Raw genomic sequence first — 115,343 nt, 5'->3', positions numbered from 1 at the left:
GCTCACGGTGGTGGAGCGCCAGGTGCGGGGCGCGCTGGAAGGCTTCTCCGGGGCGGACGTGGCGACGTTCGTGCTGGCGTACGAGCCGGTGTGGGCCATTGGAACGGGCCGGACGGCGACGACGGCGCAGGCGCAGGAGGTCCACGCGGCGATCCGGGGGCTGCTGACCCGGATGTACGACGAGGGGACGGCCGAGCGGGTGCGCATCCAGTACGGAGGGAGCGTGAAGCCGGACAACGCCGCGGAATTGCTGGGTCAGCCGGACGTGGACGGGGCGCTCGTCGGGGGAGCGAGCCTCAAGGCGGCGGACTTCGTGGCCATCGTCAAGGCGGCTGGCTGAGGCAGCCAGGCCCGTTAGAAGTTGTCACCCGTTGACCACTTTGTGTAGGTTGCGCCCTCTTTTCACGGAGCGTTGGGAACACCCATGCTGACCTTCTTCACGATCGTGCACGTCCTGCTCTGCGTGTTCATGATCTTCGTCATCTTGCTGCAGCCGGGGAAGGACGCCGGCATGGGTTCCGCCCTCGGTGGCGGCGCCGCGACGAGCGCCTTCGGTGGCCGCGGCGCGGTGACCTTCCTGAGCAAGCTGACGGGCATCTGCGCCGGCTTGTTCTTCCTGACCTCGCTGGGCCTGTCGTTCGTGGGCCTGCGCAGCTCGGTGGCCGCGGGAGGTTCCGTGGCGACGCCGCCGGCGAAGACGGCCCCGGCGACCCCGGGAGCCACGACGCCGCCTCCGGCGGCACCGGGAGCGGTGGAGCAGGAGCGTTCCGCGACGCCGCCGGCGGAGGGCCAGCAGGCTCCCGCGCCGACGACGCCCGCGCAGTAGCCGTCAGGAAGCATCGGATTCACGCGACGGTTGAATTGGTTGTTGCGTGAATCCACGGGGTCCGGTACATGGACCCCGCCGAAACGCCCAGGTGGTGGAACTGGTAGACACACCATCTTGAGGGGGTGGCGCCGAAAGGTGTGCGGGTTCGAATCCCGCCCTGGGCACTCCGAACAAGAGCCTCCGAGTCGAAAGACTCGGGGGCTTTTGTCGTTTGAGGCACTGGCCTCTTGTCGGTGCGCTCCCAATGCGCCCTTCGGGCGCATGTCGAGGGTGCGCACCGCGTCGTTCTTCACGTTCGGAGTCAGGTGGGCTAGTGCATCGCCATGTCGATGGTGGCGTGGCCCAGCAACTCCTGAATGGCCTTGCGCGGTACATCGCACAACGCATGACGAGGTAGCTGGCGAAGCTGGGGCGCAGAGTGTACCAGCCGATGTGACGGATGCCGGCCAGTTCCGCGTTTCGGAGGATGGCGTCCGCTTTGCGCCTGACTTCCCTTTCTGCTCGATGATTCGCTCCGCAGCAGCCGAGCGGAGCGAATATGGCACTGCGGTGATGCCAAGAAGCTTGGGCCGGGCAGGCCAGTATTGCTGGTGAGGCACGTAGGATTGAGTTGCTTGGCTGCTCCAGTGGCCTGCCATCCCATTCAATCCGGCCGCGCGTCGATTTGCGCATTCGTCAGGCTGGCCTTGTCCTGTATCTCGGCAATCAAGCGGTGACTCAGAGCACCTCGTCCCGGTTGTCCTGCTGTCTGTTGAGGGGCTTGTGCAACGTCGAGTGCCTTGGGTAGGCCCGTGCCGAAGATGTGCACAAGGATGTCGCGCACCTCGAAGCCCGTGTTCGCAATCGCGGGTGCCGTCTAATGCGACGTAAGCGGTAGTGCCCGGACGAGGGCGTGACCTCCAGGCTTGAGCACGCGGAAGTCTTCACGCATGACACACGTGAGCCAGGGCTCCCACGGGGCGCGGCCTCCTCGGTCGCTCTCCAATTGTCCATAAACCCAATTTCGACGGGCGGGTCCGTGACGATGCCGTTGATGTTGTCAGGAGTTCGCAATTGGACGACGTAAGCTGCATCGCCCTGAAATAGCGCGATTCGTTCCGTAAGGAGTTCGGTCTTCACCGCACTGGAGTGTGGGGCAGGCCGCATGAGTGATATACGCCGCGCCCCTTGCCTCTAGCTCCCACACCAGAAGCCGCCCTGCAGCGTCGCGGATCGTAGCGCCAGTCTTCGGCAGCACGAGTACTCTCGGCGCGGCCTGCGGGCTTCTCTTGCTTCTCCTCGGTCGTAGACAGCCCCGTGCTCCTACCATCACTTCTCGGTGTCCACGGAACTGGGCTACTCCCAACTCCCAGAGTGCGGTGCCTTTATGTAAGGTGCTGCCCTCATGACGACGGACCGACAGCGCGGCAAGCTCCAGATAGAAAAGCTCGTTAGCGCCTTTTCCGAGGGAATGGGCGACTTCAAGCACTCCTCCTACGACGAGGCCAAGGTCCGCAGCGGCTTCGTCGACCCCTTCTTCGAGGCGCTGGGCTGGCCCGTCGAGGACAGCTCCCGCCGCGTGGCTGGCAAGCGCCAAGTGGTGCTGGAAGACCGGGATGGCACCGGCAAGAGGCCCGACTACGGGTTTTATTCGGGCAAGAACCTCAAGTTCTTCGTCGAAGTAAAAAAGCCCGCCGTCCCGATCTCCACCGACTTGGACGCCATCTTCCAGGCGAAGTCCTACGCCTGGAACAAGAAGGTCCCGCTGGTTCTGCTGACGGACTTCGAGGAATTGAAGGGCTTCTTCGGAGGCATTCGCCCGCTGCGTGACAAGCCAAGCGCGGGCGTCCTTCCTCCGCTCGACCTCAAGTTCGACCGCTATGTCGAGAGCTTCGACTTCCTCTGGGACACCCTCTCCCGTGATGCCGTCGAGGCAGGCTCTATCGAGCGCTTCCTGCTGGGCCACTTCAAAAAGCGTAGCGGGAGCATCTTCACCGCCCGTGGGGCAGTGCCCGTCGACGCGGCCTTCCTGGAAGACCTCGCCGGCTGGCGGGAACTGCTCGCGCGAGAGCTGGCGCTTCGAAACGTATTTTCCTCGGATCAGGCTCTGACCGAGTGCGTCCAGCGCATCCTCGATCGGCTCGTGTTCATCCGCGTGTGTGAAGCTCGGGGCGTCACTCGCGGCGAGCCGATGCTCAAGGCCTTCGAGGCTTGGAAGCAGTCCGGCGACTCCCTCTACGAGCGGCTCGTCGCGATCTTCCAGAGCCTGATGCCCCAGTTCAACGGGAACCTGTTCGCCTCGCACTTCAGCGAAGAGCAGAAGATCGAGCAGGACGATGTCCTTGAGCAGATCCTTAAGGGTTTGTATGTGCAGACGCCCTACCGCTTCGAAGCCCTCCCGGTGGAGATCCTTGGCTCCATCTATGAGCGCTTCCTGGGAAGCACCATCCGCCTCACCCAGAGCGGCAGGGCCAAGGTTGAGGAGAAGCCCGAGGTCCGGCACGCAGGCGGCGTCTACTACACCCCCCGCTTCATCGTGGACGCCATCACGGCCGAGACGCTGACGCCCCTCACTCAGGGGAAGACGGCCCAGGAGTTGCTGAAGCTACGCGTTCTCGATCCAGCGTGCGGCTCGGGCTCGTTCCTACTCTCTGCGTTCCAGCACCTCATCGATGCGCACCTCGCCCACTACAAGGGGCTGCCTCCCAACAAGCTCCCGAAGGAGGAGGCTTTCCTCTTTGACGGAGAGGTGCGCCTGACGCTTAAGCAGAGGAAGAAGATTCTCACCTCCTGCATCTTCGGGCTCGACAAAGACCCGCAGGCCATTGAGGTAGCCCAGATGAGCCTGTATTTGAAACTACTGGAGGGGGAGGACGAACAGAGCCTGGCCCGGCGCGAGACCTACGAGATGTTCCGCGCTGACAAGTACCTGCCCTCGCTGAGCAAGAACCTGCTCTGCGGCAACTCGCTCATCGAGTCCCAGGACCTCGGCCTTCCTGGCCTCCTAGACACGGGCGCTGAACAGGAAGAGGCGCTCCTCCAAATTCGGCCCTTCGACTGGGGCAGTACGGCTACGGGTTTGGGAGACATCTTGAAGGAGGGCGGCTTCGACGCGGTGGTGGGCAACCCTCCATACATCCGCATCCAGGAGATCCAGAAGTGGTCGCCCAAGGAAGTTGCGGTCTTCAAGAAGAAGTTCCGCTCGGCCTCGCGGGGGAACTTCGACATCTACGTCCTGTTTGTCGAGCAGAGCCTTGCGAAGCTCAAGCCCCGTGGCCGCATTGGCTTCATCCTACCGCACAAGTTCTTCCAGGCGAACTACGGCGAGCAGTTGCGCAACCTGCTGGCCGAGCGGAAAGCCGTCTCGCAGATCGTGGACTTCGGTGATGCGCAGATCTTCGACGGCGCCACGACGTACACATGCCTACTGTTCCTCTCCGGAGCCCCGAGGGAGACGTTCGCACTCAGATCGGTACGCGAGCAGGCGGACCTCTCCGGGGCGCTAGAGCGTGCCTTGGAGAAGGAGACGGAGCCCGTCCCCTCTTCGCTGCTCTCTAGGAAGACGTGGGATTTCCGAACAGGAGGAGGGGGGCTCAACACGCTGAGGGAGCGCCTCTCGGGGTTGCCCACCCTCGGAAGTCTCGCGCCCGCCATCTTCCAGGCCCCGGTGACAGGAGCCGACCATGTCTTCCTCCTCTATGGGCCGCGCGGCAAGGGCAGGGAGTGGAGCCTCGAGTCGAGCCAGATCGAGCGTACCGTCATCATCGAGAAGGATCTCCTCGTCCCCGTCCTCCAAGGGGCCCGGGATATCAAGCGGTGGGACTACCAGGAGCCCCAGGCTTGGCTGATCCGCCCCTATGTCCTCAATCCAGGCGAGAAGCCACGCTTGCTCACGGAGAAGGAGCTCCGCGCGTTTCCCGCGACGCACGATTACTTGAACAAGTGCAGGAGCCGGCTGGAGAGCCGCAAGTCAGGTGACTTTAAGGGCGTGGGGAAGTGGTACGCCTACGCGCGGCCCCAGAACCTGGAGCGGTTCGCCGGCCCCAAGTTCATGATGCCGTACATGGTGAACCAGACGGCCGTCTACCATGACGCCCAGGGCGGCTGTTATTTTCTTAACGTGACGACGGGCGGCTACGGTTTCACGCTGCCCACTGTCCAGTGCAGCCCCTACTTCATCCTCGCGCTCATCCAGAGCGAGCTGCTGGACACCCTCGTCCGGCAGGGTGGCTCCAACTTCCGCGGCGGTTACTTCCCTTGCAACAAGCAGTTCATCGAGAATCTCCCCCTCTTCGTGCCCGACTTAAAGGGGCACCCAGGCCAGAAGGCGGAGCACGACAAGCTAGCGGCGCTGGCCGAGCAGGCCATTCAGGCTCGGCATCGGGCCACGAGTCTCACCAGCGAACACGAGAGGACGCTCTTCGAGCGCAGGCTCGCCGCCATCCAAGAGGAGATCAACGATAGGGTCTACTCCCTGTACCAAGTGAGCTCGGCGGAGCGCCAGGCTATCGCGCAGGCGCTCGCAGAAGCTGGGAAGGCGAAAGCATTCGAAACAGCGGAAGCCTGAGAGCCTTATGAACTGGGGCGCTACGCGAGGCGGCGCGGCATGAGGCCCGTCATCGCAATGTGGATGAAGGTTTCGGAAGAGTGCTCGTGACGCTCGTAATCGCGCGCCAGGCGTCGCTGGCGCGTCAGCCACACGTTGGTGCGCTCCACCACCCAGCGGCGCTTTTGCACGACGAAGCCCTTGTCCTCCCCGGCGCGCCGGACAATTTCCACTGCCAGGCCCGCCTGTATCGCTGCGTCCGCCACGACAGGCCCCTGGTAGCCCGCATACGCCCAGACTTTGTTCAACGAGGGGAAGTCTTCGGAGGCACGTGGCAGCACCGCACCTGCTCAACCTGTCTCGCTAGCGTGCGCCAGGTGGCTAGGTTCCTCGACGTGTTTCATTTCTCTTCGGACGGGCTCACTGAAGTCACCCGATCGCGCTGAGTTGCTGTGAACATGCAATCCAGGTTTTATGAAACAGACTGGCCAGCCGTGAAACACCCGGCAGGACGTCTCAGACCTGGGTCGGAGGGCAGGGGGCTTCGGATTCGTGGGGGGGCTGGGGTACGCTTCCTTGCGACACGGCGGAATGGGACCGCTGGGCCGTTGCCGGGGTGATTCGTGGAAGAGGAAATCGTTTATCGCCACACGGTGGAGGGGCTCTTTCGCTCCATCGGTGACCGTCTCACTCCGGAACTCCGGGCGAAGTTGAGCGCAGTGGGGCTGGACCTTGACTCGCAGTCCCCTCGCAACACGTCCCGGACCGTCTTCGCGGATGCCCTTCGCGTCACCGTCGTGCACCTGTATCCGGAGCTTGACGCGAGCGAGGGCTACCGTCGGCTGGGCGTGGGCATCATCCAGGGGCTGGAGCAGACCGTGCTCGGCAAGTCGCTCGTTTCGATGTGGCCCATCTTCGGCCCGGAGCGCGTCGTGGTGCGCATCCAGGAGAGCTTCGCCACCGTGAACAACTACATGCACTCGGAGTTGCTCACCCAGGGGCCCGGCCACCACATCATCCGCGTCAACGAGTGCAACGGGAACCCGGGCTACCTTCGGGGCATCATCGAAGCCGGGCTTTCCCGGGCAGGGGCCAAGAACCTGCGCGTGGAGCCGTTCGACTTCGATGGCCACGCCTGCTCCTATCGCATCCGGTGGGGCGGCTGAGCCTGGAGCTGGGCAAAACCCGAACATCCTCGCAGTTCCGGTGTCTGGGAAAGACAGACGGATTCGATTGGGGTTACGCAAGGGGCTGGTGAGCCTTCGTGGATTCGTGATGGCATTGCGCAAGCACATCCGAACCCCCGGACGGATCCATGGCCGAGCAGGTCGTTTATCGCCACACGATTGAAGGGCTCTTTCGCTCCATCGGCAGCCGGCTCACTCCACAGCTGAAGGAGAAGCTGAAACAGGCGGGCCTGGACCTGGGCGCTCCCATCCCTCGCAGCACGCCCCGGCTCGTCTTCGCGGAGGCGCTGCGCATCACCGCTCAGCACCTCCATCCCGACGTCGATACGGACGAGGGCTTCCGGCGGCTTGGGGCCGGACTCATCCAGGGCGTGGAGCAGACGCTGCTGGGCAAGGCTCTCGTCGCGATGTGGCCCATCTTCGGACCGGAGCGCGTCGTCGTTCGCATCCAGGAGAGCTTCGCGACGGTGAACAACTACCTGAAGACGGAGCTCGTCACCCAGGGGCCCGCGCACCACGTCCTCCGGGTCAGCGAGTGCAACGGGAACCCCGGCTACCTGCGCGGCATCATCGAGGCCGGGCTCACCCGGGCGGGCGCTCGGAACCTGCGCGTGGAGCCCTTCGGCTTCGACGGCCACGCCTGCTCCTACCGCATCCAGTGGGAGCCCTGATCGCCGCCATCCCTGGGCCTCTGAAAACGACAAGGCCCCCGGGTCCACTTGAGGGATCCGGGGGCCTTCTTCGTGCCCGGCGCATCAGGCCAGGTCGAACAGCAGGGCCTCCAGCGGCTCGGAGGCGGTGAGCACGAGGCTCGACTCGTCGGAGACGGCCACTCCGTCACCGGCCTTCACGCTCACTCCGTTGAGCGTGCCGGCGCCGCGAGCAATCTGCACCCAGGCGTGACGCCCCTTGGGCAGCGTGTACTCCGCCTTCTCGCCCGGGCTCAGCAGCGTGCTGTTGAGCAGCACGTCCTGGTGCACGGTGAGGCTGCCGTCGCGTGCGTCGGGGCTGGCCACCACGCGCCAGCGTCCCTGCCGGTCCTTCTCTGGGAAGAACTTCTGCTCATACTCGGGCTTCAGGCCCTTCCTGTCCGGGATGATCCAGATCTGCAGGAAGTGGACGTCCTCGTTGGAGCCGTTCATCTCGCTGTGCATCACGCCCGTGCCGGCCGTCATGCGCTGCACCTCACCGGCGCGCAGGAGCCCCTGGCCTCCCGTGCTGTCCCGGTGCGCGATGGCACCGCTGAGCGGGTAGGTGATGATCTCCATGTCCCGGTGCGGGTGCGTGTCGAAGCCCTCGCCGGACTGCACGCGGTCCTCGTTGATGACGCGCAGGGAGCGGAAGCCCATGTTGTCGGGGTCGAAGTAGCTCGCGAACGAGAAGGTGTGATGCGAGTCCAGCCAGCCGTGGTTGGCGTGACCGCGTGCTTCAGAGGGGCGAACGTTGAGCATGGTGTGTGTTTCCTTTCGAGACACAACATGCGCTCCGGACCGCCACCTGGCCAGACTCGAACCTCGGGACACATCGTTCCATCCGCGGAACGAAACGCCGCCACTGTCTCAGCGTTTCGCGCGCTTGAGCGCTCCCTGCAGCTGGGGCCAGTGCTCGCGCAGCACCTCCACGAAGGCCATCACCTTGGGCACGTGGTGGCGCGTGGGCGGGTAGACGGCGTGCACCGGCGCGCCCGCGGAGCTCCAGTCCGGCAACACGCGCTGCAGCCGGCCGGACTCCAGGTCCTCGACACATTGCTGGCCGGGGATGAGCGCCACCCCGGCGCCCACCACCGTCACCGCGCGCAGCATGTCCGGCTCGTTGATCACCAGCCGCCCGGAGACCTTCACGTCGACCGACCGGCCGCCCGCGTGCAGCGTCCAGACGTTCCCCTGCAGCGCCGTCCCGAAGAAGAGGCACTCGTGCTTCGCCAGGTCCGAAGGCGTGCGCGGCGCGCCCTTCGCCTGGAGGTACTCCGGTGCGGCCACGACGAGCCACTCGATGTCCCCCAGCCGCCGCGCCATCAGCGACGAGTCCGGCAGCCGCCCGGCCCGCACCGCCAGGTCGAAGCCCTCTTCCATCAGGTCCACCGCGCGGTCCGTGCAGAGCAGCTCCACCTGCACGTCCGGGTACAGCTCCATGAAGCGCGCCACCATGGGCGCGAGGAAATGGACGGACAGCGGCGTCGTCACGCGCAGCAGTCCCTGCGGGCCTGCCTGCATGCGGGTCACCGCCAGCTCCGCCGCTTCCGCCTCCGCGACGATGCGCTCGCAGTGCGCGTAGTACGCGCGGCCCACCTCCGTCAGGTGCAGCGTGCGCGTGGTGCGCTGGAGCAGCTGGGCTCCGACGCGCTCCTCCAGCTCGGACACCTTCCGGCTCACCGTGGACTTGGGCATGCGCAGCGCCTTCGCCGCCGCCGTGAAGCTGCCCGCCTGGACCACCCGGGCGAAGACGAGGAGTTCGTTGAGGTCCATGGCCGTTCCCCGTGCGCAGGGCACTGTCCCAGCCGTGGAACAGTGCATCCTGTTCGTCCCGTCTAATCCGGAACGTGGGGGGCCGCTACCTTACGCCTCGTTGAAACACACCGCCGCCCACGCGGCGCTCACGACAAGGACGACGACCATGGCCACCACCCTCTGGAACATCGACACCACGCACACGGGCATCCACTTCAGCGTCCGCCACATGGTCGTGGCGAAGGTGCGCGGCAATTTCACGAAGTTCGGCGGCACCCTCACCCTGGATGACGCGAACCCCGCGGCCTCCTCGGTCTCCGTCTCCATCGAGGCGGCCAGCATCCACACCGGCGTCGAGCAGCGCGACAACCACCTGCGCTCGCCGGACTTCTTCGATGTGGCGAAGTTCCCGGCCCTCACCTTCCAGAGCACGAAGGTGGAGCCCTCCGGCAAGCACCTGAAGGTGACGGGCCAGCTCACCATCCGCGGCATCAGCCGCGAGGTCGTCCTGGAGGCCGAGCAGCTGGGCATCGCCAAGGACCCGTGGGGCAACACCAAGGCCGCGTTCGAGGCGAAGACGACCATCAACCGCAGCGACTTCGGCCTGACGTGGAACCAGGCGCTGGAGGCGGGCGGCGTGCTGGTGGGCGAGAAGATTGAGATCGCCCTCGAGGTCCAGGCGGCCCAGGCGCAGCCGGGCGAGAAGGCGGCCTGAACCCCGAAGCTTGCAGCGCTACTTGACGTCGAAGGACGTCAGGACGAAGTCCACGTTGGCCTCCGCGCCTGAGCCGACCGTCGCGGTCGCCGGGCGCGTGAGGTCCGTGCTGAAGGTCACGCCCTCCGGGCCCACCAGGTCCACCTGGTAGGTGCCGGGCAGCAGGAACTTGAAGTCCGCCACGTAGCGGGTGGCCGTGCTGGCGGTGAGGGACATCGTCTCGCGGCTGCCGTCGGCGTTGATGAGCACCGCGGAGAAGCTGCTCAGCTGCGCCGGGCCCAGGGGCAGGGACACGTCGCCGGCCTCCAGGGAGACCTCCACGTTGCCGGAGAACTCCAGGTCCGCGCCCTTGATGATGGGCCGCATGACCCACTTGCCGGAGCCGCCGGCCTCCTTGCCGAAGCTCTGCGCGACGTCGAAGTCCACCAGGATGACCTTCTGGTCGTCATCGCTAGTGACGGTGACGTCGGCGTCCTTGTCGAACTTCACCTTGAGGCCGGAGCTGCTGGCGCTCGGCATCTGCAGGTCGCCGTCCACCTGGGCGCCGTCCGGCAGGCCCGCGTAGTCGCGCGAGGTGGCGAAGATGCGGCTGGCGCCGTCCTGCTTCACCTGGATGTAGCCGCCGGTGATGACGAAGCGCAGCTCCTTGTACGTGCCCGCCGGAACCTCCGCGTCCTTCACCAGGTCCGCGGTGTCGTTGGCCAGCGTGAGCAGGTCGGTGGTGACGGGCTCGCTCAGCAGCACGACGTCGCCCTTGCCGTCCTCCTTCCCGTCCACGCTGCCCTTCAGGTAGACCTTCGAGATGGTCACGACGGCCTTCTCGATGCCGTCGCCCGGGGCGTCGGTGAGCTTCAGGGTGACGCGGGCATTGCTGTCGCCGCAGGCCGCGAGGAACAGCATCCCCGTGGCCAGCAGCAGGGTGGAGGTCAGGTGTCGCAGGGAGGTCATGAGAGCGCCTTTGTTGGAATCAAGGAAGAACGCCGGGGAAGACCCGCCCCGGCTCGGAGTGGCCACAGCGCTTTCTCAGCCGACGGACGGCCAGCACTGGCCTTCCTGGCAGGACAGCCCATCGCAGCAGGCCGTCTCGCTCTCGGTGGAGCACTCGCCCCCTTCGGGGATGCACACGGGGCCGGCGTCGATGCCGCCGCCCGAGCCACCGTCCGTGCTGCTGCCACCGTCGGACCCGGAGGTGCCGCCATCCGTGGGCGTCTCCCCCTCGTCGTCGCAGGCGCCCATCCGGTCGCCGTGGTGCAGGTGCGCGGCCACCGCGGGCGCGCCCACCGTGATGGTGTGCGCGTTGGCGTGATTGCCAGGCGGGATGTGGCAGATGCTGACGCGTCCGTCGCCGCCGGGCGCGGCGCCGTCATTCGTCGCGGGGGCCTCTCCCGCGCCCAGGTTGTCATCGCCCGTGGCGAGCGAAGGATCCTCCGACGTCACGGGGCCGCCGCAGCCCAGGGACAGCAGCGTCGCGCACAACACCATCCATGCCGCGGAAGAGGGAGCGGTCGGGATACGCATGGTCATCCTCCTGTGAGACGAGGCGGTAGGGGGCCCTGCGGGAACAGGGAGTGCCTCGTTGGCAGGAAGACCCGGCTGCTCGCGGGGTGGCCACAAGGCCTCGCACCGCCGACGCAATTCCATACGGGTGGCGAACCGCGCGGGCACCCTGCGTCGTCAAATGCGTCGCTTTACGGAAGACTCTCTTCACAGTGGAACGCCCTGCACCCGAGCGGCGTCACGCAATGGCTGTCTTCAAGGCACTGCACGCAGCAGCCGTCCGACGCGCAATGGCTTTCACTGTTGCAGCCCGTCGTCGCGCAGCCCTGCTGGGCGTAGGACTTCTCCGGGACGAGCTCCACGGTCAGCACCGTCTGCTTGCCCTCACCCACACAGCCCTGGAGGGCCGTGGAGATGAAGCCGGGCGCGGAGACGCTGACGCCGTAGCAGCCTGCCGGCAGCGGCCCCAGGTGGCGGGGGGCCTGGTCGTCGAGCTGGGAGGCTTCGATGGGCGTGCCGTCCACGGACGCCTTCCCCTCCGCCACCCGCAGGTTGCCCCGGGCGCGGAGCTTCACGAAGAAGGTGCCGGCGGGCCGGGGCGCCACGTCCGCGACGTCCACGGACTGGCCGCCCTGCACGGTGAGCGGCACGCGCGCGGCCTTGTCCGCGGTGGCCAGGACGAAGAGCTCCGCGGGCCCCGCAGGCACGTCCTCCAGCGTGAAGCGGCCCTGCGCGTCCACGCTGCCGCGCACGCCGGGCGCGCCCACCACGGACACCAGCACGACGGCGGGGTCGAACTCCGTGAGCCGGCCGCGCACGGTGCCCGCGCGGAAGGGCTCGTTGTCCAGGTTTCCGCACGCGCCCAGGCCCAGGCCGAGCGACGACAGGGTCAAGAGCAGGCAATGGCGACGCATCAGAAGCGGTACCCCACGCCGGCGTTTCCGCCGATGAAGCCCACGGCCTGTCCCTGTCCGTCCACCACCACGTACGTCAACATCCCGTGCCCCTGGGCGGTGAGCTCCCACCGCTCGCCCAGACGCCACGCCAGTCCGCCCACCACACCGGGGCTGACGGTGAAGTAGCGCTGGCCACCGGAGAAGGCCTCCACGTCGAAAGACCTGCCCAGGTACAGCGCGGCCACACGTGGGCCCGCGAACAGCGTCAGCCGCTCCCAACGCCACAGGTACGGCACCGCCGCACCCAGCGTGAGCGTGGTGTAGCCGAAGGGCACCACGCTGCCGGGCGCCACCTGGAGCTGCTGCCGTCCGTGCCCCAGCCCCACGTCCACGAGCAGGCCCAGGTCCTGGAGGGGAAGGTCCTCCAGCCGCAGCACGACACCCACCTGGGGCGCGGCGGGCAAGAGCTCGCGCCGGCTCTGGCCGTCCGTGAAGGACATCATGCCACCCACCAGCGATAGCGCGCGGCGCGGGATGGCGTCCGCCAGCAGCTGCTCCAGGGGCAGGCGCTCGCCCCGCGACACGTCCACCTCGCGCCGCACGAGGACGGCGTCGCCCTTGGTGAGCTCCACCGTGCGGCGGCCCGGTCCCACCGCGGCGCCGCCCGGCAACTCCAGGCGCGGCTCGCCGTCCACCTTGAGCAGGAAGCCGTCCAGGCGCGGGTTGTAGGAGAAGAGCTCCGGCTGGCCCGTGCGGTCGATACGGCCGGCGAGGATGACCGGATCCGCGCCCACCTCCATGATTTCGGCGGATGGCCGCTGACGTCCTTCCGTGAAGGCGAAGGTGCGGCGGCGCGAATAGTCGTGGGCCTCCGTGGCGGTGACGGCGCCGTCCGCGTTGCGGTCCGCCGCGCCGCCCAGGCCCTCGATGAGGAAGTACGTGTAGATGTCGTTGCGAAGGCCCTCGTCCTCGCGCGCCGTCTCGCCCCAGTCGCTGGCGGCGAACACCATGGAGGCGCGGGAGGACTCCTCCAGCGGCCGCGCGTAGAAGCCGGACTTGATGCCGGCCAGCTCCACCTCCAGCTCGTGGGGCAGGAGCGACTTGCCGTTGCCGCTGTGGCAGGTGGCCAGCACCAGCAGCCGCCGCCGGCTGGGCAGTTGGTCGAACTCCGCCTTCAGCGCGTCCATGGAGAGCGCCGTCTGGGGGATGGCGCGGTAGGACGCGTCGCGCGTGACCAGGTAGCGCGTGAGCTCACCCCGGCCGTCGCGCGCGAGCGTGCCGTGCGCGGACAGGTACACCATCACCACGTCGTCGGGCCGGGTGGCCTCACGCCGCAGCTGCCGCAGCGCCGCGAGGATGGCGTCGCGGGTGGTCTCCTCCGGGCGCGTGAGGACGCGCACCTGGTCGAAGTGGCCGCGCGCGGGGTCCCGCAGCGCCGCCGCGAGGTCGGTGGCGTCCTTGGAGGAGAAGCGCAGGGCGCGCCACTGGGGATCGTCGAACGACGACACGCCCACGAGCAGCGCGAGCCGCCGGGGCGTGTACGCGCGCGACAGGTCCGCCGCGTCGAGCCGCAGCGGCACGAGCCCGCCCTTGTCTCCGGCCGTGGCGGAGGGACCCGCGCAGGCGCAGAGGAGGGCGAGCAGCAGGGGAAGGAGGCGCCTCACGGGGCCAGAGTCTGACCGGATTGGACCCGCACGTCGAACCTCACCACGGTTCCCGGGCGTGCATCCGGGCTGCCGTCCGCCTCGAGGGCGGCGAGTGCGTCCTGCTCCGACGCGCGCTCACCTGGCGCGAAGGCGACCAGCGCCAGCGACAGCTGGCCTTCGTCCGACTCCAGGCTCACGCCCGCGAGGCCGTCAGGCCCCTCCAGGTCGTGGGTTCCCGCGTCCAGGGGGAAGCGGCCCAGCAGCTCCGGGGCCTCGTGCCCCCGCTGCTGGTAGAGCAGCGCGGTGCCGGACTCCGTCGCGTGGTAGCGCAGGAGCAGCACCTCGTCGCTGGCGACGTCCGCCCCGGAGTCCAGCCGGCGCAGGCCCCCGTCGGTGCCCCGGGCGACCACGGCCAGCTCCAGGGTGATGCGGCCCGGGCCCTTCTCGCCAGTCCACCCGGTGTCGCTCCGGGCGGGCCCCTTCACGAGCGGCACCAGCACCACCATCAGCACGGAGGCCGCGAGCGCGCCGGCCATCCAGCCCCAGTACCGGGCGGGAGGCGGGGCGAAGCGGCGCGCGCGGGGCTGGGCGCGCAGCGGCACGACGGGGGCGCGCTCCTCCGCGGCCTTCGTGGCCGGCGCGAGCGCGAGGAGCAGGGCGTCCGTCCGTCCGTCCAGCGGATCCGCGTGCGTGGCGAGGAACGCCTCACAGACCTCGCAGGGCGAGGCCAGGTGTTCGCGGAACCAGGCCACGGCCTGGGGATCGCGCGCGGCGAGGTCCGACATCGCGGTGGCATCCAGGTGTCTCATGGCTCAATCCCACCGTCCGGCGAGCACCCGCTGGAGGAGCTCGCGCTTGATGCGCCCACGAAACCGCTCCAGCCGCATGGTGACCGTGCTCTTGCCCACGCCGAGCTGATCGGCGATCTCCCGCGCGGAGAGCTGACCCTCGATGTAGAAGAGCTGCACGGTCTTCTTCTCCTCGCCGTCAGGCAGCTCCGCGATGAGCTGCCGCACCACTTCGATGTCCCGCTCCACCTGGAGCGTAGGTGGCAGGGCCGGCACCGTCTCCGGTGTCGGGTCCACCCATTCCTCCTCCATCCGCTGGAGCAGGCTGCGGCGCTCCAGCCGCGTGCGCGCCCGGTTGCGCGCGATGGTCAACAGCCAGGGAGTGAAGGCCCCCGGCGACTTCAGCTGAGGCAACCCCCGGAACGCCCGCACGTAGGACTCCTGGAGGACGTCCTCCGCCTCGTCGGGATCCAATGTGCCGAAACCCGCGACCAGGCGGGCCACCAGGGGACGGGTGCGACGATACAGCTCGCTGAAGGCGGACGACTCCCCCTGCGTCGCGCGCCGAACCGCGTCCGTGACGTCGTCCGTCTCAGCCACCTGCGAAGAAGACCTCCTGGGCGCGAATCGGCCACGGGCCTGGATTCTTCCACCCGGATTCGCGGCTAGAGTGAGCCCCTTCTCATCCGGCGAGAGGATGGCTCATGCGGCGGAACCTGGTGGCGCTGGCCTCGGTGGGATGGCTCCTCGCGGCGGCCTGCGGTCCCGCGGACGCTCCTTCGCCGGACCGTCCGGGGGGCTCGCAGGACCCGGGGGATGCGCCGACCGGTGAGGACCCCGGCTCGGCGGAGCATGCGCTCACGCCGTGCCTGTCCCAGTGCTACGCGACCTGCGTGGGCAACACGCCCGAGGTCGTCGCGTGCCGGCAGGACTGCCGGGACGCGTGCGCCGGCGGCTGAGGCCGGCGCGGGTCCGTCAGGTCGCGAGCTTCGCCTTGAGCGTGATGTTCACGCCCGCGAGCGCTTTGGAGACGGGGCAGCCCTTCTTGGTCTCCTCGGCGATCTTCTGGAAGCGGGCGTCGTCGGCGCCGGGGACGGTGGCCTCGGTGCTCAGCGCGATGGTGGTGATGGCGAAGCCCTCGCCCTGCTTGTCCAGCTGCACGTCCGCGTGCGTCTGGATGCGCGTGGGCTTCAGGCCCGCCTTCTCCAGCCCCAGCGACAGGGCCATGGAGAAGCACCCGGAGAGCGCCGCGCCGATGAGCTCCTCGGGGTTGCTGCCCTGCTGACCCTCGAAGCGGGTGCCGAGCGAGAAGGGCACCTCCGCGGCGTGGCCCGGCTTCATGGAGCCCTTGCCGTCCTTCAGCCCACCGTCCCACTGCGCACTGCCCTTGCTGATACCCATGGCGTTCGTCTCCTCGTGCATCGCGCGGCGGCATGCCGCGTCCGGTGCGTTGTTTTCCGCGCCGGAAGGGTAGGGCGCTCACCGCATCGCGGCGGCCCTGTCGCCGGTGCCGGGCCGGGTTCTGCCGTGGACTGGACGCTCCCGGGCGCGAAGGCCTGGGTTCTGGACGGTTGGGCCCTCCGGAGCTGTCATGGATGGGCGGTGGGGCGCAGGAAGAGCAGGTAGTGGTCCGGCAGGTCGTTGTACTCGGAGACGACGGAGTAGCCCGCGGTGCGGGCCGCGGCGACGAGCGGGGGGCGCATGGCCCGCAGGTGCGTCACCGCGATGCGGCCCTGGGGCGTGAGCGCGGCCCGCAGCCGGGTGAGGTAGTCCACCCGGTCGGTGAGGAAGTGGTCGACCTCCGAGAGGAGGATGAGGTCATACGCTCCCGCTTCGAGGCCCGGAGCGTCCGGTTCCACCTTCCGCACCTCGATGTTCTCACGGCCGATGACCCGCGCGCGGAGCCGCTTGAGGGCTTCGTCGTTGATGTCGGTGGCGACCACCCGTCCCGTGGGGCCCACTGCCTCCGCGAGCCGCTGCGTGAAGTAGCCCTGCCCCGCGCCGACGTCGGCGATGCGCTGCCCCGGAGCGATTCCCAGCGCGGCGATGAACCGGGCGGGCTGACGGGAGCGGTCATATGCCGCATCCGCGCCTTCGACGCCTCCCGTGCCATGCAGGTCCACGGGTTCCTCCGTCGCCGTCGCCTGCACGGGAGCGGAAGGGGGTTCCCGAGGGCCTTCGGAGCGGCAGGCGCCGGCCGTCGTGACCATGGCGAGACACAGGCACCACCGCGCACGAATGAGAGTCATTGCGATCACCGGGGCAGGAAAGACACAGCCGAGCGCGAAGACAGTCGCCAGGGCTGCGCAGGATATCGCTTTCTGCCGGACTGTGGAGCTGAGAGGCATTTCCGCCTCCGGCACCTGGAGCATCCGCATGCGAAACATGATCCGCGCTTTGGTTTTGACGACCTTCTCCGTGGGCCTCCTTTCCGCCTGTGGCCCGGCGTCGGAGCTGGACGAGGCGCCGTCCGCCGGTGAGGCTTCGCAGGTGGAAGCTCATCCGCCCCGTCTGCACCAACTGCCAGGCGTTGCCGCTGGCGTGTTGCTGGCACCCGCCGCTCAAGAAGTGAACACGGCCCGCACGCAGCCGTCCTCCTTCTTCTTGAAGAGCTCGTAGCCCTTCGGCGCGTCCTCCAGCGAGAAGCGGTGCGTGGCGAGGAACGAGGGATCCAGCTCGCCCCTCGCCACGTGCTCCAGCAGGCGGGGCAGGTACTTCTGTCCGTGCTGCTGCGCGGTGCGCATCGTGAGGCCCTTGTTCATGATGGCGCCCAGGGGGAACGAGTCCATCAGGCCGTACACGCCCAGCACGGACAGCGTGCCGCCCTTGCGGCAGGCGAGGATGGCCTCGCGCAGGGCCTGCCCCCGGTCCGAGTGCAGGTGCAGCGCCTGCTTCGCCCGGTCATACGCGTAGCCCGGCCCGGTGCCATGGGCCTCCATGCCCACCGCGTCGATGCACGCATCCGGCCCGCGGCCTCCGGTCATCTCCCGCAGCACGTCCACCACGCTCTCCACCTGGCTGTAGTCCAGGGCCTCCGCGCCGACGAAGTTCTCCGCCATGGCCAGGCGCTCCGGGAAGCGGTCCACGGCGATGACGCGCTCGGCGCCCAGGAGGTACGCGCTGCGCATGGCCATCAGCCCCACGCCGCCCGCGCCCCACACGGCGATGGTGGCTCCCGGCTGGATGCCGCAGAAGTCCGCGCCCATGTAGCCCGTGGGGGCCGCGTCGGAGAGGAAGAGGACCTGTTCGTCGCGCAGGCCCTCCGGCACGAGGAAGCAGTCGTTGTCCGCGTGGGGCACCCGGACGAACTGGGCATGCGCGCCCGCGTAGCCGCCGAAGGCGTGCGTGTAGCCGTAGATGCCGGCCGTGGGGTAGCCGAACGCCACCTGCTGGTACTCGGGCTTCGGGTTGGTGTTGTCACACAGCGACCAGAGTTGGTGATCGCAATACCAGCAGTTGCCGCAGACGATGAACGAGGGCACCACCACCCGGTCCCCCTTCTTCACCCGCTTCACGTCGCGCCCCACCTCCACGACCTCGCCCATGAACTCATGGCCGATGATGTCGCCCGCCTTCATCGTCGGGAGGTAGCCGTCGATGAAGTGCAGGTCGGAGCCGCACGTCGTCGACATCGTGACGCGGAGGATGGCGTCGTGCGGGTTGACGATCTCCGGGTCGGGGACGGTCTCCACGCGCAGGTCGTTCACTCCATTCCAGCAAAGGGCTCGCATGGCTTCGTGCTCCTGGGGTCAGTCCGCGCTCACGCGAGCGGAGGGGTTGTGGTCCAGCGTGGGCATCTCTCCGGTCTCCGCCAGGCTCTTGAACCGGCGCAGCACCTTCATCACCTGCAGGGCGGGGATGGCGCGCAGCCGCTTCGCCAGCGCCTCGCCCAGCGCGCCGCCCGGAGGAGCGAAGGCGAGGTGCAGCGTCACCTCCGTGCCCCAGTCCGCTGGCGCGGGCTTGAAGCGCACCTGGCCCTCCACCTTCACGGGGCTGTCCTCCGTGGACTCCCAGCGGTGGAGCTCCGGCGGTCGGTCCTCCACGACGCGCGAGTCCCAGCTCAGCTCGCGCCCCAGGGGCCCGTGTACCTGCCAGTGGCGGCCGTCGCCTCCCCGCGTGGGCGTGACGTCCGCGAAGTGCGCCATGAGGAGGTTCAGCGTGGAGGGCTCACCCCACAGTCGGTACAGCTCCTCCGCTGGACGGCCCACGGTGATCGTGCGCTCCACCTCCACGCGCGGCTCGCGTCGCGCCTCCACGGCCGTGAGGGCCCGGCGTGCCGTCCTGGCCCCCGTGGACGGAGCTCGCTTCCGGGAGTGCAGGCCCTGGTAGAGCAGGGCGCCGCTGGCCAGGGCCATCACCGTGCCCCCGAGCGAGCGGCGTCTCAGTCCCAGGGACATCAGCGTCCCCGCGACCACCGCCGTGGCGGCCTGGCTCCACCGCCCCGGGAGGACGTCTTCCTGGGGCAAGGCTTCTCGGGGATGGAGCTCCCGCAGGGTCAGCGTTCGTGAACTCGCCATGGTTCCTCCCGGCCCGACGCTCAGGAGGACTGCGCGTGCGTCAGGCACTCCCCGCGAAGCTTTGGGCACGACGGCTCCGGAACAACCGTGCCCGGGGCAGGGACGTGGGAACTGGCGGTCCGGCGTTCCTCAGTGAAGGGGTGAAGCGGCCGGCGTGTGGATGTGCTCGGGACGGACGCCCAGGCCAATCAGGCGTGCGGGGATGCGGCGCAGCGCGGGGACATGCCGCAACAGCCAGAGGGGCAGGGGCGGCCGGCCGTTGCCGAGCGCGTGCTTCCGCAGCACGGGGGCCACCACGCGGTTCTGGATGAGCACCTGGGCTCGCTGGGTGAGGCGCGTGGGGAGCTCCCGGCGCTGCTGGACGCGGCGCAGGTCCCGGGTCGTGACGTGCCGGGCGAGCAGGGGGCCTGCGAGCAGGTTGGCGGTGGCCACGGCGTCCTGCACCGCGAGGTTGATGCCCACGCCGCCCACGGGCGACATCGCGTGCGCCGCGTCGCCGATGCACAGCAGTCCGGGCTGATACCAGGTGCGCAGCCGATCCACTCGCACGGTCAGCAGCTTCACGTCGTCCCAGCTCCGGATTTCACCGGCGCGGCTGGCGAGGAACGGCATCGACTTCGCGAGGTCATCGCGGAAGGACTTCAGGCCGCGCGCTTGAACGGACGCGATGCCGCCCTTGGGGATGACCTGGCCGCACTGCCACTGGGCGCCCCGGTTGATGAGGATGAAGACCTGTCCGCGCTCGAAGCGGCCCAGGGGCGGGTCGCCGTCCTCGGGCCTGCGCGACACGCGGAACCAGAGCACGTCCATGGGGGCGCCCAGGACCTTCACCTCCAGGCCGGACTGCTGGCGCAGCGTGGAGGTCCGGCCGTCCGCCGCCACCACCAGCGACGCGCGCACCTCCAGCGGGCCCTCGGGCGTCCGTGCGCGCACCCCGACCGTCTGGCCCTTGTCGTCACGCACGAGGTCCGTCACCTCCGTGCGGCGCAGCAGCTGGAACCCCGGGTACATGGCGGCCTTGCGCGCGATGAAGTCGAGCAGGTCCCACTGCGGCATGAACGCGAGGTAGCGCGCGTGCGTGGGGAGGTGGCGGAAGTCGCCCACCTGGACGTCGTGCGTGCCGAACTGGAAGCGCAGGTCCCGGGCCTCCGAGTGGGGAAGGGCGAGCAGCTCGTCCAGCCATCCCAGCTCGTGCATCAGCTCCAGCGTGGACGGGTGGAGCGTGTCGCCCCGGAAGTCGCGCAGGAAGTCCGCGTGCTTCTCCAGCACCTTCACCTCCACGCCGGCCCGGGCCAGCAGCAGCCCCAGCATCATGCCCGCCGGACCTCCGCCCGCGATGCAGCACTGCGTGGTGAGCGTCGGGGCGGCCATGGTGTTTCCTCCCGGGGGAAAGTTCACCCCTCGATGGAGCGCCGCACCTGGAGCCGCGGCCGATGCGGCGTGCGGTGCCCGACAATCCCGCTCCATCCCGGGTCAGGGCACCAGCCGCCCGCCGATTTCGGGGAAGCGCTCGTAGGCCCGCTTGAGCGCGTCCAGATGGGTGGGGTCGTCCAGATCGAGGGGCGCCTCCGTGAGCTGCACGATCCACCCGCCCGATGCTGTACGCCGCGCCCGTGAGAGCCATTCCGTGTCGCGAGCAGGATCCGGGAACCCGATGGCCCGTGCGGTCGCGGCCGACCAGTAGTTCAGCCACCCAAGGTAATAGGGAATCTCTGGAGCGCGGATGTGCTGGAAGAGTTTCAGGGCAGGCAGCCCCCGGCGTGGGGCTGGTGGTCCTTCCAGTGTGGGGGCGATCTGATACGCGATGTCCACCGCGGCGTCGTCCGGTGTTGCCTGTCCCCAGTATGCGCGTACGCCCTCTGTCACAGCTTCAAGCACGTTTGTTGCTGCCTCGACGACGGGTGCGTCCAGTGGCAGCTTCGCATGAACCTGGAACTGCGGTTGACCGCCAGCGCTCGCGCTGGCGAATCGCCGCAGACCGGAGATGGTCACGGGGTAGCGCTCGTCGCCGTTGCATAGCAACGGGAGCTTTCCGCGTGTTGCTGCCTCCGCGAGCCAGGCTTCGCGTTGCGGTACCTCAATGGGACGCCCTTCTTTGTCTATTTCCCACTCCAGGCGCAAGCCGGGCAGCGCCAGCTCTACACCTCGGACGACAGCGAGTGTACGGCCGTCATCCCTTACAAGCGCGGGCGCGTAGACATTCAGTTCGAGGCGTTTTCGTGGGGTCATCGTTTGCATCCCGTGACGACGATCTGGAGGCTGGGATCCAGTCGGAGCAGGGCTTCCTTGTGCGCGGCACTGCTCACCCCAACGACGAAGCGATATCCACATGCCTCCGCGATGTGCCGATCCTCCTGGAACTCTTCCACCTGCTGTTCGATCACCCGTTCCTTCAGATAGTCACTGTACGTGTCGAATTGATATGTCTTGATCTCCCACAGCACACGCACGCCGACTTGCAGCGCATCAAAGCGCTTGCCGTTCACGAGCACGTCGTTGCCAGGGTAGCGGTTGGGCGGAAAGCTGTCGGCGCACTCGTTATGCGCATCGTCCTCACCTGCGTGAGGCACTGGAACGGGCTCGCAACTGGCGTGGCGCGTCCGGTCCACGGGCACGGGTGGCACCGGGGGCTGCCATCCCTTTCCTGCGGGCTCCGGCTCCAGCTTGGGCTTACGGTCCGCTACAACCTCCCGAGCCGCGACCCTCGTTTCTCGCGCGGGCCCTGCTTCCTCGGGAGAGTGGTGCCGTAGCTCATAAGCATCCAGCTCCTCCTTGATGGCGACGGCGACCACCACCACGCCAAGGACGATCACGGCTCCCACGACAATTTCAGGGGCCGCCAGCACGCAGAACCCGAGTCCCACGGCGGCGGCGCCAGAGGAGGCGACCGCGCATCTTCCCTCGGTGTCGTGGAACTCGACCCGGTCATGGTCGAGGGCCCGGTAGCACCGCTCCACCAAAATAGGCCAGGGCTGGGACGCTTCGCGAACAACGCACTTCCCACCGTCCCTCCAGGGCAGCGCCGCCGCTCGCTGGAGGTTGCCAATCCTCCGGCCGCGCGCCGCGGGCGCCTTCGTGGCGGGATCCGTCGTCGCGCAGGCTGAAATGAGGAGCAGGATCGCGATGCAGGCGTGGATGCGCATGGCCACCGAAGGCAAGAAGCGACAGGTCGGCGATGGCCTATTTACGGCGCGTCCGGCGGACGCGGCAATCCCTAGCCCCCCACGAAGTCCATCAGCACGGCGTAGTGCGTGGCGGCCGCGGCGACGACCATGATGTGGAACACTTCGTGGTAGCCGAACACGTGGGGCACGGGGTCGGGCCAGCGGCGCGCGTACACCACCGCTCCCACGGCGTAGAGCACGGCCCCGAAGAACAGCCAGCCCACGCGGCCGGGGCCCATCACCCCCGGGAGGTGCCACATCACCGGGGCCGCCACGCAGCCCAGGGCCACGTAGAGCCCCGAGCGCAGCCCCCGCGACGCGGAGATGCCCGCGAGCGTGAGCGTGGCGCCCGTCAGCGCCGCGCCCCACATCCCCCAGAGCAGCCGCTGGCTCCAGCCACCCATGGGCGCCAACGTCGCCATGGGCGTGAAGCTCCCCGCGATGAGGATGAAGATGGCGGCGTGGTCGAACCGGCGGATCCGGTGGTACGTCGCGGCGCTCCACGTGGGCCAGTGGTAGCCCCCGCTCACGCCGAACATCAGGACCAGGCTGCCGCCGAACACCAGGTTCGCCACGTACTGCGCGCCCGGCACGGGCATCAGCGCCATCCGCACGCAGCCCACCAGCGCCGCCACGAACGCGAGCGCGTGCGACAGGCCGCGCAGCCGGGGCTTCACACTCTCTTCCATGCGGTGCTCGTACCGCCAGCACGTCATGGCTTCGTCAGCGTCCTCGCGTCCCCACGCCCGGGACGTCGCGTTCTCCACGCATCGCCCCGGCGGAGTGTCCTCGGGTCGTCAGGGCGCGGCCCGGGACGGCATCCGGCACGCGGCGTGGCCCAGCACGACGTCCCCGTCGACGGTGCTCGTCGGCGTGGGCGTCCACCCGGCGCGCAGCCGCGCGTCCAGCAGCTCATCGGCGGTAGGGCAGTGGTCCCACACGGAGACCGCAGAGACTCCGCCCAGTCACGTGGTGTCGAAGACGAGGTAGCGCGTCTCTTCCCAGGGCAGCACCACGTCGTGGGTGAACTCGTCCTGGACCACCACCGCCGCCACGTCGCGCGGCGGGGTGCTCGCGAAGCCCCAGCGCACCACGTCCTGGAGCAGCGTGAGCGGCGCGAGCTGCCGCTCCAGTGCGGCTCTGCGCTCGGGCGGCAGTCCGGAGTGGTCGGTCAGGGGCACCATGGCCCGGCAGTGTAGCCGGGCCCGGTCCGGGCTTCACGCGGCCGCGGGCTTCGGCTGGTCGTCGGAGAGCGTGCCGGAGCGGAGCGCCTTGCTCGCGGCCCCCGACATGACCTCCGCCAGCGTCTGCACGGAGCGGGTGACGGTGCGCGTCTCCTCCACGGCCGCCAGCGTGCGCTGCATCTGGCCGGACAGCTCCTGGATGGCCTGCGCAATCTGATGCGTGCCCGAGTCCTGCTGGGCCACCGCCTGGGTGATCTGCCGCACGCTGCCGCTGGTGTCGCCGATGATGCTCGCCAGCTTCTGCAGCTGCGCGCCGGAGTTGCGGACCGCGTCCAGGCTCACCTGCACGCGCCCCTGGCCCTGCTCGCTCATCTGCGCGGCCTCGCGCATGCTCATGCTCACGCCGTCGAGCACGTCGCGGATGCGCTCGGTGGCGCGGATGGACTGGTCCGCCAGCCGGCGCATCTCCTTGGCCACCACGCCAAAGCCCTTGCCGCTGTCGCCGTTGCGCACCGCCTCGATGGCGGCGTTGATGGCCAGCATGTTGGACTGGTCCGCCAGCGTCTTCACGTCGTCGACGATGCCGGACACCTCACGCGTGCGCTCGTCGAGCGCGAGGATGCGCGCGGCCATCTCCGACACCTCCGTGCGGATGGCGGCCAGGTCCGTCAGCGTGCGTTCCAGGGCCTCGCCGCCCTGGCGGCCCACCACCTCCGCGCTCTCCGCGGACGCCGCGAGCAAACGCGCCTTGTCCGCCGTCAGGTGCGAGCCCTGGCGGATCTCCTCCACCGTCTGCTCCAGCTCCCGCAGCGCCGCCGCCTGGCGGCTGATGCCCACCGTCTGCTCCTCGCTGGAGGTGTGCAGCTGCTGCACGACGGCGGCCAGCTCGTCCGCGCCCTGACCCATGCCCTGGGCCAGCAGGCGCACGTCCTTGCGGCGCGCTTCCAGCTGGTGCGTGTACTCCGCCAGCGACCGCACCACCTCCGCCGAGCGGCGCGCCACGATGGCCACGAGCGACGCCGTGACGGCGAAGAAGCCCCAGTGCATCTGGCTGTCGGTGGTCTCCATCAGGCCCACCACCGGCAGCGTGGCCAGCACGGACACGAACGTGAGCCCGCCCAGGCCCGCGACGAAGATGCGCGCGTCCCGGTCCCCCTTCAGCGCCTGGACCACCGCGACGCCCACGCAGACGAGCAGCCCGGGCAGTGAGTACAGCGCGAAGGCGGGCAGCAGCCGCCACGCGACGCTCAGGTCCACGACCGCGGCCACGGACTGGATGAGGCCCAGGACGGTGACGACGCCCGCGCCCCAGCGGAACCAGCGCAGCCGGTCCGCGCCGACGGTATCGGAGATGAACCACGCCAGGCTGGGGACGATGGCGTACGAGCCCACCAGCGTGAGGACGCTGCCGACGACCGGCATGTTCCAGAGCGCCACGAAGAAGCCGCTCGAGCCGAGCAGCAGCGCACCGGAGGCCATGGCGAACACGGTCAGCGAGGCGAGCAACCGCCACTGGCGGCGCAGGACGGCGGCGAGCAGCGCCAACACGCCGATGCCGGACAGCAGCGTCCCCATGACGAAGGGCGCGAGGCCCTGGTGCGTCATCTCCGCGAGCAGCCGCGAGTGCGAGCCCACCTTCGCGTCGCGCGTGACGCCGATGGCGGGGCCATGGGCCTGGATGCGCAGGAGCACGGAGTGGCCCAGCGAGGCGGGCGGCACGGGCACCAGGTGCCAGGCCAGGTTCTCCATCGACTCGTTGCCGGAGGCAGACAGCGTCCCGCTGGCGTAGATGCGCTGGCCGCCCGCGTAGAGCTCGAAGGCGTTGGCGACGTTGCCCAGGAAGAGGGCGGGCTCCAACCATCCGCCGTCGGGCAGCGGGATGCGCAGCCAGAGGAAGGTGTTCGTCCCGCGCCCCGGCGGTTCCTTGAGCGCGTCCACGGGCTGCCAGCCCTCCGCGCCCTCCGGCTCCGTCGCCCATGTGGGAACGCCGTCAGGCCCCAGCGGCGAGTCCCCCCAGCGGAAGCGCCACCCTTCGAGCGCCGGCTGCGACGCCGCCGTGCGTGCCGGATCCGCGTGCGCGACGGGCGCGAACGCCAGGAGCGCCAGCAGCACGGACGCCACGGCCGCGAGCCGCGAGGCGGCGTGGGTCTTCCGGGGGCCGCGGAAGAGGGTGGGCTGGGACTGCGAGTCGAGAGCGAAGACGCGGGAGCGACACATTCAAGACACATGCTCTAGCGCCAGGGGGGTCAAAGTAAAATGGGTCCCTGATGCCTCGCCCGCCGGCCCTCCGCGCACCACGTCTCTCCGAGTGTCACCGGACGCCGGGATTCACCGCGATAGCAATGTAAAACATGAAATCATTGGTGTGTTTCGGCGGGCCTGAGTGAGGTAGGCGCAACCTACCCTGAAGGTCCAGTCTTCCTCTGGGCGCGAAGGGGGGGCGGGCCTTCGAGGGCCTGGCGTGAGGCCGGGCTGCTGTACCCAGGTTCCATGCGTGTCTTCATCACCGCACTGGCAGCGTTGGTCAAACCCTCCCGGAGGAGTGGGGCTCAATGCCCCACGTGGGGCATTCCGGGCGGAGGACTGCCCCGGCGTCGCCCCTCGGGAGCCATGGCATGCCGGATGCTCTGAGCTCGGGGCATGCCGAAGGTCCAAAGAGTCCTCACCACCGTGCTGCCGCTGGGGCTGCTGTGCGTGGCGGCGTACGTGCTGCACCGCGAGCTGTCGCATTTCCGCCGCGAGGACGTGAGCGCGGGGCTCGCGGCCGTGACGACCGGACGCATCGTCCTGGCGCTCGGCGTGACGGTCGTGAACTACGCGGCCCTCACGCTGTACGACGTGCTGGCGCTGGGACATGCCGGGCACCGGCTCCCGTATGCGCGCGTGGGGTTCACGTCGTTCGTGGGCTATGCCTTCGGGCACAACCTGGGCGCGTCGTTCCTGAGCGGCGGTTCGGTGCGCTACCGGCTGTATTCCGGGTGGGGGCTCACCGCGCTGGACGTCGCGCGGGTGTCCGCGTTCAACGCGCTCACGTTCTGGCTGGGCCTGGCCGCCGTCACCGGCACGTCGCTGCTCGTCGAGGGCGGGGGCGGGGTGCTGGCCCTGTCCACGCCGGTGGCGCACGTCGTGGGCGGGGCGCTGTGGCTGCTGCTCGCGGGCTACTTCGTGGCGTGCGCCGTCGTGCGCAGGCCGCTTCGCGTGCGCGGCCTGGAGTGGACGCTGCCGACCCTCACGCGAGCGCTGGCGCAGTTGGTCGTGTCGTGCGGCGACTGGGTGCTGGCGGCGTCGGTGCTGTGGGTGCTGCTGCCAGCGGACAGCGGCGTGTCGCTGCCATCGCTGACCGCGCTGTTCGCGCTCGCGCAGCTCGCGGGCATCGCCAGCCAGGTCCCCGCGGGCCTGGGCGTCTTCGAGACGGTGATGCTGTCCGCGCTCACGCCCCACGTGCCGGCTCCGCAGGTGGTGGGCGTGCTGCTGGTGTACCGGCTGGTCTACTACCTGATGCCCTTCACCGTGGCGGCGCTGCTGCTGGCGGGCAATGAGCTGCTCCTTCGCCGTCACCACCTGACGCGGCTGGCGAAGGCGGTGCACGGCTCGTTCGCGCCGGTCATGCCGTGGGCCGCGTCGGCGGTGGCGTTCCTGGCGGGCACGGTGCTTCTGTTCTCCGGCGCGACGCCGGCGGTGGCGGACCGGCTGGCGGTGCTGCGCAAGCTGGTGCCGCTGCCGCTCCTGGAGGTGTCGCACCTGCTGGGCAGCCTGGTGGGCCTGTCGCTGCTGCTGCTCGCGCGCGGGCTCCAGCGGCGCCTGGACGCGGCCTACGTGCTGACGCAGGTGCTGCTGGTGGCGGGCGCGGTGTTCTCCCTGGTGAAGGGCGTGGACTACGAGGAGGCGACGCTGCTGCTCGTCCTGGCCGCCACGCTGGCGCCGTTCCACCAGCAGTTCTACCGGCACACGTCGCTGTTCGCGGAGGCCTTCAGCCCCGGGTGGCTGCTGGCCACGGTGGCGGTGGTGGTGGCGTCGGTGGGGCTGGGGTTCTTCTCCTACCAGCACGTCGAGTACAGCCGCGACCTCTGGTGGCGCTTCACCTTCTCCGGCGACGCACCGCGCTTCCTGCGCGCGAGCGTGGGCGTGCTGGGCGCGACGGTGGTGGTGGGGCTGGCCGCGCTGCTGCGGCCGGCGGGGCCTCGCGTGCACCCGCCGACGACGGAGGAGTTGCGGCGGATCCGCCCCCTGGTGGCCCACGCGCAGGAGTCCATGGCCTCGCTGGCGCTGCTGGGGGACAAGTCCCTGCTGCTCAACGACGCGGGCACCGCGTTCCTCATGTACGGCGTGTCCGGCCGCGCCTGGGTGTCCATGGGGGACCCGGTGGGGCCGCCGGACGCCGCGACGGAGCTGGCGTGGCGCTTCCGGGAGCTGGCGGACCGGCACCACGGCTGGGCGTGCTTCTACCAGGTGGGCCCGGGCGCGCTGCCGCGCTACCTGGACCTGGGACTGACGCTGCTCAAGCTGGGCGAGGAGGCCACCGTCGCGCTCCAGGACTTCAGCCTGGAGGGGCCGGAGCGCCGGGGGTTGCGCCATTGCGTGCACCGCATGGAGCGCGAGGGCTGGACGTTCGAGGTCAAGCCCCCGGAGGCGGTGCCGGAGCTGCTGCCCCGGCTGCAGGCCATCTCCGATGCGTGGCTCGCGCAGAAGCACACGCGCGAGAAGGGCTTCAGCCTGGGGTGGTTCTCCCCGCGCTACCTGGAGCAGGGGCCGGTCGCGCTGGTGCGCAAGGACGGCGTCCTCACGGGCTTCGCCAACGTGTGGGCGCCGGAGACGAAGGAGGAGTTGAGCGTGGACCTCATGCGCTACCTGCCGGGCAGCCCGCATGGCGCGATGGACTTCCTCTTCACGTCCCTGATGCTGTGGGGCCGGCGGCAGGGCTTCCGCCGCTTCAACCTGGGCATGGCACCCTTCAGCGGCTTCGAGGAGCGCACGCTCGCGCCGGTGTGGAACCGGCTGGGGGCGCTCGTGTTCCGGCACGGCGAGCACTTCTACAACTTCCAGGGGCTGCGCCAGTACAAGGAGAAGTTCCGCCCGGACTGGGCCCCGCGCTACCTGGCGTCGCCGGGCGGGCTCGCGCTGCCGGGCGTGCTCACGGGCGTGGCCTCCCTGGTGTCGCGCGGGCTGGGCGGGGTGGTGGCGCGATGAGGCGGCGCGCGGGCGGGTTCCTGGTGGGCGCGGTGCTGGCGCTGTCCCTGGCGCTCGCCTCCTGGGCGCGCACCTGCGCGGCGCCGCCCGCGCCCCAGGCTCCCGTGGCCGGGGACGCCGGCGCCCCCGGCCCCGTGGCCGCGCCGTCCGTGGAGACGCTTCATCCCGGAGGCCGCTTTGGCCACGTCACGGTGGTGACGCCCCCGGCCGCGCCCGCGACGGTGGCCCTGCTCCTGGCGGATGGACCGGCGGACCAGGGCCGGGCCGCGGAGCTGTCCCTGGCGCTCGCCGCGCACGGCGCGCTGGTGCTGGCGGTGGACGCGAGGGCCTACCTGCGTGCGCTGGAGAAGGGCACGCGGTGCGCGTATCCGGCGGGGGACCTGGAGATATTGAGCCAGGGCTACCAGCGGCACGCGGAGCTGCCGGAGTACCTGCACCCCGTCCTGGTGGGGGAGGGCGTGGGCGCGGCGCTGGCCTACGCGGCGCTGGCCCAGGCCCCGCATGGGACGTTCCGGGGCGCGGTGAGCGTGGACTTCACGCCGGAGCTGACGACGACCGCGGCCTTCTGCCCCGGCGTGGGGCTCGTGCGCTCGCGAGCGGACAAGGGCACACGGGAGCGGCTGTCCCCGGCGCGGGCCCTCACGGAGCCGTGGGTGCTGCTCGTCGCGGACCACGACGCAGGCCACCGGGTGAAGGCCGCGCACGACTTCACCCGAGAGCTGAAGACCGGGCGCGTGGTGACGGTGCCGGGCCCGGGGCTGGCCCGCATGCCCGTGTCCGCGTGGCAGGGGACGCTCCTGGCTGCCTATGCGGCCGCCGCGATGCCGCTCGCCGCGGAGCACCTGCCCCCCGTGTCCGCGGCCGTGTCACCGCCGGACGCGGGCCTCGACGGGCTCGCGGGTGACGCGTCGGTGAAGGGGCTGCCGTTGGTGGAGGTCCCCGCGACGTCCGCCACGCAAGGCGACACGCTGGCCCTCTTCGTCACCGGCGATGGTGGCTGGGCCAGCCTGGACCAGTCCGTCTCCGAGTCGCTGGCCGCGCAGGGCATCCCCGTCGTGGGCTTCAACTCGCTGCGCTACTTCTGGAAGCGCCGCACCCCGGAGGAGACGTCCGCGGACGTGGCCCGCGCGCTGCGCCACTTCCTGTCCGCCTGGGGCAAGCAGCGCGTCGTGCTGGTGGGCTACTCGCGCGGCGCGGACGTGGTGCCGGCCATCGCCGCGCGCCTGCCGGAGGAGCTGCGCGCCCGGGTGAGGTTGATCGCGCTGTTCGCGCCCGGGAAGGAGGCGGAGTTCGAGGTGCACGTCACGGACCTCTTCGGCGGCAAGGGCCGGCCCACCCAGGCGGTGCTCCCAGACGTGCAGGCCCTGAAGGGGACGCCGGTGCTCTGTCTTTACGGCGACGAGGAGCTGTCCGACAGCCTCTGCCCCACGCTGTCCGGCGTGCCCGGCACGCGCGCCCTGCTGCTCAAGGGCGGGCACCACTTCGACGGAGACTATGCCGCCATCGCGCGCCTGCTGCTGCGGGAACTCGGTATGGCATTGCCCTGATGCTCCGGAGTCTGGGGAGACGTCGCGTTGCGGACGCGTGGTTGTCTTTGGGTCCCACCGCATTGACTCACAGGGGCCAACCCTCTACTCCGCTTGCCGCCCGGTGCCGGTGTGCCGGGCTTCGTGGGGGGTTCCAAACATGGTCCAGCAGTCCGCTCCCGTCGTCAGCACCGTCGAAGGACAGCTCCAAGGCGTCGTCGAGGAAGGGGTGTATGCCTTCAAGGGCATCCCCTACGCCCAGCCTCCGGTGGGCGCGCTGCGCTGGCGCCCGCCCGCCCCGGTCGTGCCGTGGAAGAACATCCGTCAGGCTTCGAAGTACGGCGGTTCCTCGCTCCAGTCGCGCGAGGCCTGCATCGCGGGCGGTGGCGGCGACCCGGTCCCCATGAGCGAGGACTGCCTCTATCTCAATGTCTGGACGCCCCGCGTGGACGCCCAGGCGAAGCTGCCCGTCATCGTGTGGATCCACGGCGGCGCGTATGTGATTGGCGCGAGCGGCCTGCCTCCGTACAACGGCGTGCCCATGGCGTCCCGGGACGCCATCCTCGTCACGTTGAACTACCGCCTGGGCCACCTGGGCTTCCTGGCGCACCCGGCGCTCCAGCGGGAGCCGGGCGGCGGCGCGGCCAACTTCGGCCTGTTGGATCAGCTCGCCGCGCTCCAGTGGGTGAACCGCAACATCGCGAAGTTCGGCGGGGACGCGAACAACGTCACCCTCATCGGCCAGTCCGCGGGCGCCAAGAGCGTGCTGTCCCTCTTCTGCATGGAGGCCGCGCGGCCCCTCTTCCACCGGGGCGTGGCCATGAGCGTGTACGGCCTGGATGAGATGCCGCTGGAGATGGCGCTGCCCAAGGGCGAGGCGCTCATCCGCGGCATGGGCGTGCCGGACGCGGACGCGACGCCGGAGCGCCTGCGCAAGCTGCCCGCGGACGCCTTCTGGCAGCAGCCGCCGGAGCACTCGCTGGCGCCGGTGGCCGTGTGCGGCGACACCGTGATGCCCCAGTCCATCCTGTCCACCTTCAAGGCGCAGCAGCAGGCGCGCGTGCCGCTCATCCTGGGCAGCACCAGCGACGACGTGAGCGTGATGACGGCCATGGGCCGCGACCCCATGGACGTCCTCCAGGCGCTGCGCGACAACAACGTGCCCATCGGCCTGCTCTACCCGGGCGTGACGCCCGACGAGGAGCTGGCGCGGCAGGTGTGCCGCGACATCGTCTTCACGCTCATCCCCCGGCAGATCGCGGACCTGCACGCCAAGGTCTCCGACGCGTGGCGCTTCTACTTCGACTACACCGCCACCGCGCTGCGCCCGACCTACCCGCACGGCGTCCCGCACGGCTCGGACGTGCCGTACTTCCTGGACACCGTGGCCCGCTGCCCGCCCACGCAGGAGGTCGTCACCGAGGAGGACCGCGCGTACTCGCGCCAGGTGAGCGGCTGGGTGCTCCAGTTCGCCCGCTCGGGCGCGCCCGCGTCCGCGACGGAGTGGCCGAAGCACCAGCAGGGCGAGGACCGCACCCTGCGCATGCAGCAGCCGCCGAAGGTGGAGAACAACTTCATGCAGCTGCGCCTCAACGCCTTCCTGCTGGCGAGCGGCATCATCAACGGCGCGGACAGCGGCGCGCGTGACAAGCCCGGCACCCAGCGCGGCGGCCATCACGGCGCCACGCCGCAGAAGAAGTCCCGGCCGGAAGGCACGCCGTAGCGCGCGAAAAAAGAAAGGGGCCCGGCGTGCGCGGCCGGGCCCCGGGTTGTCTCCTGCTTCCGCGCGGCCTGCCTAGCTGCTGAAGAGCACCAGCACGAAGGTGCTGGAGTCCGGCAACTGGAACACGGTGCCCTGGCGCAGCGAGCCCTTGAAGAAGGGCGCCGCGTCGTAGGCGGTGGCGCCCTTGAGGGCGTCACGGGTGGCCGCCGGCAGCCAGCCGCCGTCGTCCACCTTCACCGTCAGCCGCGTGGGCTTCAGCGCGGCCTGGAGCGCCTGGCCTTCCGCCGCGGGGTACTCCAGCACCGCGAGCAACTGCGTGTCCGTGGGGCCCAGTCCGCCCGGGACGCCGCGCGGAGACTGGCGCCACCGCACCGCCTGGGGGCGGCGCGGCAACGTCACGGTCTTCTCCAGCGTCTCCAGGTCCGTTCCCGTCTTCGCCGCCGGCGCGGCCGTCTCTGTCGTCATGGATGCACTCCCCCCTGAGGGCTTGTCGCAGGCCAGCGAAACACACCCCAGCAGCAGGGTGGTAGCGAGCGTGCGCCTACCGGCCACCGATGGGACGCGACGTCGCATTCTCGGGGCTCCCCTGGTCCCACGTCACGTGGCGCTGGAGCGTGCCGTAGTTGGTGTACTGGTGCCCCAGGCCCGTGCGCTCCAGCCGGCCGTTGGCCGCGTCCGGCGTGCCGGTGTTGATGTCCTGCTGGCCCGGGTTGAAGTTGTAGCGGTCCTCCGCGTGGAGCGTCATGTCCATCTCGAAGCGGGGCTTCCCGCCCGGCGTCTCCGGCGGGTACACCGTCACCGTCGCGCTGTTCCACACGGAGTGGCCGCCAATGGCCTTCTGCCAGTTCTCCGTCTCCGGGTAGGGGAACTGCTCACTGGAGCCCACGCCAATCTGCGAGCCGGTAATCTGGAACGTCACCGGCTTGCCGGCCAGCGACGGGTCCCGGGCGATCATCTGGTTGTAGGCCGCCTCCGCCGCCTGCTGCGTGTCGCGCGTGGAGTTGGTGAGCACCGCCTGGCCGGCGGGGTCCGTGCTGACGAAGCGCTCGTAGTCGAAGTGCCGGTCCGCGCCGTTGCCGTGCAGGAAGTGGTCGTAGGTGTCCAGGCCGTCCGGGATGTTGTTGTGCGGCACGCCCGGGATGCCCTGGGCCGCGCGAGCGGCGGAAAGCTTCAGCTCCCACTCGGCCCGCGCCGCGTAGTCGCCCAGGCCCGGGCTCTCCGTGGGGATGGGGTTCGGGTCGTTGGGGTCGTTCGGGTTCTGCAGGAAGCCGTTGTCGTGGTGGATGTCCGGACGGCGCGGGGGACCCACCTGGTAGTCCGCCACCGTGCCGCCGTTCGTCTGCACCGTCGTGCCGGCCGTCCCCACCGGGGTGGGCGTGGCCGCAGGCGTCGCGCCCCCCAGCGCGGGGCCGCCACGGCGGGCGGCCGGGGCGGACTCGAAGGAGTCGGACGTCTGCCGCGCGACGACGGCCGGGGCAGGGGGCGGCGGGGGCGGGCGGACCTCCGGGGTCAGGGCCTGCTTCACTCGCGCCGCGATGGCTCCGCCAATGGACTCGCCGATTCTGCTCATGTCGGGTCTCCCCCTCGAACCACCGAGACGGTGGACGTTGATGGATTATCGACCCTTGGCACCCGGAGTTGCGGCGTTTCCATGCCTACATCGGCGCCTGAAGGAGGAGCCCTTCAGTGCCGGGTGCGGTAGCGGTCCACGGCGGCCAGGAGCACCTCCGTGCGGACGGGCTTGCCCAAGAGGCCCACCGTCCCGGCCGGGGGCGCCTGGAGGTCCGGGTCCGCCGTGAGCGCCAGCACCGGCAGCCGCGACGTCAGGTCCAGGCTCCGCAGGCGGGAGAGGAAGCGCTGGTCCTCCGGGTTGCGCAGCATCAGGCTAAGGAGCACCAGGGAAGGGATGTGGGGGAGCCGGGCCAGCACGTCCAGCGCCTGCGTGGCCGTGGCCACGGACAGCACCGTGTAGCCCTCCAGCACCAGGAGGGCCGCCAGGGCCTCACGCAGGTCGTCGTAGCTCTCGACCACCAGCAAGGTCGAGGGTTTGTCCAGGGCATCCACCATCAAACCTTATACCCCCGAACCCCCGGGGCGTGCACACCCCGGGGCCTGGAGGGCGCGCGGCTAGGCGCGGGCCTTGGGGCTGAGCTGGGGCTTGAGGATGACCTTGGTGTAGCCGTCCTTGCGAGCGTCGAACTTCTGGTAGGCGTCCGGCGCGTCCCGCAGGGGCAGGCGGTGGCTGACGATCATGCCAGGCCTGGCGCGGCCCGCGATGATGAGGTCGCGCAGGAAGTGGTTGTAGCGCTTCACCGGCGTCTGGCCGGTGCCCACGGTGATGCCCTTGTCGAACACCTTGGCCCACGGCAGCGGGTAGATGCCCTGCTTCGCGTTCTCGTCCGCGGCGCCGGGGTCCGGGGCCAGGTAGACGCCCACGACGCCGATGGAGCCCGTGGGGTTCACCAGCTCCACCAGCTGCTCCAGCACCTGGGTGGGCTTCTCCCGGCCGCCGTGCGCGTCCGCGCCCTGGATGTCGCGCGACTGGTAGCCCACGGCGTCGATGCCGCACATCACGCCCAGGGCCTTCTCCTCACCGGGCCGCAGCGCGCCCATGATGAGCGGGTTGCCGCGGCGCAGGTCCACGATCTGCTTCACCGGGTCGCCCTTCGTGAAGTCGATGGGGATGGCGCCCATCTCCTTCACCTTGGCCAGGCGCTCCGGGACGCTGTCCACCACGTAGACCTCCGAGGCGCCGCGCAGGAGCGCGCAGTAGCCGGCGAGCAGGCCCACCGGCCCCGCGCCGAAGACGGCCACCGTGGCCCCGGGCCGCACGTTCGCGAGCTCGGTGCCGTGGTAGGCGGTGGGGAAGACGTCGGACAGGAGGAGGAAGTCGTCCTCCAGGTCGTCGCCCGGCTGCCCGGGCACCTTCAGGCAGTTGAAGTCCGCCCAGGGCACCCGGAGCAGCTCCGCCTGTCCGCCGCGGTACGGGCCCATGCCCGCGTAGCCGTAGCCCGCGTGCGGCGCGTCCGGGTTGGCGACGAGGCAGGCCTCCGTGCGGCCGCGCACGCAGTCGAAGCAGGTGCCGCAGGCGATGTTGAAGGGCAGCACCACGCGGTCGCCCTTCTTGATGCTCACCACGCCGGGGCCCACCTGCTCCACGACGCCCATGTTCTCGTGGCCGAACACCTGTCCCGCCTTGGACGCGGTGCGGCCCTCGTACATGTGCAGGTCACTGCCGCAGATGCCGGCGGAGGTGACGCGGATGACACAGTCGGTGGGCGCCTCCAGCTTCGGATCCTCCACCTCCTCCACCTTCACCTGGCTGTTCTGCTTGTAGACGACTGCGAGCATGGGCCTCTCCCGGGTTGGGCCGTAACGCGGCCCACCAATAGTGGGACGCGGCGCGGCCACGGGAAGCGGCTGTGGAAATTGCAAGCCCGGCCGCCCCGTGCAGGCGTGCAGGGCGGGCGCGCGGCCAAGGGCTGCGGCGGGTACGGAATGGCTCGGGGGAGCCTCAGGCGGAGATGAGGTAGTCGTCGCAGGGGACCTCGTCGTCCTCCTGGTCCTTGCATCGGGGGCACACGTACCAGTCCAGGTCGCAGTCGCAGGTGGCCAGGTACTTCACCGTCTTCCCCGCGGCCCTGCCGCACCACACGCACTGCTCCATGCGCTGGGCGTCATTCGGGTGGACGTAGACCTTCTTGGCCTTGGGGGCGCTGCTGCCGCTGTTCTTGCGCTTCTTGGTGCTGGTGTCCTTCAGGAAGTTGTCCGGGTCCTTCATGAAGTCCCGGATGGGGCTGCCAGGCATGTTGAAGTACGGGGACTGCGAGTCGCTCACCAGGTCGGAGAAGCTGTAGGTGGGCGTGGTGTTCCGCAGGGCCTGGATGGTGGTGGACAGGGTCACCAGGTCGAACACCGGGAGCTCCGTGGCGCTCAGGGGCGCGGTGCCCGGAGGCGGCGCGTTCTCCGGCACGTGGTTCTCCTTCAAGCAGACGTGCGCGTACCACTTCCATCCGAAGCCCGTTCCCGGGTCCGAGGGGTGAGCCACGCGGAAGGTGACGCCCGTGCCGTCGTGGTGCTGGGCGAGCGTGTCGTCGGTGTAGAGGACCAGGTGGCCCAGCACCCCGCCTGGCCGGACGCTGGCGGCGAAGCCCTTGGGCTTCGCGCCGCTGCGGCCCACGAAGCCGGTCCGGTCGGGCTCGCAGTTGGTGACATAGAAGCGCTGCAGCGGCTTCGAGCCGCAGAGGATGTCCAGCACCGACTGGCGGGGGTGGTCGTGGTTGTGGTGCCCCGAGGAGATGAACGCGGCGGTGGGCTTCAGGGCCTTCACGAACTTCGCGGAGGTGCTCGTCTCCGCGCCGTGGTGGCCGCACTTGAACGCGCACATGTGGCCCAGCCCCAGCCCCTCCTCGTCCTCGTAGGGCAGGTCCCCGGCGGTGAAGTAGGTGAAGTCGTGGAACTTCAACGTGCAGCCGATGCTGGCCGGGTTGTCGTCGCTCACGGTGCCGCGCCCCACGTGGACGATCTTCAGCAGGCAGTCGTTGGCGTTGATGAGCTCATTGCCGACGGCCGCGTCCCTCCAGGTGGTGCCGTGCAGCGTGCAGGCGCCCTTGAGCTTGTCGTACTTGTGCGTGTCGGAGACGTGCGCGGGGGCGTAGAGCGCCGTGACCTTGAGGCCCTCCACCACCGGGGTGAGCCCCTCGTGGTGGTCTCCGTCCGGGTGCGTGCACACGGCGGCGTCCAGCTTCGTGAGGCCCAGCTTCTTCAGGATGCGCAGCACGTACCGGCCGCGGCCGAGCTTGCCGCCATCGATGAGGATGTGCCGCTCCGTGCCGCCCGCGGGCAGCAGGCTGATGAGGGTGGACTCCCCCTGGGACACGTCGAAGTGGATGATGCGCAGGCGCGTGGGCATGGCGGGGCCATCGTAGACCCCGCCTCCAAAGCCTGTCGACGCGGCGGGCCGCTAATGCGCCAGCACCGCCGGCGCCTCCGCCGGGGACACCAGCGACTGGCGCTCCCACGCGCGGCTGCGCCAGCGCAGCCACATGGCCAGGCCGCGCGTCCACTCATCCGCGGCCACCGCCAGCCACACGCCCGCCAGGCCCAGCTGCAGGTGGAACACGAGGTAGTAGCCCAGGGGCAGGCTCATGCAGACCATGGACAGCATCGCCATCAGCACCGGGAAGGTGGCGTCCCCCGCGGCGCGCAGCGCGTTCACCAGCACCAGGTTGAACGAGCGGCCCGTCTCCAGCAGCAGGCTCAGCACCAGCACCTGCGACGTCATCCGCAGGATGTCGCCGTCGTGGGTGAAGAGGCGGATGAGCGGCTCGCGCAGGAGGATGGCCGTCACGTCCACCGCCACCGTGATGCCGATGCTCCACTGGAGGCTCTTGAGCACGCGCGCGTACGCGTCCTGCGAGCGCTGCGCCCCCACCAGCCGCCCCACGAGGATGGAGGTGCCCATGCCGATGGCCAGGCTGCACAGGAACACGTACTGGGACATCGCGTTGGCGTACTGCCGCGACGCGAGCGCCACCGGGCCCAGGTACGTCACGTAGTACAGGAACACCGTCTGGCACGCGTGGTACGTCATCTGCTCCACGGCGGACGGCACGCCCACGCGCAATATCTTCCGCACGTACTCGCGCGTGAGCGCCACGAAGTTCCGGGGCCGCATGCGCACGTCCATCACCCGCCAGAGCATCCACGCGAAGACGCCCACCGCCATCGCGCGGCTGAAGACGGTGGACATGGCCGCGCCCGCCACGCCGTGCGCCGGCATGCCGAAGTGCCCGAAGATGAGCACCCAGTTGCCCAGCACGTGCACTCCGTTCATGCCCAGGGCCACGTACATGGACTGCCGCGTGAAGCCGTACGTGCGGATGAGGCTGGAGAAGACGTTGATGAGCGCCTGCAGGAACAGGAAGCCGCCCGCGATGTGCCAGTAGGTGCTCGCGTACGCGAGCGTCCCGGGCTCCAGGTTCATCCGCCCCAGGATGGCGTCCGCGGACAGCAGCAGCCCGCCGCTCACCGCGAGCCCCAGGAGGAGGTTCATCGTGATGGCCTGCGCCGCGATGCGCGCCGCCTCCGCGCTCCGCTTCGCGCCGAGATATTGCGACACGACGATGGACGCGCCGTGGCTCACCACCTCCATCACCAGGATGCAGATGAAGACGTACTGGTTGACGACGCCCACCGCGGAGACGGCGGCGTCCGACACACCGCTGAGCATCAGCGTGTCCGCCGTGCCCATCAGCATGAAGAGGAAGAGCTCGAAGAAGATGGGCCAGGTGAGCCGGAACAGGCCGGGCTCCCGCTGGGACTGCGGTTCGACTTCAGTGTGCATGGATGCGCCGCGTCAGAGTGGCCTCACTGTGCGCGCGCGATATTTCGATTTCAACCGGAAGCACCCGCGCCGGCTGCCTGCCCGGTGCGGGTGCTTTGCGTTGAAACAGTGAGAGGTGGACCTACGGCGCCGTCAGCCGGGCCACGGTGTCCACCAGGTCGCGCAGGGAGAAGGGCTTCTTGAGGAAGCCGTCCCAGCGCTGCTCCTCGGCCTTCGCCCTGGGCGGCTGGATGGCGCTCATGACGAGGATGGGGAAGTGGTGGGTTCCGTCCTTGCGGATGGCGTCGATGGTCTCGTAGCCGTTCATCACCGGCATCATCACGTCGATGATGGCCAGGTCGGGCTTCTCCTCCTTGAGCCTGGCCAGCGCCTCGCGGCCGTTGCCGCAGACGACGACGCGCAGCTGCTCCTCTTCCAGGATGGCCTGGATGGCCTCCGCGATGTCCAGCTCATCGTCCACGACGAGCACGGTCTTCATGACCGCCTCCGCCGGGGCGCGCCCGTCGGGGCCTTCTTCGCGGCCGGCTTCTTCTTCGCGGAGGCCTTGCGGCCCTGCTTCTTGCGCGCGCCCAGGGGGGCCTTCACGCTGGCGGACGGGGAGGGCCCGCCGGTCATGCGCGCGTGGCCGGTGAGGATGCTCTCCGCGCTCTCGAAGGTCTCCGCGACCTGGATGCCCTCCTCGCTGATGGAGAACTCGCGGATGGCGCTGTCGTAGGCGCTCTCGCGCATCTTCATGATGGAGAGCAGGCGGTAGAGCTGCGAGCGCAGCTCCACGTAGCGCACCAGGATGACGTTCTCCACGGTGGACGCGGCCTCGGGCTGGGGCATGTCCACGCCGGGGCTGAACAGGGGCGTCTCATCCGAGTACAGCGTGGTGACGTCCATCATCCGCAGCTGGTGGGTGAGCGCGGAGAAGAAGCGGCCCATGCGGTCCGGGTACACGGCGGCGGAGCGGAAGCCGGACACGCCGTCGATGAACAGGCGCAGGCGGTCCACCTTGCGCTCCTCGATGCGCTCCAGCAGCTTCTCCGCCAGCGAGTCCAGGTTGTGCTCCAGCGGCGGCTGCCACTGGATTTCAATCAGGCCCTCGTCCACGTACTTCTTGAGGTCCCCCATGCCGGTGCCTTCCGCCTTCTCGATGAGGCGGGGGGGCGTCTCGAAGAAGCCGAAGTAGACGCCCGGCTGGCCCTCGCGCGCGCCCTGCAGCAGGAAGTGCAGGCCCAGCAGCGTCTTGCCCGTGCCGGGCGCGCCCAAGAGCAGCGTGGTGGAGCCGGACAGCAGGCCGCCCCGGAGCGCTTCGTCCAGGCGCGGGATGCCGAAGGACATGCGGATGCGGTCCTCGCGCCCCTCCGCGGCGGGGTGCGCGAACTGCACCTCCGTGCGCGGGTGGATGACCATGCCCTGGTTGGAGATCTCCACCTCGTGGCGGCCCAGCAGGGACGGCCCGCCGCGGAACTTGATGGCGATGAGCTCGCGCACCGCGCGGGGCCCGTGCAGCCACAGGGACAATTCGAAGATGCCGTCCACCGCGGTGTTCTCCGGGTGGATCTCCCCCTCGTGGTGCGGGGCGAGCAGCAGCGTGGTGCAGCCCAGGATGCTGCTGAAGGTCTGCAGGTCCTGCAGGAAGCGCTTGAAGGAGAGGTCCGAGCGGGCGAACTCCTTCGCCGCGTCCATGCCGTCGATGATGAGCAGCGTGGTGCCGTGCGCCTGGGCGTTCTTGCGCAAGAGCTCCAGCAGCCCCTTGAGCCCGTCGCGCTCCAGGTCGCGGTAGCCGCTCAGGTACTGGAGCCGGTCCGGGATGACGCTGGCGTCGTAGAACGTCATCTCCGACAGGTTCTCCAGCATGCGCCCGTGCGACTCCGACAGCAGCGTCACGTAGAGCGCCTTGCCGCCGTTCCTCACGTGCTGGAAGGCGATCTGGTTGGCCAGCACCGTCTTGCCGGAGCCCGGCGGCCCGATGATGGCGTAGGACGAGCCCTGGATGAGGCCGCCCTTGGTGATGAAGTCCAACCGGGGCACGTTGGTGATGAGGCGCTTCGCCGGACTCTTTCCTTCGTCGGACGGGGTGCTTGCGTCCGAGCCTTCGCTCTTCGCCACGAATCGTTCTCCTCGGGAGACGTCAGTACCGCTGGGTGCGATGCAAGGGGAGCCTCAGCTCGAAACACGCGCCCTGGCCCAGGGCGCTCTTCACGGTCAGCGTGCCGTCGTGCGCGGCGGCGATCTCCCGGGCCAGGTAGAGCCCCAGGCCCAGGCCCTCGAACCGGCCGCCGGAGGGCACGCGCTCGAAGCGGCGGAAGATGCGCGCCTGGTCCTGCGGCGCGATGCCCACGCCCTGGTCCTCCACCGCGAGCACCGCGTGGCCCTCGTGCGTGGACAGGCGCGCCTTCGCGGGCCGGTCCTCGCCGAACTTGACGGCGTTGGACAACAGGTGGCCCACGGCCTGCTCCAGCATGCGCCGGTCGCCAAAGAGCAGGACGGGCGTGTCGGGCAGCTCCACGTCCAGGGCCACGTTCGCGCTGTGGGCCGGGACCTGGAAGCGCTCCACCTGTTCGCGCACCAGCTGGGAGAAGTCCACCGTGTCCACCAGCAGCGTCACCTCCTGTTCGGACAGGCGCGACACGTCCGCCAGGCTCTCCACCAGGCCCTGCAGCCGGGTGAGCTGGCGCACCGCCGGGGCCAGGCGCTTCTGCATGGCGCCGCCCGCCTCCGCGTCGCCCTGGATCATCTCCACCGCGCGCTCCAGGTTGAGGCGGAGCACGGTGAGGGGCGTCCTCAGCTCGTGCCCGGCGACGCGCAGGAAGCGGTCGCGCGCGCGCACGGCGTCCCGGGCGCGGGCTTGAAGGCGCAGGAGCGCTTCGATGTTCGCGAGCAGCTCGTCCTCCGCCAGGGGCCGCGTCCAGTACGCGTCCGCGCCCTGGGCCAGGCCCCGCACGCGGTCCTCGCGCCGCACGGACACGGACGACAGGTGGGCGATGAGCAGGTCGTGCGTGGCCTCGTCCGCGCGCAGGCGGCGGCACACCTCGTAGCCGTCGATGTCCGGCATGTGCACGTCCAGCAACACCAGGTCGGGCAGCCCCTGGGCCAGCCGCAGCGCTTCGCGCCCTCCCGTGGCCTCGAGCACCTGGTAGCCCCCCTGCCGCAGCGTGAGGCTCAGCAGGTACAGCGTCGCCGGGTCGTCGTTGACGTTGAGGACCGTGATGGCGGGACGGGTCCCCTTGGGATCTTGTTGTTCGGAGGAGTTCACGGGCCCTGTGCCCCCGGAAGGTGGGGGCACATGCGGTGAATGGAACCACTCGCATCCAAAAAGAGCCGAGGGAGTGTGCGGGACGCCCGGGCGGGTGTTGTCCGCCGGACGGATCGTGCGCTGGAGACGTCAGCCTTCCTCCAGGAGGGCCGCCGGACGCATCAGGGCATGGCTTCCAGGCGGAACTGCTGGCAGTCGTTGTTGGCCCAGACCCACTGCTGGACGGCGGCGCCGTCACCGCTGGTCCAGCAGTTGTTCACGTCCAGCACCTTGCCGCTGTGGCGGGCCTCGAAGCGGCTGTAGCCCCCGGAGGTGGCCACCGGCTTGAACTGCTGGTTCGCGCCGCCCGCCCAGGACCACTCCTGCACGCGCGCGCCGTCCGCCTGGCTCACGTCCGCCACGTCCACCACCTTGCCGCTGTAGCGCGACACCAGCCGCGAGTAGCCGCTGTCGGTGGCCACCAGGGCCCACTGCTGGCTTGAGCCCGTGTGGCACGTCCACTGGTGCAGCCCGGTGCCGTCCGCCGCGGACGGGCCCACGATGTCCACGCACCTGCCGGTGGCCTTGTTGACCAGCCGGTACCACGGGCCCTGCGTGCCGGACGTCCCGCCCCACTGGAAGGACGCCACCGAGCGCGGCGGCAGCGTGTACTCGAAGGCCTGGCCGCCCCAGCGGACCTTGAAGGACAGGGTGGCGCCGTCGTTGGAGTTCAGCGCGACCAGCGCGTGCGAGCCGTCCGGGTTCCTGAAGGCGAGCGTCTCGATGTTGTTGTTGCCCAGCGACGTCGCGCCCACGCGCACCGCGCCCGGCCGCACCACCTTCGCCAGGTGCGCCCACGCGTAGTACTCCTCGTTGCGCGTGTACGTGCCGTTGGCGTTGTTCACCGTGAACATGCCCCGGCAGTCCGCGCAGCCGCCCACGCGCGGCCCGTGGTTGGGGTCCAGCGCGAGGTTCCAGTAGAAGGACGTGCGCGACCAGTGGCGCAGCGGCCCGAAGAGGTTGTTCTGCAGCGCCCACTCCAGGTTCGCGGCGGCGTTGGTGGCCCAGAAGCCGCCGGTGCACTCCGTGAAGTGCACCTCCTTGGTGGGGTACGCGTCGTGGAAGGCGGACTGGACGCTGTAGCTGCCCTCGGGGCTCTCGTAGCAGTGGTACGCCGCGCCCGCGACGGCGCCCTGCGCCTGCCCGCCGTTGTAAGCCATCACCTCATGCGGGTAGCCCGCGGGGCCCGTGCCGTCGTACCAGTTGTGGTCCCACGCCAGCAGCTTCACGCCGTTGAAGCCCGCGGCGTTGAGCGCGGGGCGCAGGTGCTGGGCCGTGAAGACGGACTGGTCGTTGGACTCCATCTGCATCGTCGGGTAGCCGCCGTTGGCGTTGTGCGGCTCGTTCTGCGGGCTCAACGCGTGGATGGGCACGCCGTTCGCCTGGTAGGCCTGCACGAAGCGCACGAAGTAGTTCGCGTACAGGCCGTACAGGTCGTTGCGCAGGTAGCCACCGCCGGTGAGCGAGTTGTTGAACTTCATCCACGCGGGCGCGCTCCACGGCAGCGCGAACACCTTCACCTCCGGGTTGATGGCGCGCGCCTGCTGGAGCAGCGGCAGGATGTACGCCGTGTCATGGCCCACGGAGAAGTCGTTCAGGTCGCAGCAGGTGTCGTCGTACGTGTAGTTGTTGCGCGAGAAATCCGACGCGCCCATGGGCAGGCGGATGGCGCTCTGGCCCGCGCCCGCGCTCACGCTGAACAGGTCGTTCATGATGGCCGTGCGCTGCGGCGAGTTGAAGATGAGCCACGCGGATGAATCCGTGAGCGCGCCGCCGAACCCGTCGAGCGTCTGGTACGTCACGCCGTCGTTCACGTCGATGGGCGTCGCGCTGCCCGTCTCCGCGCCGAACACCTTGTTCGCTTCCGCGTTGAGCTTCTTCGCCAGCGTGCTGCCCGACGTCGTCGTCAGCCACACCCGCACGGTCTCGTTCGCCGCGCTCGCGGCGGGCGGAAGGAGGGAGGAGGCGGCCAGCAGCAGGCCATGCAGGGGGACACGGGACCACCAGGGGGACATGCGGGGCTCCAGACAGCGAAGGGGGAGCCGGGCAGTCTATTCCAGTTGTTCAGCTAAGGCGTGTTAGTCGTGGATGCCTGTGTGGCGGGCGCCGAGGGGGCCAGGGCCTCCAGGCGGCGGGTGGCGGCGGTGTGGAGCACGCTGAGCTGCCGCGCGAGCCGTTCGAGCTGGGCCTGGAGCAGGGGGGCCTCCGCGCCCAGCGCCGCGCCGGGGCCGTCCGGGGTGGGGACGTTCCAGCCGATGAGCGCGTTGAATGCGGGCAGGGGCCGGGGCTGGCGGCCGTGGAGCACCGCGTCCGCCAGGTCCTCCAGGCTCGCGTCCATGGCCCGCGCGTAGCGGGACAGGGCCTCCAGCACCGCCGGGGTGGAGGGCACGGAGCGCCGCGACGCGAGCAGGGTGCAGACGGCGGCGAACCTCCGGGTGAAGGCGAGCAACGTCATCAGCGGCTCCACGGCCTCCGTGCGCCAGCGCGGCTCGCTGAGCAGGCGCTGGAAGGACGTCTCCGCGTTGATGGTGGCCAGCCCCAGCTTGCGGCGTGCCGCCACGAGCGCCGCCGCGTCCGGCGGCTCACCGCGCCGCCACGCCCTGGCCAACACGTCGAAGAACTCGCGGTCCGCGCGCAGCGCGTCCGCCAGCTGCGCCGGGAAGCGCTGGCCCTCCGAACGCTGCCAGAGGAAGAAGGTGCCCGCGAGCGCCAGCGCGCCGCCGATGAGCGTGTTGACGATGCGCACCTGCGCCAGCGTCCAGTCCCCGCTGCCCAGCTCCGCCAGCAGCACGAAGGTGAGCGTGGCGAAGACGGTGAACAGCCCGTAGTTGAGCGGGATGAGGCTCACGCACAGGGCCGCGGTGCAGAACACCAGGCCCATCAGCGCGCGCGGGTCCTGCAGCCACGACGCGACGGCGATGGCGAGCAGGCCGCCCACCACGGTCCCCAGCACCCGCTGGAGCGCCTTGAGGAAGGTGGGCCCGGTGTACGGCTGCATGATGGTGAGGACGGTGATGGTCACCCAGTAGCCGTGGTTCGGACGGAAGACGCTGGCGACGTACACCGCCACCGTGGTGGTCAGGCCCACGCGCAGCGCGTGCCGCAGCACCTCCGAGTCCAGCGTGAGGTGCGCGCGCACGGGGTCCAGCAGGGACGCGTGGGTCTCCTCGGCCAGCGCTCGCGCGGGGGGCGGGGCCTGCGTGGGCGGCCCGGGCAGCCGGCACGCGGTGTCCAGCGCCACGTCCGCGCGCTCGCGCAGCTCCGTGAGCAGCCGCGCGATGTCCGACAGCCGTGCCCGCTCCAGGCGCGTGAGGAGGCCTCGCGCGTCCAGGTCCCCCAGCGCGTCGCGCAGCGCGCGTCCGTCCCACTCCGGCTGGGGCCTTCGGCTGCGGCCCTCCTGCTCCACCAGCCGCACCAGGTCCCTCGCCGTGTTGGCGCAGTCCAGCAGGGCCACGGCCACCGCCGCGCGCGGGTCTCCCACCGGGCCGCTCACCGGCGGGCCCAGGCTCTCCAGCTGTTCCCCCAGGGCGATGAGCCCCATGAACATCGCGTCCGCGGCCTCCAGCAGCACCAGCAGCCGCTCGCCCCGGCCGCGCTCGCCCCGGCCCTGGCGCGTGGCCGCGAGCGTGGTGCGCGCCAGCTCCAGGTGCTCGCGGATGCGCCCGTGCTGCTCCTGGATGAGCGCCTGCCACGCGTCCTCTCGCGCGCCCTGGACCGCGCGCGACATCCCCTCCGCGTAGTCCGCCACCGCGTCGAAGCACGCCGCCACCGCCTTGCGCGCGGGCCGGTAGGGGCGGATGGGCCAGAGCACCAGCGACAGCAGCATCGCCCACGCGGAGCCGCCCAGCACCGCCAGCCCGGACTCCAGCGCGGCCGGCGCGCTGTCCGGGGGCAGGCCCAGGGCGATGACGAAGGTGGTGGCGGCGATGTTGCCGGTGAGGTTCGCCGCGGCGCCGTACACGCCCGCGAAGCTCCACGCCGTCACCCACAGCAGCGTGGCGGGAATGGCCAGCAGGGGGTGCATTCCCGCCAGGCCGCCCAGCACCGCGGACAGCGCCGCCGCCAGCGCCGTGCCGCCCATGGCGCGGAAGCGCGCGTGGTAGGAGCCGCCCTTGTCGACGAAGGACGTGTTGAAGCCGCCCACCGCGAGCCACAGCGCGCCGGGCAGGTGCAGCGCGGTGCCCACGACGGTGGGGACGAAGAAGGCGAGCGCGGCCCGGAGGCCCGCCTTCACCGCGGGCCGCACGGGCGCGAAGCGGGCGACGGCCCTGGCATGGTCCAGCCACTGACGGCGAATCACCCGTCCCCCTTAGGCCAACGCCTCCGGCCGGGCCACCGGAATCCAGGCCCCGGCGCGGAGGGCGTCACGCGCGACACAGGCCGCCGCGCGCCGGCCCTTCGCCCTCAGTGCGGGGCGGGCGCCGCGTCCCGGGCGGGCGCACCGGGCGTGGCCCTGGACGCCACCCCCAGGCCGTGACGCCGGGCCGCGGTCTCCACGATGCGCTGCACGAGCGCCTCGTAGCTCAGGCCGCGCTCCTTCGCCCCCATGGCCACCTCGCACTGCGTCTCCAGGTAGGGGTTGGGGTTCACCTCCAGGAGGTAGGGCTCGTTGGTGCGGCTGGACACGCGGAAGTCGATGCGCGCGTAGTCGCGCAGCTTGAGCGCGCGGAACGCCGTGACGGCCGCGCGGCCGATGCGGCCCTGCAGCTCGTCCGACAGGTCCGTGGGCAGCACCAGGTGCGGACTGCCCGGCGTCTCCGGGCCGAACTTCACCTCGCGGTTGGCGATCTTCATCCGCTTGCGGTTCCACCTGGAGCCGAAGTCCAGCTCCACCACCGGCAGCACCTCCGGCTTCGCCGCGTCGCCCACCAGGCCGACGTACAGCTCGCGCCCCTCGATGAACTCCTCCGCCAGCGCCTCGTCGTCGTACTCCTCGCGGATCTTCTTCACCCGCCGGGCCAGCCCCTCCATGTCCTTCTCCACCCCCAGGCCCATGGACGCGTCCGAGCGCGCGGGCTTCACCACCAGCGGGAAGGACAGGTCGCCGTTGGCCTGGAAGGAGATGCCGTCGAAGGTGGCGAAGCGGGGCGTGAGCACGCCGTGGAACTGGAGCAGCTGCTTGGTGAGCACCTTGTCCTGCGCGAGCAGCAGGCCCGCGGTGCCGGAGCCCGTGAAGGGCACGCGCGCCAGCTCCAGCACCGCCGCGACGTTGACCTCCAGCCGGTAATCCTCCGCGAACGTCTCGCAGAGGTTGAACACCAGGTCCGCGCGGGCGCGGGTGAGCTGGCGCACCAGGTCGGAGACGCTCTCGTCCACGCGCAGGTCCACGGGCTCATGGCCGGCCGCGCGCAGGGCCGCGCTCACCTGCGCCACCACGGGGTCGGGCGGGTCGTCCTTCGCCTGGTAGTGGAGGACGGCGATGCGGAGGGACTTCAGGGGCATGGTCAGTCCTCGAAGAAGCGGTCGGTGTGCAGGTAGTTCATCGCCAGGACGGTGACGAGCGACGCCAACTGCATCGCCGCCTCGCGGCTGTCGTCCGGGTGCAGGGTGAGGTTCATCGCGGCGGTGCGCTCCGCCAGGTGGTCCACGAGCGCGCGCACCACGCCCCGGCTCACCCCCGCGTAGTGGCCCACGGTGGACAGCAGGCGCTGGCGCTCGGCCTGCACCAGCGTCGCCGCGCTCACGGGCGCCTCGCCCGGGCCCCAGAAGATGTCCTCCAGCGCGTGGTCGAAGGCGTTCCTCAGCTCCACGTCCACCTTCTCGTCCAGCTCGCGCTGGCGGTAGTGGTCCTGGACGGTGCCCTCCATCTCCTCGGTGGTGAAGTCCGGCTGGGCCAGCTGCACGGGCGGCGTCGTGCGGCCCAGGCGCTTCGCGATGTCCTCCACGTAGTGGAGCTTCTTGAGCGCGCCCCAGCCCTGGTAGCGCTTCGCCCAGTCGCTGCCCGGCGTGAGCCACACGGCGAAGGTCTCCGCGAAGTCCTCGTCCGGGTGCTTCTGCGCGTACCAGCCGGAGATGTGGAAGACGTACCGGCGCGAGAAGGGCCGCGGCTTGTAGTCGTCCTGGTACGGCCGGCCGTAGTCGCCGAAGACGCGGCGCCACTCGTCCGTGTCATAGAGGCGGTACGCGTAGTTGAACGCGTGGCCCGCCTCGTGGCGCAGGTACATGAGGATTTCGGCCTCCGTCTCCGCGCTGCCCCCCAGCTCCGCCTCGATGGACAGGAGGTCTGGATCCGCCAGGTAGAAGGGCAGCCCGATGACGGGCACGCCGGAGGGACAGCCCCATTCATCGGACAGGTAGCACTGGGGCTTGAAGGACAGCCCCTTCGCCTCCAGCTCGGCGTGGAGTTGCGCGATGTAGCGCTCCAGGGGTGTGCCGCCCAGCCGCAGCGACAGGTCCTTGATGCGCGCCTGGAGCAGGGCTTCACGCCGCGGTGAGAGGCGGCCTCGCTCGGCGCCTTCGGTGGGATGTTTCTCGCGCAGCACCCGGGATTCGGCCTGGGGAGAGGGCATCATCCCTACGGAGGTAAGGCGTGCGGCCGGGGATGGACAGCCCGCCAGCCGTGCTCCAGCAGGCAGGCGGCCGGGCGCCTGGACGCAAGGGATGCGGGGGGCGTCCGCCCCGCGGCGGCAGGGCCTGCGAGCATGCGGAGGGCCGGGTGCTCCGCTCCGGACGGATGATCATTTTTCCAGTGGGAACACTCCGGGAGCCGTCATAGGGAAATGGCTCGCCGAGCCCAGGAGCAGCGCCCGAGATGAGCCAGGACGTTCCGCCCCAGACCCCGGAGACCCTCTTCACCGGAGGCAGCCAGATGCACGCGCTGGTGCGCGCGCACGGCTGGGACGCGTCGCCGGTGGGGCCCGTGGCCTCCTGGCCCACGAGCCTCAAGGTGCTCGTGAAGACGCTGCTCGGGTCGCGCTACCCCATGATCCTCACCTGGGGCCCGGAGCTCACCCAGTTCTACAACGACGCCTACTCGCTGGTGATCGGGGACAAGCACCCGGCCGCGCTGGGCACGGACATCCGCGGCACGCTGGCGGAGGCGTGGGACTCACTGGAGCCGCTGGTGCGGGAGGCGATGACGACGGGCGTCGCCAGCTGGGTGCCCGCGCTGCGGCTGCTGCTCAACCGCAGCGGCTACCGCGAGGAGTCCTACTTCGACGTCAGCCACGCGCCCGCCTACGACGACACGGGCGCCATCGGCGGCATGCTCGCGGTGTGCGCGGAGGTGACGCCGCAGGTCCTGAGCGAGCGGCGCATGCGCCTCCTGCGCGACCTGTCCGCCCAGGCGTCGGACACGCGCAGCGTGGCGAAGACGTGCGGCGACCTGATGACCGCGCTGGCGGATCATCCCCTGGACGTGCCGTGCGCGCTGCTCTACCTGCGCGCGGAGGACGGCCGGACGCTGACGCTGAGCGGGGCCGTGGGCCTTGCGCGCGGCGGGCCGCTCAGCCCGGAGACCCTCGTGCTGGACGCCGGCTTCCGGGAGGCGGCCCCGTACCTGCGCGCGCTCGAGGGCGAGCGGGTGCGGCGCGACGGGCTGGAGGCGCTCCTGGCCCTCCAGGGCGGGCCGTTCGGAGACTCCGTGGGGACGCTCCTCTTCCAGCCGCTCGCGGGCACGGGTACGGCCGCGCCGCTGGGTGTGCTCGTCACCGCGCTGTCCCCCGCCCGCGCCTTCGACGAGGGCTACGCCTCCTTCTGCGAACTCCTGGGCGCGCAGGTGGCGGTGGCGCTGCGCAACGCGCGGGCCTACGAGGAGGAGCGCCAGCGGGCGGAGGCACTGGCGGAGCTGGACCGGGCGAAGACGGCCTTCTTCCACAACATCTCCCACGAGTTCCGCACGCCGCTCACGCTGATGCTGGGGCCGCTGGAGGACGTGCTCGCGCAGGTGCCGGTGACGGAAGGAGCGCGCAAGGACCTGGAGCTCGTCCACCGCAACGCGGGCCGCCTGCTGCGGCTGGTGAACACGCTGCTGGACTTCAGCCGGCTGGAGGCGGGCCGCATCGACTCCCGCTTCGAGCCCACGGACCTGGCCGCCTTCACCAGGGACCTCACCGGCCACTTCCGCTCCGCCGTCGAGCGCAACGGCCTGTCCTTCCGCGTGGACTGCGAGCCCGTGCCGGAGCCCGTCTACGTGGACCGGCAGATGTGGGAGAAGGTTGTCTTCAACCTGCTCTCCAACGCCCTCAAGTTCACGTTCGAGGGCGGCATCACCGTGCGGCAGGAGGTCCGGGGCCACGACGTCGTCCTGCGCGTGCAGGACACGGGCACGGGCATCCCCGCGGCGGAGCTGCCCCACCTCTTCGAGCGCTTCCACCGCGTGCGCAACGCGCGAAGCCGCACCCACGAAGGCACCGGCATCGGCCTGGCGCTGGTGCGCGAGCTGGTGGCGCTGCACGGCGGCGACGTGGCCGTGGAGAGCGAGGAGGAACGGGGCAGCACCTTCACCGTCCGCGTTCCCCGGGGCCACGCGCACCTGCCCGCGGACCGCGTGCTCGCCCCGCGCCAGCAGGAGTCCACCGCCCCGGGCGCGCGCCCCTTCCTCCAGGAGGCCGAGCGCTGGACGGACGTGGAGCTGGCGCCGGAGGCTCCAGCGCCGGCGCAAGGGGACGGCGCGGGCCGGGCGCACGTGCTGGTGGCGGACGACAACGCGGACATGCGCGAGTACGTGGCGCGCGTGCTGTCGCCGTCGTTCGACGTGACGCTGGCGACGGACGGCCAGGCCGCGCTGGAGGCCGCGCGCGCGCACGCGCCGGACCTGGTGCTGACGGACGTGATGATGCCCCGGCTGGGCGGCTTCGGCCTGCTGCGCGCCCTGCGCGAGCTGCCGTCCACGCGCGCCGTCCCCGTGGTGATGCTGTCCGCCCGGGCCGGCGAGGAGGCCGCGGTGGAGGGGCTGGAGGCGGGCGCGGACGACTACCTGGTGAAGCCCTTCAGCGCCCGGGAGCTGGTGGCGCGCGTGCGCTCCATGCTGGAGCTGTCGCGCACGCGCCGGGAGGTGATGCGCCAGGAGCTGCTGGCCCATTCGCTGCGCGAGAGCCTCCAGGCCCGGGACGACTTCCTCGCGGTGGCGAGCCACGAGCTCAAGACGCCGCTGGCCGCCTTCCGCCTGCACCTGGAGCGGCTGGAGCGCAGCCTGGGGGACGAAGCGCTGGGCCGCGCCAGGAGCCCGCTGGAGTCCGCCGGGCGGCAGGTGCAGCGGCTGCACGCGCTGATGGAGACGCTGCTGGACGTGTCGCAGCTCACCACGGGCCGGCTGGCGCTGGAGCTGAACGACGTGGACCTCACCGCCGTGGTGGGCCACGCGGTGGCCCGGCTGCGCGAGGAGGTCGCGCGGATGGGCGTGACGGTGACGCTGGACGCGGGCCTGCCGCTGGTGGGCCGGTACGACAAGCTGCGCATCGACCAGGTGGTGACGCACCTGCTGACGAACGCGGCGAAGTACGGCGCGGGCCGCCCCATCGCGGTGCGCGTGGCCGCCGAGGACGGCACCGCGCGCCTCACCGTGCGCGACGAGGGCATTGGCATCAGCGAGGAGGACCGCGCGCGCATCTTCGAGCGCTTCGAGCGCGCGGTGCCCGGGCGCAACTACGGCGGCCTGGGCCTGGGGCTGTGGATTGCCCGGCAGGTGGTGGAGGCGCACGGCGGCCGCATCACCGTGGACAGCAAGCCGGGCCTGGGCTCCACCTTCGTGGTGGAGCTGCCCATCGAGGGCCTCAAGGCGGCCTGAAAATGCGAAGGGGACCCGGGTACGCGCCCCGGATCCCCTCCCGTGAATCACGTCACGTCACCGCCGTGAGGCTCACTGGACGGCGAACACCAGGTCGTCGCGGTCGTTGTACTCGTTGGAGACGCACGCGCTGGACGGGCTGCCGGTGCCGTAGCGGAACTGCGCGCGCACGGCCTGGTTGGCGCCGGAGGGCAGCGTGTACGTGGCCGACAGCGTCTGGGCGCCCGCGGCCGCGGGGGTGAGCGTGGTGAGCAGCGTCCAGACCGGCGTCGTCGCGGTGGCGTTGGCCGTGTAGTACAGGTCCAGCCGGTCCGACGACGGGCTTGCGTAGGCCCAGATGGAGGCCTCCACCTTCACCTGCTTGCCCGCGGCGAAGTTGGAGCCGTCCACGGTGGACACCTTGAGGGCCTCCACGGACTCATCGCTCTTGTAGGTGCCGGAGCTGCCGTCGCCGCACGTGCCGCGCAGCGTGTTGGGCGTGTTCGTCTCCGGGCCCATGGTGCCGCGGCCGTTGAAGAGCGTGCCGCTGTCGCAGGTGGCGGCCGCCGCGGTGCAACGCAGCGTCCGGAGCGTGGTGTCGTAGGTACCGGACGTGGACACGTTGGCCACCGTCACCGTCCGCGCCGCCGTGGTGGCGTTGTTGCCCGCGCTGTCGTGCGCCTTCGCCGCCACCGTGTGGCTGCCGTTGGCCACCGTGCGGCTGTCCCACGCGAAGCTGTACGGCGAGGAGAAGGAGGTGCCCTTCACCACGCCGTCCACCAGGAACTCCACCTTGTTGACGCCCACGTTGTCGGTGGCCGTCGCGGTGATGCTGGTGGTGCCGTTCACCGTCGCGCCGCTCGCCGGCGCGGTGAGCGACACGGTGGGGGCCTGGGTGTCCGTGGGCTGGCCGGGGAGGGTGCCCTTGCCCAGCTCCGCCAGGTACGCGGCGCCGATGCGCGCGAACTTCAGCGCGTTGTTGGCGTTGTTGTTGGTGGTCCCGTCCGTGCTGTTGGCCAGCGTGTCGTCGGCCGTGTGGATGAAGGGGTTGTCCTGGTTCATCAACGCCTCGAACGGGATGGAGGCCGGGTAGCCCTGCGCGTTCCACGACGCGTGGTCGGAGCACCCGTAGCCGCACGTGATGTTGGTGCGCACGTAGCCCGTGTACGTGTCGATGAGGTTGCCCAGGAACGCGTTCTGCGCCGCGTTGGTGTTGTCCGTGACGAGCGTCACCTCCGCCGTGGAGCCGCGGTAGTTGGTCATGTCCAGTTGGAGCACGCCCACCACGTTGGTGCCCGCGGACTTGTACGCCTGCGCGATGGCCTGCGAGCCGTAGAGGCCCACCTCCTCCGCCGCGTACGCCATGAACTTCACCGTGCGCGCCGGCTTGTAGCCCTTCGCCATGGCCACGCGGAAGACCTCCGACAGCGTGGCGACACCGGAGGCGTCGTCATCCGCGCCCGGCGCGGACGCGGTGGGGCGGCTGGAGGAGCCCACGGTGATGTTGATGGAGTCCAGGTGGCCGCCAATCACCACCACCTCGTTCGGGAAGACCTCGCCGGTGATGGTGGCGATGACGGACGGCTGGGTCCAGCCCGAGTGCGTGTACAGCTGCACGCTCACGTCGCTGCGCCCGGTGGCGTAGGACTCCCACGCGCTCTTGAGCCAGCTGGCCGCCTGCGTGCCGCCCGTGGAGTTGTTGTAGTAGCGGTTCGTGTAGCTGGACAGCTGGACGATGGTGCTCCGGAGGCTGGCCTCCTGGAGGCCGGAGAACAGCCCGTTGACCACCGCCGCGTTGTCCAACGTGTAGCTCACCAGCGACTGCGTGGGCTGCGCGGGCGTGAGCGCCGCGAGCGCGGCCTCCTGCGTGTCGTGCGCCATGAAGCCCGCGCAGCGGTGATACTGGTCATGCATGATGGCGGACACGTCGCCCAGCTGCGACTCGGTGAGCTTGAGCACGCTCACGCCGTTCGCCTCCTTCACCAGCGTGGGCGCGCTCCCGGCCGCGCGGAACGACGCGCGCACCGCCGTCACCGCCTCCGAACCGATGGTGATGAACACCTCCTTGTCACGCGACTCCGCGGAGGCGGTGGCGCAGCACAGCGACACGACGACGGGGGCCAAGCTCTTCAAACGCATGTTCCGCTCCGATTCCAGGCGAGGGGCGCGCTGGCGGGGCACGGCAGGGACCTCCCACGTCCGGTCCGGACCAGGTGTCCAGACCTCGTGGGTCGGGGCGCATCCTGTGGAATTCAAGATGAGGCCGTCAAGGCGGAGAGCAGCGTGAAACAGGATGAGACAGGCTAAGCCGATGGTAATGACGCACCCCGGCCACGCCTGGACGCACCGCGGAAGCGCTCACGCGGTGTCACGAACAGGTGTCGAGAAAAAGAGAAAGGGGGAGGGGGAGGTCGCCGCGGGGGCGGCGCGGCCTCAGGTCTGCAGGTTCATGGACAGCGAGCGGCCGGCGGCGAACCGGGGCTCCGACTGGAGCTTCTCCAGCACGCGGTCCGTGGCGACGAGCGTCACCTGGGGCAGCAGGCCCGGCTCGCTCATCCACTTCACCGCGCCCAGCAGGTGCTGGGCCTTGATGAACTCCAGGACGGCGCCATGGAAGGCCTTGCCCTCCTCGCGCCACTGCTGGGCCAGCTCCGCCCGGCCCCGCGGCTCCGGAGCACTCGGAGCCTTGGAGGCCTTGAGCGTACGTCGCTTCGGGGACCTGTCGTCTTCACGGGGCAGGACGATGATTTCGAGGAACATCGCGGCACCCTCCTGAAGGCAAGAACTGCGAAGTGGCGCGGACTATCGCATGAAGCTGCGTCGTCCCGCCGCCGGGTGCCCGCGCTTTTATGGAGGGTTGCTGCCGCTTTCACGACTTCCCGGGCGGAGGCGCCTTGACATGCGTGAATTGCCGTTCTGAAGGTCGCCCGTCCGCTGGTTGTCGGACACACCGACGGCAGCGAAATCACGGAGGGCAGACCATGGAACTGCACCACGGCCGCATGTTCGACCACGTCCACCTCCAGGTCCGGGACCTGGAGGCGAGCAAGCGCTTCTACCGCGCGGTGCTGGAGGTGATGGGCATCCCGGTCTACGACGAGAGCGACCGTCACCTGGCCGCGGACGAGTTCTTCCTCAGCAGCGACCGCGAGCCCAGCGCGCGCGTGCACCTGGCCTTCCAGGCGGAGGACCGGGAGATGGTGCACCGCTTCCACCAGGCGGCGGTGGCCGCGGGCGGCCGCGACAACGGGGCCCCGGGAGAGCGCCATTACCACCCGGGGTACTACGCGGCCTTCGTGTTGGATCCGGACGGCAACAACATCGAGATGGTCCACCACGGGCCCGCGAAGCGCTCGGCGAAGTCCATCGTCATCACCACGGACCACAAGCCATGAAAAGGCACGGGGGCCCCCGGGATGACCCCCGGGAGCCCCCATGGAACTGCGGACGGCGGGACGGCTAGCGCGCCGTCACGGCCCGGCCCCGGACCTGCTTCGCGGACGGGGCGGTGGGGTTGGCGGCCACGGCGGACACGACGCTGAACACCAGGTCGTCGCGGTCGTTGTAGCTGCCCGCCACGCACGCGCTGGTGGGCGTGCTGCTGAAGCGGAACTGCGCGCGCACGGCGTGCTGGCCGGTGGTGCTGCCCACGGTGACGGGGAAGGAGAACGTCTTCAGCCCCACCGCGGTGCAGGCCTGGGCGGTGCTGATGGCCGTCCACGCGGGCGTGGTGGTGTTCGTCGTGTAGTACAGGTCCAGCTGGTCGCTGGTGCCGTAGCACCACACCGTCACGTCCACGGTGAGCTGCTTGCCCGGGGTGATGGTGCCCTGGTCCACCGTCTTGAGCACGATGCGGTCGATGCTCTCATCCGAGTGGTAGGTGCCCGTGGAGCCGTCCGCGCAGGTGGCGCCCAGGGTGTTGGGCTGGTTGGGCTCCACGCCGCCGGACACCGTGCCGCGGCCGTTGACCAGCGTGGGGCCGGTGTCGCAGCCGCACACGGAGCCGCACGCCGGGGTGCGCAGGGTCGCGTTGTACGTGGCCACGGTGGGCGTGCACACGTTGGTGGTGGTGAAGCTGGACGCGGCGCTGTACGCGCCCGCGCCGCAGCTGTCGGTGGCCCGCGCGCGCCAGTAGTACGCCGTCAGGTTGGACAGGCCGGGCGTCACGTTCCACGCGCTGGAGGACAGGCCGGTGGCGCTGCGCACCACGTTGGTGAACGCGCTGTCGGTGGCCACCTGCACGTCGTACGCGGCCGCGCTCGTCACGTCGGTCCAGTCCAGCGCCGGGGACAGGGCGACGCCGGTGGCGCCGCTGGCGGGCGAGGACAGCGTGGGGGCGGCCAGGGTGACGCAGCCGCGCGTGGTGAAGCTCCGCGCCGCGGTCCAGGCGCTGGTGCCGCCGCACGAGTTGAGCGCGCGCACGCGCCAGTAGTAGGCCGTGTTCGCCGTCAGGCCCGGGGCCACCGTCCAGGTGCTGGCCACCAGCGAGTTGGCGCTGCGCACCACGTTGGTGAAGGCGCTGTCGGTGGCCACCTGGACCTCGTAGCCGGACACGCCCGTGACGTCCGCCCAGTCCAGCACCGCGAGCAGCTCCACGCCGGTGGCGCCGGAGGCGGGGGTGGACAGCGTGGGCGCGCCGGGCGCCGCGCAGGTGGGCGTGGTGCAGGTGCACGCGGACGCCTGGCCGAAGCACGCGTTGCTGCTGGCGGGCACGACCGAGTAGCAGTACTGGCGGCCGTTGGCGACCTCCGGGTCCGTGTAGCTGGTGCCGGTGACGGTGGCGACGCGCGCCTTGCCGAAGTCACAGCCCGCGAAGCCCTCCGTCTTCATCACCCAGTACTCGCTGGCGCCCGCGGACGCCGTCCACGCCAGGCTCACCTGGCTGTCGCCCGGGGTGGCCGTGGTGGTGGGGGCCGCGGTGGGGCCGGCCGCGCAGCCGCCGTTGGTGGGCGCGGGCGTGGAGCAGGCGATGTTGTGGCGGTTGTAGGCGGCGTAGATGGCCGTCATGTGCGGCGTGCCGTCCGCCAGGTTGCCGTTGTCGTCGTCCGCGGCCAGCCACTGCATGTAGCCGTTCGTCGCGCCGCAGCCGTCGGACGTGCCGGCGGTGCAGTTGCAGGCGTGCCACGTGCCGATGTTGCCGGAGCCCTGGTAGAAGAGCTTGTTGCCCAAGAGGAACGCGTCGTTGGAGTTGTAGTTGAAGGGCGCGGCGGTCAGGTCGCGCGTCACCAGGTCCCACGCCGCCTGGCGCACGGGGGACGCGGCGCAGTGCACCTGCTTGCTGCACGGGCCGGAGCCGGACGAGCACATCTTGCAGGTGAAGTTCTGCGGGGTGGCCGGGATGTTCGGCGCGCTCGCCGCCCAGTCCGCGTCGCGCACGCCCGAGCAGCGCAGGTTGCACCACGACTGGCCCGCCACCTGCGACTCCTGCTGGTTGTAGCCCGTGCCGTCCGGCGTGAGGCCGCAGCCCGTGTCCGTCGTCTGGAAGAAGCCGTAGCCCACGCAGGACGTCTGCAGGCGCAGGATGCCCGCGATGTCCGCGTAGCCCTCGCTGGAGTTGGACAGGGAGCCGTTGGCGTCGAAGTTGTCCATGCCGTGGCCCCACTCGTGGTCGAACACCGCGCCAATCTCACCGGTGTTCCGGCAGCCGCCACCGGACTTGTAGAAGTTCACGGTGCTGCCGTTCCAGAACGCGTTGCACGTGCTGGCCAGGTTCACGTTGGACGTGAGCTGGCCCTGCAGCCAGGTGTTGGAGGGCAGCCAGCCGCGGGCGACCTCCTTGATCTTGTTCAGCTCGTAGAAGCTGGAGCGCGCCGCCGGCGTGTTGCCGGGGGACGTGCCCGCGGGCACCGTGCAGTCGTGGTCGTTGTTCACGCCGCCCAGGTCCAGGTTGCCCGTGGCGGAGCTGACGTTCACCGCGCCGCAGCTGTCGGCGATCTTCACGTACTTGCCGGCGAGCGTCGTGTTGAGGGTGCCGGCGCTGTAGTTGTAGATGCCCGCGCCGTCCGTGAAGTTGTTGGGCGACGCGAAGCCCGTGTTCGCCCACGGCATGGGCGTGTTGGGCTGCATGGTGCCGCACGTCTCCTTCGACGTGCAGGTGCCGATGTTGGTGGACGGGTACACGCCGCCCTTCACCTGGGCGTCGAAGTAGTGGTTGTCGTCCTCCACGGCCAGCACCTCGCCGGAGTTCGCGTCCACCGTCACCTTCCAGCGCTCGTGCTCACCCGGCAGGGAGAAGCCGTAGCTCCACACCAGCGCGTGGCCATAGCCCTGGCCGAAGGCCGCGCCCGTGCGCGCGTAGGGCGTCACCTCCAGCGTGGGCTGCTGCCACAGGCTGGTGGGCGACAGCGTCTGGCCCAGGAACGAGCTGCCCGCCGTCAGCGCCTGCGACGCGCTGAACGTGGGCTTCACGTCGATGCCCACGTTGGACCACGCCTCCGTGCCCAGGAGGATGAGGTTGCCGTGGCTGATGGTGGCCGCCAGCCGGCCGTGGCGCACCGGCACGCCGTTCACCACCTGCGGGATGTGCACCTGCCACAGCGAGTCCGACACCTGCGTCACGCGCGGCGCGCCCAGCTGCAGCAGGTCCACGCCCAGCGCGTCCTGGTTGTCCGCGACGAACTTGAAGACGAGCTCGCCCACCACCGCCTCGTCCACCCCGCCCACGGAGCGGCCCAGCCCCTGACGGACGTCGTCCAGGCTGACGTTGTTGCGGAAGCCGTCACCGGGCAGCAGCGGGAAGCTGCCCTGGATGCCCGTGGGCATGCCGGACAGCGGATCCAGGTACACCTGCACGTTGCCGCCGGTGCGGGAGAGGAACTTCGTCCACCGGTCCGCGCCCGCGCGCGGCATCAACGTGCGCGCCTTCTCCAGCGGCACGTTCTGGATGGGCAGGTACAGCTCCGGCTTGAAGAAGGCCTTCTTCGCCACCGCGCCCTGCTGCGCGGGCTGGGAGGGTTGGAATGCGTACGTCGTGGACGACACCAAGAGGGCAAGACAACACAACGCGGACCGCAGGGGGCGCATGCACGTCTCCTCGGGTGAGGCCGCCGGACGGGACCGGCGGGCTCCGGGGCGGAGCGCCTCCTGCTTAGGTCAGATGCTTTTTAAAAATGAATTGCGGCTATTCCTGAGTAACTTCGATTTTGAGAAAATCGAGTGAAATCAGGTCATTGAAATGTTCAGTGGCTGAATGTTCACTCTCGGAGTGTTTCGGTCTGCTCGCAGTATTCCAATCGGAATCCAGGTCAGGGCTGGGGCCAGAGCCGGACGCGGTCGTCCTGGATGAGCTTGCCGTTCACCGCGTCGGTGGTGCCGCTGGCCATGAAGCGGCGGGGCGTCTCGCGCGTGGCGACGAGCGCGGCCTCCGCCCACGCGAGCAGCAGCAGCGCCCCGGCGAGCGCGGGCAGCCTCCGGGCCACGGCCGTGTGGCGCTCGCCCAGGACCTTCAGCGGCAGCACCAGCAGCGGCAGGAGCGCGGGGAAGACGACGAGCAGCCCGCGCGCGTAGCCGAAGAAGGCGAGCGTGACGAGCACGCGGTGCAGCACCACCAGCGACAGCAGCCGGAAGGGCGCGTGCGCGGGCCGCAGCGACAGCAGCATCCCCGCGAGCAGCAGCGCCGCGAGCGGCCACTTGAGCCATCCTGAATCGGGAACGAACACGTCCACCGGGGCGCGCTCGCCGGTGAGGCCCCCGGGCACGTCCGACACGCCGACGCCCAGGCGCAGGCCGTCCAGCCACAGGTCCAGCTTCGTCCACAGGAGGCGGGCCGCGTCGCCGGGCGCGTCCACCATCCAGCGCAGCCCCTGCGCGTAGCCGTGCAGCAGCAGGCGCCGGTGTTCCGGACGGGACGGGTCCAGTTGGCCGTTGCTGCCGCCCTGGTTGATGAGCGCGGGCGTGAAGCCGCCGGTGGCGCCCGCGTGGTTCGCCATCGCGAAGTTGAGCGGCCCGTACACCGTGACGGGCACCCACTCCGGCAGCGGCTCCAGGTGCGGCGCGCGCGCGTTCAATTCGCGCATCGTGTCCAGGTTGCGCAGGGCGGAGGGCACGAGCAGCAGCAGGGACACGCCCACCGCCGCGCCCCAATGCAGGACCCACGGCCTCCATCCGCCCGTGCGCTCGCGCGCGGTCCACGCGTACACGAGCAGGAACGGCCACAGCCCCAGGTGCTCCGCGCGGGTGAGCGTGCCCAATCCCATCACCGCGCCCAATCCCAGCACCTCCGCCCGGGACGGCGCCCGGCCGCCCACGCGCAAGGCCAGCGCGCACGTGAAACACAGCCACAGCGCGGACAGTGTTTCATTGCTGTACGTGGTGGAGAGCACCAGCCACCCGAAGCTCGTGGCGTACAGGCCCGCCGCCACCCAGCTCCAGGCGGTTCCCAGCAGGCGCCGCCAGAAGCCCTGGCAGAGCGCCACCGTCGCCGCCCCCAGGCAGGCGAGCGCCAGCTTGTACGGCAGCGCGCTGCCCCGGGGCTCCCCCAGCACCCGGTAGAGCCACCCCAGCAGCGCGGGGAACAGGGGCGGGTGGTAGGGCAGGGTGGCCGGGACCTCTCGGCCCCGCGCCAGCTCCACCGCGGCGGTGTGGAAGAAGCGCGCGTCGCCCGCGAAGAAGACGGAGAAGGGCCAGTCCCGGTCCGGCGAACCCGCCAGGTACAGCCCGCGCAACAGCAGGCTGGCGGCGAACGTGGCCGCCATGCCCCAGGCCGCCGGGTGCCGCCGGAAGGCGTCTGGCAGGGAAGGAAGGGCCACGGGCTCCTCCGGAGCAGAAAGGCGCCGCACTCTACATTGGCCCGCGCGCTCCGGCCGGGGGCTGGGATATGGACGGGGTGCGTCAAAACGGGAGGACGTGCATGAGCCGGGTGCTGGATGAGCTGTTGGGGCTGCTGAAGCTGGAGCCCATCGAGGAGAACCTGTTCCGTGGCGCCAGCCAGGACCTGGGCTTCCGCCAGCTCTTCGGAGGGCAGGTGCTGGGGCAGGCCGTGTCCGCCGCCAGCCAGACGGTGGAGGACGCGCGCACGGTGCACTCACTGCATGGCTACTTCCTGCGCCCCGGGGACGCGGGCCTGCCCGTCGTCTACACCGTGGACCGCGTGCGAGACGGCGGCAGCTTCACCACCCGCCGCGTGGTGGCCATCCAGAAGGGGCAGCCCATCTTCACGCTGATGGCGTCCTTCCAGGGCAATGAGCCGGGCTTCACGCACCAGGCCACCATGCCGGACGTGCCGCCGCCGGAGTCGCTGCCCACGGACCTGGAGCTGCTGGGGCGCCACGCGGGCCGCATGTCGGAACGGCACCGGGAGAAGTTCCTCTCCGCCAAGCCCATCGAGATGCGCCCGGTGACGTACGTGGACCCCTTCGAGCCGTCCGCCGAGCCGCCCGTGAAGCACGTCTGGTTCCGCGCCGACGGCGCCATGCCCGACGAGCCCCAGGTGCACCGCTACGTGCTCGCGTACGCCAGCGACTTCAACCTGCTGGGCACCGCGCTCCAGCCGCACGCGCTGACGTTCCTCCAGCCGGGCTTCCAGATGGCCAGCCTGGACCACGCGCTGTGGTTCCACGGCGACCTGAAGGTCAACGACTGGCTGCTCTACAGCATCGAGAGCCCCTGGGCCGGCAACGCCCGGGGCCTGGCGCGCGGGCACGTCTTCACCCGGGACGGGCGGCTCGTGGCCTCCGTGGCCCAGGAGGGCCTCTTGCGCCAGCGCACGGACGCGCGCTAGCGGGGCGCTAGAAGCGCGGGCCCCGGAGGACCTGGGGCCGGGGGCCCAGGTCGATGACGCCGCGGTCGTCGCCGTCGGAGCCCGTGGTGGGCTCGAAGAGCATGCTCACCGCCACCAGCGAGCCCAGCACCACCGCGCCGATGGTGCCCGTCAGCAGCAGCGTCTTGCCCAGGCTGAACTCGCGCAGCCGGGCGTGGTCCACCTCCGTCAGGGGCACCACGAGCGCGGGCGCGGCCGCGCCGGAGGAGGAGCCCTCCAGCGGCACGCCCCGGAAGCGGTCGGCGTCCACGCCCACCTCGATGAAGCGCTGGAACTCCGCGTCCGCCTGGGCGGAGACCCGCGCCAGCGCCAGCGGCGTGTCCGAGGTGAAGTGGTGCGCCTTGCCCTCCACGTCCAGCACCGTGCGCCGGCGGTCGTTGGGGCGGTTGAGCATCACGTCACCCAGCTCCCGCAGCAGCGCCGCGTTGTCGTCCTTGAAGCCATCCAGCCGCGCGAGCTGCGGCTTGGGAATGGCATAGGTCGTGGTGCAGGACGCCAGCAGGGTGACGGCGGTCAGCGCGGCGCACAGGCGCATGAGACGGCTCCTCGGAATGGGCGGTGAAAGCCTATCCCGGGGCGTGCCCCGGCGACTACCGGGGGACTACCGGGGCACGTGGCCGGTGTCTCACTTCAGCTGGTAGTTGGCGTCCAGCACGTCCGCCTTCGTGCGGCCCATCACCCAGCCGTCGTGGTAGACGACGCCCACCGGCGCGACGGTGTCGTTCCGGTACAGGCCGATCTTCAGGTAGTTGAGCATCCCGGAGTACTGCGTCGCGATGTAGCGCTTGGGCAGCACCAGGTTGCCGTCGTAGTACAGCTCCACGAAGCCCACGGTGGCGTTGGGCGACCACTTCACGTGGAAGATGAAGTCATGCCACGCGTTGCGCACCAGCGGCGTCTTCCAGACGATGACGCCCGGGTCCCCGCCGATGTTGAGCCGCATCTCCTCGCCGTAGACGTAGAACTCCACCGGCGGTGAGCCGCAGCAGCCGTCGTGGTGCCACTGGGTGAACAGCTGCCACGTGTTCACGCTGGGGAAGTCCGGCGCGAAGCGCGTGCTCCAGCGGTACCAGTACTCGGAGCCCGCCGGCTCCTTCGTCTGCTTGAAGAGCTCGTTGCGGTTGCCGCTGGAGTTGATGGGGTCGTCGCCCTGCTTCACCGTGGCCTTGAGCGCGAAGCCGCCCTCGCGCAGCGGCGACGCGACGACCTGCAGCCGGTCCGCGGACATCATCTGCGTGCCGTCCCACTGGCTGCGGTCGCCGGACTCGAAGTCGCCGCGCCACACGATGCCGCCGGGGGTCGGGGGGGGGGGCGTCGTCGTGCCGGCGCAGGGGCGCGCCTCCGCGATGCTGGCCCAGTCGTTGAGGGTGTTGCCCTGCACGCTGATGCGCACCCGGCGCGCGCTCACCGGCGTGAAGGTGTACGTCTCCGCGGCGGTCGTCGTGCCCTTGCTCTTGCCGCTGTACACCTGCGTGTAGGTGTAGCCGTCCGGCGACACGGAGATGGTGAACGTGTTCACCCGCGTGTCGCCCTGGTGCCAGGCCACCGCCATCGCGCCCAGGCCCTTGGTGGCGCCCAGGTCGTAGTCGATCCACTGGCCCTTGCCCAGGCTGCTCCAGCGCGTGGTGAGCTGGTCATCCAGCGTGTTCGCCGCGACGCTGCCGGTGCCGTCGTCGCCGCTGGCCTTCACGCTGCTGGGGGTCAGCTGCGTGCAGCTGGTGGTGGTGAGGTCCTCGCCGGAGGACTCGAGCGCCGGCGGGCGGTCCGCGTCCGGAAGGGAACCGTCCGGAGCGCCACAGCCGACGGCGCCCAGGACGAACAACGTTTCAACCAGGAGGAGGGTTTTCTTCAAGGGGTGGCCCAGGGGGAAAGGACAGGCAGTGAAAAGCCATGCTCCCAGGACAGGAGACGGGGCATGGCCGGGGAATGTCTGGCTTTACGGCGGGGCAGTCCCCTCTCGTGCTCCCGGACCTGTGCGACAGGGCCGTGTCAACGGGAGGAGAAAGACAGCATGACGTGTGTTGGTGTTGCTCCGTCCGGCAGCCGGGGAAAGGCTGCCGTGCTCCAAGGTGACAATCCGAATAGCGAAGTTTTATTTCGAACACAAGCGACGTTGAGCCCGCTTACCTGCTGGGCAGGTTCGTATTCAAAAGACAGACATCAATTTCAGACGGCCCGGTTGGAATCCTTCAACCCACCGGCAGGGGCGATACAGCCCGTCGCGTGGGACGCGTACCACCGGAGCGCGGGGCCGTTGACGCCGCGGGTTGTGGTGCGGTGTGGGAACGCGCGCGACCCCGTTCGGGCAGGGCATTTCGGACCCGTGTCCAGTTGCGACGTGGACGGGAGACACCCCCTTTGCCGCCGACTTGCGATGACGGAAGAATCAGGCAGAACCCGTCCTGAAATGTCCGTGGACTTCCAGGAAGCCCGCCGCGCCGCGGCCATGAGGCCGGTCGAGTGACGCACCCCATGACGCGCCCCTCTTCCGAGCAGGTGCCTCGGAGCGAGCGCAAGCCGCTGTACGTGAAGGTGGTGACCCAGCCGGCGCTGCATGGCTGCTGGTCCGTGAACATCAGCGAGACGGGCATCGGGCTCATCGCCACGCCGCGCCGGCCGTCGGAGGGCCCGCACGAGAACGAGCCGGTGGAGATGGCCTTCTCGCTGCCGGACACGGGCGCCCACGTGCGGGTGCACGGCGTGGTGCGCTGGCGCCATGACACCGCGGGCGGCGGGGGCACCGTCGCGGCGCTGGGCATCAGCTTCGGCGCCTTCGACGCGGCGGATGGCGTGAAGCTGGCGCGCTACCTGTCCACGTCCCACCTGCAGGTGGTGGCCGCCTTCGCCTCGGAGGACGAGTCCCGCGCGGTGCGCCAGGCCCTGGACGGCGTGGCCACGCCGCACTTCGCGGGGACCGCGGAGGACGTGCACGCGCTGCTCACGCGCGGTGACATGGCGGCGCTCCTGGTGTGTGGCCAGGACGAGTCGCGGGCGCTCGCGCTGGTGGAGTCCCTGGCGGAGCTGCGCGCGGAGGTGGACCCCACGGGGGCGGGGCCGCCCAGCGACCTGGCCTCGCGCATCGTCTACTGCGCCCCGGCGGCCCCGGAGCGGCTGGTGGCCCTCTTCAACACCGGCCGCATCTACCGGGCCCTGGGAGCGTGGCCGGACCCGGACGCCATGCGCGAGGCGGTGCTCCAGGCGGGGCGCGAGCACGGCTTTCGCACGGAGCAGTGGCGCATGGCGCTGGAGCTGGAGCGCAACCTCCTGCGCGAGCGCGCGCTGGCCCAGGCCCCGGTGGGGGGCCCGGGCCGCCACGCGGAGGACGTGGGCTTCCGCAGCCCTCCCATGCAGCGGGTGATGGAGATGGTGCGCCTGGTGGCCCCCCACCGGGTGGCGGTGCTGCTGCAGGGCGAGACGGGCACCGGCAAGGAGGTGCTGGCGCGCATCCTCCACCGGCTCTCCGGCCGGGGGGACCTGCCGCTCGTCGTGCAGGACTGCGGCGCGCTCACGGAGACGCTGCTGGAGAGCGAGCTCTTCGGCCACGTGAAGGGGGCCTTCACCGGCGCGGTGTCGGACCACCCGGGCCTCTTCGTGCTGGCCAACGGCGGCACCATCTTCCTGGACGAGATTGAGAACACCACGCCCAACCTCCAGGCGAAGCTCTTGCGCGTGCTGGAGACGGGCGACATCCGCCCGGTGGGCGGCACCCAGGTGCGCCACGTGGACGTGCGCGTGGTGGCCGCGAGCAACCGGGACCTGGGCGAGGAGGTGCGCACCGGCCGCTTCCGCGCGGACCTCTTCTACCGGCTCAACAGCTTCACCATCGACATCCCGCCCCTGCGCGAGCGCCCGGAGGACATCCCGGAGCTGGCGCGCGCGTTCGTGGAGCAGTTCAACCGCACCCTCAAGCGCTCCGCCACGGGCGTGGCCCCGGACGCGGACGAGGTGCTGCACGGCTACGGCTGGCCGGGCAACGTGCGAGAGCTGCGCAACGTGGTGGAGCGGGCGGTGCTCCTGTCCCGGCCCGGGGAGATGCTCACCCGGCGCCTGCTGCCACCCGCGCTCCTCACCAACGCCGTGCCCCGCGCGGACCCCACGGGGGACGGCTCGCTCCGGGCCCGGCTCCACCAGGTGGAGCGCGAGCTCATCCGCGAGGCCCTGGAGCGCCACGGCGGCGTCCTGCGCCGCGCGGCCGTGGCCCTGGGCATGGACCCCGTGACGCTGGGCCGCAGGGCCCGGCGCCACGGGCTGTGGAAGGCGGAGTAGCCCCCGCCGTCCGCCGCGCCCTCTTCAGTGCGCCCGCAGCCACTGGAGGATGGGCTGCCACACACGCACGCGCGCGTCCCGGGCCAGGAACAGGTCCGCGTGGCCGAAGTCCTGCGCGCGCTCCCCCTCGGGCCGGCTGCGCACGATGAGGCGCGTGACGTCCGTGCTGCCCAGGAGGCGCGTGGAGTACTCCCCGTAGCGCCCCACGCCGCCCGCCGCGCCCACGTACAGCACCGGCACCTTCACGTCCTGCAGGTGGTCGTCGAAGGGCACGTCCAGGCCGCACAGCTGCGCCTCCGTCTCCACCACCTCGTTGAAGCTCTGGTAGGGCACGGCGAGTTGGAGGTAGTCGAACAGGGTGGGCTCCGGCGTGAAGGCCGTCTTCACGGGCAGCCCCGAGGCGTCCGGGACGCTGCCCGCCAGGTGGTAGCCCGGCACGATCGGCTGGAGCTTGAACGGCCTGAGGAGGGTCGCGGTGTCCCCGGCGGCGATGACGGCGAGCTGCCGGTTGGTGGGCTTGGGCTGCTCCACGAACCCCGGCGCCAGCAGGGAGAGGCCGTTGGGATCCTTGGCCGCCGCCAACCCCAGCTGCCGCACCGGAATCCCCGGCGCGGGCCCCAGCAGGCCGCCTTCCTTGCGGCCCATGGTGCGGTCCGCGTTCAGCAGCTCGTACCGCGCGCAGGCCCACTCCTGCTGCTGGGCCGCGTCCGGCCCGAAGCGCACCGGCATGTCCATGGGCACGAAGCCGTCCACCCGGCGCAGCGCGCGCGGCCGCTGCGACTCCGCGTCCAGGTACGCGTACCCGATGGTGGCGCCCCGGCTCCAGCCCATCAGGAACATCCGGTCATTGCCGCCGTTGCCGGACAGCCGCCGCACGACGTCCGCCAGCGCCAGGCCCGTGCCCACGTCCTTCGCGTGCGTCTGGATGCTCCAGGCCGCCATGAACTCGAAGTCCATCTCCTCCTCCGGCACGCCCACCCACCGCAGGTCCAGGCCCCACACGTCCACGTCCTGGCTGGCCAGGAACGCCGCCAGCGAGCGGTCCTCCGGCATCGTGGACACGCACGTGTTGGTGAGGAACGCGGGCGCGAAGCCCCACAGGTCCCCGTGCACCAGGAACACCGCCCGGCTGCTGCGCGCCGGAATCCAGGGGCGGGCCTCGCGCACCACCCGGTGCACGCCGATGACGTCGTACTTCCCCGTCCCCACCCGCACCTTCCAGGTGTAGTGCGCCAGCCCGCCGCCCAGCGCCTCCCGCTTCACGCTGGAGGCGGTCAGGCCCGCCGACACCAGCGAACGCGTCCACCGCTCCACCTGCGACGTCTCTTCATGCGCGTCCCCCGGATTCGCGCGCAGCACCACGAACAACGCCAGCATCACACACAGGCTCCACGTCCTACGCATACCGACCTCGACTCGCATGAGGGTCCCCCACACAGACAAGCGCCTGGGACTGACATCCGGCGCCCCGATACAGGCCTCCCCAGGAGCACCTTCCGCGCCAGCACCCAAGTCATTGATTTTGTTGATGTTGCCCCGCAGGGCAGGCTTCACCCGTGAAGGCCACCGGAAGCAGCTCCCGGCATCCTTCGAGTGAAGAAACGCAGGACGCCGCGTCCTTCAATGCTGAGACATGCGCACCACGGGTGGTGCGAGACCTTTCCGACTCAACGGACACCCCTCCGGCCCGCCAGGGTGTATTTGTTCACTCAATCCAACACATACATCTGAAACAGGCAAGTCCTGGATGGTAGGGGAAGACGGCGGGGCAATCGCCCGAGGGGGGGAGGACGGGGGACAACACCAGGTCTCACCCTGACTCCCCGCGAGGGGGAGGACCCATGCCCGAGACCGTCTTTGTCGACAACATCTGGAACGACTTCGCGCACAGCTACGATCAGATGATCCCCGAGCTGCCCTGCTACCAGCGGCAGCGCGAGAAGATCCTCCGCGACACCCGGGAGCGCGCCTACGTCATCGACGCGGGGTGCGGCACGGGGCTGGTGAGCGAGCCGCTGGTGCGCCGGGGACAGCGCGTCGTCGGCTTCGACAACAACGAGGCCATGCTGGCCCTGGCGGTGCGCCGCCGCGCGAAGGAGCCGGAGGCGGTGCGCGCCCGCTGGACGCTCTTGCCGGGGGACGTGACGCGCTTCCCCGGGGAGGTGGAGCAGGGCGCGGACGCGGTGGTGATGAACAACGTCCTCTTCTACGTGAGGGATCCGGAGGCCGTGCTGCGCCAGGCCTGGACGTACCTGAAGCCCGGCGGCGTGCTGTGCATGACGAGCAACAAGCGCCCCCGGCCCGACCTGGAGAAGGTGCTGAAGAACTCCATCCGGGAATGGGAGTCCCAGGGACGGTGGACGGAGGCGCTCCAGCGCGCGGTGAACCACCACCGCACCTGTGCCCAGAAGCTCACCACGGACCCCAACGAGATGGTCACCTTCCTGGACACGGACCAGGCGGTGCGCCTCTTGGAGAAGGTGGGCTTCAGCCAGGCGCTGGTGGCCGACGGCGACGACTACTACGGCGAGAACTTCTACGTCTGCATGCGCAAGTAGGGAGCCCTTCCAATGACGAACGTGAACCCCCGTTTCCAGCGCAACCTGGGCGTCCTCCACCCGCAGACGATGGACAAGCTCGCCAGCACCCACGTGCTCGTCGCCGGCGTGGGCGGCGCCGGCGGCCAGTGCGCGGTGGACCTGGCGCGGCTGGGCTTCGGCTGCCTGACGCTCGCGGACTTCGACGTCTACGAGCGCCACAACATCAACCGGCAGATTGGCTGCTTCGAAAGCACCCTGGGCCAGCACAAGGTGGACGTGGTGGAGCGCATGTGCCGGGACATCCACCCGGACCTGCGCGTGCACAAGGCGAAGGAGGGCATCACCGACGACAACGTGGCGGACGTGCTCAAGGGCCTGGGCGGCCTGCCGCCGGTGGACTACGTGGTGGAGGTCATCGACATCGCGGGCGCGCGCGCCAAGGAGTCGCTCCACCAGACGTGCCGGCAGCTGGGCATCCCCATCATGACCGGGCTGATGCTGGGCTTCGGGGCCGCGCTCCACGTCTTCCAGCCGGACGCGCCGCTCTACGAGGAGCTCTTCATCCTCCCGGACGGCCGCATCGACCTGCCCAAAATCATCCCGCACCTGGGCAGCTACATGCTCCAGGAGTACATGGACGCCTGCTACCAGGGAAAGGGCCACGCCCCCACGTGCGTGATTGGCGCCACCACCGCCGCGGGGCTGATGGTGAGTGAAATCATGCGGGGCGTGATGCTGGGGACCCGCTCGATGGTGTCCTGGCCCGAGTACCTCTACGTGGACCTCTTCGACCACCGCTACGTGCGCGGCTCCGTCAGCGCCGCCCGTCCGGGCCGGCCGGTGGGGCAGGGCGCCCGGGGCTGAGAGAAGCCCGCGCGCTACCTTCCGGGGCCGGGGGCCCTTTGACAGGGCCCCCGAATCCCCCCGGGGACTACATCACCACGCCGCGCGACCGCGCTTCGTTCACCACCTGCGTGCCATCCACGCCCAGCCGCCGGGCGATGAAGCCCGCCGCCCCGTCCGCGTTCTTGTGCACGCGGATGAACTGGTCGTCATACGTCCGCGTGACGATGAGCATCCCCGACACGATGACGCGCTGGAGGTTGTGCTGCAGCTCGTTGCCTTCGATGATGACGTGGATCTCCGAGAACAGCGCCCGCGCGTCCGACAGCATGTTGGACAGGTGCCGGCGCTGCTCGCTGTTCGGGACCGCGGACTTCGCTCCGGCGATGGTGACGAGCACCAGCGGCTGCTGCTGGTGCTGCTGGTAGGCGGCCTGCATCTTCTGGAACACCGCTTGAATCTCTTCCGGCGTCGGTGGAGCGTCCCAGCGCAGGAAGAACACCTTGTCGATGACGTCTGTCTTGTAGACCGGAAGTGCCATGGCGTTCGCGACTCCTTCGTGTCGGACCCAGCGGCCGTCCCGGTCGGTACGCGTCCGGGCGTTCTCCCTGGGCCTGGGGGACATCCTGCGCTTCAGCCGCGGTCAAGAAACTAGCCCCGAAGGCTGACATTCTTGAGACGACACATCCTGTCTCCTCTGACGGCGTCACGGACTGTGTGTTCGCCTCCAAGGTCCCCTGGGATGTCCGCTGGCGGATGCTGAACCCAGACGCCAGGGCCGCCGCCCCTGTCTGGCCATTCCACTGGCAATGACATCTTTCAACGACGACTCCCTGTGAAAACAAGAAGGCCCCGGGAGCACGGCGGCTCCCGGGGCCTTCCTGAGGCTTCAGGCTGTCAGACGGTGGGGACTACCCGCCGGAGACGGTGGTCTCCACCGCGCTCGTGTCGCCGGCAATCTGCGCGTCCGTGAAGAGGATGGGGCGCCACTTCTTCTGGGAGAACAGCAGGGTCTGGTCCGCGTAGTGCGGCGACTTCGGGTCGCCGGACTGGCTGTAGGTCAGCACGGCGTTGGCGTTGGGGCCCGCGTCGGTGAACTGGAGCGCCATCACGAAGCTGCTGCCGTTGTTGATGGGGTAGCCCTCCTTCGCCAGCAGGGTGGTGCTGTTGAAGGTGGCGGAGTGGGGCTGGGAGAAGTCGAACAGCGTCGTCTTCGCGACGCCGAAGGACATGACGTTGGTGATGCCCTCGCGGCTCATGCCGCCCTGCAGGGGGATGGGGTTGCCCGTGCGGGTGGTGAACTGCACCGCGCCCAGCGGCTCGTCCACGAAGTTGCCGGAGCGGTTGATGGTGAAGACGGCCTGCGCCAGCTTCGTGAGCACCGGGTCGTCACCGGTGGCCGGGGCCGGGATCAGGGTGTTGGGCGTGGCGATGGGGTTGGCCGGGTCGAACGGGACGGAGAACAGCGCGCCCGCGTTGAACAGCTGCGAGCCGGGGTAGGCGCCCAGGAACTCACGGAAGACGAACGGGCCCTTCTGGTCCACGTCGTAGCGGCCGTTCCAGGCGGCCAGCACGGCGCAGGCCTGGCTGATGTCCACGGCGGTGTTGTTGTAGGTCACCGTCGTCTTGCCCGTGCAGCGCTCCACCAGCCCCGCGCGCAGCAGCTCCTCGAGGCTGCTGCGGTTGCTGAACACGGCCGCCTTCAGCTCCTCGAAGGTGAACTTGCCGTCCGCGCCGGAGGCGCCCGTCGCGGAGACCTCCGTGAGGACCTTGGCGTTCATGCGCGTGCGCGGCGACTGGGGCACGCCCTCCAGGCCGTGCAGCGGGGACTTCCCGGTGATGGGCGCGGCGGGGTTGGCCAGCCAGTAGCTGTCGTTCGCGTTGAAGACGAAGTCCTTGCGGTCCAGCTTCGGCACCTCCGCGAAGGGCACCAGGCCGGGGCTGCGCGAGCCCGGCACCACCTGCCACTCATTGGCCGGGTCGCTGCCGTTGAGCGCCACGAAGCCGAGGGCCTGGTAGATGAGGTAGGAGACGGTGAGGCCCGGCGTGTTCGCGTCGGTGAGCCACTTCTTGTACGCGTCCGGGGTGAGGTTGGGCGTGGGCGTGGCGTCCGTGTACCAGGCGTTGCCCTCCTTGTCGGCGTACATCGTGTTCACCCAGGGCAGGCCCTGCTGGGTGGCGTAGACGTCCTTGAACTCGGCCAGCGACTTGGCCTTGTTCATGCCGTGGAACTGGTCCAGGAACTTGGTGTTGTCGATGTTCGCGTCACGCAGCGTGAGCGCCGTCTTGGTGTTCCAGCCCAGCGAGCCCGGGGGGACGCCCGGCGGCAGGGACGAGTCCGGGATGGCCATCATCGGGCCGTAGTGGCTGAAGTACATCGTCTGCGTGTAGTTCGTCAGCGACCCCTCCGGCAGCTTCACCAGGATGGTGAAGGTCTTGGAGGTCATGGCGCGCTCTTCGTTGCCGTACTTGTAGGTCGTCGGCTTTCCGTCCACCAACTGCAGCTGGTAGATGGTCGCGCGCTGGCCGGCGGAGAACGTGTGCGTCCAGCCCAGGTTCTCATTGAAGCCGATGAGCACCGCCGGCACGCCCATGAGGCCCACGCCGTAGACGTTCATCTGGCCCGGCACCGTCAGCTGGCTCTCCCACAGGCGCAGCTCGCCTTCCCAGGGGAAGTGCGGGTTGGCCATCACCATGCCCTTGCCGTTGTCGGTGCGCTCGGCGCCAATGGCCCAGCCATTGCTGCCGAAGTCCGCCGTCTTCAGCTTCTGGAGCTCCTCCAGCGAAGGCATCTGGGGACGCAGCGCGGCCTGCTTCGGGTCCACGGCCTGCGCGCTCACGGTGGGAGGCGTGGCCACGGGGAGGGTGAGCGCCAGCGCGTTGATGCCCGCGATGAGCGTCAGGTCCGTGTTGTACGCCAGCAGCTCCACCGGGGTGATGGGGCGCACCCAGGGCGCGTTGGCGCACTCGGCGGGACGGGCCTCCGGGGCCGTGTCCTCCAGGTACTTGTTGTAGCCGGCCGCGTAGCCGGTGAGCATGTCCTGCACTTCCTGCGACAGCGTGGGGAAGGCCGTCTGCGCGCGCCCCATCACGTCCATGGCCAGGTACGCCAGGTCGGAGCCCACGTTCTTGTTGCCCGCGCCCTGGCCCAGGAAGCGGGCGCGCTCGCTGCGCACCTTCAGGACCTGGTCCGCCAGCGTGCAGACGTGGTCCTGCGCGAAGGCATAGCCCTGGCCGAAGCCCAGGCTGCCGTAGTTGTCCGCGGTGATGTGCGGGATGCCGAAGGAGGTGCGCTTGATCTTCGCCGTGTACTTCGGCGTCGACGGGGTCGGGCCCGGGTCGACAGGATCTTTGTCGTCACATCCGGCGACGAGCGCCAGGGATGCGAGAAGAGAGAGAGAAAGACGGCGGGTCCAGACAGCACGGGACCCTCCGCGAGGAGGAAGATTATCGGGGATGTGCTCGGGCATGGCGGCCCGGAGACTAGGAAGGTGGCGATTCGCTGGTCAATGTTTCTGGGATTTGACTTTTCCACGGAGCTGGAACGTGCGGATGCATTGCGTCGTGGGTTTGGGAAAGCCGGAAAGACGGTGTGTGTTACACGGGAGCCATGACGCCCGAGCCCTCGTCGCCGCCCGCGGCCCGCCGCCAGCGCCGCCACTTCTCCATGATTCGCACCTTCGTGCTGGCGGACTTCGTCACGCTCGGCAACGGCTTCGCCGGCGCGGGGGCCATCCTCGCGGCCATGCAGGCGCTGGCGACGGCCAACCCGCGCTGGCTGTGGGTGGCGTTCTGCCTGATGCCGGTGGCGCTGGTGATGGACGTGGCGGACGGCCGCATCGCGCGGTGGCGCTTCCGCAAGTCGCCGCTGGGCGCGGACCTGGACTCGCTGGCGGACGTCATCTCCTTTGGCATGGCGCCCGCGGCGCTGGCGTTCGCGGTGGGCCTGCGCGGCAACCTGGACGTGGCGGCGCTCCTCTACTTCGTCGCGTGCGGCATCAGCCGCCTGGCGCGCTTCAACGTCACCTCGGCGGAGCTGTCCGACGGCACCGGCAAGGTGAAGTACTTCGAGGGTACCCCCATCCCCACCAGCCTCTTGCTGGTGATGGTGCTGGCGGTGGCCACGTGGCAGGGCCGCATGGGTGACGCGCTGTGGGGCGGGGTGTGGAACCTGGGGCCACTCCAGCTGCACCCGCTGGCGCTGCTCTACGTGCTCAGCGGCAGCGCGATGATCAGCAAGACGTTGCGGATTCCGAAATTCTGAAGTCTTCCGCTGTCGTGGGCGGGGGTGTTGCCATCCAGTGGACGTTCTGGAGGGCAGTTCCACTGTTTTTCCCACGGTGAGGCGGTTGGCAGTCCCGGGGTGGGTGCCTAGCTTCGCCACCTGATCCGCGAGGGCCACACACGGATGGTGTGGCCAGGTCCGCGGCTTCAAGGCTTTTGGGCGAGGCGGGAGGGAAGGGTGGGTGCCATGACGGGGCGCTGGGGCCTGCTGGGGTTGGTGGTGGTGGGGCTGTTGTCGGGCTGCGCGGACCGGGAGCGCTCGTCGCTCGCGGACGGCCGGCTGACGGCGACGCCGGGCGGCATCGACTTCGCGCGGGTGGCGGTCTTCGACGCTCGTGAATCCACGTTGACGCTGCGCAACGTGGGCCGCGCGCGCATCACGGTGGACGAGGCCTGGGTGGAGGGGCCGGAGGGCGCCTACAAGGCGGAGTTCACCCATGAAGGACCGCACAGCCTGGTGCCGGGCAGCGAGTGCACGCTGAAGGTGCGCTTCGCGCCGCTGGCGCAGGGCGGGCTGCCCGCGGTGCTGGTGGTGCGCTCGGACACGCGCATCGAACCGCTGATGCGCATTCCGCTCAACGGCGCCGGCGTGGACGCGTGGGCCCGGGTGACGCCGCGCGCGCTGGACTTCGGCCGCATCGAGGCGGACTCCACCAAGACGCTGGGCGTGACGCTGGACAACCCCACCGAGCTGCCGGTGATGGTGACGCCCAAGCTGGTGGGCGCGGACAAGGATGAGTTCGTCGCGGCGCCCCTGACGGTGAACCCGGGCGAGCGCGTCGAACTGCCCGTCACCTTCAACCCGGTGCGCGTGGGCAAGAAGCAGATTGCCCTGGCCATCTCGCCCTGCAACGGGTGCGCGGACGTGCCGGTGCAGCTGACGGCGGAGGCGCTGGACCGCGCGGTGGTGGCGGAGCCGGAGGTGGTGGACTTCGGCGCGGTGCCGGTGGACCGCGACGCCGTCAAGGCCTCCAGCCTGCGCAACATCAGCACGGAGCCGGTGACGGTGACGTCGCTCATGCTGGACGGCACGGACGCGTCCTTCAGCCAGGCCAACACGGGCCTGCCGCTGGTGCTCCAGCCCGGCGAGGTGCGCGCCTTTGAGATCCGCTACAGCCCCGGCCACATGGGCCCGGCGACGGACCGCGCCGTCTACGCCGTGGTGAGCAAGCGCCACCCCACGCTGCCCGTGCCGCTGCGCGGCTTCGGCGGCGCGTCGGAGCTGTGCGTGTCGCCGCTGACGTACGACTTCGGCGAGCAGCCGCTGGGCTCCAAGGTGCGCGTGGTGGTGAACGTGAAGAACTGCGGCACGGACAACGCCGGGCCGCTCACCATCAACACGCTGGACTGGACGCCGGACGCAAGCGGCGCCCAGCTCCAGTTCAACCACAAGCCCATCGCGCTGCCGTTCACCCTGCCGGCCAACGGCGAGCTGAACCTGGAGGTCTTCTACGAGCCCACGCGCGAGGGCAGCGCGTCCGGCGCGCTGGTGATGACCACGAGCGCGTTCTCCGCGGCCACCGTGCAGCTGGACTTCTTCGGCCGCGCGAAGGCGCACGCGCCGTGTGATTTGACCGTGACTCCGCTGCTGGTGGACTTCGGCACGATTCCTCCGGGCCGCGGCGCGGTGCTGGGCGTGAAGCTGGAGAACAAGGGCACGGACCTGTGCCCCGTGAAGAACATCCGCATCGCCAACGACGGCGGCGGCGTGTTCAAGATGCCCGGCGGGGAGCTCTTCGGCGGCATCATCTACCCGGGGGACTGGTTCAGCTTCCAGGTGGCCTTCCAGGCGCCCTTCACCGGTGGCGGCTTCACGGGGGAGTTGCAGGTGGAGCAGTACAACCCGGTGACGCCGGTGCGGCAGGTGCCGCTCTTGGCGAACTCGCAGGAGACGTGCCTGGTGGCGTCGCCCTGGTACCTGGACTTCGGCCTGGGCCGCAAGGACTGCCGCCCCGCGCCGCGCGAGGTGAACTACCTCAACGCGTGCACCACGCCCATCACGGTGTCCAACGTCTTCATCGGGCCGGGCACGACGGACACGGAGTTCGAGCTGCTGGACCACCCGGCGCCGCCCGCGTTCCAGCTTGCGCCGGGCGAGTCCTTCACGGTGGGCGTGGACTACCTGGCGCAGGTGACGGGCATGAACCTGTCGCCGCTCTACGTGGACTCCAGCGACCTGCCCATCCCGCTGATGGTGCCGCTCATCGGTGAGTCGTCGAAGAAGACGGACAAGACGGACACCTTCGTGCAGCAGGACGTGAGCAAGGTGGACGTGCTGTTCGTCGTGGACAACACGGCCTCCATGGTGGAGGAGCACCCGAAGCTGGTGGCCGCCATTCCCGCCTTCGTGGACGCCGCGCGCAACAAGGCGGTGGACGTGAACATGGCGGTGACGACGACGGGCATCTCCGCGGTGTCCGGCGCGTGCCCGGGCGGCGCGCTGGGCGGCGAGGCCGGCCGCTTCTTCCCGGCGGACAACAGCCGTCAGCGCATCCTCACGCTGGGCACGCCCAACGTGACGCAGGTGCTCCAGCAGAACGTGCAGGTGGGCCAGTGCGCCCAGGTGGAGCAGGGCTTCGAGGCGATGCGCCGCGCGCTCACCTCGCCGCTGGTGAACAACGCGGATGATCCGCGCACGGCGCTGGCCAACGACGGCAACGCGGGCTTCCTGCGCGACTCCGCGGCGCTGGTGGTGGTGTTCGTGGGCGACGAGGACGACCACTCGCCGGACGCGGTCTCCACGTACGTGCAGTGGGCGCAGCAGCGCAAGGGGGAGAACCAGCCGCAGCGGGCCACGTTCTTCGCCATCGCGCCCACGAAGACGTCCTGCGCCACGGCGGGCGGCACCGGCACCCGGTACGCGGACGCGGCGGCCCAGACGGGTGGCGAGGTCCTCAACGTCTGCGCGGGGGACTACGCGCCGCTCCTCAAGCAGGTGGCCAGCAAGGCGTTCAGCGCGCAGGACCGCTTCCCGCTGAGCGAGGAGCCCGACGCGGGCACGGTGGTGGTGACCGTCAACGGCACCACGACCACCAGCGGGTGGAGCTACGACGCGGCGTCCAACAGCGTGGTGTTCACCACGGTGCCGCCGCCGGGCTCCAAGGTGGCCATCACCTACCGCCGCGCCTGCGCCAACGACTGAACGGTGGAGGAGCTGTGGGTGTGGACCCCGTGACGGGCCGGCCATCCGGCCCCGAACGGGGGTGTCAGACCCCGGTGCTACAGCACTGCATCTGCCTGTGCGGATGACCAGAAAATTGGAGGCGCTCCCTCGGTGTGTACCCTGCGGAGCGTCTGCACGCTGTTGCCCTGGAGGCGCTGTGAGCACCTGGACCCCTGATGAGCCCATGAAGTCCTCTCCGCGCGCCGGTGCGCCGGGACTGCGGGTCATCCGTGGAGAGGGCCAGCGCAAGCAGGAGCCGCTGGCGGACCGCAACGCGGTGGCGCGGGTGCTGATGGAAGCGGGCGCGGACCTGCTGCTCAAGCGCATCAGCACCGTGAGGGCGCAGGAGATCGAGCGCAAGGTGGACCGGGTGCTGGACCTGTTCGACCGGGTGGACGTGGCGCCGGTGCTGATGCCGGTGCTCAAGCGGCACCTGGATGAGCTGGAAGCGCTGATGCGGGAGACGCGCGAGGTCCGGGCCGTCCGCCGCTAGGGGCGCACGGACGGTGGAACCGGGAAAAACCCCAAGGGGATTCGATGTTTGATTCCCCTGGCCCGGCCGCTTACGCTTGGGGCCCGCCTCCACGCGTCCGGCCGTGTCCATCGAAACCTACGGCAGCTACCAGCTCCTGAAGCGCCTCGCCACGGGCGGCATGGCGCAGATCTACCTCGCGCGCCGGCCGGGTTCGGATGCTCCGGACAAGCTGCTGGTGCTCAAGCGGATCCTCCCGCACCTGTCGGAGAACGACGAGTTCGTCCGGATGTTCCTGGACGAGGCGCGGATCGCGGCCCGGCTGGCGCACCCCAACGTGGTGCAGATCTACGACCTGGGGGCGGAGGGGGACACGTTCTTCATCGCCATGGAGTACATCCATGGCGTGGACGCGCGCCGGCTCTGGAAGCGCTCGGAGACGGCGGGGCGTCCGCTGCCGGTTCCGCTGGTGTGCCGCATCCTCTTGGAAGCCTGCGCGGGGCTGGACTACGCGCACAAGAAGACGGACGCGACGGGGCGCCCGCTGGACATCGTGCACCGGGACGTGTCGCCGCAGAACATCCTGGTGACGTTCGACGGCGGCGTGAAGGTGGTGGACTTCGGCATCGCGAAGGCGGCGGATCAGGCCACCGTGACGCGCTCCGGGGTGCTCAAGGGCAAGTACTCGTACATGTCGCCGGAGCAGGCCGCGGGGCAGCGCGTGGACCGGCGCTCGGACGTGTTCGCGCTGGGCGTCGTGCTGCATGAGCTCTTGACGGGGGGACGGCTGTTCAAGCGTCCCAGCGACATGCTGACGCTGTCGGCGGTGGCGGAGTGCCACGTGCCGGTGCCGTCGCAGGTGGCGCCCCGGGTGCCGGTGGAACTGGACGCCATCGTGCTCAAGGCGCTCGCGAAGGAGCCGGACGCGCGCTACCAGCACGCGCAGGAGTTGCAGCGGGCGCTGGAGGGGTGGCTCGCGTCGCAGCCGCAGCCGTGCGGCACGACGGCGGACCTGGCCGCGTACATGCGAGAGCTGTTCGCGGACCGGCTGTCGGAGGAGGCGCGCTCCGGTGAGGTGCAGGTGACGGACGACGAGGCCGGTGCCGCGCCGCCGTCGCCCGCGCCGCGCCGTTCGGTGATGCGGCCGGCGACGCCCCATGGCCGCACGGAGAACGAGCCCACCACGACGCTGCGTCCGCCCCGGGCGAACCGTCCCAGTGGGAAGGTGGAGGCGCGCCGCGAGGACGCGGAGGCGGAGGGCGGGCGCTCGGAGAGCCGTGGGCCGGACACCCGTCCCGAGGGCCGCAACGCGGAGGCGCGGGTGGACGCGCGCAACGCGGAGCCCCGTGGCGATTCGCGGCCCGATGGACGCGGTGCCGTTCGCGCGGAGGCACGCGGTGAAGGCCGTCACCCGGAGGCGCACGCGGACGGACGCAACGTCGACACCCGGCCGGAGCCCCGCTCTGAAGTCCGCAACGTCGACCCCCGCGCCGATGCTCGCGCCGTCGACGCCCGGCCGGAGCCCCGCTCTGAAATCCGCAACGTCGACCCCCGCTCCGATGCCCGCGCCGCCGACGCCCGGCCGGAGCCACGAGGGACGGGGGCCCGGCGGGCGCTGGAGTCACCGCCCTCGCGGAGCATCCGTCCGGTCCGTCTGGAGGAGCCCTCCCTCCCGACGGTGACGGAGGAGGAGGACGGTCCCACGCTCGCGATGGTGGACACGCAGGGCAAGCTGTCCGGCGGCTTCCAGGTGGAGGAGGACGCGCCCACGCTCGCGATGGTGGACACGCAGGGCAAGCTGTCCGGCGGCTTCCAGGTGGAGGAGGACGCGCCCACGTTGGATCAGCGCCTGCTGGCGGCGCAGGCCCGGGAGGACGAGGACGACTCGACCCTGGACATGCGCGCCGTCTCCCGCGCGGACGTGGACGAAGGCCCCACGCAGGACATGCGCGCCGTGCCGCGCTCGGAGATCCCCGGCTTCCGCACGGGCATGTCCACCCCGTCCGGCGAGCACCGCGGCCACCGGCTCCCGGTGCCCGCGCCCCACGCGACCATCGAGGAGATGACCGCGTCCACCGCGCCGCGCTCCGTGTCCCGCGCGCCCGTGCCGAACGCCTGGGCGCCGCCGGCCCGCACCGGCACGGTCACCGAGCAGTCCGCGGTGGAGCCGCCGAAGCGCCGCGTGCTCCTGTATGGCGCCATCCTGCTCGTCGCGCTCCTGGTGGGCGTCGGCATCGTCTGGAGCCTGGGGCCTGGCGCGAGCGGCGTGCGCGTGGAGTCCGACCCCGTCGGCGCGCGCGTCGTGTTCGAGGACCGCGTGCTCCCGGAGCGCACGCCCCTGACGCTGCCCACGGTGAAGCCCGGCCGCTACTGGGTCGTGCTCGTGAAGGAGGGCTACCGCGAGCTGCGCACGCAGATCGTCATCCCGCCGTCCGGTCGGCTCGACGTGGGACCGCTGAAGCTCGTGCCCATGCAGTCGTCCGGAAAGCCCGCCACGGAGCCGCCCGCCACGGAGCCGCCGGCACCAACGACGCCGGAGCCTGGCGTGGGCCCCTCCGGCGTGGCCGCTCCCCGCGCGCCGGACGCCGCGGCCCCCGACGCGAAGCAGGCCCAGCAGACCGCTCGCGCCCAGGCTCCCGCGCCGGTGGTGAAAGCGACCGCGACCACGGTGGTGCCCGCCGCGGAGGTGCGTGAGCCCGCTCGCGCCGCGGATCGAGCCGCGTCCGTGAGCTTCGTGGTGACGCCGTGGGCGGAGGTGACGTGCAACGGACGCAAGCTGGGCGAGACGCCGTTCCAGCCGGTGGAGATGCACGTGGGTTCGTATGACTGCAAGTTCACCAACTCCGAGCTGAAGCGCACCCTCAGCCGCCGCATCGAGGTGCGCCCCATCGACCTCAACGTGGTGACGGTCAAGTTCGAGTAGGCGCGGCCTTGGATCCTTCCGTGACGCTCGAGGCAGGAACCCACGTCGGCAAGTACGTCGTGCGCCGCAAGCTCGCCGAAGGGGGCATGGCCGAAATCTTCCTGTGCACCGCGCGCGGGCCGGAGGGCTTCGAGAAGGAGGTCGTCATCAAGCGCGTGCGGGCGTTCCTCGCGAGCGACCCGGACTTCGTGCAGATGTTCATCGCGGAGGCGCGGCTGGCCTCGCGGCTCAACCACGCCAACGTGGTGCAGATCTTCGACTTCGACAAGCACGAGGACACCTACTACCTGGCGATGGAGTACGTGCGCGGCTGCTCGCTGTGGGAGCTGCGCAAGCGGAGCAAGGAGGCGATGACGCCGATGCCGCCCGTGCTGGTGGCGCACATCGGCGCGGAGGTCGCGCGCGGGCTGCACTACGCCCACCGCCTGCGGGTGAACGGCGAGCTGCTCAACCTGGTGCACCGGGACGTCACGCCCCACAACGTGCTCGTGTCCTACGACGGCGCGGTGAAGCTCACCGACTTCGGCATCGCGAAGGCGGGCAACAAGCTCACGAACCCCGGCGTGCTCAAGGGCAAGTTCGCGTACATGTCCCCCGAACAGGCCCGGGGCGAGAGCGTGGACGTGCGCACCGACGTGTTCGCGCTGGGCGTGGTGCTGTGGGAGCTGCTCACGGGCGGGCGGCTGTTCCAGGGCGACTCGGAGATCGCCGTCCTGCGCGCGGTGCAGGAGAGCACCATCGTGCCGCCCGCGCGGCTCAACCCGGACGTGCCGCCGGACCTGGACGCCGTCATCTGCCGCGCGCTGGAGCGCGACCTGTCGAAGCGCTTCCAGACGGCGGGAGAGCTGGAGCGCGCGCTGGCCCAGTGCGTGCTGAACCACGCCCGCTCCGTCGATGACACCGACGTGGGCGCGTTCGTCCGGAGGCTGTTCCCCGTCGCGGCCAGCAACCAGGCGCTGCCCGCGCTCCCGGAGCGGACGGCGCTGGAGGACGGCGCGCTGCCGCAGCCCGGCGCCGAGCCGCCGCCCCGCGAGCCCACGGCGGTGATGCCGTCGCGGGAACACGCCTCGGGCGCGAAGCGGAGCGGCTCGCCGGACGAGGACCGCCATGGGACGACGCTGGTGCTGTCGCATGACGACCGCGCCGCCGACGCCGCGAACGGACGTCCCCCCCAGCCCACGCCGCGGATGCCGCCGCAGTCGCTGGGAAGGGAGGCGCCGCTCGCGCCCCAGGGCAGGCGCGCCGGGTCCCGCGAGGTCCCCGCCGTGCTGGCCTCCCCATCCCACGACGGCGCCGGCGACCGCGAAGTCGAGACCGTCTCCGCCACCGAACCCGGGCCTGCCGTCGCGCCGAACCGCAAGCGCGCCCTGTGGGCCGGGGCCGCCGCGGTGGGGCTCGCGGGCGTCATGGGCGTCCTCGCCGTGGCCCGCTCCCATTCCGGCGCCCGGGACGCGGGGCAGGGGAGCCCGCCCGCACCCCAGGCCAGCGCCCCGGTGACGACCCCGCCTCCGGCCACCGCCACGGTGCCCCCGGCCACCGACGCCATCGACGCGGAGCTCGAAGGGCAGCGCCGCGAAGCCGCCCTCGCTTCGCCTCCGGCCACCGGACCTGCCGCCCCCGCCACGACCCCGGCGGCGGACACCGCCACGGCGCTGCCCGCCGCGGACCCGGCGAAGGCCATGGGCTCGCTCCAGGTGAAGGCCAACCCGTACGCCACCGTCTTCCTGAGCGGGAAGCGGCTCGGGGACGTGCAGGGCCGCGCGACCTACAAGCTTCCGGCCGGCACCTACACGCTGACCTTCCGGCACCCGTCCGGTGAGAAGACGTTCACCGTCGTCGTCCCCGCCAACGGCGCCGTGACGCAGGAGTTCCGCGCGCCCCGCGGCCGCTGAAGCCCCGCCGTTCCCCTCCCAGCCCCTGAAGCCACCGCATGCTGGCGCGGAGCGTCGGCCGGACGACGTCCGCCTGCCTGGCTGCGCGTCCTCCTTGACGGATGACGCGCGAATCTGGCAACTAAGGCATCCATTCAGTAGCCTCTATTCAATGGAATCGATGGACCTGCTCGCGCCCGACGAACTTGAGCGCATCGAGCGCGAGAACGCGGGGGGCCTTCCCGCGAACGCGATCCTGGAAATCTTCCGGCCCCGGGGCGTGAGGCTCTCGGAGGCGACGTTCCGGAAGTACGTCCAGGCCGGTCTGCTCCCCCGCAGCCGCCGTGTGGGCCGCAAGGGGAAGCACCAGGGCAGCCTGGGGCTCTACCCGGTGGAAGCGGTGCGGCGCATCAACGTCATCAAGAAGATGATGGCCGAAGGACACACCCTGGAGGACATCCGCCGCTCCTTCGTGTTCCACCGCAACCACATCGACCAGCTTCAGCGGGACCTGTCGGAGGTGCTGGACGGGTTCCAGGAGGAGCTGGGAGGACGGCCCCTGGGAGGAGAACGCAGGAGGTCACTCGAAGCCCAGTTGGCAACGCTCAGGCAACGGGCGCAGGATCTGGTCCGGGATGTCGCCCGGTTGGGCAGCGCCGTCACGGCGCGCGAAGACGAAACGCTCCGGCCACAATAGGATGCCCCCCAGGGTCCTGTTGAACCGGGTAGACTCCACACATCTGGAGGACGAAACATGTCGGAAGTGAAGCAGCTGCAGGAGGGCGAGGGGGGGACTGAGGAGGAGCAGCCCGCGGAACGCCGGCGCTCCAAGACCATGTCGCGCAAGGAGATGGCGCGCGACCTGCGCCGGCGCAGGCTGGCCGGCCAGCTGGACCCCGAGGAGACGGAGACGCTCAAGCTCGTGGACGAGCAGCGGCCGCGCACCCGCGCGGACTGCATCAACGGCCCGCGCCCGTGCCTCTTCGTGTCCTGCAAGCACAACCTCTACCTGGACGTGAACCCGGAGACGGGCTCCATCAAGCTCAACTTCCCGGACAAGGAAATCACGGAGCTGGAGCACACCTGCGCCCTGGACGTGGCGGAGAAGGGCGGCATCACCCTGGAGGAGGTGGGGGAGATCATGAACCTCACCCGCGAGCGCATCCGCCAGGTGGAGACGCGCGGCCTCATGAAGCTGCGCGAGGCCACGGAGGCCGAGCCTCCCGTGTCCGCTCGCAAGCCTTGAGGGCAGGGCACTGTTTCGCGCCGGGCCTGGGGTGACGTGTTGCGTTGACACCCCAGGGGGTGGTTGCTAGGACCCGCGCCACCCCCACCCATTGCGAGGCGCACACGTGCTGGCTCTCCTGAGCGTTTCCGACAAGCGCGGTCTGGTTCCCTTTGCCCAGGGCCTGGTCCGGCTGGGCTACCGGCTGCTCTCCACCGGCGGCACCCTGGAGGCCCTGAAGGCCGCCGGCATCCCCGCCACCCAGGTGTCCGAGCACACGCAGAGCCCCGAAATCCTTGGCGGCCGCGTGAAGACGCTCCACCCCCGCATCCACGGCGGCATCCTCGGCCGGCCCGACCTGGAGAGCGACCGGGCGGAGATGGCGAAGAACCACATCGAGCCCATCTCGCTGGTGGTGGTGAACCTCTACCCGTTCCGCCAGACGGTGGCGTCCGGCGCGGGCGAGGACGACGTCATCGAGAACATCGACATCGGCGGGCCGGCGATGGTCCGCGCGTCCGCGAAGAACTTCAAGCACGTGGCCATCGTGGTGGACCCGGACGACTACGCGCCGGTGCTCGCGGAGATTGAAGGCCAGAAGGGCGTGGGCCTGGAGACGCGGCGCCGGCTGATGCGCAAGGCGTTCGCGCACACGGCGGCCTACGACGCGTCCATCTCCGGGTGGCTCTCCGGCGAGGCCGAGGAGCCCTTCCCGCAGGAACTGTCGCTCGCGTTCCAGAAGGTGCAGGGGCTGCGCTACGGGGAGAACCCGCACCAGCGCGGCGCCTTCTACAAGGAATACGCCGCGCCCAAGGAGCCGTCCGTCGCCTTCGCCAAGGTGCTCCAGGGCAAGGAGCTCTCGTACAACAACATCCTGGACCTGGACGCGGCCCTGGGCCTGGTCCTGGAGTTCCCGGAGAAGCCCTGCGCGGTGGTCATCAAGCACAACACCCCGTGCGGCGTGGCGGTGGACGACGTGCTGGAGAAGGCCTACCGCACCGCCCGCGCGGTGGACGAGGTGAGCGCCTTCGGCGGCATCGTCGCCTTCAACCGCGAGGTGGACGCGGCCGTGGCCAGGGCCATGGCGGAGACGTTCCTGGAGGCGGTCATCGCGCCGTCGTACTCGGCCGAGGCGCTCCAGGTGCTGGCGGGCAAGAAGAACCTGCGCCTGCTGGAGGCGGGCCCCGCGCTGGCGTCCCCCACGGTGAAGCCGCGGCCCCAGGTGGACGCGCGCAGCGTGTCCGGCGGCATGCTGCTGATGGACCGCGACGCGGTGGAGCCGCCCCTGGAGTGGAAGGTGGTGTCCAAGCGCGCCCCCACGCCGGAGGAGGAGCGGGCCCTGCGCTTCGCCTGGAAGGTGTGCAAGCACGTGAAGAGCAACGCCATCGTCTTCGCGGCGCCGTCCCAGCTGCTGGCCCAGGGCGGGGGGCAGACGAACCGGGTGGACTCCGTGCGCATCGCGATGACGCGCGGTGGCGAGGCCCTCAAGGGCAGCGCCGTGGCCTCGGACGCCTTCTTCCCCTTCCGGGACGGCCTGGACGAGGCGGCCCGGGCGGGCGCGACGGCGGTCATCCAGCCGGGCGGTTCCGTCCGGGACCCGGAGGTGATCGCCGCGGCGGATGAACATGGGATGGCCATGGTGGTGACGGGAGTGCGACACTTCCGCCACTAACTTCATGCGCATCGTCTGCCAGAAATGCGCGGCGGCCTACGCGATCGACGACCGGTTGATCACGACCAAGGGCGTCCGCGCGCAGTGTCCCCGCTGCCGTCACCTCCAACTCGTGAAGCGGGACGCCTCGGCTGCGTCCGTGACGGCCCCCGCTGAAGGGGCCGCGCCTCCCGCCGCCGCCCCCGCGCCGCCCGTCGCGCGTGAGCCCCGGAGCAACCCGGCCGCCGCTCCAGCGCAGGCGGCGCCCCGGAACGTGCCCGCCGCGGCGAAGCCTCCGGAGGCGCAGGCCGCGCCGAAGGCGGCTCCGGCGTCGGACCTCTTCGGGGACTTCGGCGAGCTGCCGGAGCTGGGGCCACCGGGGAGCGTGGACCCGTTCGCGAACCTGGGCCCGCCCGCGTCGCGCGCCCCCGCGAGCCTGCCCGCGGATCCGTTCGCCAACCTGGGCCCGTCCTCGCCCAGGGCGAGCCCGGCCGCGAAGCCCGGTCCGCCGGTGCCCGACGCGCCCGGCGTCGCCGCTCCGTCCGCTCCGAAGATTCCGGACGACCCGCTGCTCGACTTCCTCGGGCCGGCGCCCGGGGGGCTGGAGCCGGAAGGGGCCGCGCCGCCGCCCGCCCGGGCCTCCTCCGCGCCCGCCGCCGGGGCCGTGTCGCTGGGCCGCATGTCCGCCCGCGCTCCGGCGCAGGCCGCCGCGCCCGCCGCGAAGTCGGAGACGAGCACGAACTGCCGCTCGTGCGGCAAGGCCCTGACGGATGCCTTCGACCAGGCCCTGGGCATCTGCGACGATTGCAAGCAGCGCGAGCCCGCGGCCGCCCGCGAGTCCTCCGTGGTGGTGGCGCCCGAGGTCGCGGCGCCTCCGCCTGCGAGCGGGGACCTGGAGCTGCCGATGATGAGCAGCCTGGACCCCGCAGCGGCCTCGTCCGGGGACGACCTGTCCGGGGGCGAGCTCCGGTCCGCGGGGGCCACGGCGCTGTCGCCGGACTCGCGCGTGAGCTCGGTGAAGCCCGCGCGCACCTCGCACATCACGGCCGCTCCGGTCCGCAGCGCCCAGCGCGGCGGCAGCGAAGGTGGCGGCCGCTCCGTCGTCGTCGGCCTGCTGGCGCTGGTGCTCCTCGGGGGCGGTGGCGCGGCGGGCTACTTCCTCGTGTACAAGCCCCAGCAGGAGAAGGCGGCCCGGGACGCGAAGCCCCCCGCTCCGGCCGCGGTGCCTCCGGAGGTGCTGGCCGCGGTGGGCCGGTGGAAGCTCCAGTTCCTGGAGCTGGAGGGCACCAGCGCGGAGCACCTGGCCGCGGGCCAGAAGCAGCTCGAGCTGGACCAGCGCGTCGCGTACACGGAAGCCGAGGAGTCCTTCCAGCAGGCGCTGCTGCTCAACCCCCGCAGCACGGATGCCATCGCCGGGTACGTGCAGGCGCTGGCGCTCGGACGCGGTCCGGGCATGGACGACAACTCCTTCCAGGAGGCGCGCGAGCTCATCCTGGCCGCGCAGGGCACGGCCGGGAAGACGCCCGCGCTGCTCGTCGCGCACGCGAACCTGCTGCTGGCGCGCTCGCGTCAGCCGGGCAACCTGGAGCAGGCGGCGCAGCTCGCCACTTCGGTGCTGGCGCAGCCGGAGGCCAGTGACGCCCACAAGGCGGAGGCGCACCTGGTGCTGGGGCGCTCGCAGGTGGCCACGTCGCGCGAGCTGGCGAACCAGGAGTTCGACGCCGCGCGGAAGCTGGCGCCGAACCTCAAGCGCGTGGACTACTACAGCGCGCTCGCCCACGAGCAGGCCGGTCAGTACGGGCTGGCGCTCAAGCAGCTCTCCCGCCGGATGGAGCTGGATCCGCAGGACTGGAACAGCCTGGAGGCCGCCGCCCGCATCTACGTGGAGGTCGGCGAGACGGGCCGCGCGCGCAAGCTGTACGAGGACCGGCTGAAGGCGAAGGCGGGCGACGTGCGCGCCTCCCTGGCGCTGGCGGTGCTGCGCTACCAGGCGGAGGGCAACGCGCGCGACGCGGTGCGCGCACTGAAGGACCTGACGAAGAGCGCGTCCCGCTACGGCCCGCGCGACGCCTCTGAAATCTGGAGCCACCTGGCCGCGGCGCAGCGCACGGCGGGCAACAACGCCGGCGCGTTGGACGCGGCGGCGGAGGCCCTGAAGGTGGTGCCGACGATGCCGGAGGCCCACCTGCAGGGGTTCCTGGTGGCGCTGGCGCAGAAGGACGTGGCCGCGGCCCGCGAGCACCTGAAGGGCTTCCAGGGCCGGCTGGAGGACGCCGCGCTGGAGAAGGTGCTGGAAGGGCGGATGCACCTGCTGGAGGGCGACGCGGCCGGAGCCCAGGAGCGCTTCCAGCAGGCGGTGCGGCTGGACGACCGCCGCATGGACGCGAAGCTGTTGGAGGGCGTGGCGGCGGCGAGCGCGAAGAAGCGCGACGAGGCCTTCCGCCTGTTCTACCCGGTGCTGGAGGCGCGCGACTGGGATCCGCTGCGGCTGGAGCCCCGGCCCGCGCTGTCGCGCTTCTGGCTGCGGCCGGGCGAAACGCTGGTGGGCGTGGAGAACGTGGTGAAGGCGCTGGGCGACCGCCCGGAGGACGTGCAGCCCCTGCTGTACGAGGCCCTGGTGCGCTTCCACCAGGGGGACCGGCAGACCGCGGAGCGGCTGCTGCACTCCGTGGTGGACGTGAACTCGAACAGCGGCAGTGCCCAGGCGTACCGGGCGCTCATCGCGCTGGACGCGAAGGGGCCGCAGGCGCGCGGGTTCGCCGAGCGCGCGGTGGGCCTCGAGCGGGGCCTGCCGGTGGCGCGCCTGTCGCTGGGGCTCGCGCAGGCGGCGGCCGGGGACGTGGCGGGGGCCATGCGCACGCTCCAGTCCGCGTTGGACGTGGCGCCGAAGCTGCTGTCCGCGCAGACGAAGCTGGCGGAGCTGCTGGTGGCGTCGAAGCCGAAGGAAGCGCGCGCGGTGCTGGAGAAGGTGGTGGGGCTGGACCCGTCCTACTTCCCGGCGAAGAAGCTGCTCTTCAAACTCGACGAGCGAGGTTGACGTGAAGGTCCTGTTGCTGGGGTCGGGCGGACGCGAGCACGCGCTCGCGTGGAAGCTGGCCCAGAGTCCCCGTCTCTCCCGGCTCCTGGTGGGCCCGGGCAACCCGGGCACCGCGCGGTGGGGCACCAACGTGCCCCTGCAGGCGGACTCGCCGGGGGCGGTGGTGTCGCTGGCGCGCCGCGAGGGCGTGGACCTGGTGGTGGTGGGCCCGGAGGCGCCGCTCGTCGCGGGCGTCGCGGACGCGCTGGCGCAGGTGGACATCCCGTGCTTCGGCCCCGTCGCGGCGGCCGCGCGCATCGAGGGCTCCAAGGCCTTCGCCAAGGAGGTGATGGACGAGGCGGGCGTGCCCACCGCGGCCTTCCGCGTCTTCACCGACGCGGCGGAGGCGGAGAAGTACGCCGTCGCGCAGGGCCGCATCGTGGTGAAGGCGGACGGCCTGGCCGCGGGCAAGGGCGTCATCGTCGCGCCGGACGCGCAGGCCGCGCGCGACGCGGTGCGCGCCGTGGCGGCGATGGGCCAGGCGGGCCAGCGGATGGTGCTGGAGGAGCTGCTGGAGGGTGAGGAGGTGTCGCTGATGGCCCTGTGCGACGGCGAGCGCTACGTGCTCCTGCCGCTGTCGCAGGACCACAAGCGCGTGGGCGAGGGCGACACGGGCCCCAACACCGGCGGCATGGGCGCGTACTGCCCGGCGCCGTTCCTCACGCCCGAAGCGCTGGCGAAGGTGGGCGAGCAGGTCATCGCGCCGACGCTCGCGGTGCTGAAGAAGCGCGGCACGCCCCTGCGAGGCGTGCTGTACGCAGGGCTGATGCTCACGGCGTCCGGCCCGAAGGTGCTGGAGTTCAACGCGCGCTTCGGGGACCCGGAGACGCAGGTCCTGATGATGCAGGTGGACGAGGACCTGCTGCCGCTGCTGGACGCGTGCGCGAAGGGGACGCTGGAGCCCCGGCCGCTGAAGCAGTTCCCGGGCGCGTCGGTGGGCGTGGTGCTGGCGGCGGAGGGCTATCCGGAGGCGCCGAAGAAGGGCCAGCGGATTGAAGGGCTGGACGCCGTACCGTCGAACGCGCCGGTGTTCCTGGCGGGCGTGGCGAAGCAGGACGGCGCGCTGGTGACGGCGGGCGGCCGGGTGCTGACGGTGTGCGCGCGGGGCGACAGCCTGGCCACGGCGCGCGAGCGGGCCCTGGCGGCGGCGGACGCGGTGCGCTTCGAGGGCAGGCACTTCCGCCGGGACATCGGCGCGCGGGGGCTGCGGGCGCGGTCGTGAAGCTGCTGGCGCGCTACCTGCTCAAGGAGCTGCTCGTCCCCCTGTGCGTCTGGGTGGCGTTCATGTTCCTGCTGCTGTTCGTGATGCAGTTCCTGCGCGGCACGGACGTGCTCCTGGGCTCGGCGGTGACGCTGGGCGACCTGGGCCGACTCATCGCGTACCTGGCGCCGCACTTCCTGGTGATGGCGCTGCCCATCGCGTTCCTCCTGGCCATCCTGCTGGGCCTGGGGCGGCTGGGCGAGGACCGGGAGCTCACGTCGCTGCAGGCTTTGGGCATCAGCCCGCTCCAACTGCTGGCGGCGCCGCTGAGCGTGGGCATCGCGCTGAGCGCGTTCATGGTGCTGCTCACGTCCACGGTGGAGCCGTGGGGCCTCACGGGCGTGAAGGACCTGGTGGGGGAGGTCATCCAGAAGAACGTCGCGGGCGACGTGAAGTCCGGCGTCTTCTACGAGGACCTGAGCGACCTGACGCTGTACGCGCAGAAGGTGGCGCCCAAGGGCGGTGGGTGGACGAACGTGCTGTTGCACGACGACCGCGACCCCAGCTCGCCGCTGCTGGTGCTGGCGCACAAGGGCAGCGTGGGCACGTCCGAGCGGGGCGAGGCGCTGCGGATTGAATTGAAGGAAGGCGAGGTGCACCGCGCCAACCGCTCCTCGGTGGACGCGAGCGTCGTCGCCTTCGACAAGGCGGAGATCAACGTGGGGCTGGGCGGGTCGCTGTCGCGGCGCAACCGGTTCCGCTCGCCGAAGGAGGAGCTGACGCCGGTGGAGTTGATCGCGGCGGCGAAGGACGCGGAGGAGCGGCGGGATGATCCGCGTCCCTTCCTGATGGCGCTGCACAGCCGGCTGGGCAACGCGGTGGCGCCGATGGCGTTCGCGCTGCTGGGCACGCCGCTGGCCATTGGCCGCAGGCAGGCGGGCCGCGCGTGGGGCTACCTGCTGACCCTGGGCGGCTACGTCCTCTACTACCTGCTCAGCCGCGCCTTCGAGCAGATGGGCCAGAAGGGGCAGCTGCCGGTGCTGGTCGCGGGGCAGCTGGCCAACGTGCTCTTCATGGTGGTGGGCGCGTTCGCGCTGTACCGCGTGACGCGCTCGGGGACGGTGCGATGAAGGGCACCCTCTTCGGGTACGTGGTGCGCGCGTACGTGCGCTACACGCTGGGCATCCTGGCGGGCGTGGTGGCGGTGTTCCTGGTGGTGGACTTCGTGGACCGCGCGAAGGCCTACGGGGGCGAGGGCTGGGTGCTCGATGTGCTCAAGCTCTACGGCTACAAGGCGCTGGTGACGGTGCAGCAGCTGGGGCCGGCGGCGCTGCTGCTGGCGGCGGGCACGACGGTGTCCGCGCTGCGCAAGAAGGGCGAGGTGACGGCGCTGCGGGCGCTCACCTTCGGGCCCGCGGCGCTGTACCTGCCGGTGGGCCTGTGCGCGCTGGTGGCGTGCGTGGGGCTGGTGGCCTTCGACGAGACGGTGGCCGCGAGGGCGGGCCGGCGCGTGGACGAAATCACCACGCAGCGCTTCAACCGGTGGGGCGACTGGCGGATGTACTACACGCCGAAGCAGTGGTTCCGGCGGGGCGACGCCATCTTCTTCCTCCGGGGCGGCAACGCGCAGGAGGGCTTCGAGAACGTCTCCATCTTCACGCTGACGCCGGAGTTCAAGCTGCGCCGCCGCGTGGACGCGGGGCGGATGCGCTCGCTGGAGGGGACGCGCTGGGAGCTGACGGACGTGGTGGAGCGCACGTTCACGGAGGACGGGCGCACGTCGGTGACGCAGCAGCCCACCGCCGAATACGAGCTGGGCGTGGGCGCGACGACGTTCCGCATCCGTCCGGGCCGCCCGGAGCAGATGCGCCTGGGCGAGCTGGGCGAGCAGATCGTCGCGCGAGAAGAGGTGGGGCTCGCGACGAAGGCCTTCCAGCTGGCGTGGCACAACCGCTTCGCGTACCCGCTGGCGGGGCTGCCCGCGGCGCTGCTGGCGGTGGGCCTGGCGCTGCGGACGAACCGGCGGGGGCACCTGACGGCGGCGGTGGTGGAGGGGCTGCTCATCGCCGTGGCCATGTGGGGCCTGATGGTGGTGTCCCGCACGCTGGTGCTCACCGAGCGCCTGGCGCCCGCCATCGCGGCCTGGATGCCCACGACCCTGCTGACGATTGTCGCGGCGGCCCTGTGGTTGCGCCGCGAGGGCCTGCTGCACCTGCCGCGCCGGAGCCTCGCGCGGCGGGCGTAGGGGGCTTCACCCGCGGAGCAGCCGCCGCGTGTGACGGGCAATCTGCACCTCTTCATCGCTGGGCAGCACGCGCACGGGACATGACGCCGCATCGGCCGTGATGAGCTCCGCGCTCGCCTCATTGCGCTGGGCCTCCAGCCGGATGCCCAGGTGGCCGAGCGTCGCGCAGACGCCCTGGCGCACCCGCGCGCTGTTCTCCCCGATGCCGCCCGTGAACACGAGCAGGTCCAGTCCGCCGAGCACCGCCGCGTAGGCGCCCACCGTCTTCGCGATTCCGCGCGTGAAGACGTCCACCGCCAGGGCCGCCGCCGCGCTGCCCGCCTCCGCGTCGCGCGTGAGGGCCTGCATGTCGCTGGTCCCCTCCGACAGGCCCCGGAGCCCGGAGTCCTTGTTCACCAGCGCCTCCAGCGCCTCCGCGCCCAGCCCGTCCGTGCGCATCAGGAACAGCAACACGCCCGGATCCAGGTCGCCGGTGCGCGTTCCGCTGGGGACGCCGCCCGTGGGCGTGAAGCCCATGGACGTATCGACGGAGCGCCCGTGGTCGAGCGCCACGAGGCTCGCGCCGTTGCCCAGGTGCGCCACCACGGTGCGAGCGGGCACCTGGGGCGCGAGCCTCGCGACGATGGACTCATACGACAGGCCATGGAAGCCATACCGCTGCACGCCCTGGTCGCGCACGGAGCGGGGCAGGGGGAATGTCGAAGCGACCTCCGGCATCGTCGCGTGGAAGGCCGTGTCGAAGCAGACGAACTGCGGCAGGCCCGGACACTGCCGCTCCGCGGCCCGGATGAGCTGGAGCGCGGCGGGGATGTGCAGCGGCGCGAAGTGCGTCGCCGCCTCCAGCGCCTTCATCACCTCCGGCGTCAGCGCCTGGTGCTGGCGCAGGTGGGGACCGCCATGCACCACCCGGTGCCCGATGGCCAGGGGCCGCGAGCCGCCCAGCTCGCTCAGGTGCCGCACGGCCTCGCGGAGGGCGTCCTCCTGCGACGGATGCCGCACGTCCACCGCGCGCACCTGCTTCCCCGCGCCGTCCTTCACGACGAGCCGGGCCTGCTCCGCGCCAATGGGGCTCACGCTGCCCTTGAGCCACACTGCCTCCTGGCCGTCCTGCTCGACATAGAGGCCGAACTTCAGCGACGAGGAGCCGCTGTTGATGACCAGCACCGCGCCCGGGTCGCTCATCGCGCGCTCCACTTCCAGTCAGCCACCTCGGGCATGTCCTCGCCGTGCTCCGACACGTAGAGCTTGTGCCGCTGGCGCACTTCGCTGAAGCGCTGCTCCGCGTCGTCCACCAGGTGCCGCGCGGCCTTCGCGTGCCGGATGGCATCCAGCGCCAGGGTGAAGCGGTCCATGTCGTTGAGCACCGTCATGTCGAACGGCGTCGTCGTGGTGCCCTCTTCCTTGAATCCGTGCACGTGGATGTTGGCGTGGTTGGCCCGGTTGTACGTGAGCTTGTGCACGAGCGTCGGGTAGCCGTGGAACGCGAACACCACGGGCTTGTCCGTGGTGAACAGGCGGTTGAAGTCCTCCTCGTTGAGCCCATGCGGATGGACGTTCACGGGCGCGAGCGTGAACACGTCCACCACGTTGACGACGCGCACCTTGAGCTCCGGGGCCCATTCGCGCAGCAGCGTCACCGCGGCCATCGTCTCCAGGGTGGGCACGTCCCCCGCGCACGCCATCACCACGTCCGGGTCGCCGTCGTCATTGCCGGCCCAGTCCCATGTGCCGATGCCCGCCGAGCAGTGGCGCACGGCGCTCGGCATGTCCAGCCACACCGGCGAGGGCTGCTTCCCCGCGATGATGAGGTTCACGTAGTTCTTCGAGCGCAGGCAGTGGTCCGTCACCGACAGCAGCGTGTTCGCGTCCGGCGGCAGGTAGATGCGCACCGTGTCCGCCTTCTTGTTGGCCACGTGGTCGATGAAGCCCGGGTCCTGGTGGGAGAACCCGTTGTGGTCCTGCCGCCACACGTGCGAGCTGAGCAGGTAGTTCAGCGACGCGATGGGCTTGCGCCACGGCAGCTCCCGGGCGCTTTTGATCCACTTGGCGTGCTGGTTGAACATCGAATCGATGATGTGGATGAACGCCTCGTAGCAGGAGAAGAAGCCGTGGCGTCCGGTGAGCAGGTAGCCCTCCAGCCAGCCCTGGCAGAGGTGCTCGCTCAGGACCTCCATCACGCGGCCGTCGACGGAGAGGTTCTCGTCCGTGGCCTCCAGCTTCGCGTCCCAGCTCTTGCCGCTGACGGCGTAGACGTCCTGGAGCCGGTTGGACGCGTTCTCGTCCGGAGCGAACATGCGGAAGTTCTTCGCCGCCAGGTTGTTGCGCATCACGTCCCGCAGGTAGCCGCCCAGCACCCTGGTGGCGCTGACCTGCTTCGAGCCTGGGACGCCCGGGTCGATGGCGTAGTCACGGAAGGCCGGCAGCACGAGCGGCACCAGCAGCTGGCCACCGTTCGAGTGCACGTTGACGCCCATGCGCAGCCGGCCCTTGGGCGCGATGTCCGCCAGCTCCTCGCGGAAGGTGCCGTTCGCGTCGAACAGCTCGCGGGGGCGGTAGCCGTGGAGCCACGCCTCCAGGATCTTCAGGTGCTCGGGGTTGTCGCGCACCTCCTCCAGCGGCACCTGGTGGGCGCGCCAGGTGCCCTCCACCGGCTTGCCGTCCACCACCTTCGGGCCTGTCCACCCCTTGGGCGTGCGCAGCACGAGCATGGGCCAGCGCGGGCGTGTGGGGTCGTTCTTCTCGCGAGCGTGGCGCTGGATGCGCTGGATCTCGGCGTAGAGGGTGTCGAGCACCTCCGCCATCCGCTGGTGCATGTCCTTCGGGTCGTCGCCCTCCAGGACGTAGGGCTTGTAGCCGTAGCCCTTGAAGAGGGACTCCAGCTCGTCGGGGTCGATGCGCGCGAGCACCGTGGGGTTGGCGATCTTGTACCCGTTGAGGTGCAGGATGGGCAGCACCGCGCCGTCGGTGATGGGGTTGATGAACTTGTTGGAGTGCCAGCTCGCGGCGAGCGCGCCAGTCTCCGCCTCGCCGTCTCCGACGACGCAGGGGACGATGAGGTCCGGGTTGTCCAGCACGGCGCCGTACGCGTGCAGCAGCGAGTAGCCCAGCTCGCCGCCCTCGCTGATGGAGCCGGGGACCTCCGGCGCGTCGTGGCTGGGCACGCCGTAGGGCCAGGAGAACTGGCGGAACAGGCGCTTCATGCCGTCGCGGTTGCGCTCGATGTTGGGGTACAGCTCCGTGTAGGAGCCTTCGAGGAACGTGTTGGCGATGATGCCGGGCGCGCCGTGACCGGGCCCAATGACATACATCATGTTGGCCCGGTGGTTCCGGATGATGCGGTTCAGGTGGACGTAGATGAAGTTGAGGCCGGGCGTGGTGCCGAAGTGGCCCAGCAGGCGCGGCTTGATGTCCTCGCGCGTGAGGGGCCGCTCCAGCAGCGGGTTGTCCTTGAGGTAGATCTGCCCGACGGACAGGTAGTTCGCCGCGCGCCAGTAGGCGTCGATCTTCTGCAGCTCCTCGTCACTCAGCGGACCCGCCATCTTTCATCTCCCGAGCTGAAGGGTGTGCCTCCGGGGCGGACCACACTCCAGCCCCCCACGCCACGCAATGGCCTTGGAGCAAAAAGACAAGCGCGTCGGTTTTCCGACAGGGCCCTGGGGCCCGCGTCCGTTGGCGCAACTGCGGCTCGCGTCCCACCGTTCCTTGATTGGCAATGACAAGGAGTTGGGTGATGCGCTTGGGATTCGCGTATGTCCTTGCGGTGCTGGGACTGTGGGGCTGTGGCGGGGTGCAGGACCCGGAGGCGCCAGCGGTGGAGGAGCGGGAGGTCCAGGCCCAGGCTTGCACGCCCGCGCTGGCGGCCACCAAGGTGAAGGACATCCTCCCGCCTGACGCGCCCCTGCCTTCACCGTTCCGTCCGATTCCCACGGGGCTGACGAACGTGCAGGGCACGCTGTACTTCTCCGCGGACCCCTACCAGGGGCCGGCGGCCCTGTGGCGCAGTGACGGCACGACGGCGGGCACCGTGCCGTTCAAGGTGTTCCCTGTCGAAGGGCTGACCTTCCGCGACTTCGGCTCCTTCACCGCCGTGGGCTCGCGCCTCTTCTTCACGATGAACGACCCGGTGGTTGGCTCGGAGCTGTGGGTGACGGACGGGACGGCGGTGGGGACGCGGCTGGTGAAGGACATCACGCCGGGCATCGAGGGCTCCTCCCTGTCGAATCTCACCTCCCTGGGGGGCGAGCTGAGCTTCTTCCGCGCGACGGCGAGCGGGATGGAGCTGTGGCGCTCGAACGGCACGGACGCGGGGACGCGCCGGGTGGTGGCCTTCGGCCCCGAGGAGTCGATGGCTTCTCCCACGTTGCGGACGGACGGCGCGCTGCTGTTCTTCCTCCAGGACGCGGTCCACGGCACGCGCCTGTGGAGGACGGATGGCACCGCGGCGGGAACCCAGGTCGTCAAGCGCCTGGACGCGGGCCAGCCGCCCGTGACGGCGGCGCGGCTCAGCTACACCGGCCAGGGGCTGTTCACGCTGCTCGACGAGGGAAACAACACGGAGGTGTGGCGGACGAACGGCACGGCGGCGGGCACCGTGCGCCTGGAGACCTTCGGCAAGGTGGTGCAGTTGTTGGGATCGACGGGCCCGTACGTCGTCGTGGCCGCGCGCACCGCGGACAACGAGCACCTGAAGCTGTACCGCCTGTCGCTGGCGGGAGGCGGCAAGGCGACGGTGACGACGCTGCCCAACCCCTTCCAGGGCCAGCTCTCCAACGACCCCTCCGTCCAGGATTCGCAGGAGGCGGGCGGCAGAGTCTACTTCTCCGAGCGGATCAGCTCGCCGGGCCCCGCGGCCCGTCAGGTCAGCCTGTGGGTGACGAACGGCACCGAGGAGGGGACGCTGCAGCTCAGCCAGCGGCTCATCACGTCGGACGTGCGCAGCTCGCCCCTGTTCAACACGGGCGGCGGCACGCTGCTCTTCAGCTCGGGGGACGGGGGCGATGGCATCCTGCCCCAGGTCACGAACGGGACGCCCGCGGGCACGGGCACCGTCACCACGTCCAGCCCGGGGGGGAACACGCCCGAGGAGTTCACGCGCGCTGGCAACACGATCTTCTTCCGGGCGTACTCCGGCGTCCACGGGGACGCGCTGTGGTCCGTGCCCGTCAACGTGACCTGCACGCCGCTCAGTGAGAGGCGGTGACGTCGGACAGATTCACCGGCGTGGTGACGCGCTTCACCTTGGGGAAGAACAGGCCCGCGACGAACGCGGCGATCATCGCCGCGCACATGATCCAGAAGTTGATGGACAGCCCCGTGTTCAGCGCGCCGCCGAGCGATTCGAGGATGGCGGGCGCCAGCCCGCGCCCGTGCTCGGGCCCGAGCAGCTCCGCGGCGGCGCTCACGGGGACGTTCGGATCCTTCATGAGCTGCGACACCAGCACGCCGCCCATGAGGCCCACGCCCAGCGAGCCGCCGATGGTCCGGAAGAACATGTTGCTGGCCGTGGCCACGCCGCGAAGCTCCCAGCCCACGGTGGTCTGCACGGCGACCATGGTCGCCATGGCGGCGAAGCCCAGGCCAACGCCAAACAACCCCATGGCGATCTCCGGCACGAGCATGGACGCCCCCGGCTTGAGCAGGAACGCCATCAGCGCGGTGCCAATCGTCGCCAGTCCCAGGCCACCGACGATGAGGGGCCGGAACCCGGTGCGGACCATGATCTTGCCGCCGATGAGGCTCGCCAGCGGCCAGCCGACGATCATCGGGGTGATCATCCCGCCCGCCATGGTGGCCGAACCGCCGAGCACGCCCTGCACGTACAGGGGCACGTAGGTGGTCGCGCCGAACTGGGCGGCGGAGAAGAGGGCGCCGGCCACGTTCGAGATGGCGATGGTGGGAATCTTGAAGATGCTCATCGGGATGATGGGCTCGGCGGCGCGAAGCTCCACGAACACGAAGCCGGTGAGCAGCACGGCGGCGATTGGAAGGCCGAGCAGCGACCGCCCCGAGCCCTGCACCCCGAACAGCAGCGCCACGACGCCCGAGGACAGGAGCGCCGCGCCCGCGTAGTCAAGCCGCGGGCGGGCCTTGGCCTGGAGCTGCTCGTGGAAGAACGCGACGAGCAGCGCCATGGACGCGATGCCGATGGGGATGTTGATGAAGAAGATCCAGTGCCAGGTGAGGTACTTCACGATGAGGCCACCGGTGAGCGGGCCCGCGAGGCCGGCGATGCCCCACACGGCGCTGAACGCGCCCTGGACCTTCCCGCGCTGCTCCAGCGTGTAGATGTCCCCGATGATGGTGATGGCGATGGGCTGCATGGCGCCCGCGCCCAGGCCCTGGAGGACGCGGAAGGCGATCAGCATGTTCATCGACGTGGAGAGCCCGCACGCGATGGAGGACAGCAGGAACAGGGTGGTGCCGAAGAGGATGACGGGCTTGCGGCCGTAGAGGTCGGCGAGCTTCCCGTAGATGGGCACGGTGATGGTGGACGACAGCATGTACGCGGTGAAGACCCACGCGTAGTGCTGGATGCCGCCCAGGTCGCTGACCACCGTGGGCATGGCGGTGGAGACGACGGTCATCTCCAGCGCGGCCACGAAGAGGCACAGCGCCAGAGCCAGGGTGGTGAAGGGTCGGTGGGTGGTGCGCATGGCGGAAGGGGGCCCCGGGAAGGGACGCTGGGTAACGCGTGCCCGTCCGGACCGCCAACGTCAAGCGCGTGAAATGTCGCGATGGGCGCCATCGCCGGAGATTCCAGGTCCAGTCAGGAAGGGCAGGGGAGAGCGAGGTGGGATAGGGTCCGGCGCGCACGGCATGGTCACGGATACCAAGACGGTCGAGGCAGGGCGCTGGCGGACGGCGGTCGCCGCGGTGTTGGGGCTCTACGCGGTGGGCCTGGTGCTGGCGGAGGCGGTGCTCCAGGCGGGAGCCATCCTGGCCACGGCGCTGGCCCTGGCGCTGGCGGTGACGAAGCGGCTGAGGCTGGAGAAGGACGTCAGGGCGTTCGTGCTGGCGAGCGTCGCCCTGTGTGTCTGGCAGCTCCTCTCCCCAGCGGTCGCGCTGATGACAGGGGCCGCGGCGAAGTGGCCGAGGGGCGCGAGGTACGGCCAGGCGCTGGACACGGTGGCGGGAGCGGCGGTCGCGTGCATCGGGACGCTGGGGGTGCCGTGGCTGATGCTGGGAGGCCTCATCGCGGGAGGCTGGCTCGCGGCGGCGGCCCTGGGCTTGTTCCAGCACCGGGTGCCGTGGCCCTGGGAGCCGCCGAAGTTCACGAAGCTGAACCTGTCGCGACTGCACGAGAACTTCGGGACGGAGGAGCACCCGAGGTACGCGGCGGGGGGCTTCTTCTTCCACCGGCTGAGGTTCGCGCACGGAGCGATTGCCGTGCTGGGCCCTGCGCTGGCGGTGATTGGCCGCTCGAAGGTGACACGGCGGCGGGTGCTGGCGGGCGTGATGGTGCTGGGGCTGCTGCTGTCCATCTACGCCGCCTTCGCGCGAGCGGCGTTGGGAGCGGCGCTGGGCGTGTGTGTGTTGGCGCTGCTGCTGTTGCTGCGAGGGACGGCGAGGAAGGCCGGGCTCGGGGTGGCGGTGGCGCTGGTGGTCGCGGTCCTGCTGACGCCCGCGTGGCGGGAGCGGTTCGGCAAGGCGGTGGACAACCTCTTCGGCAGCGGAGAGCGCTCGCTGGCGATGTCCGTGGGCTGGCGCCTGGTGCGCGAGCATCCGTTGGTGGGCGTGGGCTTCGGCAATCACAAACCCGCGGCCCTGGCGACGCAGGCGGAGACGGGCATCACTGACCTGCTGGCCACGGACTCACACAATATCTGGCTGACGGCCTGGGCGGAGACGGGGCTCGTGGGGCTGGTGTTGCTGGCGACGATGCACGCACTGCTCGCGAGGGCGCTGGTGCGAAGGCACCGGGCAGGTTCCATCCCGGCCACGGGAGCCCTGCTGTCCTTCGTGGGCTTCCACGTCCTGGCCCTGGTGCACTACCTGCCGTTCCACCCCAGCGTGCACCTGTCATTCATGTTCGTGTGGGGGCTGGGATTGAATGATTATGGCGAAAGAAAAAACCAAACGTGAAAAGCGCGTGCGGTCAATCCGTCATGTGCCACTTTCATCAGCCTACTTGGGGTTGCTGACGAGCTGCGAGCGTCTACAGCTCTTGATCAGTGGCAAGGACCCGTTTCCCACAGATCCCATCGGCATCCCTTTCTGTAAAGGGAGTTGGCGCGAGCAGTTTGATGACACATGCAGCGGTGGGATCGTGCTGCAGGCCCTCGGCTTCACGCCAGAGGCACTTCAGGCGCGCTTCACCACCCCTGCCGACTGCTTCATGCGTTTGGTGGATTTTGGCATTGGCTTCATTAACCTCTCGTACCATTTTCTCGATGGGTCGGCCCGCGAAGCTGATGAGGCTCCGTATTTGAAGAGCGCCGCAGAGATCAATAAGCCGTTACTCGCCAAAGCCGAGCGAGTGTTGCTGTGCGGAGAGGCGGCGAAGATGCACTGGTACGCCGGCACGCGGCCCTACGATCACATTTTGTGTCACCCAGATCGGCGTAACGCAATCACCGAGCGCGACGAAATCCGGATGGCCTGGCAGGCGACGTGGGCGCCCGGCAAGCTCGTTCAGTTCTACCGCGTGCCCGTGGCAAGAATCCTTGCACGGTGACTTCGCTTGCGCTGGAGGTTGGTGGCATCGAGGCGAGACAAGCCACGAGCTTTGCACACATGCCCCCTGCGGCCCCAGCGTGCACCGGTCGTTCATGTTCGTCTAGGGACTGGGCTCGTGCAGTCATGAGGTGCGCTCAGCCATGGAGTTGACTGAGCTTTCGATCTGATTGGGGGTGTGTGATGGACTCCGTTGCGGTCACTGAGATCGGGCAGTTCGATGCCGGGTTGCAGGAGCTGTTCTGTGACTATGTGCCCCAGGTGTTCCGCCGCGCGGATTTCCGTCGTTGGCGCGCATGGGGTGAGTGGAACGACGCCTATCGTGCGTTCGCTTTGCTGGAGGCCGGCCGCGTGGTGGCCAATGCCTCCGTGATGCGGATGCGTCTGCTGCTGGAAGGGCGCGAGGTGACGGCCTACCAGCTTGGGGCCGTGGGCTGCCTGCCGTCGCATCGTGGACGGGGACTGGCACGGGTGGTCATGAACGCAGCGCTGGACGGGTGCGGGGAGGCACCGGTGTTGCTCTTCGCCAACCCCAAGGTGCGTCAGTTCTACCCGCGCTTCGGGTTCCAACCGCAGATGCAGACGTTGTTCTCCGCCAGCTACGAAGCCGTGCCTGAAGGCACACCCGCCCCCACGCTCTCACTGGAGGAAGCGGCCGTGCGCGCTGGACTCACCATGCTCTCCAGCGAGGGACTTCCTTCCACGGAGCGCTTCGGCGCGCGGGGCTACGGGGCGGTGGCGAGCTGGCCCGTGGCCAATGGCTTCGCGAGGCCGCTGCGCCAACTGGGAACGGAGGCCTGGGTGTTCGCGGGAGTGGAGGGCGAGACGCTGTATCTCGACGACGTCTTCGCCCGTGAGCCCTTCGACCTGCGGGCCTGGATCCCCCGGCTGATTGACCAACCCATCCGGGACATCCGCTTCGGCTTCACCCCGGAGCGCTACTGGCCCGGTGCGGTGGCCTCCGGTGAGGACATGGAGGCCGACCTGTTCGTGCGCAACCTGCATCCCTCACGTGAGGCCAACCGGTTCCCGGTCATGGCCCACACGTGACCTTCGCACCTGCTCAATCCATGAGGAAAGCAGCGCGTCTCACGGGCAGGCCTTCTCGACCAACTTGATCCGCATGGCTCCATCGACGCTCGGGTCGTTGGTCTGGTCGCCGATGGCGATGGTGCCGTTCGTGATGAAGTTGCTCCGCGTGAGCTTCGCGACGCCGTCGACGCTCACCGTCGCCACCTTCGCGGCATCCACCGCGAGCTCGTAGACGTGATACGCGCCATCGGTCACGGCGAACGCCGAGGACTGCGAGTCATCCGCCCAGCCGATCTTCGCGCTGTCCAGGTAGATCATCTGTGCGCGATCCGTGCCGGTGCCGACCTGGCCGGTAAGACTCCCCAGGATTGCCGCTCCGCTATCGAGCGAGTTGTGGGGGTTCACCGATTCGACCTGCATCGTCACGCGGATCGTGAACGGCTGGGCCGGGTCGACCGCGTTCGCCCGCACGATGAGCAACTGCCCGCCTGAACGGCCGCCGCTGGGCGTCGAGGTCTCCAGGCGCACGGAGTCCTCGCCATACGTGAGCGAGTTCGGCGTCTGCCCGACCGTCGTCCAGCCTTGTGCCGCGAGGTCCGTGCCGCCGACCATCATCGGAATGCCCGAGCGAGGCGACCACGTCGTAGTCGACGTCGTGGGCGTGCACACTTCGCAGGCATTCAACGGGCTCGGCGTACCCTCGGCGTAGAACGTGCCGTTGATGAAGCACTTCGGGCTGCACGCGCCGGCCGAGCAGATCTGACCCGTGCCGCACGCCGCCCCGTCCACGAGCGGGGTCCACGCCGTCGCGGACGTCGCGGGCACACACTGCTCGCAGGCATTCGCCGGGTTCACCGCCCCCGCCGCGAACTGCTCCGTGCCGATCCGACAGACCGCGACGCAGGCGCTGGCCTCACAGTCCTCGGTGGCCGAGCAGGCCTGGTCGCACCCTCCACAGTGGGCCGGGTCGGTTGCGGTGTTCACACAGGTGTCGCCGCACTGCGTGGTGCCCTCGGTGGTGCACATCTCCGGCACGGAACCATCAGGCACGGACGCGTCGGGTGTCCCGCCGGGGTTGGGGGAATCGTCACTGCAAGCGGCGAAAAAGCTGATCACGACCACACAGGAGAGCGCGATGGAACGAATGGAGGTCATGGATGTACGTGACTTTGCGCCCGCATCACGGATCGCAGGGGTTCGCGTCCTGGTTCTTCGCGAGGCGTTGTCAGGGGCCAAGCTCCAAGCCGATGCCCAGAGCCACGGACCAGAGCGTCTTTCGGGAGCCCGTGCCCGGGTACCACTCGCCGACCAGCTGGGCGCGGAGGAACTCCAAAAAGGTGATGCCCACGAGCCCCTTGACCACGGGGCGTGAGCACGCGTTCACGTGGCTGGCGCCTCCGCCCTGGACAAACCTCACGAGGCTCCACGGCATCTTCGCTCCAAGCGCGAAGGCGCGGTCATTTCCGTCCACTCGAACGCAAGTCCTTGCATGGACGGCATTGGGAGATTTCCATCAAGAAGTAGTCGCTTGCGATCAGGACGAAGGCCTTCTAGAAGAACTGGAGTTCCTGGCGGACCGGCGCCTGTGAAAGTCGATTCTCTCGGCACCTGTGCAACGCATCTGCTTGCGGCAGGATTTCCACTGTCAATCATGAGTGTCCTCCCGAATCGCCAGTCCGCACGCCCAATGCGAGTCTCTCCGTCACGTCCCATCCGTGTCTGTGCCGCGGTGCTTGGCGCGGGGGCGGTTGCCCTGTTGTGGCAACCGCTGGGGTGCGTGGGCTCAAGGAGAATGGGCCCTGATGCGGCCCGCCATCCAGACAGGGGGCTCAAGGGAGAACGGCGTCTGCTGCCGCTGTGTTACAGCCCTTGTGAGGACCGCTGGGAGGATGCTGGCGGATATTTTTGTCACTGCCCGCCAGGGTTTGACGAGGGGGCTCCCGATGACGCCCCCTCATCCCCGCAGGACTCGGGCCACCGGATTCCCTGACGTACCCCCTGATGAGAGGTTGGATGAACGGCAACGATAGATGATGCGACGCTGTGCGCGGAGAGCAGCGCGGCGAGTTGCTGGGCCGCTAGCGTAGGCCACCGGAACGACCCGAGCTGTCCGGCCCTGATCCCCATCCACGTCTGCCCAAAGCACATCTTCCTGTGACAAGTCTGATTCTGCCCAACCCAAGCCACCTGGAATTCGATTCTCCTCAAACTCGCTGATTCTGGATTGTCTCTGGTTTGGGGTGAATGTCATCCAGCATCAAGCCATTGGTCTGTATTCGCATTAGAGCCCAAGCTCCACGCCAATGCCCGGGGCCACGGACCAGAGGGTCTTCCGGGAGCTGCTTCCCGGGAACCACTCACCGACGACTTGGGCGCGGAGGAACTCCAGGAAGGTGATGCCCACGAGCGCCTGGACGACGGGCCGTGAGCACGCGGTCACATGGCTGGCGCCGCCGTCCGTGCAGAGGTTCGTCCCGTAGCCATCGTTCGCGCTGAACAACCATCCGGCACGAAGCGCGAGGCGACTTTGGGAGAGGAAGGTCTGCTCCGAGCGGGGCTGGAACTCCAGTCCGCCCGTGAGGGCCACGCCGAAGGGGTCGCTGCTGCTGCCGGAGGAGAGGACATCCTCGAGTCCCCGGAACCCGACCGCGCCCGCGAACCGGAGCCCGGACGACAGAGGCATCTCGGAGGCGCCGACGCTCAAGCCGACCTCGCTCTCGGTGGGCCCCATGGTGATGTGCAGCGACAGCCGCTGGGGCTCATAGCTGATGCTGTCCACCGCGAGTTTGCTGGCGAAGCGGACCGTGGGCTTGTCGGAGGCGGGCTGCACCGCCGCGAGCCGGTGGGCGGCGGCTCCGAGTAGATGGCGGATGCGCAGCACCGCGAGCTCTCCCCGGCCCTTCGGCACGCCGAGGTCGCGAAAGCCAAAGCCATAGGCTCCGAGCAGTCGCATCGAATACGCCAGCTCTGATTCCTTGTCGCTCTGCTTCCATTCCGGCCATTCGCCAGGCTGGAGGCCGGGGACCCTCGGCGGCGGCTGTCCCGCGAGGGCGCGATCACAGTGCGTGTTGCGCCATGCGCCAGCGGGGACTGTCACCGCGGGCTTGCTACAGGCGTCGTAGAGCTGGTCCAGCGACATCTGCAACAGTGCCCGGAAGTCCGCCAGCGCTTCACCCTGACACACCTGCTCCGCGCTCGGAGAGGCGTCATAGACGGCGCTCATGCAGGCGAAAGGCTGCCATCCGCCAAGACCATCCATCGCCGCCGCGCGTGGCTTTTCCGCCTGCGTCCGCCCTTCCCGGAACGCGTCATCCATCATCCGGCGGGCGTCATACATGCCCAGGTAGAAATCAAAGACACGGAAGCTGGTCTCGAAGAAGCCCAGGAACGCGAACAGGGGGGCACCGGCAGCGGGGAAGTGTCGGCGCGGCAAGGTGAGGCGCTGGGCGATCTCCGGTTCTTCCTCCAGGAGCATGGCCAGTTCCTTCGAGCGCGCTGTGTCCACGAAGGTGGCGAGGAGCTCCGCGAGTGTCGCGGGCAGGGAGGTGGGACTGGCGTCAGCCGGAGTGGGCGGGGCTACCGGGTACTCGGTGGCATCCGGGTCGATGAAGGCGAACGCGATGCCCGGGGGCGTCGTGCGCACGTCCGGCTGTGGAACTGGACGCCACTCCAGCTTGCCATCCGCTGTTTCGCGCAAGCCATCGCGAGCCAGCCCCACGGCCAGGCGAAGGGGCGTGTTGTCAAAGACACCGCCATCAATGAACAGCTCCCGCCGCGCCTCCGATGGCAGGCACACGCCTGGCTTGGTGGACGCGTTGGGTGAGCAGGTTCGCAGGGGGTGGGGCGGGAAGGCGATGGGGAAGGACATGGATGCGAGCAGCAGCTCGCGCAGATTCCCGAAAGGGATTTCCCCCTGCTCGTCTGTCTCCAGCAGCAGCTCCAGACGCCGGCCCTCGCGAGTGGTGTAATTGGTTGCGCGAGGAGGCCGTCCCTTCCCACGTCCCTGGATGCGGATGGCGAACTTCTCTTCGAGCCGGGGCAGGTCGAGCCGTCCATTCGCGGCCTGGAGCGCACGAGGCGACAGGCGCGTCGTCGATACTCCGAGCACGACGTCGCAGGCTGGGTCCAGGCCGCGATTCCAGGCCTGTTCAATGTGACCGGCACGGCGTTCCAGCGCCTCCCGGGAGAAGACACCCAGCGGCGTTGTCGAGGACGGGATGAACAGGTCGTTGAAGCCAATGGGTACCCAGATGTCCCAGAACAGCGACTGTGCCGGCGTCGATGCATCCACGCCACAGGTAGCCATGACCGCCAGCAGGGCGTTGAGGCTTCCCGCGGAAGCACCCGTCACGAGCCGCAGGTCCACGGCGCGCTCCCCTTGTGAGGACGTCCCTGAGTAGTACAGGAAACCTGCCTCATATGACCCCAGGGACACGCCTCCGCTCACGGTAAGCGATACGGTCTTCGGCGTCGCGGATTGGAGGGAGGGGAGGGCTTGGGCGCTCGCGTTCGAAGCAGTCAGGAACAGAACACAGGCGATGGTTCGGGTCGGCAGACCAGGAGTGCGTGATTTCACACGACTGAGCATGGAGCACTTCTCACTTCCCAGAGAGGAAATACACTCTCAGAACATCCGCACAGGAACATGCCCGTTACTACCTGGGCCTCATTCAAATTGCCTGCGCCCTGCTCTAGTTCCGAAAGTTGCTCCCTGCTAGGTCTGCATCGATTTGAGATAACCAGTAAGGGGCAATGGCGATCACTGGCGATGCTGTTTTGCGGCGTTTGCGTGTTTGAAGCAGAGTGCAGCTGTGATGATATATTTTTAATCCCGCAGCTCTCTGCATCCACAATTTCTAGCTGGGCTGAGATTTCGCAGTTTAGATCTGATGTTTGAGGGAACTTCTTCTAGAAGGGAAGGTCTGGTGGCCTTGGGATTCGTCGTTCCATTCCAATGAACGGTCATTTGGTTGCCCTGGCTGGAACCCTGAAATCTGTGAAAAAAACCGTGCTCACATAGTGCCCACCACGTAGAGCCGTTTTGATTTGCAGGGATGCCATACTGCAAGATTGTCGAGGCAAAGATGGGGATGTGGGACTTCTCGTTATTGTAGTTGCGGTGCGTAGGGTCGTGATGACCTGGATCGTCATAGTCAGGAAGAAGTGGGATGCGGTTTGAGATTTTCGAAAAGTGCGCTTTGGGATGAGCAGAGTGCCAGATGTTATCTAGCGCTTCAATGCGATTAGTGTTTGAGGTTGTTGTGACTTGAGCGGACAGTGGCGTCATTCGCCATTGCGGGAGGTCAAGGCTGACAATCATTCCGTCCAAATCCAATGCGACGCGGGCGCCAGCGGATTGATTTTGGCCGAGCGTAACAGATGCCCTGTCGCTTGCTTTAGGGCTGTCGTATAGGATTCCCAGCTTGTCGTGCCATGGACCGGAAGTGAGCACGTCTCGGATTAAATTTGCCGACTCGCGATCCTGGCTTGTGAGTGCTCTTAGTGATTGAGATATTGTGTTTCCGTCGGGAAGTATTTCTGCGCCAATGCCATCCAATACTACGATGACTATCCGCTGCCTGTCGTGCTGCGAGACAGCTTGGCGAATGCTTTTTAATGTACTCGCCAACGCGATTAGCAACTGGACGCCAGTCTGCTGGGCAGTGGCAGTGGTTCTGAATGACAGTTCGTTTAATGTGAGGTAAGCATGGGTCATTCTTGGATACCTCTTGGGATCGGTTCCAGCAAGGTGTCAAGAAGCCGCGCGTTTTCATCAAAAAAGCCGGGCGGCCAATGTTTGATTCGGCCTCGGCGATCAATTTTGAGTGACTGTACTGATTCCTCCTCGAAGGGAGAGAAAAAGAGTACCGTTACGTCCTCGTCCTCTATCTCCCCTTGATGGACCGCTACTCGAATGCCATTAAGTACATGATCGCTATGGGTTTCCACAAGAACTTGGATTCCAAATGCAGCCGCGCGTGCACAGAGTGCCCCAATTCGGGCCTGAGCTCTTGGGTGGAGATGTGCTTCAGGATTCTCAATTACAACAGCATCTCCTTTCTTGGCAGAGAGCAGTGCAACGAGTACTGGAATGGCAAAAGTCATTCCGAAGCCAACATGATGAGGACGATGGAAGTCGGTCGCATCGTTAGTACGAATGCCAAGTGTAACTAGATTTGCATTTTTAACTCGTTGGACGTCGATCACGGCTCCAGGAAATAGATCTGAAAGCCACGCTTCGACCTGTCTAGGGAAAACTTCGAGAGCCAACCTGCTTGGATGGCGCATTTCTTGAGCGACCAAGAGATCCGTGTTGACGAACATGCTGCCAATGGCACGTTCTGCACGAGGCCCGAGCGTTTCATGCTCTTGGGGCTCCATGAGTGGATAGGTCTGCTCTGGACCCACTCGGTCAGCCGGAATGTATTTCAGTGTGTGTATTTTTCTGAGGATGTCAATGTTGGCAGGTGTTGTTAGTAGACTGGGCGGAAGGAAGCTGCCACCAGAATCCGTAATCCAGTCGGAGGTGCCCAAGGGCTTCCAGTCGATGCTTCCGATTGACACCGCCAAATTGTCTCTAGATGCTTCGGTGGCGGCTAGGTGCCATTTAATTTCAGTATCAGGGGATGCCAATCCGATAGTAAACCCTTGGCCGCCATTAACTTTGTCGATTACGTCCCTTGCGCTTCCTAGCGAGAGGAGCGGGCCGTTTAGCGCGAGTGTTCGACGTGCGGACGCACTCTCGATTCCATCAGCAAGCGACTGATGCAGCAAGACAAGAGCTTGCAAGACCGTAGACTTGCCGCCGCCATTGAAGCCCGTGAGAAGTGTTAGTCTTCCGCAAGAAAATTCTCGGTCCTGAAAACACTTAAACTGCTTGAGATGGATTTTACGGATCACCGACGACTCCACGCAGTGCAGTCTCCGTTTGGTGGAACCTAGTCTTGACGTTCTCGGGTGAGGTGGTCGCGTAGCTAATCGCGTTGTGGTATTCGCGTTGATTCATTAAGTTTTCGCATGTTCGCTTTACTTCCGGCGCTTTGCTTAAAATCTGCGCTTCTTTGTACTTGGCGAATACGACGGAGAGCACGTCAAACAATGCAATATTAAATGGCTTCCTGCGTTCGCTTGGGGCGCTGTATTTCCTGAATGCTCGGTTGCCGAACAGGTGATGGTTGATTCGCATGCTTTTGCGGAAGGACTTTTCGAGTTCTGAGCGTTGTGTTTCGGTAGAGTTGTTTATTTGCTTGAGGGCGCTTCCGAGAAATTCGTCGATATCTCCCGTGCCTCGCTTTACGTACTCGGCCCATCCTAGTGTTTGGAACGCGAGGAAACGATTAACAACTTCGCGATCTCTCATGTTGCTCTTGTGGTTTTCCGTTAATAGGATGTTGTCGGTTGCGTTGAGGAAGTCTTCGCAGGAACTTAGATCCCGAAGTAGCTTTGTTGCGGGACCATTGTATAGAGCATTTCGCATTTGCTGGCGTGTTAGAGGTACTCCAGAATTGACTCTTTCGAAAATATCGAGTTGAACTCGGTCGGGCACCCTTGGGTCAATGAGGTAGAGGGTTAGCTGTCCGTCCTCGAAGCGATTTTGGAGTTTTTGGGTTAGCATTTTGAAGGTTTTTGAGTTTAGTTCATTGCTGTTGGGTAGGCTTAGAATGAGTTCATTGGCGTGGAAGCGGTTGAGTGTCGAGAGGCGCTGCAGGCCATCGACGACAACAAGCCGTCCTGCTGTGTTTTCGGCTAGATAAAAAACAGGAAGAGGGATTCGCATCAGGACTGATTCGACAAGCCTGCTTTGGCGTTCTTCCTTCCAGATGAAGTCGCGCTGGAAGTCCGGATCGAGGAAAACCATGCCTTGGTCGATTCTTCTGAGGACGTCAATGATGGCTCTGGTTTCGGTTCGGATTAGGAGGTTGTCGAGAGGATAGTTGTCGATGGCTTGCTTTGGTAGGTCATCGCCCTCGATTAGGTCGCTGAAGTCTTTTGGGGAGTCGGGGGTGTTGGTTGTGTTTTTGTTTATCATTATTGTTGGTGGCTTCGTGGGGTTATTGTCTGGATGGCTTGAGCTGGAGTGCTCTGTTGATGACAGTTGATGTTCTTGTTGCGCAGGTGTCCCAGGTGAAGCGCGCAGAACGCTGACGGCCTCGCTCCGTGAGGTCTTTTCTTAGCGTAGAGTCGCGTAAAAGCCGAAGTGTTTCTTCGTGCCAGGCTCGTGCGTCATTGGGTGGCAGTTGGATAGCTGCATTGCCAACAACTTCGGGTAAGGCAGATGTGTCCGAGGTAATGACGGGACAAGCGCAAGCCATTGCCTCTAATGCGGGGAGACCAAAGCCTTCGTACTTCGACGGCAATAGCAGCGCCGCGGCGGCGCCGTAGAACAACGGCATCTCCGTCTCGGGAAGTTGCTCCAGATCGATGACGTTCTCGTGGAGCCCCGTCTCGTGCGCCACCGCCCCCTTGCCCGCGAGCAGCACCAGTGGCACCGGCAGGTCCGGCGCGAACTTCCCCAGCATCGCCAGATTCTTGAACGGCTTCGCGTTCCCCACGACCGCGATGTACCGCTCTGGCAGTTCATGCCGCTCCCGGAACGCCTTCGCCTCACTGGCCGTCGGCGGCTGGAACCGCGAATCCACGCCGTTGTGGATCACCTGGAACCGATACGGCGACATCTTCAGGTACTTCCCCAGTTCCTCCCGGGAGAAGTCAGACACGGTGATCAACGCCGACGCCAGCCGCGCCCGCGGCCCCACCACCGCCTTGTAATAAATCGCCTGCACCGGCGTGTACTGGTCCGCCAGCGCCAGGTGGTTCGCGTCGTGCAACGTCGCCACCAGCTTTCCCGGCCAGAACAGCGGCAACGAGAACGACGTCGCGTGGAACAGGTCCGGCTTCAGCTTCGTCAGCTCATAGGCCAACAGCGGCTGCTCGGTCGGTGACAGGTACCCGGCACGCGAGCGGTGCAGCGGAATCTTCGGCGTCAGTTCCCCCAGGTCGTCTGGCAGGCCCTTCGCCGGCACCAGCGCGGAGAATTCCAGGTCCGGGGCCAGGGCGGGCAGACGGCGCGCCAGCTCCAGCGCGTACCTCGCGATGCCGTGGAGCTGACCGCGCACCATTCTCAGGTCGAGGAGGACAGAAGGCACGCTCCCTGGCCTACCACACGCGGCCTTCCACCCGCACCGCCGCGCATCCAGTGCTAGAAGGCCCTTCCGTGAAGGTCGCCCTCGTCCACGACTGGCTCGTCACCCACCGCGGCGGAGAGCGCGTCCTCGACGCCCTCTGCGAACTGTTCCCCAGCGCGGACCTCTACACCCTCATCCACCAGCCGGGCAGCCAGCCTGCGCGCATCGAGAACCGGCGCATCACCACGTCGTTCCTCCAGCACATCCCCGGCGTCCACTCGCGCTACCGGCACTTCCTGCCGCTGTTCCCCCGCGCCATCGAAGCCCTGCGCATCACCGGCGACTACGACCTGGTCCTGTCCTCCAGCCACTGCGTCGCCAAGGGCATCCACGCCCCTCCCGGCGTGCCCCACCTGAGCTACGTCCACGCTCCCATGCGGTACATGTGGGATCTGTTCGACGAGTACTTCGGCCCCGGCCGCACCCGCCTCCCCGTCCGCGCCGCCGCCCTCGCCGTGCGCCCCTACCTTCAACACTGGGACCGCACCTCCACCCAGCGCGTGGGCCGCATCGTCGCCAACTCCCGGCACATCGCCGGGAAGGTCCAGCGCTTCTGGGGCCGCGAGGCCTCCGTCGTCCCGCCCCCCGTGGAGCTCGACCGCTTCACGCAGGTGCCCCTCGAAGGGGGAGGGCAGGGCGGCTACTTCCTGTGGCTCGGCGCCTTCGCCCCCTACAAGCGCCTGGACGTCGCCCTGGAGGCCTTCCGCAGCCTGGAGACACCCCTCTGGGTCGTGGGCACGGGACAGGAGGCCTCGCGTCTCACGTCCGGTCCGCTTCCGCCCCACATCCGCTTCCTCGGCAACGTTCCCGACAGCGCGCTCCCCGCCCTCTACCGCGACGCGCGCGCGCTCCTCTTCACCCCCGAGGAGGACTTCGGCATCACCCCCCTGGAGGCCCAGGCCACCGGCCGCCCCGTCATCGCCTTCGGCAAGGGCGGCGCCCTGGAGACCGTCACCCCGAAGACGGGCCTCTTCTTCCCGGAGCAGACCCCCGCGTCCCTCGCCGCCGCCGTGCGCCAGTTCGACGCGTGGGAGGCCTCCTTCCGCCCCGAGGACGCCCGCGCCCAGGCCGAGCGCTTCGGCCGCGCCCGCTTCCAGCAGGCCATCCAGGCGGAGGTGGACGCACTGCTGGGGCTGTCCAAGGCCTCCCCAGCGGTGTGACAGCGCTGTCCGCGTCGTCCCCAGTTTCCCGAGGCCCGCCTGCTCAGCGTGTCGGAGGATGTCGGGTGCCCTGCGGTCCAACCGGTTGGATTCACGGGAAAACCCGTGCTAGGACGCCGCGCCGGGGGAGGGGCCCGGGCGCCTGACGGTGGCCGGGGCAAAGGGTGCGTGTCTTGCATCCGACGGACGGTCTTCGTCTCCCCCGTCAGGAGTCATCGCGGTGTTCGGTCGCCTGCAGCGCTTCTACACGTCCATCAAGGTCGCCGCCGACGCGGGGATGCTCGCGGTGGCGTTCGTGCTCGCGTACTTCACCCGCTTCAGCGGCGTGTTCCCCATCACCGAGGGCATCCCGCCCCCGGCCGAGACGTTCGTCTCCCTGGTGATGGTGCTCGTCATCTTCCCGATGACGTTCCAGCGGGCGCGGCTGTACGCGACCAACCGCGCGCGCTCGCACATGGGGGAGCTGTTCGAGCTCTTCAAGGCCACCATCACCGCGACGCTCGTCCTGGTGGCGGTGACGTACTTCATCCGCGAGCGCTACTCGCGCCTCACGCTGGCCATCTTCGTCGTCTACGCCTTCACGCTCATCGCGCTCTCGCGCATGTTCATGCGCCACCTGCTCAGCGAGGTGCGCCGGCGCGGCTACAACCTCAAGTCCATCCTCGTCATCGGCGAGGAGGAGCTGGGGCTGCGCACCATCGAGACGGTGGAGAGCCACCGCGAGCTGGGCTTCCGCGTGACGGGCGTGCTGGCGCTGAAGGAGGAGAAGGTCGGTCAGTGGGTGGGCGGCGTGCGCGTGGTGGGTCACGTGGGCGGGGTGGAGGCCTACCTGGATGCCCACCCGGTGGATCAGGTCATCATCGCCGTGCCGCTGGAGGACCAGGCGCGGGTGAAGCCGCTGATGGAGCAGCTGGCGCTGCGCACCGTGGACGTCAAGGTGGTGCCTGACCTGTACCAGTACATCACCCTGTACGGCGGCCTGGAGGAGTTCGGCGGCCTGCCCATCATCAGCCTCCAGGGCGACCCCATGGACGGCTGGAGCCGCGTGGCCAAGCGCGTGTTCGACGTGCTGTTCTCGCTGGTGGCCATCGCGCTCAGCGCGCCGATGATGGTGTTCACGGCCCTGCTGGTGCGCCTCACGAGCAAGGGCCCCATCCTCTACCGCCAGGAGCGGATGGGCATGGACGGGCGGACCTTCTCCATCCTCAAGTTCCGCACCATGCGCGTGGACGCCGAAGCGCAGGGCGCCACCATGGCCAGCGCGGCGGATGCGCGCCGCACGCCGGTGGGGACGTTCCTGCGCAAGTACTCGCTGGATGAACTGCCGCAGTTCTTCAACGTGCTCCGGGGCGACATGAGCCTCGTGGGCCCGCGCCCGGAGCGGCCCGTCTTCATCGAGGAGTTCAAGCGCCAGATTCCGCGCTACCACCTGCGCCACAAGGTGAAGGCGGGCATCACCGGCTGGGCGCAGATCAACGGCCTGCGCGGCCAGACGTCCATCCAGAAGCGCATCGAGTACGACCTGTACTACATCGAGAACTGGTCGCTGCTGATGGACCTGAAGATCCTCCTGCGCACGGCGCTGGGCGGCTTCCTGTCGAAGAACGCTTACTGAACTCCCGTCCATTGGTCCGCGGACGCCTGCTCGGCTAGCGTCCGTGGCATGCAAGACATCTGGAAGAGGCGGGGGCTCTTTCTGCTGGTGGGACTCTGGGCGGCGCTCGCGGGCTGCGGCTCGGAGCCCTCCACGGGCAGCGCGCAGCTGGTGGCGCTGGTGCAGGGCGCGGTGGGGGCGGACGCCATCGCCCAGGTGAGCGTCACCGTGACGGCGCCGGACATGGCCGCCCTCTCCGGCGCGCTGACGAAGGGCGAGGACGGGAACTGGGGCGGCACGCTCAGCGCGCTCCCCGCCGGCTCCCAGCGCCTCTTCACCGCGCAGGCGTTCGACGCGTCCGGCGTGAAGCGCTTCGAGGGCCAGGCCCAGGACGTCACCATCACCGGTGGGCAGCTGGCCGCCGTGGCGTTGACCCTCCAGCAGGTGGGAACTCCGCCGCCCTTCGACAACGCGGTGCCGAGCATCAACTCCGTCGTCGCTTCCGTCAGCACCGTGGCTCCCGGGGGCACCGTCTACATCACGGCCAGCGTCACCGACCCTGGCGACACGCTCACGTATTCCTGGAGCGCCCAGGCCGGCATCTTCTCCTCGCCGACGGGCACCTCGACGCTCTGGACGGCTCCCGAGACCGAGGGCCCCGTCGTCCTGACGCTGACGGTGACGGACTCGCACGGCGCCTCGGCGTCGATCTCCTTCCCGCTCACGGTGACGTCCGGCCAGGGGAGCGCCGTGCTCACCGCGACCTTCAACACCTGGCCCCAGGTGACGAACGTCACCGCCACGCGCAACCAGGTGAATGTGAACGAGCCCACGCAGCTGACGGCCTCCGTCACGGAGACGGACGGGGACGCACTCACCTATGAGTGGACCGCCGGCTGCCCGGGGGCATGGACGAACGTCGCGTCCGCCACCGCGACCTTCACCCCCGACGACGAGATCATCCCCTCCGAGACCTCCTGCGGACGCTGCCCCATCACCGTCACCGTCAGCGACGGGCGGGGCGGGGTCGCGAAGGGCACCCTGCGCCTGTGCGTGGGCGCCCCTCGCCCCGCGCGCTTCCCCCCGCAGATCGTCAGCACCTCGCCCGCTGGCAACACCGTGCCCGTGGTGGGGGCGATGACGTTTCGCGTGACGGCGAGTGATCCGCAGGACAGCCCGCTGACCTTCACCTGGACGGCGGGCACCGGCACGCTCGGCAAGACGACCACCGGCGCCACCACCAGCGAGGTCCTCTGGACGCCGCCGAGCTGCCTTGCGTGGGGCCAGTGGCCCGACATCCGCGTCACGGTGCGGAACAACCATGGCCTGTCCACGTCCAGGCAGTTCATCCTCACGGGCCTGCCGGAGTGCGCCGTCATGGGCTGGCGCAGCACGGAGCACATGGGGACCGCGCGGCTGATGCACACCGCGACGCTGCTCCAGGACGGCCGGGTGCTCGTGGTGGGGGGATACAACACGGACACGTCCGCGCGGGACGCCCTCGCCTCGGCGGAGCTCTATTACCCGGTGACGGGCACGTGGCAGCCCACCGGCAGCATGGCCGTGCCCCGCCGCAACCACACCGCGACGCTGCTGCCGGATGGCCGCGTGCTCGTGACGGGTGGGCACCTCAACACCAACACCAACTCGTATGCCTCCGCCGAGGTGTACGACCCGAAGTCGGGCATCTGGACCTCCGCCGGCAGCATGTTCACGGCGCGCGACTATCACCACGCCGTCCTGCTGGGCACGGGCCAGGTGCTGGTGCTGGGCGGCGAGCAGTGGCAGGGCGGCACCCGGACGAAGCTCGCCAGCGCCGAGCTTTATGACGCCGTCAACAACCAGTGGACTCCCACCGGAAACCTCACCGTGCCGCGCTACTTCGCGGCCGCGTCGTTGCTGCCCTCGGGGCAGGTGCTGGTGACGGGCGGCGAGGGGACACTCGGGGGGCAGGTCGCGACGGCGGAGCTGTACACCCCTGCCTCCGGCACCTGGAAGGCCACGGGCTCCATGGCCGTGAGCCGCCGCTATCACACGCAGACGACGCTCCCGGACGGCCGCGTGCTCGTCACGAGCGGATACGGCTCCCCGTCGAGCACGAGTTGGACGAGGACGGCCGAGCTGTACACCCCAGCCACGGGCCTGTGGAGCAGTGCGGGGAACCTGGCCTATGGCCGCGTGGACCACACCGCGACGGTGCTGCCTTCGGGCCGGGTGCTCGTCGTCGGTGGGTTCGCCTACATCACCAACGGCTCCTACCACACGAACACCGCGGAGATTTTCGACCCGGAGCTGGGCACCTGGACGACCACGAGCAGCATGCTCATCCAGCGTGAGGGCCACACGGCGACCCTGCTGCCCACGGGCAAGCTGCTGGTGGCGGGCGGCTACTACGGCTACGCCCACATCTCCGCGGAGCTGTACACGGAGTAGCGGGCGCGGCACCCAATCCCAGCCAGGTGCACCGGCCTGGCGGCGGCAGGCAGGCGGGCACGACGGGCGCGCAGGTCGTATTCGCGCGCACCCTCTCATTGGCACCGCGAAGCCGTCTAGACTGCGGGCCGACATGGGCGACAAGCTGGGATTGACGCTGGTCCGCAAGGGCCTCCTGACGCAGGCGCAGCTCGACCAGGGCATGAGCGCACAGCTCGTGCACGGAGGCCGGCTGGGCTCCCGGCTCGTGGAGCTGGGGTTCCTCGACATCGAGACGGTGGGCATGGTGCTGGGCGAGCTGACCCGGCTGCCCGTCGCGATGGAGGCGGACTTCGACGCCGTCACCGACGCGACGCTCAAGCTGCTCACGGCGGATCAGGCGGAGAAGCACCAGGCGTTCCCGCTCGCGGTGGAGGGCCGGCGGCTGAAGGTCGCGATGGCCAACCCGCTGGATCTGCAGACCACGGATGCGCTCGGTTTCATCACCGGGATGCGCATCGTGCCGTACGTGGTGCCGGAGCTGCGGCTGTTCCGCTACCAGAACCTGCGCTACGGCATCGACCGGCCGACGCGTCCCCTGAAG

General features: G+C 69.5%; 88 protein-coding genes and 1 tRNA gene (2 of these 89 running past the window's edge). 37 read left to right on the top strand and 52 right to left on the bottom strand.

The features are described 5' to 3' along the window. From tpiA to AABA78_RS01150, 4 genes are all read left to right on the top strand, one after another. Positions 1-340, top strand: partial view of a triose-phosphate isomerase gene (gene tpiA, locus AABA78_RS01165; protein ID WP_206792573.1) — the end only. It extends 422 nt beyond the left edge of the window; only the last 340 of its 762 coding nucleotides appear in the window; the start codon falls outside the window, past its left edge; the stop codon is at positions 338-340. An 84-nt stretch (positions 341-424) separates the two neighbouring features. Then, on the top strand, positions 425-826 hold the full coding sequence (gene secG / locus AABA78_RS01160) for a preprotein translocase subunit SecG (RefSeq protein WP_338261237.1): 402 nt from the start codon (positions 425-427) through the stop codon (positions 824-826). Between the two features lie 85 nt (positions 827-911). Continuing rightward, positions 912-993: transfer RNA gene (locus AABA78_RS01155), tRNA-Leu, on the top strand. A 1,220-nt stretch (positions 994-2,213) separates the two neighbouring features. Further along, on the top strand, positions 2,214-5,375 hold the full coding sequence (locus tag AABA78_RS01150) for an Eco57I restriction-modification methylase domain-containing protein (RefSeq protein WP_338261236.1): 3,162 nt from the start codon (positions 2,214-2,216) through the stop codon (positions 5,373-5,375). 20 nt (positions 5,376-5,395) lie between these two features. Here AABA78_RS01150 and AABA78_RS01145 read toward each other — a convergent pair whose 3' ends face one another. After that, the gene (locus AABA78_RS01145) at positions 5,396-5,662 is read right to left on the bottom strand and encodes a transposase (protein WP_338261235.1); all 267 of its coding nucleotides are present in this window, start codon (positions 5,660-5,662) and stop codon (positions 5,396-5,398) included. A 315-nt stretch (positions 5,663-5,977) separates the two neighbouring features. Between AABA78_RS01145 and AABA78_RS01140 the strand changes: the two genes are divergently transcribed. Together AABA78_RS01140 and AABA78_RS01135 are read left to right on the top strand one after the other, a co-directional pair. Further along, positions 5,978-6,520, top strand: a complete 543-nt coding sequence (locus AABA78_RS01140; RefSeq protein WP_338261233.1) for a DUF2378 family protein — start codon at positions 5,978-5,980, stop codon at positions 6,518-6,520. 149 nt (positions 6,521-6,669) lie between these two features. Continuing rightward, on the top strand, positions 6,670-7,212 hold the full coding sequence (locus tag AABA78_RS01135; protein WP_171418192.1) for a DUF2378 family protein: 543 nt from the start codon (positions 6,670-6,672) through the stop codon (positions 7,210-7,212). Positions 7,213-7,296: 84 nt separating this feature from the next. On the opposite strand, the gene AABA78_RS01130 is transcribed toward AABA78_RS01135, so the two are convergent. Together AABA78_RS01130 and AABA78_RS01125 are read right to left on the bottom strand one after the other, a co-directional pair. Beyond that, positions 7,297-7,992, bottom strand: a complete 696-nt coding sequence (locus tag AABA78_RS01130) for a pirin family protein (RefSeq protein ID WP_338261231.1) — start codon at positions 7,990-7,992, stop codon at positions 7,297-7,299. Between the two features lie 108 nt (positions 7,993-8,100). After that, complete coding sequence (locus AABA78_RS01125) at positions 8,101-9,006, bottom strand: LysR family transcriptional regulator (protein ID WP_171418187.1); 906 nt, start codon at positions 9,004-9,006, stop codon at positions 8,101-8,103. Positions 9,007-9,154: 148 nt separating this feature from the next. On the opposite strand from AABA78_RS01125, the gene AABA78_RS01120 reads away from it, so the two are divergent. Beyond that, a complete protein-coding gene (locus tag AABA78_RS01120) occupies positions 9,155-9,703 on the top strand; it encodes a YceI family protein (RefSeq protein WP_338261230.1) in 549 nt (182 codons plus the stop codon). 18 nt (positions 9,704-9,721) lie between these two features. Here the strand turns inward: AABA78_RS01120 and AABA78_RS01115 are convergent, their stop codons facing one another. The 6 genes from AABA78_RS01115 to AABA78_RS01090 form a co-directional block, all read right to left on the bottom strand. Continuing rightward, complete coding sequence (locus AABA78_RS01115; protein ID WP_338261229.1) at positions 9,722-10,651, bottom strand: DUF4382 domain-containing protein; 930 nt, start codon at positions 10,649-10,651, stop codon at positions 9,722-9,724. Between the two features lie 75 nt (positions 10,652-10,726). Continuing rightward, a complete protein-coding gene (locus AABA78_RS01110; RefSeq protein WP_338261227.1) occupies positions 10,727-11,221 on the bottom strand; it encodes a hypothetical protein in 495 nt (164 codons plus the stop codon). 170 nt (positions 11,222-11,391) lie between these two features. Continuing rightward, positions 11,392-12,114, bottom strand: a complete 723-nt coding sequence (locus AABA78_RS01105) for a carboxypeptidase-like regulatory domain-containing protein (protein WP_171418179.1) — start codon at positions 12,112-12,114, stop codon at positions 11,392-11,394. Continuing rightward, positions 12,114-13,760: a caspase family protein gene (locus AABA78_RS01100; RefSeq protein WP_338261225.1), complete on the bottom strand. Its 1,647-nt coding sequence runs from the start codon at positions 13,758-13,760 to the stop codon at positions 12,114-12,116. Before AABA78_RS01100 ends, AABA78_RS01105 begins: the two co-directional genes overlap by 1 nt. Next, entirely contained in the window at positions 13,757-14,551 is a 795-nt protein-coding gene (locus AABA78_RS01095; RefSeq protein ID WP_338261224.1) for a hypothetical protein, read from the bottom strand. The genes AABA78_RS01100 and AABA78_RS01095 overlap by 4 nt, the downstream gene beginning before the upstream one ends. A gap of 3 nt (positions 14,552-14,554) precedes the next feature. Next, on the bottom strand, positions 14,555-15,130 hold the full coding sequence (locus AABA78_RS01090) for an RNA polymerase sigma factor (RefSeq protein WP_338261223.1): 576 nt from the start codon (positions 15,128-15,130) through the stop codon (positions 14,555-14,557). A gap of 104 nt (positions 15,131-15,234) precedes the next feature. Between AABA78_RS01090 and AABA78_RS01085 the strand changes: the two genes are divergently transcribed. Beyond that, positions 15,235-15,489 (top strand): hypothetical protein, encoded by a 255-nt coding sequence (locus tag AABA78_RS01085; RefSeq protein ID WP_338261222.1) that lies wholly within the window; start codon positions 15,235-15,237, stop codon positions 15,487-15,489. A gap of 16 nt (positions 15,490-15,505) precedes the next feature. Here the strand turns inward: AABA78_RS01085 and AABA78_RS01080 are convergent, their stop codons facing one another. The 11 genes from AABA78_RS01080 to AABA78_RS01030 form a co-directional block, all read right to left on the bottom strand. Further along, entirely contained in the window at positions 15,506-15,931 is a 426-nt protein-coding gene (locus tag AABA78_RS01080; RefSeq protein ID WP_171418169.1) for an OsmC family protein, read from the bottom strand. Between the two features lie 188 nt (positions 15,932-16,119). Further along, entirely contained in the window at positions 16,120-16,653 is a 534-nt protein-coding gene (locus tag AABA78_RS01075) for a class I SAM-dependent methyltransferase (RefSeq protein ID WP_338261221.1), read from the bottom strand. 438 nt (positions 16,654-17,091) lie between these two features. Beyond that, positions 17,092-18,261: a zinc-dependent alcohol dehydrogenase gene (locus AABA78_RS01070; protein ID WP_171418165.1), complete on the bottom strand. Its 1,170-nt coding sequence runs from the start codon at positions 18,259-18,261 to the stop codon at positions 17,092-17,094. 18 nt (positions 18,262-18,279) lie between these two features. Then, positions 18,280-19,047 carry an SRPBCC family protein gene (locus AABA78_RS01065; protein ID WP_338261220.1) on the bottom strand — a complete coding sequence of 256 codons (768 nt, stop codon included), beginning with the start codon at positions 19,045-19,047 and terminating at the stop codon, positions 18,280-18,282. Positions 19,048-19,176: 129 nt separating this feature from the next. Further along, positions 19,177-20,418, bottom strand: coding sequence for an FAD-dependent oxidoreductase (locus tag AABA78_RS01060; RefSeq protein WP_338261219.1), 1,242 nt, complete (start codon positions 20,416-20,418; stop codon positions 19,177-19,179). Positions 20,419-20,520: 102 nt separating this feature from the next. Beyond that, entirely contained in the window at positions 20,521-21,276 is a 756-nt protein-coding gene (locus AABA78_RS01055) for a DUF5953 family protein (protein ID WP_338261218.1), read from the bottom strand. After that, positions 21,273-22,190, bottom strand: coding sequence for a DUF6310 domain-containing protein (locus tag AABA78_RS01050; protein WP_338261217.1), 918 nt, complete (start codon positions 22,188-22,190; stop codon positions 21,273-21,275). The genes AABA78_RS01055 and AABA78_RS01050 overlap by 4 nt, the downstream gene beginning before the upstream one ends. Positions 22,191-22,261: 71 nt before the next feature. Next, a complete protein-coding gene (gene trhA, locus AABA78_RS01045) occupies positions 22,262-22,927 on the bottom strand; it encodes a PAQR family membrane homeostasis protein TrhA (RefSeq protein ID WP_338261215.1) in 666 nt (221 codons plus the stop codon). 81 nt (positions 22,928-23,008) lie between these two features. Beyond that, positions 23,009-23,152 carry a hypothetical protein gene (locus AABA78_RS01040; protein ID WP_208729909.1) on the bottom strand — a complete coding sequence of 48 codons (144 nt, stop codon included), beginning with the start codon at positions 23,150-23,152 and terminating at the stop codon, positions 23,009-23,011. 24 nt (positions 23,153-23,176) lie between these two features. Beyond that, positions 23,177-23,395, bottom strand: coding sequence for a hypothetical protein (locus AABA78_RS01035; RefSeq protein ID WP_338261213.1), 219 nt, complete (start codon positions 23,393-23,395; stop codon positions 23,177-23,179). A 33-nt stretch (positions 23,396-23,428) separates the two neighbouring features. Beyond that, positions 23,429-25,612: a methyl-accepting chemotaxis protein gene (locus tag AABA78_RS01030; RefSeq protein ID WP_338261212.1), complete on the bottom strand. Its 2,184-nt coding sequence runs from the start codon at positions 25,610-25,612 to the stop codon at positions 23,429-23,431. Between the two features lie 423 nt (positions 25,613-26,035). On the opposite strand from AABA78_RS01030, the gene mprF reads away from it, so the two are divergent. The 3 genes from mprF to AABA78_RS01015 all read left to right on the top strand — a co-directional run bounded on the left by mprF (position 26,036) and on the right by AABA78_RS01015 (position 31,831). Next, positions 26,036-28,582 (top strand): bifunctional lysylphosphatidylglycerol flippase/synthetase MprF, encoded by a 2,547-nt coding sequence (gene mprF, locus AABA78_RS01025; RefSeq protein ID WP_338261211.1) that lies wholly within the window; start codon positions 26,036-26,038, stop codon positions 28,580-28,582. Then, complete coding sequence (locus AABA78_RS01020) at positions 28,579-30,129, top strand: AcvB/VirJ family lysyl-phosphatidylglycerol hydrolase (protein ID WP_338261209.1); 1,551 nt, start codon at positions 28,579-28,581, stop codon at positions 30,127-30,129. Before mprF ends, AABA78_RS01020 begins: the two co-directional genes overlap by 4 nt. 139 nt (positions 30,130-30,268) lie before the next feature. Continuing rightward, complete coding sequence (locus AABA78_RS01015; RefSeq protein WP_338261208.1) at positions 30,269-31,831, top strand: carboxylesterase/lipase family protein; 1,563 nt, start codon at positions 30,269-30,271, stop codon at positions 31,829-31,831. A gap of 72 nt (positions 31,832-31,903) precedes the next feature. Here AABA78_RS01015 and AABA78_RS01010 read toward each other — a convergent pair whose 3' ends face one another. The 13 genes from AABA78_RS01010 to AABA78_RS00950 form a co-directional block, all read right to left on the bottom strand. Next, entirely contained in the window at positions 31,904-32,296 is a 393-nt protein-coding gene (locus tag AABA78_RS01010; RefSeq protein WP_171420123.1) for a hypothetical protein, read from the bottom strand. A gap of 76 nt (positions 32,297-32,372) precedes the next feature. Continuing rightward, on the bottom strand, positions 32,373-33,401 hold the full coding sequence (locus AABA78_RS01005; protein ID WP_338261207.1) for a hypothetical protein: 1,029 nt from the start codon (positions 33,399-33,401) through the stop codon (positions 32,373-32,375). 113 nt (positions 33,402-33,514) lie between these two features. Next, entirely contained in the window at positions 33,515-33,898 is a 384-nt protein-coding gene (locus AABA78_RS01000) for a response regulator (protein ID WP_338261205.1), read from the bottom strand. Between the two features lie 60 nt (positions 33,899-33,958). Then, positions 33,959-35,182, bottom strand: a complete 1,224-nt coding sequence (locus AABA78_RS00995; protein ID WP_338261203.1) for a glutathione-independent formaldehyde dehydrogenase — start codon at positions 35,180-35,182, stop codon at positions 33,959-33,961. A gap of 163 nt (positions 35,183-35,345) precedes the next feature. After that, positions 35,346-36,743, bottom strand: coding sequence for a ComEC/Rec2 family competence protein (locus tag AABA78_RS00990; RefSeq protein WP_338261202.1), 1,398 nt, complete (start codon positions 36,741-36,743; stop codon positions 35,346-35,348). A 51-nt stretch (positions 36,744-36,794) separates the two neighbouring features. Beyond that, positions 36,795-38,177, bottom strand: a complete 1,383-nt coding sequence (locus AABA78_RS00985) for an MATE family efflux transporter (RefSeq protein ID WP_338261201.1) — start codon at positions 38,175-38,177, stop codon at positions 36,795-36,797. A gap of 121 nt (positions 38,178-38,298) precedes the next feature. Then, positions 38,299-38,655: a response regulator gene (locus AABA78_RS00980; protein ID WP_338261200.1), complete on the bottom strand. Its 357-nt coding sequence runs from the start codon at positions 38,653-38,655 to the stop codon at positions 38,299-38,301. Next, entirely contained in the window at positions 38,652-40,274 is a 1,623-nt protein-coding gene (locus AABA78_RS00975; protein ID WP_338261199.1) for an ATPase domain-containing protein, read from the bottom strand. Before AABA78_RS00975 ends, AABA78_RS00980 begins: the two co-directional genes overlap by 4 nt. Before the next feature lie 22 nt (positions 40,275-40,296). Continuing rightward, positions 40,297-41,421, bottom strand: coding sequence for an ATP-binding response regulator (locus tag AABA78_RS00970; RefSeq protein WP_338261198.1), 1,125 nt, complete (start codon positions 41,419-41,421; stop codon positions 40,297-40,299). A 161-nt stretch (positions 41,422-41,582) separates the two neighbouring features. Continuing rightward, positions 41,583-43,475, bottom strand: a complete 1,893-nt coding sequence (locus tag AABA78_RS00965) for an RICIN domain-containing protein (RefSeq protein WP_338261196.1) — start codon at positions 43,473-43,475, stop codon at positions 41,583-41,585. 53 nt (positions 43,476-43,528) lie between these two features. Next, positions 43,529-45,760 (bottom strand): FUSC family protein, encoded by a 2,232-nt coding sequence (locus AABA78_RS00960; protein ID WP_338261195.1) that lies wholly within the window; start codon positions 45,758-45,760, stop codon positions 43,529-43,531. A 104-nt stretch (positions 45,761-45,864) separates the two neighbouring features. Continuing rightward, entirely contained in the window at positions 45,865-46,902 is a 1,038-nt protein-coding gene (locus tag AABA78_RS00955; protein WP_338261193.1) for a D-alanine--D-alanine ligase family protein, read from the bottom strand. Positions 46,903-46,904: 2 nt separating this feature from the next. Next, complete coding sequence (locus tag AABA78_RS00950; RefSeq protein WP_338261191.1) at positions 46,905-47,969, bottom strand: putative zinc-binding metallopeptidase; 1,065 nt, start codon at positions 47,967-47,969, stop codon at positions 46,905-46,907. Between the two features lie 242 nt (positions 47,970-48,211). Here AABA78_RS00950 and AABA78_RS00945 point away from each other — a divergent pair, with 242 nt between their 5' ends. Then, on the top strand, positions 48,212-51,187 hold the full coding sequence (locus tag AABA78_RS00945; protein ID WP_338261190.1) for a hybrid sensor histidine kinase/response regulator: 2,976 nt from the start codon (positions 48,212-48,214) through the stop codon (positions 51,185-51,187). Positions 51,188-51,259: 72 nt separating this feature from the next. Here AABA78_RS00945 and AABA78_RS00940 read toward each other — a convergent pair whose 3' ends face one another. Both AABA78_RS00940 and AABA78_RS00935 read right to left on the bottom strand, forming a co-directional pair. Then, complete coding sequence (locus AABA78_RS00940; RefSeq protein WP_338261188.1) at positions 51,260-53,305, bottom strand: M20/M25/M40 family metallo-hydrolase; 2,046 nt, start codon at positions 53,303-53,305, stop codon at positions 51,260-51,262. A 294-nt stretch (positions 53,306-53,599) separates the two neighbouring features. Continuing rightward, positions 53,600-53,926 (bottom strand): hypothetical protein, encoded by a 327-nt coding sequence (locus AABA78_RS00935; RefSeq protein WP_338261187.1) that lies wholly within the window; start codon positions 53,924-53,926, stop codon positions 53,600-53,602. A gap of 221 nt (positions 53,927-54,147) precedes the next feature. Between AABA78_RS00935 and AABA78_RS00930 the strand changes: the two genes are divergently transcribed. Beyond that, a complete protein-coding gene (locus AABA78_RS00930; RefSeq protein WP_338261186.1) occupies positions 54,148-54,561 on the top strand; it encodes a VOC family protein in 414 nt (137 codons plus the stop codon). 64 nt (positions 54,562-54,625) lie between these two features. Here AABA78_RS00930 and AABA78_RS00925 read toward each other — a convergent pair whose 3' ends face one another. Further along, on the bottom strand, positions 54,626-58,189 hold the full coding sequence (locus tag AABA78_RS00925; RefSeq protein WP_338261185.1) for an endopeptidase: 3,564 nt from the start codon (positions 58,187-58,189) through the stop codon (positions 54,626-54,628). 221 nt (positions 58,190-58,410) lie between these two features. Further along, positions 58,411-59,859 (bottom strand): ArnT family glycosyltransferase, encoded by a 1,449-nt coding sequence (locus tag AABA78_RS00920; protein ID WP_338262360.1) that lies wholly within the window; start codon positions 59,857-59,859, stop codon positions 58,411-58,413. A gap of 155 nt (positions 59,860-60,014) precedes the next feature. Here AABA78_RS00920 and tesB point away from each other — a divergent pair, with 155 nt between their 5' ends. Next, on the top strand, positions 60,015-60,884 hold the full coding sequence (tesB, locus tag AABA78_RS00915) for an acyl-CoA thioesterase II (protein WP_338261184.1): 870 nt from the start codon (positions 60,015-60,017) through the stop codon (positions 60,882-60,884). Between the two features lie 7 nt (positions 60,885-60,891). Here tesB and AABA78_RS00910 read toward each other — a convergent pair whose 3' ends face one another. Beyond that, positions 60,892-61,458, bottom strand: coding sequence for a hypothetical protein (locus AABA78_RS00910; RefSeq protein ID WP_338261183.1), 567 nt, complete (start codon positions 61,456-61,458; stop codon positions 60,892-60,894). Positions 61,459-61,548: 90 nt separating this feature from the next. Then, positions 61,549-62,775 carry a heparin lyase I family protein gene (locus AABA78_RS00905; protein ID WP_338261181.1) on the bottom strand — a complete coding sequence of 409 codons (1,227 nt, stop codon included), beginning with the start codon at positions 62,773-62,775 and terminating at the stop codon, positions 61,549-61,551. A gap of 620 nt (positions 62,776-63,395) precedes the next feature. On the opposite strand from AABA78_RS00905, the gene AABA78_RS00900 reads away from it, so the two are divergent. Next, positions 63,396-65,189 carry a sigma 54-interacting transcriptional regulator gene (locus tag AABA78_RS00900; protein WP_338261180.1) on the top strand — a complete coding sequence of 598 codons (1,794 nt, stop codon included), beginning with the start codon at positions 63,396-63,398 and terminating at the stop codon, positions 65,187-65,189. Between the two features lie 24 nt (positions 65,190-65,213). On the opposite strand, the gene AABA78_RS00895 is transcribed toward AABA78_RS00900, so the two are convergent. Beyond that, on the bottom strand, positions 65,214-66,566 hold the full coding sequence (locus AABA78_RS00895) for an alpha/beta fold hydrolase (protein ID WP_338261178.1): 1,353 nt from the start codon (positions 66,564-66,566) through the stop codon (positions 65,214-65,216). 464 nt (positions 66,567-67,030) lie between these two features. On the opposite strand from AABA78_RS00895, the gene AABA78_RS00890 reads away from it, so the two are divergent. Both AABA78_RS00890 and AABA78_RS00885 read left to right on the top strand, forming a co-directional pair. Further along, entirely contained in the window at positions 67,031-67,747 is a 717-nt protein-coding gene (locus tag AABA78_RS00890) for a class I SAM-dependent DNA methyltransferase (RefSeq protein ID WP_338261176.1), read from the top strand. A gap of 12 nt (positions 67,748-67,759) precedes the next feature. Next, positions 67,760-68,593, top strand: a complete 834-nt coding sequence (locus AABA78_RS00885) for a ThiF family adenylyltransferase (protein WP_338261175.1) — start codon at positions 67,760-67,762, stop codon at positions 68,591-68,593. 67 nt (positions 68,594-68,660) lie between these two features. Here AABA78_RS00885 and AABA78_RS00880 read toward each other — a convergent pair whose 3' ends face one another. Both AABA78_RS00880 and AABA78_RS00875 read right to left on the bottom strand, forming a co-directional pair. Beyond that, positions 68,661-69,113, bottom strand: a complete 453-nt coding sequence (locus AABA78_RS00880) for a DofA protein (protein WP_120530077.1) — start codon at positions 69,111-69,113, stop codon at positions 68,661-68,663. Positions 69,114-69,483: 370 nt separating this feature from the next. Beyond that, positions 69,484-72,042: an acylase gene (locus AABA78_RS00875; RefSeq protein ID WP_338261174.1), complete on the bottom strand. Its 2,559-nt coding sequence runs from the start codon at positions 72,040-72,042 to the stop codon at positions 69,484-69,486. Positions 72,043-72,182: 140 nt separating this feature from the next. On the opposite strand from AABA78_RS00875, the gene AABA78_RS00870 reads away from it, so the two are divergent. The 12 genes from AABA78_RS00870 (at position 72,183) to AABA78_RS00815 (ending at position 90,683) form a co-directional block, all read left to right on the top strand. Then, a complete protein-coding gene (locus tag AABA78_RS00870; protein WP_338261173.1) occupies positions 72,183-72,836 on the top strand; it encodes a CDP-alcohol phosphatidyltransferase family protein in 654 nt (217 codons plus the stop codon). A gap of 207 nt (positions 72,837-73,043) precedes the next feature. Continuing rightward, on the top strand, positions 73,044-75,998 hold the full coding sequence (locus AABA78_RS00865) for a choice-of-anchor D domain-containing protein (RefSeq protein WP_338261172.1): 2,955 nt from the start codon (positions 73,044-73,046) through the stop codon (positions 75,996-75,998). A 205-nt stretch (positions 75,999-76,203) separates the two neighbouring features. Then, positions 76,204-76,512, top strand: coding sequence for a hypothetical protein (locus AABA78_RS00860; protein WP_338261171.1), 309 nt, complete (start codon positions 76,204-76,206; stop codon positions 76,510-76,512). Positions 76,513-76,672: 160 nt separating this feature from the next. Further along, positions 76,673-79,414 (top strand): serine/threonine-protein kinase, encoded by a 2,742-nt coding sequence (locus AABA78_RS00855; RefSeq protein WP_440588502.1) that lies wholly within the window; start codon positions 76,673-76,675, stop codon positions 79,412-79,414. 20 nt (positions 79,415-79,434) lie between these two features. Then, positions 79,435-81,306 (top strand): serine/threonine protein kinase, encoded by a 1,872-nt coding sequence (locus tag AABA78_RS00850; RefSeq protein WP_338261168.1) that lies wholly within the window; start codon positions 79,435-79,437, stop codon positions 81,304-81,306. Between the two features lie 151 nt (positions 81,307-81,457). Then, positions 81,458-81,982: a MerR family transcriptional regulator gene (locus AABA78_RS00845; RefSeq protein ID WP_120525521.1), complete on the top strand. Its 525-nt coding sequence runs from the start codon at positions 81,458-81,460 to the stop codon at positions 81,980-81,982. Between the two features lie 57 nt (positions 81,983-82,039). After that, a complete protein-coding gene (locus AABA78_RS00840) occupies positions 82,040-82,531 on the top strand; it encodes a sigma factor-like helix-turn-helix DNA-binding protein (protein WP_171420595.1) in 492 nt (163 codons plus the stop codon). A 106-nt stretch (positions 82,532-82,637) separates the two neighbouring features. After that, positions 82,638-84,182 carry a bifunctional phosphoribosylaminoimidazolecarboxamide formyltransferase/IMP cyclohydrolase gene (purH, locus tag AABA78_RS00835; RefSeq protein ID WP_338261166.1) on the top strand — a complete coding sequence of 515 codons (1,545 nt, stop codon included), beginning with the start codon at positions 82,638-82,640 and terminating at the stop codon, positions 84,180-84,182. A gap of 4 nt (positions 84,183-84,186) precedes the next feature. Continuing rightward, complete coding sequence (locus tag AABA78_RS00830) at positions 84,187-87,198, top strand: zinc-ribbon domain-containing protein (protein WP_338261165.1); 3,012 nt, start codon at positions 84,187-84,189, stop codon at positions 87,196-87,198. A 1-nt stretch (position 87,199) separates the two neighbouring features. After that, positions 87,200-88,459: a phosphoribosylamine--glycine ligase gene (gene purD / locus AABA78_RS00825; RefSeq protein WP_338261164.1), complete on the top strand. Its 1,260-nt coding sequence runs from the start codon at positions 87,200-87,202 to the stop codon at positions 88,457-88,459. Beyond that, positions 88,456-89,568 (top strand): LptF/LptG family permease, encoded by a 1,113-nt coding sequence (locus AABA78_RS00820; RefSeq protein ID WP_171419690.1) that lies wholly within the window; start codon positions 88,456-88,458, stop codon positions 89,566-89,568. The genes purD and AABA78_RS00820 overlap by 4 nt, the downstream gene beginning before the upstream one ends. Continuing rightward, positions 89,565-90,683, top strand: a complete 1,119-nt coding sequence (locus AABA78_RS00815) for an LptF/LptG family permease (protein WP_171419693.1) — start codon at positions 89,565-89,567, stop codon at positions 90,681-90,683. Before AABA78_RS00820 ends, AABA78_RS00815 begins: the two co-directional genes overlap by 4 nt. 6 nt (positions 90,684-90,689) lie before the next feature. On the opposite strand, the gene AABA78_RS00810 is transcribed toward AABA78_RS00815, so the two are convergent. Further along, on the bottom strand, positions 90,690-91,865 hold the full coding sequence (locus tag AABA78_RS00810) for an acetate/propionate family kinase (protein WP_338261162.1): 1,176 nt from the start codon (positions 91,863-91,865) through the stop codon (positions 90,690-90,692). Continuing rightward, complete coding sequence (locus AABA78_RS00805; RefSeq protein ID WP_338261161.1) at positions 91,862-94,222, bottom strand: phosphoketolase family protein; 2,361 nt, start codon at positions 94,220-94,222, stop codon at positions 91,862-91,864. Before AABA78_RS00805 ends, AABA78_RS00810 begins: the two co-directional genes overlap by 4 nt. 191 nt (positions 94,223-94,413) lie before the next feature. Between AABA78_RS00805 and AABA78_RS00800 the strand changes: the two genes are divergently transcribed. Beyond that, a complete protein-coding gene (locus AABA78_RS00800) occupies positions 94,414-95,883 on the top strand; it encodes an ELWxxDGT repeat protein (RefSeq protein WP_338261160.1) in 1,470 nt (489 codons plus the stop codon). On the opposite strand, the gene AABA78_RS00795 is transcribed toward AABA78_RS00800, so the two are convergent. Further along, positions 95,867-97,336 (bottom strand): MDR family MFS transporter, encoded by a 1,470-nt coding sequence (locus AABA78_RS00795; RefSeq protein WP_338261159.1) that lies wholly within the window; start codon positions 97,334-97,336, stop codon positions 95,867-95,869. The genes AABA78_RS00800 and AABA78_RS00795 overlap by 17 nt on opposite strands. Positions 97,337-97,499: 163 nt before the next feature. On the opposite strand from AABA78_RS00795, the gene AABA78_RS00790 reads away from it, so the two are divergent. The 3 genes from AABA78_RS00790 (at position 97,500) to AABA78_RS00780 (ending at position 100,406) form a co-directional block, all read left to right on the top strand. After that, entirely contained in the window at positions 97,500-98,765 is a 1,266-nt protein-coding gene (locus AABA78_RS00790) for an O-antigen ligase family protein (protein ID WP_338261158.1), read from the top strand. Next, positions 98,740-99,357 carry a hypothetical protein gene (locus AABA78_RS00785; RefSeq protein WP_338261157.1) on the top strand — a complete coding sequence of 206 codons (618 nt, stop codon included), beginning with the start codon at positions 98,740-98,742 and terminating at the stop codon, positions 99,355-99,357. The genes AABA78_RS00790 and AABA78_RS00785 overlap by 26 nt, the downstream gene beginning before the upstream one ends. A 182-nt stretch (positions 99,358-99,539) precedes the next feature. Next, the gene (locus tag AABA78_RS00780; protein ID WP_338261156.1) at positions 99,540-100,406 is read left to right on the top strand and encodes a GNAT family N-acetyltransferase; all 867 of its coding nucleotides are present in this window, start codon (positions 99,540-99,542) and stop codon (positions 100,404-100,406) included. A 39-nt stretch (positions 100,407-100,445) separates the two neighbouring features. Here the strand turns inward: AABA78_RS00780 and AABA78_RS00775 are convergent, their stop codons facing one another. From AABA78_RS00775 to AABA78_RS00745, 7 genes are all read right to left on the bottom strand, one after another. Continuing rightward, a complete protein-coding gene (locus tag AABA78_RS00775) occupies positions 100,446-101,543 on the bottom strand; it encodes a hypothetical protein (RefSeq protein WP_338261155.1) in 1,098 nt (365 codons plus the stop codon). A gap of 70 nt (positions 101,544-101,613) precedes the next feature. After that, positions 101,614-101,820: a hypothetical protein gene (locus AABA78_RS00770; RefSeq protein ID WP_338261154.1), complete on the bottom strand. Its 207-nt coding sequence runs from the start codon at positions 101,818-101,820 to the stop codon at positions 101,614-101,616. Between the two features lie 849 nt (positions 101,821-102,669). After that, positions 102,670-104,976: a patatin-like phospholipase family protein gene (locus AABA78_RS00765; RefSeq protein WP_338261153.1), complete on the bottom strand. Its 2,307-nt coding sequence runs from the start codon at positions 104,974-104,976 to the stop codon at positions 102,670-102,672. A 237-nt stretch (positions 104,977-105,213) separates the two neighbouring features. After that, positions 105,214-106,104: a hypothetical protein gene (locus AABA78_RS00760; protein ID WP_338261152.1), complete on the bottom strand. Its 891-nt coding sequence runs from the start codon at positions 106,102-106,104 to the stop codon at positions 105,214-105,216. Further along, positions 106,101-107,288, bottom strand: coding sequence for an AAA family ATPase (locus AABA78_RS00755; RefSeq protein ID WP_338261151.1), 1,188 nt, complete (start codon positions 107,286-107,288; stop codon positions 106,101-106,103). Before AABA78_RS00755 ends, AABA78_RS00760 begins: the two co-directional genes overlap by 4 nt. Then, positions 107,278-108,417, bottom strand: coding sequence for a GmrSD restriction endonuclease domain-containing protein (locus AABA78_RS00750; protein WP_338261150.1), 1,140 nt, complete (start codon positions 108,415-108,417; stop codon positions 107,278-107,280). Before AABA78_RS00750 ends, AABA78_RS00755 begins: the two co-directional genes overlap by 11 nt. Before the next feature lie 22 nt (positions 108,418-108,439). After that, the gene (locus AABA78_RS00745; protein ID WP_338262359.1) at positions 108,440-109,507 is read right to left on the bottom strand and encodes a glycosyltransferase family 4 protein; all 1,068 of its coding nucleotides are present in this window, start codon (positions 109,505-109,507) and stop codon (positions 108,440-108,442) included. Positions 109,508-109,602: 95 nt separating this feature from the next. Here AABA78_RS00745 and AABA78_RS00740 point away from each other — a divergent pair, with 95 nt between their 5' ends. The 4 genes from AABA78_RS00740 to AABA78_RS00725 all read left to right on the top strand — a co-directional run. Continuing rightward, positions 109,603-110,733, top strand: coding sequence for a glycosyltransferase (locus AABA78_RS00740; protein ID WP_338261149.1), 1,131 nt, complete (start codon positions 109,603-109,605; stop codon positions 110,731-110,733). Between the two features lie 220 nt (positions 110,734-110,953). Then, positions 110,954-112,348, top strand: a complete 1,395-nt coding sequence (locus AABA78_RS00735; RefSeq protein WP_338261148.1) for an undecaprenyl-phosphate glucose phosphotransferase — start codon at positions 110,954-110,956, stop codon at positions 112,346-112,348. A gap of 48 nt (positions 112,349-112,396) precedes the next feature. Then, complete coding sequence (locus AABA78_RS00730; protein WP_338261147.1) at positions 112,397-114,760, top strand: Kelch repeat-containing protein; 2,364 nt, start codon at positions 112,397-112,399, stop codon at positions 114,758-114,760. A gap of 133 nt (positions 114,761-114,893) precedes the next feature. Then, a protein-coding gene (locus tag AABA78_RS00725; RefSeq protein WP_338261146.1) for a GspE/PulE/PilB domain-containing protein crosses the window boundary here: on the top strand, positions 114,894-115,343 show its beginning. The gene runs 3,435 nt beyond the window's last position; the window shows 450 of its 3,885 coding nt (coding positions 1-450); it begins with the start codon at positions 114,894-114,896; its stop codon lies off the right edge, out of view.

It is taken from the genome of Corallococcus caeni (assembly GCF_036245865.1).
Lineage (GTDB): Bacteria > Myxococcota > Myxococcia > Myxococcales > Myxococcaceae > Corallococcus > Corallococcus caeni.
Note: the sequence above shows the minus strand (reverse complement) of the source record. Positions and strands in the feature narration are given on the sequence as shown.

What these genes read in the sequence shown, in the direction of transcription:
- AABA78_RS00860 (WP_338261171.1), top strand. Translation starts at nt 76,204, where the DNA reads ATGAAGTCCTCTCCGCGCGCCGGTGCGCCGGGACTGCGGGTCATCCGT.
- AABA78_RS00805 (WP_338261161.1), bottom strand. Translation starts at nt 94,222, where the DNA reads ATGGCGGGTCCGCTGAGTGACGAGGAGCTGCAGAAGATCGACGCCTAC.
- AABA78_RS01030 (WP_338261212.1), bottom strand. Translation starts at nt 25,612, where the DNA reads ATGTGTCGCTCCCGCGTCTTCGCTCTCGACTCGCAGTCCCAGCCCACC.
- AABA78_RS01095 (WP_338261224.1), bottom strand. Translation starts at nt 14,551, where the DNA reads ATGAGACACCTGGATGCCACCGCGATGTCGGACCTCGCCGCGCGCGAT.
- AABA78_RS00885 (WP_338261175.1), top strand. Translation starts at nt 67,760, where the DNA reads ATGACGAACGTGAACCCCCGTTTCCAGCGCAACCTGGGCGTCCTCCAC.
- AABA78_RS01135 (WP_171418192.1), top strand. Translation starts at nt 6,670, where the DNA reads ATGGCCGAGCAGGTCGTTTATCGCCACACGATTGAAGGGCTCTTTCGC.
- AABA78_RS00920 (WP_338262360.1), bottom strand. Translation starts at nt 59,859, where the DNA reads ATGGCGGCCACGTTCGCCGCCAGCCTGCTGTTGCGCGGGCTGTACCTG.
- AABA78_RS01080 (WP_171418169.1), bottom strand. Translation starts at nt 15,931, where the DNA reads ATGGGTATCAGCAAGGGCAGTGCGCAGTGGGACGGTGGGCTGAAGGAC.
- AABA78_RS01085 (WP_338261222.1), top strand. Translation starts at nt 15,235, where the DNA reads ATGCGGCGGAACCTGGTGGCGCTGGCCTCGGTGGGATGGCTCCTCGCG.
- AABA78_RS01070 (WP_171418165.1), bottom strand. Translation starts at nt 18,261, where the DNA reads ATGCGAGCCCTTTGCTGGAATGGAGTGAACGACCTGCGCGTGGAGACC.
- AABA78_RS01055 (WP_338261218.1), bottom strand. Translation starts at nt 21,276, where the DNA reads ATGACCCCACGAAAACGCCTCGAACTGAATGTCTACGCGCCCGCGCTT.
- AABA78_RS01125 (WP_171418187.1), bottom strand. Translation starts at nt 9,006, where the DNA reads ATGGACCTCAACGAACTCCTCGTCTTCGCCCGGGTGGTCCAGGCGGGC.
- AABA78_RS00785 (WP_338261157.1), top strand. Translation starts at nt 98,740, where the DNA reads ATGGCGAAAGAAAAAACCAAACGTGAAAAGCGCGTGCGGTCAATCCGT.
- tesB (WP_338261184.1), top strand. Translation starts at nt 60,015, where the DNA reads ATGAGCCGGGTGCTGGATGAGCTGTTGGGGCTGCTGAAGCTGGAGCCC.
- AABA78_RS00895 (WP_338261178.1), bottom strand. Translation starts at nt 66,566, where the DNA reads ATGCTGGCGTTGTTCGTGGTGCTGCGCGCGAATCCGGGGGACGCGCAT.
- AABA78_RS00875 (WP_338261174.1), bottom strand. Translation starts at nt 72,042, where the DNA reads ATGCCCGAGCACATCCCCGATAATCTTCCTCCTCGCGGAGGGTCCCGT.
- AABA78_RS01115 (WP_338261229.1), bottom strand. Translation starts at nt 10,651, where the DNA reads ATGACCTCCCTGCGACACCTGACCTCCACCCTGCTGCTGGCCACGGGG.
- AABA78_RS00990 (WP_338261202.1), bottom strand. Translation starts at nt 36,743, where the DNA reads ATGCCCACGCGCCTGCGCATCATCCACTTCGACGTGTCCCAGGGGGAG.
- AABA78_RS00870 (WP_338261173.1), top strand. Translation starts at nt 72,183, where the DNA reads ATGACGCCCGAGCCCTCGTCGCCGCCCGCGGCCCGCCGCCAGCGCCGC.
- AABA78_RS00815 (WP_171419693.1), top strand. Translation starts at nt 89,565, where the DNA reads ATGAAGGGCACCCTCTTCGGGTACGTGGTGCGCGCGTACGTGCGCTAC.
- AABA78_RS01110 (WP_338261227.1), bottom strand. Translation starts at nt 11,221, where the DNA reads ATGCGTATCCCGACCGCTCCCTCTTCCGCGGCATGGATGGTGTTGTGC.
- AABA78_RS01120 (WP_338261230.1), top strand. Translation starts at nt 9,155, where the DNA reads ATGGCCACCACCCTCTGGAACATCGACACCACGCACACGGGCATCCAC.
- AABA78_RS00780 (WP_338261156.1), top strand. Translation starts at nt 99,540, where the DNA reads ATGGACTCCGTTGCGGTCACTGAGATCGGGCAGTTCGATGCCGGGTTG.
- AABA78_RS00950 (WP_338261191.1), bottom strand. Translation starts at nt 47,969, where the DNA reads ATGCCCTCTCCCCAGGCCGAATCCCGGGTGCTGCGCGAGAAACATCCC.
- AABA78_RS00980 (WP_338261200.1), bottom strand. Translation starts at nt 38,655, where the DNA reads ATGAAGACCGTGCTCGTCGTGGACGATGAGCTGGACATCGCGGAGGCC.
- mprF (WP_338261211.1), top strand. Translation starts at nt 26,036, where the DNA reads ATGCCGAAGGTCCAAAGAGTCCTCACCACCGTGCTGCCGCTGGGGCTG.
- AABA78_RS00880 (WP_120530077.1), bottom strand. Translation starts at nt 69,113, where the DNA reads ATGGCACTTCCGGTCTACAAGACAGACGTCATCGACAAGGTGTTCTTC.
- AABA78_RS00765 (WP_338261153.1), bottom strand. Translation starts at nt 104,976, where the DNA reads ATGCTCAGTCGTGTGAAATCACGCACTCCTGGTCTGCCGACCCGAACC.
- AABA78_RS01105 (WP_171418179.1), bottom strand. Translation starts at nt 12,114, where the DNA reads ATGCGTCGCCATTGCCTGCTCTTGACCCTGTCGTCGCTCGGCCTGGGC.
- AABA78_RS00745 (WP_338262359.1), bottom strand. Translation starts at nt 109,507, where the DNA reads ATGGTGCGCGGTCAGCTCCACGGCATCGCGAGGTACGCGCTGGAGCTG.
- AABA78_RS00770 (WP_338261154.1), bottom strand. Translation starts at nt 101,820, where the DNA reads ATGCCGTGGAGCCTCGTGAGGTTTGTCCAGGGCGGAGGCGCCAGCCAC.
- AABA78_RS00845 (WP_120525521.1), top strand. Translation starts at nt 81,458, where the DNA reads ATGGAATCGATGGACCTGCTCGCGCCCGACGAACTTGAGCGCATCGAG.
- AABA78_RS00945 (WP_338261190.1), top strand. Translation starts at nt 48,212, where the DNA reads ATGAGCCAGGACGTTCCGCCCCAGACCCCGGAGACCCTCTTCACCGGA.
- AABA78_RS01010 (WP_171420123.1), bottom strand. Translation starts at nt 32,296, where the DNA reads ATGACGACAGAGACGGCCGCGCCGGCGGCGAAGACGGGAACGGACCTG.
- AABA78_RS00730 (WP_338261147.1), top strand. Translation starts at nt 112,397, where the DNA reads ATGCAAGACATCTGGAAGAGGCGGGGGCTCTTTCTGCTGGTGGGACTC.
- AABA78_RS01000 (WP_338261205.1), bottom strand. Translation starts at nt 33,898, where the DNA reads ATGGTGGATGCCCTGGACAAACCCTCGACCTTGCTGGTGGTCGAGAGC.
- AABA78_RS00800 (WP_338261160.1), top strand. Translation starts at nt 94,414, where the DNA reads ATGCGCTTGGGATTCGCGTATGTCCTTGCGGTGCTGGGACTGTGGGGC.
- AABA78_RS00965 (WP_338261196.1), bottom strand. Translation starts at nt 43,475, where the DNA reads ATGTCCCCCTGGTGGTCCCGTGTCCCCCTGCATGGCCTGCTGCTGGCC.
- AABA78_RS00910 (WP_338261183.1), bottom strand. Translation starts at nt 61,458, where the DNA reads ATGCGCCTGTGCGCCGCGCTGACCGCCGTCACCCTGCTGGCGTCCTGC.
- AABA78_RS00890 (WP_338261176.1), top strand. Translation starts at nt 67,031, where the DNA reads ATGCCCGAGACCGTCTTTGTCGACAACATCTGGAACGACTTCGCGCAC.
- AABA78_RS00985 (WP_338261201.1), bottom strand. Translation starts at nt 38,177, where the DNA reads ATGCACACTGAAGTCGAACCGCAGTCCCAGCGGGAGCCCGGCCTGTTC.
- AABA78_RS00955 (WP_338261193.1), bottom strand. Translation starts at nt 46,902, where the DNA reads ATGCCCCTGAAGTCCCTCCGCATCGCCGTCCTCCACTACCAGGCGAAG.
- AABA78_RS00760 (WP_338261152.1), bottom strand. Translation starts at nt 106,104, where the DNA reads ATGACCCATGCTTACCTCACATTAAACGAACTGTCATTCAGAACCACT.
- AABA78_RS00900 (WP_338261180.1), top strand. Translation starts at nt 63,396, where the DNA reads ATGACGCGCCCCTCTTCCGAGCAGGTGCCTCGGAGCGAGCGCAAGCCG.
- AABA78_RS00925 (WP_338261185.1), bottom strand. Translation starts at nt 58,189, where the DNA reads ATGCGCCCCCTGCGGTCCGCGTTGTGTTGTCTTGCCCTCTTGGTGTCG.
- AABA78_RS00810 (WP_338261162.1), bottom strand. Translation starts at nt 91,865, where the DNA reads ATGAGCGACCCGGGCGCGGTGCTGGTCATCAACAGCGGCTCCTCGTCG.
- AABA78_RS01015 (WP_338261208.1), top strand. Translation starts at nt 30,269, where the DNA reads ATGGTCCAGCAGTCCGCTCCCGTCGTCAGCACCGTCGAAGGACAGCTC.
- AABA78_RS01050 (WP_338261217.1), bottom strand. Translation starts at nt 22,190, where the DNA reads ATGCGCATCCACGCCTGCATCGCGATCCTGCTCCTCATTTCAGCCTGC.
- AABA78_RS01020 (WP_338261209.1), top strand. Translation starts at nt 28,579, where the DNA reads ATGAGGCGGCGCGCGGGCGGGTTCCTGGTGGGCGCGGTGCTGGCGCTG.
- AABA78_RS00865 (WP_338261172.1), top strand. Translation starts at nt 73,044, where the DNA reads ATGACGGGGCGCTGGGGCCTGCTGGGGTTGGTGGTGGTGGGGCTGTTG.
- AABA78_RS00775 (WP_338261155.1), bottom strand. Translation starts at nt 101,543, where the DNA reads ATGACCTCCATTCGTTCCATCGCGCTCTCCTGTGTGGTCGTGATCAGC.
- AABA78_RS01150 (WP_338261236.1), top strand. Translation starts at nt 2,214, where the DNA reads ATGACGACGGACCGACAGCGCGGCAAGCTCCAGATAGAAAAGCTCGTT.
- AABA78_RS01005 (WP_338261207.1), bottom strand. Translation starts at nt 33,401, where the DNA reads ATGAGCAGAATCGGCGAGTCCATTGGCGGAGCCATCGCGGCGCGAGTG.
- AABA78_RS00830 (WP_338261165.1), top strand. Translation starts at nt 84,187, where the DNA reads ATGCGCATCGTCTGCCAGAAATGCGCGGCGGCCTACGCGATCGACGAC.
- AABA78_RS00940 (WP_338261188.1), bottom strand. Translation starts at nt 53,305, where the DNA reads ATGCGTTTGAAGAGCTTGGCCCCCGTCGTCGTGTCGCTGTGCTGCGCC.
- trhA (WP_338261215.1), bottom strand. Translation starts at nt 22,927, where the DNA reads ATGACGTGCTGGCGGTACGAGCACCGCATGGAAGAGAGTGTGAAGCCC.
- AABA78_RS00790 (WP_338261158.1), top strand. Translation starts at nt 97,500, where the DNA reads ATGGTCACGGATACCAAGACGGTCGAGGCAGGGCGCTGGCGGACGGCG.
- AABA78_RS00855 (WP_440588502.1), top strand. Translation starts at nt 76,673, where the DNA reads ATGGCGCAGATCTACCTCGCGCGCCGGCCGGGTTCGGATGCTCCGGAC.
- AABA78_RS00795 (WP_338261159.1), bottom strand. Translation starts at nt 97,336, where the DNA reads ATGCGCACCACCCACCGACCCTTCACCACCCTGGCTCTGGCGCTGTGC.
- AABA78_RS01130 (WP_338261231.1), bottom strand. Translation starts at nt 7,992, where the DNA reads ATGCTCAACGTTCGCCCCTCTGAAGCACGCGGTCACGCCAACCACGGC.
- AABA78_RS00840 (WP_171420595.1), top strand. Translation starts at nt 82,040, where the DNA reads ATGTCGGAAGTGAAGCAGCTGCAGGAGGGCGAGGGGGGGACTGAGGAG.
- AABA78_RS00930 (WP_338261186.1), top strand. Translation starts at nt 54,148, where the DNA reads ATGGAACTGCACCACGGCCGCATGTTCGACCACGTCCACCTCCAGGTC.
- AABA78_RS01060 (WP_338261219.1), bottom strand. Translation starts at nt 20,418, where the DNA reads ATGGCCGCCCCGACGCTCACCACGCAGTGCTGCATCGCGGGCGGAGGT.
- AABA78_RS01035 (WP_338261213.1), bottom strand. Translation starts at nt 23,395, where the DNA reads ATGGTGCCCCTGACCGACCACTCCGGACTGCCGCCCGAGCGCAGAGCC.
- AABA78_RS01065 (WP_338261220.1), bottom strand. Translation starts at nt 19,047, where the DNA reads ATGGCGAGTTCACGAACGCTGACCCTGCGGGAGCTCCATCCCCGAGAA.
- AABA78_RS00935 (WP_338261187.1), bottom strand. Translation starts at nt 53,926, where the DNA reads ATGTTCCTCGAAATCATCGTCCTGCCCCGTGAAGACGACAGGTCCCCG.
- AABA78_RS00750 (WP_338261150.1), bottom strand. Translation starts at nt 108,417, where the DNA reads ATGATAAACAAAAACACAACCAACACCCCCGACTCCCCAAAAGACTTC.
- secG (WP_338261237.1), top strand. Translation starts at nt 425, where the DNA reads ATGCTGACCTTCTTCACGATCGTGCACGTCCTGCTCTGCGTGTTCATG.
- AABA78_RS00995 (WP_338261203.1), bottom strand. Translation starts at nt 35,182, where the DNA reads ATGCTCGCAGTCGTCTACAAGCAGAACAGCCAGGTGAAGGTGGAGGAG.